Below are 106,311 nucleotides of genomic sequence, written 5' to 3' on the forward strand. Positions count from 1 at the left end.
TATGCTGCACTTCAAAATAGTTTATATGCTAGTTTTAGTAATGTAAATACAGAAATCTTGATGATGTCAGTAATAATGATTATAGCTATTATACCATTTATATATGATGAACTTAAAATGTTAGATGTAATATCTTTGGGAAAAGATCATGCAATAAATTTAGGTGTAAATTATGATAAAGCTGTAAAAAAATTAATAATAGTTGTGGCTATGTTAGTTTCAATATCAACTGCTTTAGTTGGACCTATAACATTTTTAGGACTTTTAGTTGTAAATGTAGCAAAGCAGTTATTTAAAACATACAAGCACACATACTTGATAAGTGCATCAATTTTAATAAGTATATTAACTTTAGTAGTAGGTCAGTTTTTAGTGGAAAGAGTATTCACATTTACAACTACTATAAGTGTAATTATAAACTTTATAGGTGGATTATACTTTATATACTTGTTATTAAAGGAGAGTAAAAATCAATGATACAAGTAGAGAACTTAATAAAAAAATATTCAAATAAAAATGTTGTTGATAAAGTATCTATAAATATAGAAAAAGGCAAGATAACTTCATTTATAGGGCCAAATGGAGCTGGAAAGAGTACAGTTTTATCGATGATAACTAGGCTAATGAAAAAGGATAACGGAGAAGTTCTAATAGATGGCAAGAGATTAGAAGAGTGGGATAACAAAGAGTTGTCTAAAAAAATAGCTATATTAAAACAATCAAATAATATAAATTTAAAACTTACAATTAGAGAGCTAGTTAGCTTTGGAAGATATCCTCATAGCGAAGGCAGATTAACAAAAGAAGATGGAAAATATATAGATGAAGCTATAGATTTTATGAAATTAAAAGATATTCAAAACAAATATTTAGATGAATTAAGTGGAGGTCAAAGACAAAGGGCCTACATAGCGATGGTAATAGCACAAAACACTGAATATGTATTTCTAGATGAACCACTTAATAACTTAGATATGAAACATTCTGTTGAAATGATGAAAGTTCTTAGAAACTTATGTGATGAATTAGGAAAAACTGTTGTATTAGTTATGCATGACATAAATTACACATCTTGTTATTCTGACTATATAGTAGCATTGAAAGATGGTAAAATTGCTAATCACGGGAAAACACAAGATATAATCAATAAAGAAGTTTTAGAAGGTATATATGATATGGAATTTGATATTAGAGAAATAAACGGAGATAAGATTTGTGTTTATTTCTAAAAAAATTTAAATATTAACTGATAAAGATAATCATTATAAAAAAGGAGAAAAGAAAAATGAACAAAAAAGTGGCGTTAATATCAGGAATTGTTATAGTTGGTTTAATAGGAGGAACATTACTATTTGGATCTAAGAAAAATGATAAAACTAGCGAACAAAACAATCATGTTATAAAAATTGAACATGCTCTGGGGACAACAGAGGTAAAAGAAAATCCTAAAAAGGTAGTAGTATTTGACTATGCAGCATTAGATGCTATAAAAACTTTAGGAGTAGAAGTAGTAGTAGGAACGGCTCAAAGTTCATCTATGCCACCTTACTTAAGTCAATATGAATCTAGTGAATACGCAAATGTAGGCGGACTTAAAGAACCAGATTTAGAAAAAATAAATGAACTTAAACCAGATTTGATAATAATAAATGGAAGACAACATAGTTTCTATGACAAATTAAGTGAAATAGCTCCAACTATATCTTTAGCTAAAGAAGATGGAAAATATATGGAATCTTTTACATACAACATGAAAGTATTAGGAGACATATTTAATAAAGAGGATCAAGTAGAGTCAGAATTAAAGAAAATAAATAAAAAAATAGAAGATATAAATAAAGAAGTTACTAAAAATGGATACAAAGCAACTACATTAATGGTAAGTGATGGGAATTTAAGTGCTTTTGGATCTGATTCAAGATTTGGAATGATATATAACAATCTTGGATTTAAAAATACGGATAGTAATTTAAAATCTGCAGACCATGGTCAAGATATATCATTTGAGTACGTATCAAGTCAAGATGCTGATTATATGTTTGTTATAGATAAATCAGTTATAGCAAATGATAAAAATCAAAAGCCAGCTAAAGAGATATTAAATAATGATTTAGTAAATAAAACTAATGCTGCTAAAAATGGCAACATAGTATACTTAGATACTCATTCTTGGTACTTAAGTGATGGTGGATTTATATCTACAAATACTATGTTAGATGAAGTTGATAAGGCGATAGATAATAAATAATATAAAAAAGTTGTATGTAAACTATGCAGTTTTCATACAACTTTTAAATTTCTATTAATATTACTTTTTTTAATTACATATACTCAAATTGGGTATATAATAGTATAGACAAGGAGGGATGGTATGTTAAAAGAATTTATAAAATATTACAAGCCATATAAAAAATTATTCATACTTGATTTAATAGCTGCATTTGCCGTAGCTTTATGTGACCTAGTTTATCCTATGATAACTAGAAATATAATGAATGAAGTTGTACCAAATAAGGATTCAAGGATGTTAATTGTATTTGCAGTTACATTACTATTAATATTCATAGTAAAAGCAGGATTAAATTATTTTATGCAGTACTGGGGACACGTTGTAGGAGTTAGGATGCAAGCTGATATGAGAAGTTATGTATTTACTCATTTACAAAAGCTTCCTAATTCATATTTTAATGATAATAAATCTGGGGTTATAATGTCTAGAATCATAAATGACCTTATGGAAGTTTCAGAATTAGCACATCATGGACCGGAAGATTTATTTGTGTCATTAGTTATGTTAATAGGTTCATTCTTAATATTATTAGGAATAAATGTACCGCTTACATTAATTATTTTTGCGATATTACCATTTATAATCTTATATGCTGTAACTCAAAGAAAAAGAATGTCAAAAGCATTTATGGACACAAGAGTTAAAACAGGAGATGTAAATGCGACATTAGAAAATAGTATAGCAGGTATGAGGGTTACTAAATCATTCTGTACAGAAAAAGAAGAGTTAGAAAAGTTTAATGAATCTAATGATATATTTAGACATTCTAGAGAAGGTGCATATAAAGTTATGGCAGAGTACTTCTCAGGAATGTTCTTATTTATAGATATATTAAACTTAGTTGTGTTAATAGTTGCTGGATACTTTACTTATATGAACTATATAAATTTAGGAGATTTCGCAGCATATCTTCTTTATGTAAATTTATTTATACAACCTATTAGAAAATTAATAAACTTTACAGAGCAATACCAAAATGGTATGACTGGATTTGAAAGATTTTCAGAAATTATAAATGAAGAAACTGAAAAAGAAGCTAAAAATCCTATAGAACTTAAAGATGTTAAAGGAAATATAGAAATAGAAAATGTTTCATTTACTTATGAAGATGACAATGAAGTATTTAAGAACTTAAGCTTATCTGTAGAAGCTGGTAAGACAGTGGCATTAGTTGGTCCATCTGGTGGAGGTAAAACTACTTTATGTAATCTTATACCTAGATTCTTTGATTTTGAAGAAGGAGATATAAAGATTGATGGAATTAGTGTAAAAGATGTTAGTTTAAATTCATTAAGAATAAATATAGGGGTAGTAGCTCAAGATGTATTTTTATTTACAGGTACAATAAAAGAAAATATAATAATCGGAAAGTCAGGTGCAACTGACAAAGAAGTTATAGATGCATGTAAAAAGGCTAGAATACATGATTTTATAATGACACTTCCAAACGGATATGATACTTACGTAGGGGAAAGAGGAATTAAGCTTTCAGGTGGTCAAAAGCAAAGAATATCTATAGCTAGAATATTCCTTAAAAATCCACCTATAATGATATTAGATGAAGCTACATCAGCTCTTGATAATGTAACGGAACAAGAAATACAAAAATCTTTAGAGGAATTGGGAAAAGATAGAACGAATTTAGTTGTAGCTCATAGATTATCAACTATACAAAGTGCAGATGAAATAATAGTTTTAACTCAAAATGGAATAGAAGAAAGAGGAACTCACAAAGAATTAATTGAAAAAGGTGGAGTATACTCAAAACTTCATAGAAAATAAAAAACAATTAAGCATAAGGTAAATATAATTTATCTTATGCTTTTTTGCGTTTAAAGAACGTGAAATTTTATGAATAGATTAACATCTAAAAACATATATGCATATAAAAGAGTATTAATTATTTTAAGGAGGGAACTATTAATGAAAGATTCTATATATCCTCAAATGAAAATAATAGAAACTGATAAATATATATTAAGACCTATATGTGTAGAAGATGCAATAAGTATGTTTGAGTATTATAGCCAGGATAAAGTAGTTAAATATCTACCTATAAAAACTCATAAATCAATAGTTGAAACAAAAAGATTTATAAGAAATCATTTTATAAATAGTTATAAAAAAGGAAATGTAAATCACTGGGCTATAATAGATAAAAAGAATAATAAATTAATTGGGAATATAGGTCTTAACAATGTGTCTAATAAAGATAAAGAGGCTGAGATTGGAATATGTATAAACCCTATTTACTGGGGACATGATATATCAACAGATTTGACTAAGTATTCATTAATGTACGGATTTAAGGTTTTAAATTTAGAAAAGATAACAGCAACTACATATGAAGAAAATCCTAGAACTAGAAAATCTTTAGAAAGCTTAGGTTTCAAATATGTAAAAACTTATGATAAAAAAATGAAAATTTCAAATTCCATAAAAATGATAAAATGTGACAAGTATGAATTGTATAGAAAAAATTATATATTATCTAGGTATCTAGATTAATTAAAATTAAAAATAGACATAAAAAAAGTATGAATTAAATTCATACTTTTTTTAAGGGCATTTTAATAATTAAAATATAAACGGGGATTTATATTAATCATTTAATTACAATAAATATTCTGAATATTATTATAGTTTAAAAAATAAAAAATGTAAATATAATTTTAAAAAAAATTATATTTAATATTAAGAAAATTTGTCTATAATACAATATGAATTGGAAAATGATGGTCATTCATATGGAATTCACATTTATACTATAAAATATAGTTGAAGATAAATTTTAGGAGGTACATAAAAAAATATGGATAAAGAAAAAAAACATATAAGTAAAAAAGTATGGATAATTACAGGCGTTTTAGCAGTTGGCATAGGGATAGCAGGCTTTTATCTTGGAAAAGAAAAAGGAAGAGATTTACCAGCAACTAGTAGGCATTACAGTGAAAACAAAGTAATAGCAACTATTGGAGACACAAAAATAAAGGAAAAAGAATTGAAAAATGTAATGGACCCTTTATTTTATATGAATGGCAAGACTAAAATGACTGATGAAGAGATAGATTATTATGAACAAAATATGATAGACCACATAGTGACGACAGAAACGCTGTATAAAGACGCAGTTAAAAATAAATTTAAGTTAGATAAAAAGACAATTGATGCTCAATACAGTAATTATATGGCTACTATATCTAAAACATTTGGTTTAGATGAGGAAGCTTATTTAAAGCAGTTTGGAATAACTAAAGATGAAATGAGAAAGTCTATAGAAAAAGAAGCTGTAGCTGCTAAATATATAGAAGAAAAAAGCCAGGTAACAGATAAACAGGTTGAAGATTATTACAACAAGAATAAAAAAGATTTTAATCAAATAAGTGCATCTCATATATTAATAAAGAATACTGATGAAAATGGAAAAAAATTAGATGATGCTAAGTTAAAAGAAAATAAAAAGTTAGCTGAAGATATATTAAAACAAGCTTTGGAGGGAGGAGAATTTGTTCAATTAGCTAAGAAATATTCTGAAGATGGAAGCGCTCAAAGTGGAGGGGACTTAGGTTACTTCGGAAAAGGGGATATGGTAGCTGAGTTTGAAAAAGCTGCATTTACTTTAAATAATGGGGAAATATATCCGAAGGTTGTTGAAACTCAATATGGATATCACATAATAAAGAAAACAGGAGAAAAAGAAATGTCTTTTGACGATGTTAAAGAAAAGCTTAAAGAGCAATTAGTAGTAGAGAAACAAAACTCTTTAATTGATAAGTTAACAAAAGAATATAAAGTAGATGTCAAAAAATAAAATTTATTAAAAATGTATCTTCATATATGACTATGATTTATAAATGTGATAAAATTATAGTAAGCATATACGGGGGGGCGATTTTAAATGATAAAAAGACCACAGGAACTAACTGAAAAAAAAGTTAAAAACCTAAGGGATGGTAGAGGAACTACTACTATGTATCATTTGATTGAAGGAAAAGAATTAAAAAATAAGGCTAAGTTAATTTCAAGATTAGTTTTAGCACCAGGTTCATCTATAGGAGTTCATGATCATACAGATGATTTTGAAGTATATTATATAATTAAAGGTGAAGGTAGAGTATTAGATGATGGATTTATGCAGCCAATTGGATCTGGAGATGTTGTGTACACAGCAGATGGAGAGTCACATTATCTAGAAAATACTGGTGATGAAGAATTAGAATTAATAGCAATAGTTATAAATGATTAAAAAAGATGGGATAACCCATCTTTTTTTTATGCTTAAAAAAATACATTTACTAAAAATTATTATTAAAATAATAATTTAACATATTTTAAACATTAAATGTTAGAAAATTGATTTTTTGCTGTATATATAATTTGTAAAGAAAAATATGAAAACCACTAAAAATAGTTTTTTTTCGTATACAATAAAAATTACTAGGAAAAGTTACAGGATTTTAACTATTTATGTTTAATATACAATTAAACTGTCGTATATAAAACGTAAGTATAAAATTAACTTAAAATAGGGGGGATATTTATTGAATAAAAAAATAGCAATAGCTACACTCGCATTTATGCCATTGACAGCTACAAATGTATTTGCATCTGGTCAGGAAGGTATTGTAACAGCACCATCATTAAATGTAAGAAGTGAACCTTCAACGGGAAGTTCTTTTCTTTTTTCTGTTAAGCAAAATGAAAAAGTAACTATATTAGAAAGTCAAGATGGATGGTATAAAATAAAAGCAGGAAATGGTAACTCTGGCTGGGCTTCTAGCGAGTATATAAAAACAGATCTTAACCAAAATAACCAATCAGAATCTAAAAAAACAGTTACAGCAGATGTACTTAATATGAGAAGTGGGGCGTCTACAAGCTATAGAACAATAGCAAAAATAAAAAAAGGAACTGAAGTAGAATTAATATCAGAGAGTAATGGATGGTCAAAGATTAAGTATGAGGGAAGAATCGGATACGTATCAAGTGAGTTTCTATCAAATGAGAACAATATAAAACCAAGTGAAAAACCAAGTACTAATCAAAACACAAGTGCAAATACAAATGCTAATACTAATACAAATGAAACTAAAACAATAGGAAAAACAAAAGTAGTAACAGCAACATCGTTAAATGTAAGAAGTGGACCATCAACAAGTAATAGTGTAATAGGATCATTAAAACAAAATGATAAAGTAGAAGTGATATCAGAAAGTAATGGATGGTCAAAAGTTAAGTACAGTGGAAAAGAAGGATATGTATCAAGTACATATTTAAAAGATTCTAATGGTGGAAATACTGGAGGAGGAAGTGAAAATCCAAATCCAACACCAGGAAAAACAAAAGTAGTAACAGCTACATCGTTAAATGTAAGAAGTGGACCATCAACAAGTAATAGTGTAATAGGATCATTAAAACAAAATGATAAAGTAGAAGTAATATCAGAAAGTAATGGATGGTCAAAAGTTAAGTTCAGCGGAAAAGAAGGATATGTATCGAGTGCATATTTAAAAGACTCTAATGGTGGAAATACTGGTGGAGGAAGTGAAAATCCAAATCCAACACCAGGAAAAACAAAAGTAGTAACAGCAACATCGCTAAATGTGAGAAGTGGACCATCAACAAGTAATAGTGTAATAGGGTCATTAAAACAAAATGATAAAGTAGAAGTAATATCAGAAAGTAATGGATGGTCAAAGATTAAATTCAATGGAAAAGAAGGATACGTATCAAGTGACTACTTAAAAGACTCTGATGGTGGAAATACTGGTGGAGGAAGTGAAAATCCAAATCCAACACCAGGAAAAACAAAAGTAGTAACAGCAACATCGTTAAATGTAAGAAGTGGACCATCAACAAGTAATGGTGTAATAGGATCATTAAAACAAAATGATAAAGTAGAAGTGATATCAGAAAGTAATGGCTGGTCAAAGATTAAATTCAATGGAAAAGAAGGATATGTATCAAGTACATATTTAAAAGACTCTGATGGTGGAAATACTGGTGGAGGAAGTGAAAATCCAAACCCAAGTAATAATAAAATAGTAACAGCAACATCGTTAAATGTAAGAAGTGGGGCATCAACAAGTAGTAGTAAAATAGGATCTCTAAGACAAAATGAAGTAGTAGAGGTAATATCAGAAAGTAATGGTTGGTCAAAAATTAAATTCAATGGAAAAGAAGGTTACGTATCAAGTGACTACTTAAAAGACTATAGTGGAGGAGGTAGCTCTGAGGTTGTAGATGGAGCAACAGTTAATAATACGCCTGTAAGCTATACTTTAACACAACATGTTAACCAACAAGCTAGTAAAGGTAATGGAAATATGATCGCATCACGTGGGTTTGTACAAGCTAGTAGATCTGATATAGAACACTATATAAACCCAAGTAACTTTACAGGAAGTAAGAGTAGTATGCTACAATTTTTAAGATTAGATAGCTATAAAGGTGGAATAACTGCAAGTGAATTAAACGGATATTTAAATAGTTTAAGTCCTGTTTCAGGTGGAACGAATGTTTTTTATAATCAAGGACAAGCATTTATAAATGCGGCTAAAAACAATAATATAGACTTGGCATATTTAGTAGGACACTGTATGCTTGAAACTGGATATGGAAAATCTACCCTTGCACAAGGACAAGTTTTAACATCGTATCAAGGTAAGCCACTATCTCAGCCTGTAAAGGTTTATAATTTCTTTGGAATTGGAGCGTTTGATGGAACTGCAAATCTTTCAGGAGCTGAAGCTGCATATAAAAATGGATGGACAACAGTTGAAAAAACTATAGAAGGTTCAGCTAAATGGCTATCTTCAAATTATATACATAGTAGTAAATATGGACAAAATACTTTGTATAAAATGAGATGGAGTTATGAAAATTTATGGCATCAATATGCTACAGATGTAAACTGGGCAAATGCTATATCAGGAGTAATGAATAAATTGGCAGGTATGTATGATACAACTAGCACTTTAGTTTATGAAGTTCCAGTTCATAAAAAATAAAAAAATGAGGGTTTTACCCTCATTTTTTTAAACAACTCTTTTATACTTTAAAAAAACATCTATGTTGTTTTCACTAATAATATTTTTTATATTGCCAAAATTATAAGTAGCTAATGCATACTCTCTCATATTATCAAAAATAAACTCTTCGTTTTTATCCTCGAAGTCTATAAGTTTATGAGCTATAGACCAAGCTATAGACTCTCTATTTATAAGATTTTTCTTTAGATTTATAACACATTCCTCTAAATCAACCGGCAAGCTTTTTTTGTGAAGATTTTCTATATCTATATCGATATCATATTCAACAAGTTTATTTATAAAAGTTTTGATTAATTGACTGTATTCGGCTCTGCTAGCATCTATGCTTGAATCCAGTATATGGCCAATCTCATGATATATAACAAATTTAGCTATAGAAAAAATGTTTTTACTAGATATGTTTAAAAAAATGTTTTTAGAATGTAAGAATGAAAAAAAGTTATAACAAAAAGATACAAATCCCTGCTTTGAAACTAGTATAATTCTTAATCTAGGCAGGGTGCATATAGGTATGAATCTTTTTTTAAAATAAAGCATATATAATTTTTTATTAACATTTACACTTTTTACAATTTCTTTTATTATTTTTTTTTCTCCCAAATCTTCATAAGAAAGCAAAATCTTATTTATTAAAATACTATCAACGTTATCCATGAAATCACCACCTTAAATGTGTTATCTAACTTACTTATTAATATATTATTAAAAAATATATATTTTGTAGCTAATCCTAATAAAAAAAGTAGTATATATGATATAATGATTTGATGGAGAGGAGGGAACTTCTTATGGAAACTATTAAAGATTATTTAGAGAAACTTGAAATAGACAATAATATTTTAAACAAACAATTAGCAGAGGTAGATGTAACAAAAGTGATATATTTTAAGGAAGAAAAAATAATATATATATATTTATCTTCAAAAAATATAATAAGCTATATATACACAGACATGCTAAGGGAAGAAATTAAGGAAAAGCTTGATTACTTTAGTGATGTAAAAATTAAAGTAAGATATGTTAAATTAGAAAAACAAAAAACAAAAGATATTATAAAAAAATATTGGTCAAATATACTACATATATTAATTAATTTATGTCCATCACTAAGTGGATGGGTGAAAAAAGTTGAGTATATGTGTATAGATGATACGTTAAAAATAAAGTTACCATCAGATTTATTTTATAGGAGACTTATAAATCAAAATGCTATACAGGTTTTAAAAAATGTATTGGCAGAGGAAGCTGGAATAGAAATAGACATAGTTTTTGAAAAATCTGTTAACCGAGGACCTGATGTAGAAAAACTAATTATGAAAAATGATAATTTAGTTGAAGAAATGGTAAAAGAAAGAATAGCAGAATCATTAGAATTAGACGATGAAAATGAAGCTGAAATTGAAGGAAATGAAGCTATAGGAGCTTTATCAAAAGAAGAATATATTTATGGAGAAAATGTAAATGCTCCAGTTGAAAAAATAAATAGATTAAATCCTAACTCAGGAACTGTGTGTGTAATCGGTGAAGTTTTTGATGTTGAATTAAAAGAGTTAAGAAATGGTAAAGTTCTTTTAATAGCAGCAGTAACAGATTATACAAGTTCAATAAGTTGTAAGCTGTTCTTAAATGATATGAATAAAGATAAAGTTATAGATTCAGTAACTAAAGGTGCTTATCTAAAAATAAAAGGTGATGCACTTTATGATAACTATCAGAAAGAACTAACGATGACAATAAGTGGGATAAAACAAGAAGTTAAAGAAGAACGTATAGATAAGTCAGACGTTAAAAGAGTTGAGCTTCATGCCCATACTCAAATGTCATCAATGGACGCTATATGTCCAACAAAAAAATTAGTTGAGAGAGCTGCAAAATGGGGACATCCTGCAATAGCTATAACAGATCATGGAGTGGTACAAGCATTTCCAGAAGCTATGGATGCTGCTAAAAAACATGGCATAAAGGCTATTTATGGTGTTGAAGGGTATCTAGCAGAAGATGAAGTTCCTATAATAAAAGACCCAAATGATAAAGAACTATCTCAAAGTTTTGTAGTATTTGATATAGAAACTACTGGATTTTCTAATACAAATGATAAGATAACTGAGATTGGTGCCGTTAAAATAGAAAACTTTAAAGTTGTAGATAGATTTAGTGAGTTGGTAAATCCTGAAACAGACATATCTTATAAAATACAGGAATTAACAGGAATTACTAATGATTTAGTAGCAGATAAGCCAACGATAGAGGCTATACTACCTAAGTTTTTAGAATTTGTAGGTGACGATGTTTTAGTTGCGCACAATGCGGATTTTGATATGGGATTTATATCTCAGAAAAGCAGAGAACAAGGTCTAGCGTTTAAAAATAAGAGTGTGGATACTTTAACTTTAGCTAGAGTTTTATTACCACAATTAAAAAGACATAGATTGAACCTTATTGCTAAAGCATTAGGAATACCTCTTTTAAATCACCATAGAGCAGTAGATGATGCAGAGGCTACAGCTCATATATTTATAAAATTTTTAGAAATGCTTAAAAAAGAAGGCGTTGAAAAGTTAAGTGATGTAAACGAGAAACTTGGAGGTCTTGATTATACAAAGATTGCGACAAATCATATAACTTTACTTGCTAAAAATTACACTGGATTAAAAAATTTATATAGGATTGTATCAGATGCACATGTAAATCATTTTTACAGAGCTCCTAGGATATTAAGGAGTGTATTAGAAAAGTATAAAGAAGGTTTGATAATAGGGTCTGCCTGTGAAGCAGGACAAGTATTCGCCGCTGTTAAGAAAAATTTACCAGACGAAGAAATAGAAAAAATAATAGACTTATATGACTATATAGAAGTTATGCCAATTGATAATAATAGATTCATGATTGAAAAAGGTGAAGTTAAAGACGAAGAAGAATTAAGGGAGTTAAATAGAAAATTAATCAATGTAGCTAAGAAGTTTAATAAAATACCAGTAGCTACAGGAGATGTACATTTCTTAGATAAGCATGAAGCTGTACTTAGAAAAGTTTTGAAAAATTCTCAAGGGTTTAAAGCAGATGAAGAAGAGACATATCTTCACTTTAGGACTACGGATGAGATGTTAGAAGAATTCAAATATTTAGATCCAGTAGAAGCATATGAAGTAGTTGTAGCAAATACTAATAAAATAGCAGATATGATTGAAGATATAAAACCAATTCCGGATGATACATATCCACCTGTAATAGAAGGGTCTGATGTAGAACTTAGGGAAATGTGTTATGAAAAAGCAAAAAGAATTTATGGAGACCCTATGCCAGAAGTGGTTGAAGCAAGGTTAGATAGAGAATTAAACTCTATAATTGGAAATGGGTATGCAGTTATGTACATCATTTCTCAAAAACTTGTTACTAAGTCATTAAGAGATGGATATCTAGTTGGATCTAGGGGATCGGTTGGGTCGTCTTTTGCGGCTACTATGAGTGATATAACAGAAGTTAATCCATTACCTGCTCACTATATATGCGAAAATGAAGAATGTAAATATTCTTATTTTTATGAAATAGGAGAATGGGGATCAGGAGCAGACTTGCCAGATAAAGATTGCCCAAAATGTGGAAGACCTCTAAAAAAAGATGGTCATGATATACCATTTGAAGTTTTCTTAGGATTTGAAGGAGATAAAGAACCGGATATAGACTTAAACTTCTCTGGCGATTATCAGCCAATAATTCATAAATACACAGAGGAACTATTTGGTGAAGGGTATGTTTATAGAGCTGGAACTATAGGTACAGTAGCAGAAAAAACAGCATTTGGATATGCCAAAAAATATATAGAGGAAAATAATATAAACACTACTTCAGCAGAAGCATTAAGATTAGCGAATGGATGTACAGGAGTAAAAAGAACATCAGGGCAACATCCTGGTGGAGTTATGGTTGTTCCTCATTATAAAGATGTGTATGATTTTACACCTATACAATATCCTGCAAATGATACTTCATGTGGAGTAATAACTACTCACTTTGACTATCACTCTATAAGTGGTAGAATACTTAAACTAGACATACTAGGGCACGATGTGCCTACCATAATAAGAATGCTCGAAGATATAACAGGTATAGATGCTACAACAATACCATTAGATGATAAAGAAACTATGTCATTATTTACATCAACAGATGCATTAGGAGTAACACCAGAAGAAATAAATTGTCCAATAGGGTCACTAGCAATACCTGAGTTTGGAACTAAGTTCGTTAGACAAATGTTACTTGATACTAAGCCAACTACATTTGCAGAGCTTGTTCGTATATCTGGACTTTCTCATGGTACTGACGTTTGGCTAAATAATGCTCAAGAGTTAGTCCAAAAAGAAATAGTAGGTCTTAAGGATGTTATATCTACTCGTGACGATATAATGAACTACCTTATATTTAAAGGATTACCTCCTAAAATGGCCTTTACAATAATGGAAAGTGTTAGAAAAGGTAGAGGGTTAAAACCTGAGCATATAGAAGAAATGGAAAAAAATGATGTTCCAGAGTGGTATATATGGTCATGCCAGCAAATTAAATACATGTTCCCTAAAGCACATGCTGTTGCATATGTAATGATGTCATTTAGACTTGCATATTGCAAGGTTCATTACCCAGAAGCTTTTTATGCAACTTATTTTACAACTAAGGCAGAAGATTTTGATGCAGATATAATTGTAAAAGGATTAGGGGCGATAAAATCAAAGATAAGAGAAATTGAAGAGTTAGGAAATGAAGCAACTACTAAAGAAAAAAATATGTTAACAGTTTTAGAAGTTGCTCTTGAAATGTATGCAAGAGGTATAAAGATAATACCGGTTGATATATATAAATCGGATGCTAAAAACTTCCAAGTTGTAGGTGAGAAAACTTTATTACCACCTATGATAGCTCTACAAGGGGTAGGAGAGAATGCATCAATAAATATTCAAAATGAAAGAGATAATGGAGAATTTATATCTAAAGAAGATCTTAGAAAGAGAACTAAAATTTCAAAAACTGTAATTGAAACTTTAACAAATCATGGATCTTTAGAAAATATGAGTGATAAGAATCAATTATCATTATTCTAATAATTAGGATTATAACTTAGAAAAAATGAGTTATAATCCTAATTTAGGTATTTTTACTACATAATGAACAAAGATTAAAAAGGGGGAATTATTATGAATATAAACTTAATTTCGTTGATTATAGGGATTTGTGATATTTTAATAATTTTTATTTGCTTAAAAATATCGAAAAAAATATTTCCAGGGAAAAATAAGGAATTTAATGAAAGTAAAAGTAGGGTTTTATTTAAAAGAAGTATGATAAGTTGTGCATGTATGATTTTGGGGTTCGTCTTAGTAAAAAGTGTTATAATATCAAATTGGATTTTATATTTACATATAGTTCCATCAAAAAATATTTTTAATACATATATGCAAAATGCCACTATTATAAATACTATAGTAATTAGTGTTCAAGTTATTATAATAGGACCTATAATTGAAGAGTTAATTTTTAGAAAAATTTTACTTGGAAAACTATTGGAGAAATTTAGAAACAGTCCTATCAAAGCTATAGTATATTCAGCTTTGATATTTGGAATTGGTCACTTAAATATTATACAAGGTGTAGCTGCATTTGGAGGCGGAATAATATTAGGGCTAATTTATTATTATACTAAGTCTATTAAAGCAACTATATTTGCACATATATTAAATAACTTTTTAATTATAATACCAAATCCAATAGGGATATGGATGAATTTAATATATTTAATATTAGGTTTGTATTTAATTAAAAAAGGAAATGATAAACTGAAAGTATCTCTATGTTAAGTGTCGAAAAAAATCGAAGGAAAAAATTAAAAAAATTAATAAAAATGGTTAACAAAATTTAAAAAAACTAATATAATAATATTGTAAGAAATGAGGCGACATAGCCAAGTGGTAAGGCAGTGGACTGCAACTCCTTGATCCCCAGTTCGAATCTGGGTGTCGCCTCCAAAATAAAATGGGAATATAGCTCAGCTGGTAGAGCAATTGACTGTTAATCAATGGGTCACAGGTTCGAGTCCTGTTATTCCCGCCATATATGCTAGTGTGGCTCAACGGTAGAGCAGCTGACTTGTAATCAGCAGGTTGTAGGTTCGATTCCTATCACTAGCTCCAATTATAGACAAGCTAATAATAGCTTGTTTTTTTGCGTTAAAAAGTAGAAAAGAATTTGATTTTACTGTATACTAAGTATTAGCACCAAGTGATAAAATGGGAGGGATTAATGAAAAAATCAATTGTAGTAGTATTTTTAATCAGTTTAGTTTTATTAATAGGGTCTTGTGTAGTAGGGTATTTAGTGTATGATGGGTCTGTTGGATCTAGTCAAAAAATAAAAAATGAAAATATAGTAGAAGTTTTTTCACATAGAGAAGGTAAGCCTTTAGATAAGTTAAAAAAATATAAGTACGAAGATGTTTTTATAAACTCACCTGAAAATGGATACAAAATAGAAGGTAAATTTATAAAGTCAAATACACCTACCGATAAAAGTATAATCTTAGTTCATGGAATTGAAAGTAATTATTATGAATATCTAGAAAAAGCCTATGAATATCTAGAGCATGGTTATAATGTAATGCTATATAACCAAAGACATACTGGGCATACAGGTGGAAATGATTATACGTTTGGACTTTATGAAAGATATGATTTAGAAAATGTAGCCAAGTTTGTAAAGAAAAAATATCCAAATGGGTTATTAGGAGCTCATGGACATTCAATGGGGGCTGCAACTATTGTTATGCATTCAGAAATCAATGAAAAAAATAAGTATGTAGATTTTTATATAGCAGATTCTCCTTATCATGATATGCAAGATGCGATAAGGCTAGGAATCGAAGATGAAAATATACCTTTATTACCTGTTGGGTATGCTAAATTTATGGGGAATTTATATACAAAAGTTAAATCTGGGTTTAGCTATGAAGACGTAAAGCCATATAAAGCAGTTCAGCATATTACAACTCCTATGTTTTTAATACATGGAAAAGAGGATAAAGTATGTTCTCCAAATAGTAGCAAAATAATTTATGACAATATACCTCATAACAAGAAAGAGTTATGGTTAATAGATGGAGTTCAACATGTTAATGGATATGATATATTAGGAAAAGAATATTTTAATAGAATATATAAATTTATTGATAATAAAGTTCAAAAAAATTAAATTTTAAACTATAAAAAATAGGATAAAACATTGAATAATACTAGAAAGTTTGCAAATAAAAACAATGTATGGTATTATAGTATATAAAATAGTATAAAATGTAAAAACTAAGAGTGAGACGGAAAGTTCTCACTCTTTTATTTATAGTACTTATAGACTATAAAATAACAACTGAATAGGAGGTAAGTCGAATGAAAAAAAGTACAGAAGCGATGATAGAAGAATTAGTACTTCCAATAACTAATGAAAATAACATCGAAATCGTTGATGTTGAATATGTTAAAGAAGCGGGCGAATATTACTTAAGAATATTTATAGATAAAGATGGGGGTGTATCTTTAAACGACTGTGAAGTTGTAACTAGAGCTATAAACCCTATATTAGATGAAAAAGATCCAATAAAAGAAAACTACTTCTTAGAAGTATCTTCACCAGGACTTGATAGACCACTTAAAAAAGAAAAAGACTTTGTAAGATATGCTGGTAGAGATGTAGAAGTTAAATTATATAAACCTATAAATGGATTAAAACATTTTGAAGCGGAATTAGTTGAACTAGCTGAAAATAAAGTAGTTAAATTAATAGTAGACGGTGAAGAGATGGAATTTGATAAAAAAGATATAGCACTTATAAGACTTGCTGTAAAATTCTAATTAAAACTTAATATCGAAAAATAGGAGGATAAAGAAATGAACCACGAGTTTGTAGACGCATTAGAAGAATTAGAAAAAGATAGAGGAATAGATAAAGAAATACTTATAGATACTATAGAACAAGCATTATTAACTGCTTATAAAAAGAACTTTGGATCGGCTCAAAATGTTAGAGTATATTTTGATAGAGAAAAAGGAGATGTAAAGGTTTACTCTCAAAGAATAGTTGTTGACTCAGAAGATATATATGATACTTTCTTAGAAATTGAAATAGATGAGGCTAGAGAAATAAGCCCTAACTATGAAATTGGTGATATAATAGAAAATGAGATAACTACTACAGAATTCGGAAGAATAGCAGCTCAAACTGCAAAGCAAGTAGTTGTTCAAAGAATAAGAGAAGCTGAAAGAGATATAGTTTATAATGAGTTTATAGACAAACAAGATGAAATAGTTACTGGAGAGGTTGCTAGAGTAAACAAAAACATAGTGCATGTAAATCTTGGAAGAATAGAAGCTATAATGACTCAAGCAGAGCAAATACCAGGAGAGCATTATCAAGCAGGACAAAAAATAAAGGTTTATATATTAGAAGTGAAGAAAACTAATAAAGGACCTCAAATAAGTGTTTCAAGAAGTCATCCAGGTTTAGTTAAAAGACTATTTGAAATGGAAGTTCCAGAAATATTTGAAGGAACTGTTCAAGTTAAAAGCATTGCAAGAGAAGCTGGATCTAGAACTAAGATGGCAGTTAGCTCAGTAGATGAAAATATAGATCCAATAGGAGCATGTGTTGGACCTAAAGGATCAAGAGTTAAAAATATAGTTGATGAACTAGGTGACGAAAAGATAGATATAATCAAGTACAGTGAAAACCCAGTTGAATTTATATCAGCAGCTCTAAGCCCATCAAAAGTTATGTCTGTAGATGTAAAGGAAGAAGAGAAGAGTGCTTTAGTTATAGTTCCGGATTATCAATTATCACTTGCTATAGGTAAAGAAGGTCAAAATGCTAGACTTGCAGCTAAGTTAACTAACTGGAAAATCGATATAAAAAGTGAAACTCAAGCAGCTAAAGAAGCAGTAAATCAAGATGAACTAGATGCTTAGATATAAGGAGTGATACATTTGCAAAAGGTAAAAAAAGTTCCTCAGAGAAAGTGTATAGCTTGTCAAGATAGAGACAATAAAAAAGAGTTAGTAAGAATTGTTAAGAATAAAGAAGGACATATATTTTTAGATAAAACAGGAAAAGCAAACGGTAGAGGTGCATATATTTGTAACTGTAGCGAATGTTTAAAAAAAGCTATTAAAAGTAATGCCCTAAGTAGAGCTTTTAAAATGGAAATTCCTGAAGAAGTGTATGAATCACTAATTAAGGAGATTGAAGATAATGAATAATAATGAAGCGAAAATTTATTCTTTTCTAGGTCTCGCACAGCGCGCAGGTAAATTAGTATCGGGTGATGATTCAACTATGCTTGACATTAAAAAAAATAGGGTAAAATTAGTTATAGTAGCAGATGATGCTTCGAATAACACGAAAAAGTTATTTAAAGATAAAACATCTTTTAGAAATATAAACTGTGTTACATATTCAACTAAATTGCAATTAGGGTTAGCTATAGGAAAATCGCCTAGAGCAGTTGTTGGAATTAAGGACGCAAGTTTTGCAAATAAGGTTTTAGAACTTATTGAAAATACAAAAATATAATAGGGGGTGGTCTTGTGTCAACAAGAGTATACCAATTAGCAGAAAATTTAGGAATTACTAGTGAAGAACTTATAGCTAAACTAGGAGAATTAGATATAAACGTAAATAATAAAAATGATGAATTAAGTCAAGAAGATGCAGAAATGGCTATGGAATTATTAAATGAAGAAGTTAAAGGAAGTGGACTTCCAACAGTATCAGTGGAAGGTAGTTTAACTGTTCAAGAATTAGCTAACAGTTTAGAAAAACCAGTTACAGAAATAATAATGAAGCTTATGAAAATGGGAACTATGGCAACAATAAACCAAGAGTTAAACTTTGAAATAGCTTCTTTAGTAGCTAAAGACTATGGATTTGAATTAGTAGAAATAGATACATCAGAAGAAGAAGCAGCAGAAATAGATGCATTAATGGAAATAGAAGAAGATAAAGAAGAAGATTTAGTAAAGAGATCTCCTATCGTTACGGTTATGGGACATGTTGACCATGGTAAAACATCTTTATTAGACGCTATAAGATCAACAAGTGTAACAAATAAAGAAGCAGGTGGAATAACTCAACATATAGGGGCATCTGAAGTTACTATAAATGGAGAAAAAATAGTATTCTTAGATACACCAGGTCATGAGGCTTTTACATCTATGAGAGCTAGAGGAGCACAAGTAACAGATATGGCTATATTAGTTGTTGCTGCAGATGATGGTATAATGCCTCAAACAATAGAAGCTATAAACCATGCTAAAGCAGCAGAAGTGCCAATAATAGTTGCTATAAACAAAATAGATAAGCCAGATGCTAATGTAGATAGAGTTAAACAAGAATTAGCAGATCAAGGATTATTAGTTGAAGACTGGGGTGGAGATGTTATATCAGTTCCTGTATCAGCTAGACAACAAACTAATATAGATACATTACTTGAAATGATATTATTAGTTGCAGAAATAGAAGAATTAAAAGCTAATCCAAACAAAAGAGCAGTAGGTACAGTTATAGAAGCTCAACTTGATAAAGGAAGAGGACCTGTTGCAACTGTACTTGTTCAAGGAGGAACTTTAAAAGTTGGAGATCCTATAGTTGCAGGTACTGCTTGTGGAAAAGTTAGAGCAATGATAAACGATAAAGGTAGAAGAGTTAAAGTTGCTGGACCAGCTACTGCAGTTGAAATATTAGGATTATCAGAAGTTCCACAAGGTGGAGATCAATTCGTTGCAGTTGCTACTGAAAAAATAGCAAGAAATGTAGCTGAAAAGAGACAACATATAGCAAGAGAAGAAATGCTAAAATCTAATCAAAGAATAAGTCTTGATGAATTCTTTAGCCAAATGTCAGATGCTGAAGTTAAAGAGTTAAACGTAGTTGTTAAAGCTGATGTTCAAGGATCTGTTCAAGCTGTTAAGCAATCATTAGAAAAATTATCTACAGAAGAAGTTGCTGTTAGAGTTATACACTGTGGTGTTGGAGCAATAACTGAATCTGATGTTATGCTAGCTAGAGCATCTAATGCTATAATAATAGGATTTAGCGTAAGACCAGTAGCTACAGCTGAAGTAATGGCTAAAAAAGAAGAAGTAGATATAAGAACATATACAATAATATACAAGGCTATAGAAGACGTACAAGCGGCTATGACAGGTATGTTAGATCCTGAATATGTAGATGAAGAAACAGGTAAAGCAGAAGTAAGAAACACATTTAAAATATCTGGAGTTGGTACAGTAGCAGGATCTTATGTATTAAGCGGTAAGATATTTAGAAATGGTAAAGTAAGAATTGTTAGAGATGGAATAATAATCCATGAAGGTGAAATAGCAGCATTAAAGAGATTTAAAGATGATGCAAAAGAAGTAAATCATGGATATGAGTGTGGTATAACATTTACTAACTTCAATGATATAAAAGAAGGCGACATAGTAGAAGCTTATATAACTAAAGAAGTAGAAAGAAAACTAAAATAGTAAGTAAAAGAGGTCGATATTATGGCATCATATAGCAGAACGCAAAGAATAGGCGAAGAAATAAGAAAAGTTGTAAGTACAATGCTTATAAGTGGAATAAAAGACTATAGAATAAATTCTCTTATAAGTGTTACAGATGTTGAGGTAACTAGTGATTTAAGTTATGCTTATGTTTATGTAAGTATATTAGGTGGAAATAAAGAATCAAGCATGGCAGGTCTAAAGAGTGCTTGTGGATATATAAGAAAAGAAGTAGGAAAAAATGTAAAACTTAGACATACTCCAGAAATTATCTTTAAGATTGATGATTCTATTGAAAAGGGAATGTATATGGAAAGTCTTATAAAGAAAGTAAATGAAGACAACAGCAAAAACAAAAAAGATTTTTCAGATGATTCTCAAGGAGAGTAATTAATGAAAAAAAATGTGAAAAATATTATAAATGCTATACAAGAGGGTAACAATTTTATTGTTACCTCTCATTATAGCCCAGATGGGGACAACATAGGATCAACATTATCTATGTACTATGTTTTAAAAAAATTAGGAAAAAATGTATTATATGTACTTGATGATAGTATACCTGTTAATTTAAGATTTTTAGTTGAAAATGTAAACATACTAAAATCAGAAGAAACAGATGTTAATTTAAGTGATTACACTTTAATATCTCTTGATTGTGGAGATATTAATAGAATTTGTGTAAGTGACAAAATAAAAACATCTGTTAATAAATTAATATGTATAGATCATCATGCAAGTAATGATAATTTCGGAGATTTAAATTATATAAATCCAAATGAATCATCTACATGCGAATTAGTCTATAATTTACTTAAAGAGTACTCTGATACTATTAATAATCAATTAATAGATGAGAACATAGCTACATATCTGTATACAGGACTTTTAACTGATACAGGTAATTTTTCTTACTCAAATACTAATCCAAGCAGTTATTTAATGGCATATGATCTAGTTACTATAGGAGCTAAAAAGGATCTTATAATTCAAAAGATATTCCAAAGTAATCCATATAATTATTACAAATTACTAGGAGAAGCATTAGATACATTAGATATTGTAGATGGTAAAATAGCTAGTATGATGTTAACTATAGATATGCTAAATAGAAATGATATTTCATTTAATGATGCAGATGGAGTTACATCGTACACTAGAGATATAGATGGAGTAGAAGTAGGACTTTTATTCAAAGAAAAAGCAGCGAATGAAATTAAAGTAAGTTTTAGATCTAAAAACTATGTGAATGTTAGTTCTATTGCACAGAAATTTGGAGGAGGAGGCCATGTTAGAGCCTCAGGATGTACTATAAACGATAGTATAGAAAATGCAAAAAAAATGGTGATTGACGAAGTCTTAAAACATATTTAAGGATGATTGATATGAACAAAATAATAAATATACTAAAACCTACAGGAATGACATCTCATGATGTTGTAGGTAGGGTTAGAAAAATATTAAATATAAAAAAAGTTGGTCACACAGGTACCCTTGATCCAGATGCATCAGGGGTACTACCTATATGTATAGGAAAAGCTACAAAGGTTAGTGAACTTATTCTTAATAAAGATAAGTCATACATTTGTGAACTGACTTTAGGAATAACTACAGATACTTATGATTCATCAGGTGAAATTATAGAAAGATCTGAAGTTAAAGATATAAATATTGAAAAACTTGAAAAAGCATTTGATACTCAAAGAGGGGAAATTAAGCAACTTCCTCCAATGTACTCTGCTTTAAAAGTAAATGGAAAAAGAATGTGTGATTTAGTTAGAGCTGGAAGAGCTGAAGAAATTACTCTTAAATATAGAGATGTTAACATAAAGGAGCTTAATATCTTATCATTTAAAGAAAATAAAGTGATGTTTTATGTTAAATGTTCTAAAGGAACTTATGTAAGAAGTATATGCTACGATATAGGTAAAGAGTTAGGTTGTGGCGGTCATATGTCATTTTTACTTAGAACTTCATCAGGAAAATTTAATATAGACAATGCTATAACTTTAGAACAATTAGAAGAACTTAATAAAGAAAATATGTTAGATGAACATTTATATGATATAGATTATGTGTTATCAAATTTTAATAGTATACATATAAATCCACTTGCAGTTAAGTCTTATGTAAATGGAGCTATAGTTTACAATAAAGGTTTTTTAAAAGGTGATTTTAAAGAAACTGATGAATTTGTAAGAGTATATAGTGAAGGAAAATTTTTAGGAGTAGGTAAATTCTTAAAAGTTGATGGGACATTATGCTTAAAAAGTGATAAACTATTTGTATAGAATATAAGTAGTGGGGAATTTATTATGACTATTATAAAATCATTAGATGAAGTAATAAATGTTGAAAATACTGTTGTAACTATTGGGAATTTTGATGGTATTCATAAAGGCCATATAAAGCTTATTAAAGAAGCTGTAAAAGAAGCAAAAACAAAGAATTATAAAAGTGTAGTATTTACATTTGAAAATCATCCTATGAGGTATTTTAGAGCTGATTCTATAAAGCATATTATTACAAATGAAGAGAAAGTTAAGATATTTGAAGATCTAGGTGTGGACATAGTTTTTATGATTCCATTTGATGAATATATGACGAAAATATCTGCAACTGATTTTGTAAAAACTATTTTGCATGAAAAACTAAAATGTAAAATGGTTATAGTTGGGCACGATTTTACTTTTGCTAGAAATAAAGAAGGTAATGCAGGTTTGCTTGAAAGCCTTGGAGAAAACTATAATATGAAGGTTAAAGTAATAGAGCCGATAAAAATAAAAGGCATAAGAGTCAGTAGTAGTTACATAAGAAACCTTATAAATGATGGTAATGTAAGTGAAATTAAAGATTTTTTAGGTAGAAATTATTTTTTAGAAGGCGAAGTTATACATGCCAGAAAAATTGGAAGAACAATTGGATTTCCAACTGCTAACCTGAAGGCTGAAGATAAGTTGATTATACCTAAAAATGGAATATATGCAGTTAAAGTATATATTAAAAATAAGGTTTACTATGGAGCTACGAACATAGGATATAATCCTACTGTAAATGGAAAAGCATTATCCATAGAAACGAATATAATTGACTTTGATGAAGAGATATATGGTGAAATAATAAGAGTTGAATTTTTGTATAGAATACGAGATGAAAAAAAGTTTAACTCTTTAGATGAATTGAAATCGCAATTGAGAAAAGACGTAAATTTTGTATACAAAAAGTATGTTTACAAATAGACATGCTTTATGGTAAAATAAGATTCGTGAACCGTTACTCGGCATTTGAATACTCCAATCAATGCTTAGTAATTGGGGATTTAATAAAACAATGGAGGTATTCACAAATGAACAAAACTGAAATAATAAAAGAATTCGGAAGATTTGAAGGAGATACTGGTTCTCCAGAAGTACAAATAGCTTTATTAACAGCTAGAATAAATGAATTAAACGGTCATTTAAAGACTCATAAAAAAGATCACCACTCAAGAAGAGGTCTTTTAAAGATGGTTGGTAAGAGAAGAAACTTATTAGCTTACTTAAAAGAGAAAGACTTAGAAGGATACAGAGCTTTAATAGCTAAATTAGGATTAAGAAAATAATTAGATTTTTTAGATAAAGAAAGAAGGTTAAAGCCTTCTTTTTTTGTTTAGATACTTTAATGAAGTTAAGTTTCAAATATAGACAAAAAAATTACAAATTGTCTAAAATTAGTTTAAAATATATAAAGGAATAGTATAATTTATATAGAAATTTTTCTTTTAGGAGGGGATTTGCTATGAAAACAAAATTAATATGCGATAGTTTATGTGATATTCCTATGGAGTTAGCAGAAAAACATGAAATAGAAATAATTCCATTAACTATAATTATAGAAGACAATGAATTTAAAGACGGTATAGATATGACAAATGAAGAGTTTTATAATACTATGAGAAAAATACATACCGTTCCAAAAACATCTCAAGCGACATATATGCAATTTAAAGAGGTATTTGATAAATATAAGGATGAATACTCAATAATTTGTATAAATGGATCATCGAAATCTTCTGGAACGTATCAAAGTGCTATGATGGCTAAAAATGATACAGAAGGAGAAATACACATATTTGACACATTAAATCTATCCCTAGGAAGCGGGCAGTTTGTTATAAAAGCTTGTGAGCTTATAGAGCAAAATATGGATGCTAAGAGCATAATAAATGAGTTAGAGGCATTAAGAGAAAGTGTAAATTTATTCTTTGTGCCAGATAGCTTAGAATACCTAAAAAGAAGCGGAAGGGTTTCTGTAACTACAGCTGCAATAGGTAACATGTTAAGTCTTAAGCCTGTATTTTCAATGAAAGATGGAAATATAGCATTAGTTACAAAGGTAAGAGGTAAAAAACATGTAGTACATACACTAATAGACTTGTTAAAATCTCAATATGATAATTTTGAAGATAAAAATGTAATGATTGGGTGCGGAGCTAATGTAGGAGACTTTGAAGTGCTGCAAAAAGAAGTAGAAGAAAGTCTGAAAGTTAAAAAACTTTACTTTACTAGAGGTGGAGCTTGTATCTGCTCACATACAGGACCTGATATAATTGCTATTAGTTGTTCAAATTAAATGTATTAAAATTTACATAATAAGCAAATAATAAATAAAAACAAATATTTGCTAATTACGTTTTGTATCTCTAAATTATATCGATGAAAGCTAGTAATTTACTTTTATGTTGTTAAATTATAGTATTTTTGATAAGATAGTACATAGGATACTAAACGCGGTTTTTAATAAAGAGGAGGTACAAGCATTAATGTTTGAACATAAAGTTTTTAAAATGGATTTTGCAGGAAGAGAGCTTTCTGTTGAAATAGGAAAAATTGCCGAACTAGCTAGTGGAAGTGCCATACTTCAATATGGTGAGACTATGGTTATGGTTAATACTTCAAAGTCAGCACAACCAAGAGATGGAATAGATTTCTTCCCTTTAAGTGTTGATTATGAAGAAAAATTATATTCAGTAGGAAAAATACCTGGAGGATTCTTAAAAAGAGAAGGAAAACCTTCAGAAAAGGCTATACTTACATCAAGACTTATAGATAGACCTATAAGACCTTTATTCCCAAAAGGATTTAGAAATGATGTACAAGTAGTAGCAACAGTTTTATCAGTTGATCAAGATTGTACACCTGATATAGTAGCGATGATAGGTTCATCTATAGCATTATCTATATCTGATATACCATTTAATGGACCTACAGGATCTGTATCAGTAGGATTAGTAGATGGTGCATTTGTTATAAATCCAACTGCTGAGCAAAGAGAAAAAAGTTCTCTACACCTTGTAGTGTCAGGAACAAAAGATGCTATAATGATGGTTGAAGCAGGTGCAGAGGAAATACCAGATGAATTAATGTTAGAAGCTATATTATTTGCTCATAAAGAAATTAAAAAAGTTGTTGAGTTTATAGAAACTATAGTTGCTCAAGTCGGAAAAGAAAAAATAGAAGTTACTCTTTTTGAAATAAATGCAGACGTAGAAAAAGCTGTTCGTGAGTTTGCTACAGATAAAATGAAAGAAGCGGTTAAAACTGTAGAAAAGCTTGAAAGAATGGAAAAAATGGATGCAGTAAAAGAAGCTACTTTTGAAAACTTTGAAGATATAGTAGAAGAATTTGGTCAAGATATAGAAGAAACATTACATGCTATAATAAAAGAGCAAGTAAGAAAGCTTATAGTGCATGAAAATGTAAGACCAGATAATAGAAAACCAGATGAAATAAGACCTATATGGTGTGATAATGGATTTATACCAAGAGCTCATGGATCTGGATTATTTACAAGAGGACAAACTCAAGTAATGTCTATAGCAACTTTAGGAGCTTTAGGTGATGTTCAAATACTTGATGGACTTGATGAAGAAGAAAGTAAAAGATATATGCATCATTATAACTTCCCAGCATACAGTGTTGGAGAATCTAGACCTTCAAGAGGACCAGGTAGAAGAGAAATAGGACATGGAGCATTAGCTGAAAGAGCATTACTTCCTGTTATACCTTCTAAAGAAGATTTCCCATATGCAATAAGAGTTGTTTCTGAAGTTTTAAGTTCTAATGGATCAACATCTCAAGGTAGTGTATGTGGATCAACATTATCTCTTTTAGATGCAGGTGTTCCATTAAAAGATATGGTAGCAGGTATAGCTATGGGACTTATAAAACATGATGATAAAGTTGCGGTACTTTCAGACATACAAGGTATGGAAGACCACTTAGGAGACATGGACTTTAAAGTTGCAGGTACTGAGCACGGTATAACTGCTATACAAATGGATATAAAAATAGCTGGTATAGATGAAGAAGTTTTAAGAACTGCTTTAAAGCAAGCTAAAGTAGGTAGAATTCATATATTAAATGAAATGAGAAAAACTATAGCTGAGCCTAAACCAGAGCTTTCTAAATATGCACCTAAGATAGTAACAATGAACATAAATCCAGATAAGATAAGAGACGTTATAGGACCTGGTGGAAAGATAATAACTAAGATTATAGATGAAACTGGAGTTAAAATAGATATAGAACAAACAGGAGAAGTATTTATAAGTGGAATAGATGCTGAAATGATAGCTAAAGCTCAACAACTTATAAATGATATAGTTGCAGAAGCTGAATTAGGTGAAACTTACACAGGTAAAGTAACAAGAATAATGAATTTCGGAGCATTTGTTGAAGTACTTCCAGGAAAAGAAGGATTACTTCATATATCTCATATAGCTCATGAAAGAGTAAATAAGGTTGAGGATGTTTTAAACATAGGTGATGAAGTAACAGTTAAGGTAACTGAAATCGATGAAAAAGGTAGAGTTAACTTATCTAGAAAAGCACTTTTACCAAAACCAGAGAAAAAAGAAGTTAAAGAAGTAAAAGAAAATAAAGAAAATAAAGAAAAATAAATTATAGTCTGTTTAGACTATATATAAATAAAAAAAGGAGACATATCTAAGTATTAGATATGTCTCCTTTTTTTATTTACACCTCACAAAAGAAGCGAAGATTAAAAGTTATATATTGACGAAACACTTACAAGCAAAGCTTGTCATGTGAAGGAAACATATAGCTTTTAATCGAGCGCCCCCACAATAAGCATTTTTTGCAATAATAAAAGCAATTTAAGTTATAGGGAAGTTTGAATATATAATATATAATAAAAATGCATAAAAGGTAAACTGTCCTAATACAATTTAATGAATAAATAAATTGTACATATTGGGAGGGACTTTTATGATAATGATGGTTCTTAATAAAAAAAAGCTAAAAAAAATTTTCATAATAGTATTAGTTATAATATTAGCAATTATAGGTGTTGCATTTATGACAAAAGATAAAGCTAAGCCTACGTTTAACATGTTTTATAGAGCTGGTGAGCCATATTACAGTGGAACAAAAGAAAAAAGTGGATACGTTGCAATAAGTTGCAACGTAGACCTCGGTTGGGAAACTGAATACTTAGAAAAAATTTTAAAGGTATTAGATGAAAAAAAGGCTAAAATAACTTTTGCTGTAACAGGTAGGTGGGCAGAAGAAAACCCTGAACTTTTATTAGAAATTCAAAAAAAGGGACATGAAATTGCAAATCACGGATACAAACATCTAGATTATGGAACTTTAGACTATGATAAAAACTACGAACAAATAAAGACATCAAAAGAAATAATTGAAAATATAACAAAAACAGAAACTAAGTTTTTTCAAGCTCCAGGAGGATCATTTAATAAAGAAACAGTAAAAGCGTGTAATGATTTAGGTTATATACCTTATAAATGGGATATAGACACAATAGATTGGAAAAATAGACAAGAACCTGATGTTATTATACAAAGAGTTAAATCTAAAGATATGAAAGATTCTAGCATAATACTTATGCATCCTACATATGCAAGTGCAGAAGGAATTGATGATATAATAAAAATCATAGAAGAAAAGGAATTAAAGCCAGGTAAACTTAGTGATGTATTTAATTTATAAAATTATTTTGATATTGAATAATTGACTTTACTAACTTATAATTTAAAAGACATTGATTAAGATAAAAAGCTTATATGATTATCATAAATATTTTAATGCACAAAAAATTGGAGGATGAGTATGTATAAAACACACATATTGAGTAATGGACTAACAATAATAGGGGAAGAAATACCTTATCTAAAATCTATAACATTAGGTGTTTGGGTAAATGCAGGGTCTAGAATAGAAAATGAAGAGATAGGTGGTATATCACATTTTATAGAACATATGCTTTTTAAAGGTACTAAAAATAGAACTTCTAAGGAAATCGCAAGCACTATAGATAACTTAGGAGGTCAAATAAATGCTTTTACGAGCAAGGAATGTACTTGTTATTATGTAAAATTATTAGACGAACATATAGATATTGGAATCGATATATTAAGTGATATGTTTTTAAATCCTTTGTTTGATGAAAAGGATATAGATAAGGAAAGACAGGTTATAATAGAAGAATTAAAAATGTATGAAGATTCTCCTGAGGACTTAGTATACGATCTTCTTATGGAAGGAATATACAAAACTGACGCCTTAGGTATGAATATAATTGGGACGGAAGAATCGTTATATAATATGAATAGAAATACTATAAAAGATTATTTTAATAAGTATTATGTAGCAAGTAATTCCGTAATATCTATAAGTGGAAACTTTAAATTTGAAGAAATGGTAAAGTTAATAGAATCAAAGTTTAAAGATTTACCGATGGGAAATGTAGATATCGAAATAACTGAACCTGAATTTCATCCGTGTTTTATAGCTAGAAACAAAGATATAGAACAAGTTAACTTAGCAATAAGCTTAAAAGCTATTCCGTTAGAGTGTAGAGAAGATGCTTATGCATTATCTATAATAAATAATATTTTAGGAGGAAGCATAAGCTCAAGGTTATTTCAAAATATAAGGGAAAACAAAGGACTAGTATATTCAATATACTCTGCGCCTAGCCTTTATAGGAAAAGCGGAGAACTTGGAATTTATGCTAGTATGAGTAACGAAAATCTAAAAAAAGTATATAATTTAGTATTAGAAGAAATTGACAACCTAAGACAGAATCATCTTACAGATAAAGAGATAAAAGAAAGTAAGGAACAGTTAAAAGGAAGTTATATTCTTGGATTAGAGAGTACTAGCAGCAGAATGATGTCAATTGGTAAAGCAATGGTATTAACAAAAAAGGTGAAAAATCCTAATGATATTATAGAAAGTATAAATAATATTGACAAGGCTAGAATAGACTTAATTATAGACAAGGTATTTAATAGAGAAAATATTGGAGTCTGTATTGTAGGAAGAGATGTAGAAGATATAACTTTAGACTAACTAGACTAGACATATAATCAAGGTTATCTATATTGGATACATATTAGTTTATATGGGGGGATACTTATGAATTTATCTGAAGTAGCAGGTAAAGAGATTGTAAACTTAGTTACAGGAGAAAGATTAGGAGTTGTTGGAGAGTGCGACCTTATAATTGAAGACACTACAGGAAAAATACTAGCTTTATTAATCCCTAGAGAAAGAGGATTTTTAGGATTTAGAAAAGATAAATCGGTACTAGAAGTACCATGGAGAAATGTAAAAAAAATTGGTAATGACATGATTATAATAGAATACGAAGGCGTGTACTAGGAGGATAATATGACGATAGTAGTTCAAAAATTTGGTGGGACATCTGTGGAATCTTATGAAAAAATGCAACAAGTTTGCAATATAATAAAAAACTACAAAGAAAAAGGATTAGATTTAGTTGTAGTAGTTTCTGCTATGGGAAGAAAAGGAGCTCCATATGCAACTGATACATTGATAAATCTGTGTAAAAATGTAAATGAAAATTCTTCTAAAAGAGAATTAGATTTAATAATGTCTTGTGGAGAGATAATATCAGGAACTATACTTACTAATATGTTAAAAGGTAATGGGATAGATGCAGTATTTTTAACTGGTAGTCAAGCTGGTATATATACAGATGGGAAATTTTCTGATTCAAGAATATTGGATATAAAACCAGAAAGAATATATAAAGAATTAGATGAAGGTAAAGTTGTTATAGTAGCTGGGTTCCAAGGAACTACAGAAAGTGGAGAAGTAACAACTCTTGGTAGAGGCGGAAGCGATACATCTGCTGTGGCTATAGGTAAAGCATTAGAATGTGAAACTGTTGAAATTTATACAGACGTTGACGGAATAATGACAGCAGATCCTAGAGTAGAGCCAGAAGCTAAAGTTTTAGATTATATAAATTATGAAGAAGTTTTTCAAATGGCAGATAAAGGTGCAAAGGTAATTCATCCAAGAGCTGTTGAAATTGCAAAAAGTGGATCTATAGCTTTAAATATAAAAAACACTTTAAATCCATCTCATCCAGGTACTAGAATAAGCGGGATGAGTCCTAAGTTTGAAGTTAACAAAGAAGCAAAATCTTTACACACTATGACTGCAGTAGCACATAAAAATGGAATTACTCAAATAAAAGTTAAATCTAAAGAAGATATATTTACAGATATAATGAATGAAATTGAATCAAATGAAATTAGTTTAGACATGATAAACTTCTTTGTTGAAGAGAAAGCTTTTGTAATAGAACATGAAAAGTTAAATATATTAAAAGGTATACTTAATAATCATGATCTTGAGTACACTGTTAAAGAAAATTGTGCAAAAGTAACTCTTATAGGTACAAAAATGACAGGTATTCCTGGGGTTATGGCAAAGATTGTAAGAGCTTTATCTAAAGCTAAAATTAACTTATTACAAACATCGGATTCAAACATGACTATATCTTGTTTAGTTGAAGAAAAAGATATGAAATCAGCTGTTCATGCTATACATGATGAATTTAAATTAAATTAATAATATCCTCCGTATTTGGTTAACTTATATGTAAAGTTAAACAAATAAGGAGGATTTTTTATGTCTAATAAAAAAGCAAAAAATAAACAGCCAAATACTAAATTAGAATTTGCAGAGGAATTAAATTTACCAGCTAACTCTAGACCTAGAAAAAGTGGGTCAGTAGCTCAAAATACATCAAGACCTATAAGTAAACATCCAAAAGAAAAGTAGATAAAAATAAGTCTTAGAAGGAGGCTACATATGAATCTTTTCAATGATGAAAAAAATAGAAAAATACAGCTAAAGTCAGAAGAAGATGATGATACAGAAGAAAGTGAAGATATCCAAAATATAAAACAAATGGGTGTTCCTAATATGCCTAGCCAAAATATAAAGGATATACAATGTATAACTATAATTGGTGAAATTGAAGGTCACTTTGCAGGCAACCCACAAAAAAAATCTACAAAATATGAGCATATAATACCTATGTTATTTGAAATAGAGGAAAATCAAAATATAAAAGGGGTTTTAGTAATTCTAAACACTGTTGGAGGAGATGTCGAAGCTGGGCTTGCTATGGCAGAACTTATGAACAGTGTATCTAAAAAAGTAGTAACATTAGTATTAGGAGGTAGTCATAGTATAGGAGTTCCACTTGCAACTGCAGGTGATTATTCATTTATAGCGCCAACTGCAACTATGATTGTTCACCCTATAAGAACAAATGGGCTTGTTATTGGGGTTAATGAAACATTTGAATACTTTAAAAAAATGCAAGAGCGTATAACTAGATTTATAATTAGAACTTCAGATATAGAAAAAGAAGAATTAGAAAAGCTTATGCACTCAAAAGAGGAATTAGTAAGTGATGTAGGTAGTGTTTTAATAGGTAAAGAGGCAGTTGATTGTGGTCTTATTGATGAAGTCGGTGGATTAAAAGAGGCAATGGCTAAATTAAGAGAATTAATTAATGAAGACAATAATGATAGTAACAACAATGTAATTAAATAAAATTTGTTTAAATAACATAAAATATGATATAATTAAAAGATATAAAAGTGTTAGTGTTTAAATACATTAGCACTTTTTGCTATGATTTTGGAATGTATTAATTCTTGTATAAATTTATTTTTAAGAGGTGAGATTGGTGGCTAAGAAAAAATCTAAAAAGAAAAAGAAGATAGAATCAAGTTTTTCGGCTGAGTACAATAACCTTATAACTATATTTATCGGTATATTTTTATTATATAGTTTAAACTCTAGTTCAATGGGGTTATTAGGTACGATTATTCAAAATATATTTAAAGGGTTATTTGGAGGATTAGCAGTAGCAATTCCGTTTATAATCATTATTAGTGGTATCTTAGGATTTTTCGAGAAGAATGAATATATATACAGAATTAAAAATGCTAAAATATACTATTTAGGTGTATTTTTTATATTCATATTCTACGGACTTTTAAATGCGAAAAATTTACCTATAGATAGTCCGACTAATTCGTATGTAATTAAAGAAGTAAGTAAAGCTGCGGTTCAAGGTGAAGGATGTGGGCTTATAGCTACATTTATCACATATTATGTTACAAAGATTTTAGGTGTAACAGGAGCATGGCTAATAAGTATATTTGCATTGTTAATAACAGGTCTATTTACTTTTAATATATCTTTAAAAGACTTAATTTATACTATAAAAGCAAAAGCTAAAAACAGTAAAGATAGTAATCTTACTTTTAAAGAAAAAGCTAAAGGTTTAAAAAATGCCATGGTTAATATGGTAACTGAAGAAGTTGATGAAAATACTATGGTAACAAAGAATGACTTAAAAAATAAGTCAAATAAATCTAAGGATAAAGAAAAAAGTATTGAAGAATATGACAATGATAAAACAATAAAAATTGTTGGATTTAATAAAGCTGAAGATGATTACTTAGAAATATTAGAAGGTACTCAAAGTATGCCTGAATTAGAAGTTTTAAAAGAACTACAAAAGGCTAAACCTACACAAAAAACAGAGGTTACAAGTGTAAAAGAAAATAATATAGAAAGCACACAGCCTATTGGAATTCAAACAAACTCTAAATATGAAAATTATACAAAACCTAGTATTGAACTATTAAATAAAATAGATTCAAAGACTGATGACAAGAGCAAGAAAAAAGTTTTAAAAAATGCTTCATTATTAGAAAAAACTCTATCTGACTTTGGTGTTGAAGCAAAAGTAAATCAAGTTACTGTTGGACCTACTATAACTAGATATGAAATTCAACCAAGTCCAGGTGTTAAAGTTAGTAAAATTGTTAACTTAACGGATGATATAGCCCTTAGCCTAGCGGCAAAAAGTATAAGAATAGAAGCTCCTATACCAGGTAAAAGTGCTATTGGTATAGAGGTTCCAAATGAAGAAGCTCAAATAGTAACTTTAAGAGAAGTTCTTGAAAGTGAAGAGTTTAATAATTTCAAATCACCATTAGCTATGGGACTTGGAAAAGATATAGCTGGTAAACCTATAATAGCTGATATTGGTAAAATGCCTCATTTACTTATCGCAGGATCTACAGGTTCTGGTAAGAGTGTGTGTGTAAATACCTTAATTAATAGTATTTTATACAAAGCAAACCCAGATGAAGTTAAATTTTTACTGATAGATCCAAAAGTTGTTGAACTTGCAAATTACAATGGAATACCACATTTATTAATACCAGTTGTAACTGATCCTAAAAAAGCTGCTAATGCTTTAAACTGGGCAGTTACTGAAATGAATAGAAGATACAAATTATTTGCAGAGGCAAGTGTAAAAGACATAACAAGTTACAATGAAAAAAGTGAAGAAAAACTTCCTAAGATAGTAATAATAATAGATGAGCTTGCAGACCTTATGATGGTTAGTGCTAGTGATGTTGAAGATTATATATGTAGATTAGCTCAGATGGCAAGAGCTGCAGGAATGCATTTAATAGTTGCTACACAAAGACCTTCGGTAGATGTTATAACTGGGGTTATAAAAGCTAATATTCCATCTAGAATTGCGTTTGCGGTTTCATCTCAAACGGACTCTAGAACTATACTTGATATGGGTGGAGCAGAAAAACTTCTAGGAAAAGGAGATATGTTATTCTATCCTTTAGGAGCAGCTAAACCAGTTAGATTACAAGGTGCGTTTATATCAGAATCAGAATCAGAAAGAGTAATAGATTATGTAAAGAGTCAAGTTAATGAAGAAGTTAAATATGAAGAATGCATAGTAGATAGTATAGCTAAGATATCTAAAGAGCAAAATAGCGATGCTGATGAACTTTTAGGAGATGCAATAGAATTTGTAGTTGAAAGTGGGCAAGCTTCAGCTTCTATGCTTCAAAGAAAATTTAAAATTGGATTTAATAGAGCGGCAAGACTTATAGATTCTATGGAAGAAAGATCTATAGTTGGTCAAAGTGAAGGAAGTAAACCTAGAAAGGTTTTAGTAAGTAAACAAGACTTAGAAAATTTAGAGGGTGAATAAATTTGAAGACAATAGACATAAAGAGTGCGTTAGATCTACCAAATACTATATTTATAGATGTTAGAACGCAAGCGGAATTTGAAGAAGACCACATACGTGATGCTTTTCATATGCCACTGTTTAACGACGATGAGCATAAAGACATAGGAACTATATATAAAATGCAAGGAAAACAAGAAGCTGTACAAAAAGGATTTGACTATGTAAAAGACAAGTTAAAGCATATGTACATGGAAGTTTTAAGCTTAGCCAATGAATATGAAAATATAGTTATATACTGTGCAAGAGGCGGCATGAGAAGTGGAAGTTTAACAAACATGATTTCAACACTAGGTGTAAATGTATATCAATTACAAGGTGGATATAAATCATATAGAAACTTTGTATTAGATTACTTTAAAACAGTTATGGATACAAAAGAATTTATAGTTCTTCATGGGTTAACTGGTGTTGGAAAAACAGATGCATTACTTATGTTAGAAGAAAATGGGATAGATATTATAGACTTAGAAGGTTTAGCTAAAAATAGTGGATCTACATTTGGATTTATAATGTTTAACGAAAAACCGCCTACACAAAAGAATTTTGAAACTAATATTTTTGAAAAACTATATTTTTCAAAAAGTAACTATATATTTATAGAAAGTGAAAGTAAAAGAGTCGGACATGTTAACGTACCTCATGAAATATATTCAGGTATAGTAAGGGACGGATACCATATATTATTAGAATGTAGTGTAAAGTCTAGAGTAGATAGATTATGTAGAGACTACATATATACAGAGAATAAGAACTTTGAAGCATTAATACAATGTATAAATAAATTTAGAAAAAGACTAGGAAATCAAAAAGTTGATTACTATATTGAATTATTTAATGAAGGTAAATACGATCAAGTTGTAGAACATTATTTAGTAGATTATTACGATGCGCTGTATGGGCATTCAGTTCAAAAATATGAGTACAATAGAGTTCTTAATTGTGATAACATGAAAGAAGCAGTTTTAGAGTTAATAGATTTTCATAAGGCAGCGAAGGAAGGAGCAAATTAAATGTTAAAAATAGCATTAGAGTCATTAGGATGTTCTAAAAATTTAGTAGATGCAGAAATAATGATGGGGATTTTAAATAGAAAAGGATATAAATTAGTAGGTGAGTTTGAGGAAGCTGATATAATTTTAGTAAATACTTGTGGATTTATAGAATCAGCAAAACAAGAATCTATAGATACTATATTAGACTTAGCTCAATTAAAAGAAAACGGAAATTTAAAGTTACTTATAGTTACAGGATGTTTAGCTCAAAGATATGCTAAGGAATTACAAGCAGAAATTCCAGAAATAGATGCTATAGTTGGAACAGGAAGTTACCAACAAATAGATGAAATAATAGCAAATCTTGAAAAGGAAAATAACATAGTAAGTTTAAATGATATTGAATTTGCTTACAATGAAGATCTTCCAAGATACGTTACAACTCCAGAATATATGGCATATTTAAAAATAGGTGAAGGTTGTGACAATCACTGTACTTACTGTATAATACCAAAATTAAGAGGTAGATATAGAAGTAGAAAAATGGAAGATATAATAAAAGAAGCTAAAGATCTTGCTTCTAAAGGAGTAAAAGAATTAGTAGTTATAGCTCAAGACACTACAAAGTATGGTTTAGATTTATATGGAGAAGTTAAACTTCCACAATTATTAGAAGAACTTGCACAAATAGATGGAATAAAATGGATAAGAATAATGTACTCATATCCAGAATCAATAACTGAAGAGCTTGTAAAAGTAATTAAAAAATATGATAACATATGTAATTATTTTGATATGCCTATACAACATGCAAGTAATAAAGTTTTAAAATTAATGAACAGACATACAACTAAAGAAGATATTAAATCAAAAGTTGAAATGATAAGAAAATATATACCTGATGCTACACTAAGAACAACTATAATAGTTGGATTCCCTGGAGAAACTGATGAAGATTTTAATGAATTAGTTGAATTTGCAAAAGATATGAAGTTTGATAGACTAGGAGCTTTTGCATACTCTAGAGAAGAAGATACTCCAGCTGATAAACTTCCTAATCATTTAGATGAAGATGTAAAATTACAAAGAAGAGATCAACTTATGTTAATTCAACAAGAAATATCACAAAATCTAAATGCACAAAAAATTGATAATGAGTATGAAGTTTTAATTGAAGAGCAAATTGAAGATAAGGTATATATAGGTAGAACTCAAGGAGATGCAGAAGAAATAGACAGTATAGTTTATGTTAAGTCTGAAAATCAACTTGAAATAGGATCATTTGTAAAAGTAAAAATAAATAATGCCTTAGAGTATGATTTGATGGGAGATGTAGTTAATGAACTTGCCTAATAAATTAACTTTATTTAGGATATTTTTAATACCAGTTTTTATAATAGTAATGATGTTAAATTTACCAAGTAAATTTTTAATAGCTTGTATGATATTTATAGTAGCATCTGTAACTGATGCTATGGATGGTCATATAGCTAGAAAATACAATTTAGTAACTGACTTTGGTAAATTTATGGATCCTCTTGCTGATAAGCTGCTTGTAATATCAGCTCTTACAACAATGATAGAGTATGATTTAGTGGCTGCTTGGATGGTTATTATAATTGTTGCTAGAGAACTTACAGTTAGTATATTAAGAGCAATTGCAGCTGCAGACGGAAAAGTAATAGCTGCAAGTTCTGGAGGGAAATTAAAAACTATTTCACAAATGGTAGCTATAGTAATTCTTTTACTAGGTGCGCATACAGGTAATCCTGTATTTTTAAACATAGGTAAATTTACTATATTAATAGCTACATTACTTACTCTTTACTCAGGATGGGAGTATGTTTATAAAAATAAAAATTTATTTATGGAAAGTAAATAATAATATAAAAAATGGATAACTAATAGTTATCCATTTTTTTGTGCTTAATAAGTTTTTAAACCAAATTTGAAAGGTAAGATTAATTTTGGAAATAAAAGATAATTTAAACTTATGGAAAAATATGTATAAATTGATATAATTAAAGTTAATACTAATAAGGTATTATTTAATTGACTTTAAGTCATAAAAAATATATAATAAATATAGAACAAGTGTTTGATGAATGTTTTACTTTAAGTAAAATTTTAATAAATGATTTTAGAAGGGAAGGTAACATAAATGGCAGGAATACAAGATGAAAAATTAAAAGCGCTGAACTCAGCGTTATCTCAAATAGAAAAAGATTTTGGTAAAGGATCTGTAATGAAACTTGGAGAAGCTAAGGGTATGGCTATAGATGTTATACCAACAGGTTCTATTGGACTTGATATAGCTATAGGCATAGGAGGTCTTCCAAAGGGTAGAATAGTTGAAATATATGGGCCAGAATCTTCTGGTAAGACAACAGTTACTTTACATGCAGTAGCAGAAGCTCAAAAACAAGGTGGAATAGCAGCATTTATAGATGCTGAACATGCATTAGATCCAGTATATGCAAAAGCATTAGGTGTAGATGTTGATAACTTAATAGTTTCACAACCAGATACAGGAGAACAAGCGTTGGAAATAGCAGAAGCACTTATAAGAAGTGGTGCTATAGATATAATAGTAGTTGACTCAGTAGCAGCTTTAGTTCCAAAAGCTGAAATAGAAGGGGACATGGGAGATTCTCATATTGGTCTTCAAGCAAGACTTATGTCGCAAGCTTTAAGAAAGCTAACAGGATCTATAAAAAAATCTAATTGTGTAGCAATATTTATAAACCAGTTAAGAGAGAAAGTTGGAGTTATGTTTGGTAGTCCAGAAACTACAACAGGTGGTCGTGCTCTTAAATTCTACTCTTCAGTAAGACTAGATGTTAGAAAAATAGACACTATAAAACAAGGCGATAAAGTTATGGGAAGTAGAACAAGAGTAAAAGTTGTTAAAAACAAGGTTGCACCTCCATTTAAACAATGTGAATTTGATATAATGTATGGAGAAGGTATATCAAAGGTTGGGGATCTATTAGATATAGCTGCAGATTTAGACATAATTAAAAAATCAGGAGCTTGGTATAGTTATAATGAGACTAGATTAGGGCAAGGTAGAGAAAATGTTAAAAAATTCTTAGAAGACAATAAGGATTTGACAGAAGAAGTAGAAGGTTTAGTAAGAAAATATTACAAATTAGATGAAAATAGAGATAGCGCAGAGAAAAATGAAGATTCAGTAGAAAATATTGGAGAATAATCGCTTGTATACCTCCTATTAACTTGACACCAGATTGAAAAAATTATAAAATTAAATAAGAATAAAATATTCTTATTTAGTTTATAAAAATAGATGTTATAAATACTGTAGTTGACGGTTTATTTAACAAAGGAGGTGGATGTCATAGAGGCAATAATAGGCGCTTTATTGGGAATATTTGTGGGTATTATAGTTGGTTATTTTGTAAGAAAAAACATATCTGAAGCTAAAATTGGTCAAGCTGAAAAGATGGCCGATGATATAATAGATAAGGCAAAAAAAGATGCAGAAACTTTACAAAAAGAAAAACTATTAGAAGCAAAAGAAGAGATCCATAAGTGGAGAAATGAAGCAGAGAAAGAGAACAAAGAAAGAAGAATTGAAGTTCAAAAGTTTGAAAGAAGAATAATTCAAAAGGAAGAGGTTTTAGATAAAAAACTTCAAGCTCTAGAGAATAAAGAAACAGTTCTTAGTGATAAAATTAAAAAAATTGAGAAAAAAGAAGAAAACGTTGAAGCGATTAAAGTTCAACAATTAGAAAAATTAGAAAGCATATCTGGAATAACTTCTGATCAAGCAAAAGAAATTATATTAACGAATGCTGAAAGAGAAGTAAGAAGAGAGATGTCTATAATGATTAAAGAAATAGAATCTCAAGCTAAAGATGAAGCAGATAAGAAGTCTAGAGAAATAATAGGATATGCTATACAAAAATGCGCAGCCGATCATGTGGCAGAAACTACTGTAACAGTGGTTAACCTTCCTAATGATGAAATGAAGGGAAGAATTATAGGTAGAGAAGGTAGAAATATTAGAACATTAGAAACGCTTACTGGAATAGATTTAATAATAGATGATACTCCAGAAGCAGTAATATTATCTGGATTTGATCCTATAAGAAGAGAAGTTGCGAGAATTGCACTTGAAAAGCTTATCGCAGATGGAAGAATACATCCTGCAAGAATTGAAGAAATGGTTGAGAAAGCTAGAAAAGAAGTTGATAATATAATAAAAGAGTTTGGAGAACAAGCTACTTTTGAAACAGGGGTTCATGGATTACATCCAGAATTAGTAAGACTTCTAGGTAGACTTAACTATAGAACAAGTTATGGACAAAATGTTTTAAGACATTCTATAGAAGTAGCTCACATAGCGGGTATAATGGCTGCAGAAATAGGAGCAGACGTAAAACTAGCTAAGAGAGCTGGATTACTTCATGATATAGGTAAGGCAGTTGACCATGAAATGGAAGGAACTCATGTTGAGATAGGTATGGACTTACTTAGAAGATACAAAGAATCTAAAGATGTTATACATGCTATGAGTACTCATCATGGAGATTATGAGCCACAAACTATAGAAGCTGTATTAGTTACAGCTGCAGATGCTATATCAGCTGCAAGACCTGGTGCTAGACGTGAAACACTAGAAGCATACATTAAACGTTTAGAGAAATTAGAAGAAATAGCTAATTCATATGAGGGCGTAGATAAATCGTTTGCAATACAAGCTGGTAGAGAAATCAGAATAATGGTTAAACCAGAAAATGTAAATGATGAAGATATACATTTATTAGCAAGAGATATGACTAAGAGAATAGAGGATGAATTAGAGTATCCTGGACAAATCAAAGTTAGCATAATAAGAGAAACAAGAGCAATAGAATACGCTAAATAAGAAAATAATTTAAGCGAATATATCAAATGATATATTCGCTTTTTTGATTTTTTGAATTAAATAAAAAGAATAATTTATTTTAAATAAGATTAAAATATTAATATTAAAATTTATAAACATAAATAGGAGATATAATTATGAGACGTCCGAAGTTATTAATCAGTAAATGTTTAGGATTTGAAAATTGTAGATACAATGGACAAGGCGCAAGTAGTAAATTTATTGACTCTTTAAAAGATTATGTTGAATTTTGTACAGTATGTCCTGAAGTTGAAATAGGACTTTCTACCCCAAGAGAAGCCATAAGAATTGTTGACTATAATAATGAGAAAAAACTTATTCAACCGAAAACAAATAAAGATTACACTAATCAGATGAAAAATTTTTCTCAAAATTACATTTCTAAATTGGATGATATTGATGGATGTATATTAAAAAGCAAATCACCTTCATGCGGTGTAAGAGATGTTAAAGTTTATCATAAAAGTGGGCAATCAACTTTAACTAATGAGAGCAATGGGTTTTTCGCAGATGAAATATTGAATTCACATGGTTACTTACCTATAGAAAATGAAGGTAGACTTAAAAACTATTCAATAAGAGATGAATTTTTAACTAAATTATTTATGATAAATAACTTTAAAAATGAAAAAAATGATATGAAAAAATTTCATCAAAATAATGAATTACTACTAAAAAATTATGATGTTAAAATTTTTAGTCATTTAAACAATATGTGTAAAAATGAAGAATATGAAAATTACCAAAAAACATTATTTCAACTTTTAAATAAAAATAGAAATACCAAAAAAAATATTCAAACTATTTTAGATATATACAATAAATATGAAAAATACTTATCTTTAAAAGAAAAAGAAGTATTTGTTGATAATATAGTTAAGTATAGCAAAGGCAAAATACCACTTAGTACGGCTTTAAATAATGTAAAAATATATGCAGCTAGATTTGAAGACGAAAAAATTTTAAGTCAAACTATATTTAATCCATATCCAGAGAGCTTAATAAATTTAATTGATTCTGGGAAAGGAAGAAGTTTATAAATCTATATAATAAAAAATTATAAAATGATAATAATAATAAAGAAAAAATGAAAGGAGAAATGATATGTTAAATACTCTTGCTAAAAATCAATATGTAAAAATATCAAATTGCAACAAAAATGAAGATGTTGAATATGGAGTTGTTGTAAATAAAAATGAAGATAATTACGATATAATGAGTATTGGATTTGAAAATAAAAATGGAAATTTCTTAGAATATCCTCCTAATGTGGATAAATTAGTTCAAAGTTACAGTATAAGTGATGCTGATTTTGAAGAGGTAAAGAAAAATGAAATAAGAAGAAAAATGAATATATGGTTAGAAAGCCACTACAAATCATAAAAAATAGGTACTTTAAATAGTACCTATTTTTTACGATTTAGTAAATTTTTATAAAAAAAGAGTAATAAGGATGTTTCATGTAAATAATAAATGGAAATAATATATTAAATATATCAAATATAGCAAAAAACTATTTAAAATGATATAATTATATAAAATGAGGGGGATGAGAAATTGAGCCAGTACATAAATATAAATTCCGAGCTAGATGCATTAAAGATAAAAGCGTTTGAAAAGGTTTTTTATCAAAGTATGAAAGAGGAAGCTAATGTAGTGCCAAAGGTGACTCCTTTTAAAGGAATAAACACAGATCTTCTATATATAAAAGATAAGAGAGTTTTGTTTATAAAATTTATGGATACAACAGAAGATTTATTTATGCTCTTAGAAGATGAATTGTTAGAGGTAATGGAAGAAGAATATGATCTTTTAAGAAAGCAAATGAGCAAAATAGGTAATGATATTGAATATAACTACATATTTATAATGCCCCACGTATCTATATATGATAATGGAGATAATGACTTTGTAGAAAATAATATAATAGATAAAGAGAAGTTATACAAAATAATGAACTATGAGATTAGTATAGATGAATATTTAGGAAATCCAAATGATGAAATTTTACTTAACTTATTTATGTTACAAATTTGTCCTGAATATTATGTGATAAATAATAATCTTAACTTAAATAAAAATTTAAAGAAAATATCTTTTTCAAATGAAGATTATAGTTATACGGCTACTATGCTAGAAAGAAATCAAATTGAAAAAGTTGCCTCAGTTAAATATGGAGACACCTTATATAAAGGAGCATCTGGATGTGGAAAGACTACAATATTATTAGCAAGAGCTATCAAATTAGCTAGAATATATCCACACCATAAATTCGTAATATTTACTTATACAAAGCAGCTTAGAAATGAGCTGAAAGAAAGATTAGATATTTTATATAAAGATAACAACAATATAGAAATACATACATTTACTTCTTTCTTATTTAAATTAGCAAAAGCATACAACTTGGTGTTTGATTATAATATGCTAAAAAATACTCCGGATAAGGTATATAAAAATCTTGTTTTACAAGCTAAAAATACTATAAAAAATAAAAGTATGTTCAAAGGAATATTTATAGATGAAATTGAATGCTTCGAGCCAGAGCAGATTGACTTTATAAGAAGTTTCTTATATAAGTCTAAGTATATATTTAATGCATTTGAGTGCAAAGGATTAAATATATTTAGTAATTTAAGTATATTTAAAAACTCTTGGGATAATATACAGTTCAATGATGTAATAGAATTAAATGATAACTATAGGCAAAGTGATAATTTAGTTGAATTTGTAAACAATTTTGATAAAAATTCAAATGATTATATAAAGAGCATAAGACCTAATGTTACAAATGATATGTATTATTTATCAAACTACATTAGAAAGAGTAATAAGGCTGTAGATATAATAAAAGTTTCTGATATAGAAGAACAAATAAGTTCTGTAATATGGGAAATTGAATACTTAACTACACAAAAGGGACTTAGTTATTCTGATATAGCAATTGTATATCCATTTAATAAGAAAAAATTAAAAAATGGGAAAACTATATATTTCCAATATATGTTAAAAAAAGACTTGGAAGAAAATGAAATACCATATATATATGGGGATGATGAATTAACTAATGTAGCAAAAAAAGCGGGAGTTACAATAGCGAATATATATACTATAAAAAACTTAGAATATAAAGCTGTTATATTTTGTGAATTAGAAATGTTATATAACCATAGTATTAATGATATAAGTCAAGACTATCAAGTTAATGACTTTGTAGGAGATTTAAATAAAGTATATCTTGCTATAAATAGAGCTACAGATTACTTAAGTATTATAACTACTTTTAATGAAGGTGCAAGTGACATAATAAGGTTATTGGTAGAGTCAAAAAAATAAAAGAAGCACATAGTGCTTCTTTTATTTATATTAAAAATGTAAAGTATGCAAATACTATTATACCAAGTACTATTCTATAATAACCAAACACCTTGAAGTCATGTTTCTTGATATAATCCATTAAGAATTTAATAGCAAATACAGAAACTATAAATGCTGTTACAAATCCTGCACCTAATACTAACCACTCAAATCCAGAGAAGGCAGCACCAGTTTTTACAAGTTTAAGTGCACTTGCACCAAACATTGTAGGTATTGCTAAGAAGAATGAAAACTCAGCAGCTACATATCTAGATGTACCTAATAATGCAGCACCTATAATTGTTGATCCAGATCTTGAAGTACCTGGGATTAAAGCTAAACATTGGAATAGTCCTATTCCTAAAGCTAATTTATATGTAAGCTGTGAAAAATCATTAACCTTAGGTTTTTTATTTCTGTTCTCAATTAATATCATTATAACCCCATAAACTATAAGAGTTATTGAAACTGTTGTAGGGTTGAAAAATAATGAGTCTATAGCATCATCAAATAAAACACCTAGTATTCCAGATGGAATTACTGCTATAATAACCTTAATCCATAAGTTAATAGTATCCTTTTTCTCTTTTTCTGTTTTAGAAGAATCTAAAGGATTTAATTTTTTAAAATATAGTGTTAATACAGCAAGTATAGAACCTAATTGGATTACAACCATAAATGTGCTTACAAACACCTGTGATAAATCAAATTTAACGAATTGTTCAACTAATATAAGATGACCTGTACTACTTACAGGCAGCCACTCAGTTATACCTTGAACTATACCAAGTATAATGGCTTTAAAAATTTCTAACAATTTTAACTACCTCCTAATTTAAACTAATTTTACCATACGTTAAAGTATACCAATATTAATAAATATATTCAATATTTTAAAAAGGTATTTAAAAATAAGTTAGAAATTTAATAATTATAAAAAGACAGGGGGACTACGCATGGAAGAAAATGTAATTTTAAATGAATATGAGTATGAAATCTTTAAAGGATTTTCAAAAAAGCATAATCCAGCAACTAAGCATGACTACTTAAGCAAAGTTATATTATTTAAAGAATATGTAAATAATAAAGACTTAGTAAGTGTAACTAAAGAAGATTGTAGTGGATTTATAGAATTTGTAAAAGATAACTATGCAAAATCTACATCTGAAAAAATATATAGTTACTTACATAGTTTTTATAATTATATGAAAAATGAAGAGTACATAGAAATTAACCCATTTAAGCTAGTTAAAAAACCAAAAGTAAGTAGAATAAAAACTAAGGATGACGTGCTTAGTATTCAAGAAATAAACCAGATTATAGATACGTTGCCTAGATTAAATATGAGAGATAGATTGATAATGGTATTTCTTATAACGACTGGCTGTTTACTAAATGAATTAGTAAATTTAAAGTGGAAAGACTTGATGGTTGATGAAAATAACAATGCATACGTAAGGTTAGGCAAAGGCAGAAAGGAAAGAGTTGTAAAACTACATCCACATTGCTTTTCTAAAATAGAAGAATATAGAATATACCAAGGATTGCCATCGTGTATAATGCCAACAGAAGATTTTGTGTTTACGAGCCAACAAAGAAATTCTATAACAGATAGAAATGTAAGAATAATTGTGAAAAAAGCCTTAGATATGGCAGGACTTAGCAATTATTCAGCAAAAGATTTTAGGCATTCATTTGCAGCTATAAGTTTAAGACTTGGTGCTGGAGAGGAAGAAGTAAAAAATCAACTCGGTTGGAGTGATAAGTACTACGCAATAAGATATAAATATGTACTTAACTTTGTAGATAGTGAAAGTATCGATTATATTATATCAAGCGATAAAATGAACATAAATAAAAAATAACTTGTTATTGTTCGTTTAATTATATATAATTAAAATTATAATAATATAAAGACATAAGGAAGGTGCTAAATAGAATGGAAAATAAATATAGTACATATGCAAATCCATTAATAGATAGATATTGCAGTAAAGATATGAGTTATATATTTTCTCCACAATGCAAATTTTCTACATGGAGAAAACTTTGGGTTGCATTAGCTGAATCAGAAAAAGAGTTAGGGCTTAATATAACAGATGAACAAATAAATGAATTAAAAGCTAATATAAATAATATAAATTTCGATGAAGCTAGAAAAATAGAAAAAGAAGTAAGACATGATGTTATGAGTCATGTAAAAGCTTATGGATTACAATGTGATAGTGCTAAAGGGATAATACATTTAGGCGCAACTAGTGCATATGTTGGAGACAACACTGATGTAATTCAAATGAATGAAGCATTAAAACTTATAAGAATAAAATTAGTAAACTTAATAAACAATTTAAAAGAGTTTGCTTTAGAGAATAAAGATATACCAACTTTAGGATTTACTCATTTCCAAGCAGCTCAACTTACAACAGTAGGAAAAAGAGCATGTCTTTGGGCTCAAGATTTAGTAATAGATTTAGAGGATTTAAACTTTAGAATAGAAAATATGAAGCTTAGAGGTGTAAAAGGAACAACTGGAACACAAGCTAGTTTCTTAAGTCTATTTGAAGGTGATGATGAAAAAGTAAAAGAATTAGACAAACTTGTATGTGAGAAGATGGGTTATAAAGCATCATATGCAGTAAGTGGACAAACATATACTAGAAAGTTAGACTATCAAGTTATATCTATTTTATCAGGGATTGCTCAAAGCATGCATAAGATGACTAATGATATTAGGCTTTTACAAAGCTTAAAAGAGTTAGAAGAGCCATTTGAAAAAAATCAAATTGGATCATCTGCAATGGCATATAAAAGAAATCCTATGAGAAGTGAAAGAATAGCTTCATTATCTAAATTTGTTATAGGGGAATCTTTAAGTCCTGCATTAGTACAAGCTACTCAATGGTTAGAAAGAAGCTTAGATGACTCTGCAAACAAAAGATTAGCTATACCTCAAGCTTTTATGGCAGTAGATGCTATACTTGAAATAGGTATAAATGTAACTAATGGTCTTGTTGTTTATGAAAACATAATAAACAAACATATAAATGAAGAGTTACCTTTTATGGCTACAGAGACTATTCTTATGGAAGCTGTAAAAAGAGGTGGAGATAGACAAGAGTTACATGAAGTTATAAGAGAATATTCAATGAAAGCTGCAAAGAGAGTAAAACAAGAAGGAAAAGATAATAACTTATTAGAGTTAATTCTTATAGATTGTGATACATTTAAGATGTCAAAAGAAGAAATTCTATCAATAATGGATCCTAAAAACTTTGTAGGAAGAGCTCCAAAACAAGTTGTTGAGTTTGTTGAGGATGTAATAAATCCTGTTATAAGTGAATATAAAGATTCTATAGGAATGAAAATAGATTTAAATGTATAAAAAATAGAGGTTTTTAACCTCTATTTTTTATACGTTTTAAAATTAAATTTTAAAATTTGAACATATAAATTATAAAGGAAAAAATTGATACATTTATATGTAAATATTTAAAAATATAGAGGAAATAATAAATAATATTAAAAAGAAAAAACAGGTATTTATATAAGGTAAAATGTAGTTTTTTGTTAAATTAAGTTAATAAAATCTGAAAATTCAATTAAACTTAAAAAGTATTGGAAAGTTTGTAGAATTATGATATTATATGTAAAGCGGAAAAGGTTAAACATTTAAATAGATAGAAATCTAACAAAATAACCTTTGATGTAAACAGTATTATTATACTTCATGAGGAGGAAAACAAATGGCAGGAAATACTAACAATGCTAAAAAATTAACATTAGTGCCCCTAGTACTTATGATATTCACATCTGTATTCGGGTTCGCTAACATGCCGAGAGCGTTTTTCCTAATGGGATACGCAGCAATACCTTGGTATTTATTAAGTGCAATTTTATTCTTTATACCGTATGCATTTATGATGGCTGAATACGGATCTGCATTCAAAAAAGAATCAGGTGGTATGTATTCATGGATGGAAAAATCTGTAGGACCTAAATATGCATTCGTAGGAACATTTATGTGGTATGCATCTTATATTGTATGGATGGTAAACGTTGCATCAACTTTATGGGTTCCATTATCAAACGCAATATTTGGATATGATGCTACAGCTAGCTGGTCTTTATTTGGATTAACTTCAGTTCAAACACTAGGAATACTAGGAGCATTATGGATAATATTAGTTACTTATGTATCAACTAAAGGTATAGAGAAGATAACTAAGGTTACTTCTGTAGGTGGTACAGCAGTTGCATTATTAAATATAGTTTTACTAGTAGGTGGGGTTTTAGTCGTAATAATGAATAAAGGACAATTTGAAGAGCCTGTAACAAACGTAGTTAAAGCGTTTACAACTTCTCCAAACCCAGCTTATCAAACACCATTAACTGTATTATCATTCTTAACATTTGCAATATTTGCATTTGGAGGATTAGAAGTTTTAGGTGGATTAGTTGACCAAACTGAAAATGCTGAAAAAACATTCCCTAAAGGACTTACTTTAGCAGCTATAGTAATATCTGTAGGATATACAATAGGTATATTTGCTTGTGGTATGTTCACTAACTGGAGTGAAGTATTATCAGGACAAAATGTAAACATGGCTAACGTTGCTTATGTATTAATGCAAAACTTAGGATACCAATTAGGTATGGCATTTGGAGCTAGTCAATCAGTAGCATTAACTGTGGGTGCTTGGGTTGCTAGATTCGTTGGATTATCAATGTTCTTAGCATTATCAGGAGCATTCTTCACATTAACTTATTCTCCATTAAAGACTCTTATAGAAGGAGCACCAAAGCAAGTATGGCCTGGTAAATTAGGAGAAATAAAAGATGGAATGCCTATAAATGCTATGAAAGTTCAAGCTATAATAGTTGTAGCTATGATACTTTTAGTATCATTTGGTGGTAAGAGTGCAAGTGAGTTCTTCGCTTTACTAGTACTTATGACTAACGTTGCAATGACAATACCTTACTTATTCTTATCAAGTGCATTCCCTGCATTTAAGAAAAAGCAATTAGAAGGTAAAGTTGACAAAGCATTCGTAGTTTATAAGAGTGTTGGAATGGCAACAACTTTCGCTGTAATAATAGGTATATTAGTTGGATTTGCTAACGTATTCACTATAATAGAACCAACATTATCTTCTCCAGCAGGATTAAGCAAAACATTAACTATGATAGCTGGACCAGTACTATTCGGAGTTATAGGATTCTTCTTATATAGTAGATATGAAAAGAAACATGTAAAGAATAGTGACAATAATAGAAAAGCAAGCTAATATTTTAGCTATATTATAGAGAAATACACCTACTATTAAATTAGTAGGTGTATTTATTTATATATAAAAATATACTTATTTTGACAAATGAGTATATTTTTATATATAAATAAACAAATATTTAGTATACTATAATAGTACTAAAGCTAATTAAAGATACAAAAGACATAGGAGGTACAAGTATTGTTCAAGAAATTATTAAATTTTATAAAAGTTACTAAAGAAGAAAAAATATCTACAGAAGAAGTTGAAATTAAAGATAACGTAGAAGATAAAGATAGTGTTGAGATTGATACTCAAAATGTAGATATAAATGAAGATGGAGATATAAATTTAAATAGTAAAGAATTAGAAAATAATATAATTGAAGATGTAATTGAAATGAAAAATGAAAAAGTTGAGGATATACAATTAGAGGATCAAGTTGTTGTAAAAAAACAAATAAACTGTGAAGATAATATAAATATAACTAAAGAAGAAAATGTTACAGTAGAAATTCCAGAAGAAGAAAAACAATATGTAAAATCAATAAAAATACAAAGAGAAAAAAGAATAAAAGCTATAGATGTTTACACAAATGATGAAAGCATATTTGAAAGCTATAAAGAGTGTAGCAAGTCATTAGGTGTTCCAATGCAATATATAAAAGAAAACTTAGAATATGGATATACTGATTTCTTTGGAGAAGCTGTAAACTTTTTAAGTAAAAAACTTAAGTTAGATGTAAGTAAAAAATCTATGGGAGATAAAAACATAGTTGAAATATTTAATTTTTTACATAATGAATTATGGAACCCTGATATGGATGAAGAAAAAAGGGAAGGAATTCTATGTAGCGAAAAAATAGAGCCAGTGCATATGCACTATAAATTTGAAATCATGGATGATGAATATGATGATTATTATAAAAGGTATGGTAAAATAATTCGTCGTGGTGGAAAGAAAAAAATTGAACTTGTAGATAAAAAAAATGAAGTTATAGATATGTTTAAATCATTAGATGATTGTGCAAATTTTTTTGGTAAAAATAAAAGTGAAATAACAGAACGATTAAAATGTGGTGAATGTAAAATTGGTAGATACCAAATAAGGTACAGCCTGAGACGATAGTTAATTAATAAACTATATAAAATGAAAGAAAAAATGGAAACAAATTCATAAGTCTGAATATATTCTATTAAGAAATTAAAAATTTCTAAAAATACAGGAGGGCTTATGGAAAGTATAATAAATTCCATCAACAACATTTTATGGAGTAATGCACTTATTGCATTATGTTTAGGAACAGGATTATATTTCTCGTTAAGAACAAGATTCTTACAGGTTAGACACTTAAATGAGATGGTACTACTTTTGGCAAAAGGTGAAAAATCGGATAAAGGTATATCTTCATTCCAAGCGCTTTGTACATCATTGGCAGGAAGGATAGGGACTGGTAATATAGCAGGAGTTGCAACAGCTATAGCTATGGGAGGTCCAGGAGCTTTATTTTGGATGTGGGCTATTGCATTTTTAGGAGCTGGATCAGCTTTTGTTGAATCCACACTAGCTCAAATTTACAAAGAAGAAGACAACGGAGAGTATAGAGGCGGACCTGCATACTATATCGAAAAAGGTATGGGTGTTAAATGGTACGCTATATTATTTGCAGTAGCAACTTTAATTGCTATGGGAATTTTTCTTCCAGGAGTACAATCAAATTCAATTTCAGCGGGAATAGAAAATGCATTTGGAATAAGTAAGTCTATATCTGGATTAGGAATTATAATACTGCTTGGACTAATTATATTTGGTGGAATAAAAAGAATCAGCTCTTTTGCGGAACTTATTGTACCATTTATGGGGTTAGCATATATATTAATGTCATTGGTTATTATAGGTGTAAATATTGAAAAATTACCAGATGTTATAACTTTAATATTTAAATCAGCATTTGGAGCAGAGCAGGCATTTGCAGGTATTTTAGGTTCTACTATAGCTTGGGGAGTAAAACGTGGAGTATACTCTAATGAAGCTGGGCAAGGAACAGGGCCACAAGCAGCTGCAGCTGCAGAAGTATCTCATCCTGCTAAACAAGGGTTTGTTCAAGCGTTTTCTGTATATGTAGATACATTATTTGTTTGTTCGGCTACTGGATTTATGTTATTAATGACAGGTAAATATAATGTATATAATGCAAGCAATCAATTTATTGTTCAGAATTTACCTGGTGTTGAAGTTGGGCCTGCCTTTACACAAAGTGCAGTAGATACATTGATACCTGGATTTGGATCAGCATTTGTTGCTATAGCTCTTTTCTTCTTTGCTTTTACAACGCTTATGGCATATTATTATATTTCAGAAGTTAACTTAGCTTATTTAGCAAAGAGAATATTAAATAATAATGAGAAAGCTAAAAAGATATTGATAAATATATTAAAAGTAGTGATACTAGCATCAACATATTATGGATGCGTTAAAACATCTACATTAGCTTGGACTTTAGGTGATATAGGTGTAGGGCTTATGGCTTGGATAAATATAATAGCTATATTAATAATTGCAAAACCAGCACTTGTAGCACTAAAAGATTATGAAGAGCAAAAGAAACTTGGAATACCTAGAGAAAAAATTGACTTTAACCCAATGAAACTTGGCATAAAAAATGCAACTTTCTGGGAAGAAAGATTAAATAATAAAAAATAAATAACAACAAAAAATAAATAACAACAAAAAATAGCTTCTAAACTTTAGAAGCTATTTTTTGTTGTTATTTATTTTTTTTCCATGTATATACATAAAAGCTTAATACTTCTTTTATTGAATTCCCTATGAATACATAAGACTCATCATCTAAGTTTGCTAATGAGACTCTAACAGACCACTCAGGACCAAAGAATCCATGTCCACTTAGTAAAACTATAGAGTAATTGTTAGCTAGCTTAAATAACATGTCTGCAGGCTTATAGTTATCTTTTATGAAATTAGCAAAATCTTCACCGTAGTTATTTGTAGCCCACTTCATTATATCGAATATTACATAATAAGAAGCATCATTTTTGTTTTCTATTAACTCTACTCCTAAAGCATCATAGAAAAGCTTTTGTCTACGTTTACATATAGATATATTTACGCTTTTATAATTATCATCTTTATCTATTAAAGCAAATGCTGAGAAAAATGCCATTTGGACTTGTTGAGGAGTTGATAAACCAGCAGTATGGTTAAGTGCAACCATTCTACTATCTGCAACTATTCTGTCCATAAATGATATTTTATCTGGGTTTAAACTCATATCACTATAACGTTTATTTACAGATGCTTTTAAATCATCAGGTAATTCATTTATAAGTTTTTCGAATACATTATTTTCATGTAAAGCTAAAGTACCTAAACGCCAACCAGTTACACCGAAGTATTTAGAGAATGAATAAGCTCCTATAGTGTTATAAGGTAAGCTAGCCATTAAAGATTTAAAACCAGGTACAAAAGTTCCATAAACATCATCAGATATTATCATTAAGTTAGGATGATGGTTTGTAACTACATCAACTAAATTATTACAGCTATTTTCATCTAATGCTATAGATGCTGGGTTGTTAGGATTAACTAAAAATAAGGCTTTTATAGATTTATCACAAAGTTTTTCTAATTCTTTTTTAGAATATTGCCAAGTGTGATTGTTACTTTCATCTATTTCATCTGCATTTACGAAAACTACATCAAAATTGTATCTTGGTAAATGTGGTATTTCTAAATAAGGTGTAAATATAGGAGTCATAATAGCTATTTTATCGCCTTTTCTTAATAACTCATTAGCCATTAAAGAGTCAAATATATAACACATAGCAGCTGTCGCACCTTCTACCGCAAATATACTTAAAGGTCCACCTTTTTTAGTATCATATTTCATTTCTTTTATTAAATATTTAGTAACTATTTGCTCTATATGAACAAGTATTCTATCAGGAGATGGATAGTTATCACCTATTATTGCATCAGCTAATTCAAATACCCAAGAGTCTGGATCAAAGTCAAATTCTTCTATTCCATAATCAACAATATCCTTAGCCAAACTAGCTCCAGGCATATTTAAATTGTCATAAATATATTGATAAAAACGAGTAGCGATTCCTTCTTTTTTTGGCATACCAGCTAAATCGCCTTCGTTCCAAGTTCTACGAGTTTCGTTAACTGCAAACTGCCCAAATGTAAAAAATGCTTCACGAGGTGTTGCTGCTGTCCAGTTTGGATTACCACGACCAGCATCTAAAACTCTCCTTCCGCTTTCCATAGCTCTGAACTTAGCAAGCTTGATTAACTTGTCTTTAAATTCAAAAGGGCTAATTTTTCCATAAACATCATTGATTTCTTTAAAGTTATATCTGCGCATATATATACACACTCCTTTTTTATCTGCAATTAATATCTATAATGTAACAAAATATTAAAAAGTTTACCCATTTAATATATATATTATTATATATAATTTTTAAGAAAAATAAAGTATAAAATAAAAATAAAGAAAATTTAATAAAGTTTAAATATATTAAAACTTAAATTAATAATACAAAAGTCAAAAATTACTTTAATTTGTTTGGGTTTAAATAAAATGTCTAAAAAAAAAGTGAAAATATCAAAGGGAATCATGGGAAAAAAATAGAAATTTTTAATATAATTATTTTTAATTTGGTTTTTATAAGTGGGGGGTAAAATGAAATATAAATGTATTGAGGAAGATATATTAAAATCCTCGCCTACTCCATATATAGTTGGAGAAATATGCAAAACAACAGATAAAAAAAATGTAATAAAAATCAATTCTATAAGTGAAACACTAAAAAACATTTTAGCTACGGATGAAACTGAAATAGTAGGCGAAGAAAAATTTCATATTTTAGATGAAAATAAAAGCATAGATATATTTGAGCATATAATAAATGAAAAAAAAATAAGTGTTAATATTAAAAATAGTAACTCGAATTTTGAATTAATATCTACAAACTTATATGATAATAATTATGTAATTTGGTTTGTTGATAAAAATGAACAAATAGAACATGAGATAAACAATAAAATAAGAGGTGATTTTTTTGCTAATCTATCTCATGAACTTAGAACGCCATTAAACATAATTTTTAGTTCACTTCAGGTTTTAGACTTAAAATTAAAAAATATAGAAAAAAAAGAAGATCAGTCAATCACAAAATACATAAATATGGCAACTCAAAATACCTACAGATTACTTAAATTAGTAAACAATCTAATTGATTCAAACAAAATAACATCTGGATACTTTGAATATAATCCTCAAAATTATGATATTGTATATTTTGTAGAAAGCATTTGTCAATCTATAGTAGACTTTGCTAAGCAAAAAAATATAGAAGTTATATTTGATACGGATATAGAAGAAAAAATAATTTCTTTCGACTTAGATAAAATGGAGCGAATAATATTAAATATATTATCTAATTCAATTAAGTTTACAAAAGAACAAGGAAAAATAGAAATTTATATAAGAGAATCAAATAAAATGTTAGAAATAGAAATATCTGATGATGGAATAGGAATACCTAAAAATAAATTAAATTCTATATTTGAAAGATTTAAACAAGTAGAAAATAACACAATAAGAAGCGGAGAAGGTAGTGGAATAGGTTTATACCTAGTGAAAAGCTTAGTTGACATGCATGGAGGATATATAGATGTTGAGAGTGAGCTTGGATTTGGAACAACATTTAAGATAAGTATACCTGCCGAATTAGAAGAAGAATATGAATGTAATATAATGGAAAAAAACCTGCAAAATTCGTATATAGAAAAAATAAAAGTGGAATTTTCAGATATTTATGCATAAACAAAAATCTCGATTACAAATTGTAATCGAGATTTTTGTATTTATTTGCTATAATTAAAGTATAAATTCGGTATACAGAATAAGGGGAGATAAATTTGATCGTTCATAGTTATGAAGATGTTTTACAAGTATGTCCTATACCGTATGTATGGGGAAAACGTATAAGTAACAAAAATGGAAGCTTGGACTATATAATTAAGGGTGGAAATGAATTATTACTAAAAAAACTAAAAATGGAAAGTGAGGATGAAATATTAAATCAGGATGTATCTGATATATTAGGGATATCAAAAGATGAAATTGAATTATTTGATAAAATAAGTAATAATAAATTTACAAGATATCAGTATGTATGTAATTTAAAAGATATATATAAAGTAACTTTAAATATAGATAAAGATGATAATTTTTATATGTGGTTTCAGGTTTATCATGTAAGTAGCAATTACAATTTACTAATTCAAAATAATTTAAAAGCTATAATTTGGACAAAAGATATTAATGGTAGATACATAAAGATTAATAGAAACTTTGAAGAATTAGTAGGCATGCCTAAAGGGGAAATAATAGGTAAGAAAAATAAAGAGCTTGAAATTCACAATGGATTTGAACATATGGAAGAATATGAAAAGCTTATATTAGATAAAAAAGAAGATGCTATTGAAAAAATAATATTTGAAGATAATAAATGGGTTAGTATTTTTATACACCCAATGATTGATGAAGATAAAAATGTAATAGGTACATATGGTTTTAAAATTTATGATTATGTAAATTCAAAAACTCCAATAGGAATAGAAAATAGAAACAAAATGCTAGAAATAATTGTAGATAATTTACCTATACCTATTTTTTATAAAGATGTACAAGGTGTATATCTGTACTGTAATGAAGCTTTTGGAGAATTACTAGAATTAGATAGAAAAAAAATTATCGGTAAAAAAGATTATGATTTAAATTTAAAAGAAGAAAAAATAATCGAATATAGAGAAGCTGATAACCAAGTAATCAAACACAAGGTTACAAATGTAAATGAAGATTTTATGGAAAGAAGTTCAGGAGACAAATATGTAGAAATAACGAAAGTTCCTTTATGGGATTATAGAAAAAAAGTAATAGGTGTAATTGGGATTATAATAGATTTAACTCAAAAAAAAGCCACCGAAAGAGAACTTGAAAAACTTAGACTAGACTTTTTTTCAAATTTAACTCATGAATTTAGAACTCCATTAAATCTAATATTCTCATCGGTTCAGTTAATAGACCAAAGTATCCCAAAGATAGAAAAAGGTGATCTTAATATATTAATAAGATATTTAAATATAATAGATCAAAATGGTATGCGGCTTTTAAAGTTAGTTAATAATTTAATTGATTCAACAAGAATTGATTCAGGGTGTGTAGATTATAATCCTCAAAATCAAGATATAATAAGTTTTGTAGAAAATATATGTGATTCAGTTGTAGAGTTTAGTAAGTCTCAAAGCATAGAGCTAATATTTGATACTGATCAAGAAGAGAAAGTAGTATCTTTTGATAGTGACAAAATGGAGAGAGTAATACTAAACTTATTATCTAATGCAATAAAATATAATAAGGAAAATGGTAAAATAGATGTAGGTATTAGGTGTAATCAAGAACACATAGATATAAGTGTTAAAGATACTGGAGTAGGAATACCTAACGATAAAATTAATGATGTGTTTGAGAAATTTAAGCAAGTTGATAATAGATTGACTAAAATAAGTGAGGGTAGCGGAATTGGATTATCTATAGTTAAGTCTTTAGTTGAATTGCATGATGGAACTATAAATGTAAATAGCGAAGTAGGAGTTGGAACAGAGTTTGAAGTGAAAATTCCAAATCAAATAGTTTTACAAGATTCAAGTAAAAATTCTATTCAAAATGAATCTGTTGATATAGACAAAAAAATACAGATAGAGTTTTCTGATATATATTAATATTAAAAAGTCTAAATCAAGTATGTAGTAACAATTACTTGATTTAGACTTTTTTTATTAGAATATCATATTAAATTTTCATATTGAGTAAGTAGTATAAGTTATAAAATATTAAATTTATAGAAATAAATTTTAAGACCTTATTAACATATCTTTCACCTTTTGAACTGGTTTTTAATCTGGATAGCTTGAAATTAAAACCTAAAGGGAAAAATAAATCAACACCTTCATATGTGAAAATGTCTAATAATATATGAGAGGCATATCCCAAAAACATACCATATGCGGAACAAATCAAAATAATATTTTTATCACCTATTAAAACTACTAATTTTAGAAACTCTGATAGAATTAATAAAAATAAAAGACTATGAGTAAATCCTCTATGTTTTGTTCGCTTTGAAATAAACTTTGACAAGTGAGGCCATTTTTTACTCATATAAGACTTTCTAGTATCTAAATCAGGTAACAAAGATCCCAAATTAGCAAACTGAAAATAAATAAAAAAAAGCATCAATTTATATAAAGTATTAAAGTTATCTAAATATACATTACTAAAAGCAGAAAACGTAAGAGCTGCAATTAAGTATCCTCCAGATGAATGTGTTTCCTTTGTCATTAAAATACCCTTTCTAATAATTGGTTATTTAAACCTTATTATATATCAAAAAAAATGAATATGGAATCGAACAAATATAAAAATTTAATTTATTTAAAAATAATATACTGTATACAATTTAAAAATATGACAATTAGTAGTATAATAAAAATGATGGTAAAAAAGGAGGATGCTAAATGGAGAAAGAAAAAACATGCAATCTATTAAAGCATACTGAAAATTTAAAGTTTAAACTTATATTAGAAAGTACTATAATAGGTGCGATTGTTGGAGTGACGATAGTACTTCATAGAATATTATTAGAAAAAGTAACTAATGTATTTATGTGGTTTTACTCTAATAGTAGAGGAAATTTAATAAATACTATTTTGTTATTTGGATTATTAATCATAAGTGGATACGTAGTAGGACTTATGGTAAAAAAAGTGCCATTAATTAGTGGTAGTGGTATACCTCAAGTAGAAGGAATACTAATGAAGAAATTAAAAGGAAGCTGGTTAAGTGTTTTAATAAATAAATTTGTAGGTGGACTTATAGCATTAGGAGCTGGATTATCTTTAGGAAGAGAAGGTCCTTCTGTTCAAATGGGAGCTAGCATAGGTGAGGGATTTGCAAAAATATTTAAAAGAGTCAGTGTTGAAGAAAAATATTTAATAACTAGTGGAGCAAGTGCAGGATTAGCAGCAGCTTTTAATGCTCCTATATCAGGCGTAATGTTTGCTTTAGAGGAAGTTCATAAAAACTTTTCACCATTAGTACTACTTTCTGTTATGGCATCTGCATTAATGTCTGATTTTATTACAAAAACATTTTTAGGAATTGGTAAATCTCTTAATTTTGTAGGCGTTAGAGTATTAGATTTAAAGTATTATTGGTTATTAATAATATTAGGTATCATAGTAGGTATAAGTGGTGTTATATTTAATAGTGGAATTTTAAAAACTCAATCAATATTTAAAAAATCAAAATTAAGTACTGAAATAAAAGTAATAATCCCGTTTTTAATAACAGGTGTTGTGGGATTAACTGCACCAATTTTATTAGGTGGAGGACATGAACTTATAATGTCTTTAGATAAAAGCTCTATGACATTAAAAATGTTATTATTATTTTTATTAGTTAAATATTTACTTACATTTGTAGGATTTGGATCAGGAGTTCCAGGAGGGATATTTTTCCCACTATTAGTGTTAGGAGCATTGATAGGTAACATATTTGGGATAGTAGCAGTTAATGTGTTTGATATTCCTAGTATATATATACTGAACTTTATAATACTTGCTATGGCAGGGAATTTTGCAGCTATAGTAAAAGCTCCTATAACAGGAATTATACTAATATGTGAAATGACAGGAAGTTTTGACCATTTATTATCTCTTGCAATAGTATGTGTAGTAGCATATGTTACTTCAGATTTATTTAAATCAGAACCTATATATGAAAGTTTACTTGAAAGATGCTTAGAGAGCGGAAACGACAAATTTGAATCTAATTCATCTAGAAAGAGTTTAATGGAGGTTGCAATTCATTTAGGTTGTGAAATAGAACATAAAAAAATAAAAGATGTAAAATGGCCAGAAAATTGTTTAATAGTAGCTATAACAAGAGGTGGTAAAGAAATAATTCCAAGCGGTGATACTACATTACTCGGAGGGGATTATTTAACTATAATGGCAGATGAAGAAAATTCTGCATGTGCTCTAGATTATGTAACGGATTTAACATCTAATATAAAATTAGTATAGAATTTTATTGAGTGTAATCACATATATATTAAAAATGTACAAGGTACAAATTTGATATATGATAGGTGATTGCATGAGAAGAAAAAAGCTTATAATAAATGCAATAATAATGACATTCTCAACTATTATATTTGGATTTATATCTATGTTTTTCAGGGTATATTTATCCAAGAAAATAGGACCGGAAGGAATGGGATTGTACCAGCTTATAATGTCTGTATATATTATGGCTGTAACATTTTCGAGTGCGGGAATAAGAATAGCAATTACAAGGCTTGTTGCAGAACAAGTAGGAAAAGGAAATAACAAGGGTATAAGAACTATAGTAAATAAAGGATGCATATACAGTTTGTTTTTCAGTATAGTAACATCTATTGTGCTTTTTTTTGGAGCGGAATACATAGGAAATGTATTTTTAAAAGATGCAAGATCTGTACTATCCTTAAAAATATTAGCGTACAGTTTACCGTTTATAGGTATTTCTTCTTGCTTAAGTGGTTACTTTTATGGAGCAAGAGAAGTTGTTAAGTCTGTTTCAGCAGAAATTTTAGAACACTTATTAATGATGGCAATTTCAGTAGCAGCTATTACTATATTTGTAGATGCTAATATAGAAAACATATGTGCGCTTATATGTATAGGTATGGCTGTAGGGGATATAATATCTTGCATATATGCATACATATTATGTGCACTTAAAACAAGATCATTAAGTAGGACCGTATATTGTAGCAATTATAATGAATGTAGGATTAGTGACATAAGTAAAATAGCATTTCCAATAGCATCAAGTTCATATATTCAAAGTGGACTTAGAACTATAGAAGATATATTGATACCTAATGCGCTTAGAATGTCTGGAACTTCAATTTCAGCATCTCTATCGATATTTGGGATGATAAAAGGTATGGCACTTCCTATAATAAATTTTCCAGCAGTATTTTTAAGTTCCTTTGCAACTTTGATAATACCTGAAATATCAGAAGCACACTCGTTAAATAGGAATAAAATGGTCAATTTTATAATTTCTAATGTATTTAGAATAACATTTATAATATCAATATTTGCATCAGGTGTTTTTATTGCATTTGCAAATGATATAGGAATGGCAGTTTATAGCAATAAAGATATAGGGCCTATAATTAGAATTTTAGCCCCAGTAATACCTATAATGTATTTAGAAAGAATAATGGATGGGATTTTAAATTCTTTAAACAAGCAAGTTGCATTGTTAAAAATAAATTTGTTTGATATGGTTATTAGAATTCTTATAATATACTTTATAATACCTACAAAGGGCATAGAAGGGTTTATATTAGTTATATTTGTAAGTAATATTATTAACTTTGGATTGAATATGATAAATGTTTTAAAAACTACCAAGTTACAATTTAAAATGTTTAATTGGGTTATAAAACCAATTTTATGCATAGGTGTATCTGTTATATTAGCTTCATTTATAGGATACAATATTATAAATAAAATATTTATTTCTATGGCTATATATATAGCTATGCTTATAATAACTAGATGCATAAGAATAAAAGATCTTAATTGGGTAATAGATAGCTTTAGGCTAGCAAAAGATATAAATGTACATAGTATAAAATTATATAGTGATAGATACATATAAAGAAAAGAGTTCGCATATTGCAAACTCTTTTTTTACGCTTAAGGAAATTACACTTAATTAATTATTGTTGATAACTTATGTAACATAGTGATACAAATATTTTGGTGAAAAGTAAAAAATGACGTTTTGAGCAACGGACGGAGTCGTTTGAGTAACGGGACACGAGTTTACCGAGTGGACGTTGACGACATGAAATTTGAGCGACATGAGCGAAGCGAATTTTCTTTTATATTTAAATAGAAATAAATTTTGAGAAATTATTGAATATTAAGAAATATATGGATATAATTAACGTGTAGAAAAAAATAGTATATAAATGAAATTAAAACCATGAAGGTTAATCATGTCGCAAGACATGTAACTTTTGTGGTTTTTTTACGTTTAAATAAGGGGGATAATTTATGAAATTAAAAAGGTCGATATCTTTAGCATTAACTATGATGCTTACTGTTGCAACGATTACAGGATGTACAAGTTCAAAAGAAGGAGAAAAATCGAGTGATAAAGGTAATACAAACTCTAGAATAGAAAATAGTGAACTTGTTGCTGCAGTAGCATATGAACCAGATGAAGGCTTTGATGCTACAACTGGTGGGCATGGGTCAATGACTAGGGTATTTTTTTCAACGCTATTTAAAAGAGATAAAAATTTAGGAATGGAAAATGATTTAGCAACAGGATATAAGGTTTCAGATGACAGGTTAACATGGAATGTATCTATAAAAGATGGAGTTAAATTTAGCGATGGAGAAAATTTAACAGCTAAAGATGTTGTATATACATATGAAAAGGCAAAAGAAAGTGGATCTAATATAGATTTAACTATTTTAGACAGTGTAAAAGCAATTGATGATTATAATATAGAGTTTAAATTAAAAGAGCCTCAATCTACATTTATAGAGAAAATGGCATCCATAGGTATAGTTCCTAAACATGCACATGATGAAAAATTTGCACAAAATCCAATTGGATCAGGTCCATATAAATTTGTTCAATGGGATAAAGGGCAACAAGTTATAGCAGAAGCTAATGAAAATTATTATGGAGAAAAGCCTAGTATAAAAAAATTAACTATGGTGTTTTTAGATGATGATGCAGCTTATGCAGCTGTAAAATCGGGAGAAGTAGACATAGCATCTATACCAGGATCTTTTGCAAAAGATAAAGTAGATGGAAAAAAGGTAATTGAGTTAGACAGCATAGAAACTTATGGGATAGAATTTCCTATGCAAAAAAGTGGAGAAAAAAATAAAGATGGACATCCTGTTGGTAATGATGTAACTAGTGATAAATCAATAAGAGAAGCTTTGAATTATGCTATAAATAGACAAGAGCTAGTAGATGGAGTTTTAGATGGATTTGGAGCTGTATCAACAACTGGGCTTGAAAAAATGCCTTGGCTTAATAAGGAAACAATATTAAAAGGTGATGGAGATATAGAAAAAGCTAAGAAAATACTTAAAGATGGAGGGTGGAATGACTCAAATTCTGATGGTATTTTAGAAAAAGACGGTGCTAAAGCTGAGTTTAAATTGCTTTATACAGACGGAAAATACAGACAAGAATTAGGGTTATCAGTAGTTGAAACTGCAAAACAATTAGGTATAAAAATCGATTTGGAAGCTAAAACATGGGATACTATAGAGCCTGAGATAAACTCTCAACCTGTATTATTTGGATGGGGATCAGGAGATCCATCGGAGCTTAACTATTTATATAGTAGTAAAGTTATAGGAGTTGGAGTTCCTTGGAATAATGCTGGATACTATAAAAATGAAAAAGTTGATGAATATATAAGTAAAGCTTTACAAAGTGAAAATGAAAATGAAGCTATTGAATATTGGAAAAAAGCTCAATGGGATGGAAAAACAGGATTTTCAACTAAAGGAGATTCAACATATGCATGGCTTGTAAATGCAGGTCATTTATACATAGCTGATGAAAATCTAGAAATAGGAACTCCAGTTGTTCAACCACATGGAGGTAGAATTCTTGATAATATAACAGAATGGAAATGGAAAAAGTAAATTTTTCAAGGAGATACTTATATGAATAACCCTAATAATATAGGAATGTTTTTAATAAAAAAAATTATAAGACTCATAACTCTTTTAATTGCTGTGTGTATAGTAAGTTTTATTTTAATGGAAAAGTCACCGATAGATCCCATCAAGGCTTATGTAGGTGCAGATTTAAGTGTAACACAAGAACAAAGAGAAGAAATAGCTAATCATTGGGGGCTTAATAAACCTCCTGTTGAGAGGTTTATTTCATGGTTTAGCTCAATACTGAAAGGTGACTTTGGAACATCGATGATATATAGACGACCTGTAATAGATGTTATAACAGAAAAATTTATGGCATCTTTAGCTCTTATGGTTGTGGCATGGACAATTTCTGGCATATTAGGATTTGTTATGGGGATTATATCTGGAATAAAAGAAGGTAGCATAGTTGATAAAATTATAAGGGGGTATTGTCATATTTTAATTTCAACTCCTACCTTCTGGTTAGGTATTTTACTTATCATGATATTTTCTGTTAAGTTAAAATTATTTCCGGTTGCACTAGGTGTACCTATTGGAGTGTTGGCAAGTGAAGTTACATTAAAAAGTCTATTAAAACACTTAATACTTCCAGCATTGACTTTAAGTGTTATAGGTGTAGCCAATATATGTTTACATACGAGAGAAAAAGTTATTGAAATTTTAAATAGTGATTATGTACTTTTTGCAAAAGCAAGAGGAGAAAGTAGTAAAAGTATAATATTTAATCATATTATAAGAAACGTTGCCCTGCCAGCTATAACTCTTCAGTTTTTATCATTTAGTGAATTATTTGCAGGCACTATATTTGCAGAACAAGTTTTTTCATATCCAGGACTTGGACAAGCTACAGTTGATGCAGGGATTAAAGGAGACTTACCTCTTTTAATGGGTGTGGTTATAATAAGTTTAATATTTGTATTTACTGGAAATTTAATTGCAGATATTTTATATAAAGTTATCGATCCTAGAATGAAGGAGGGAAATACTAACTAATGGAACAACTTCAATATATAAAAGAAAAAACTCATTCTAACAGTAAGATTAATATAGGAATAAGAGAAAAAACTATTTTATCTATATTAATTTTTAGTTGTTTTTTAATAGGAATAATTGTATTTGGTAGCTTTATAACACAAAAGCAAATAGCTATAGATTTAACTCAAAAAAATATATCCCCAAATTTAAATTACTTGTTTGGTACAGACTGGATGGGAAGAGATATGTTTTATAGAACTATAAAGGGTCTTAGTTTAAGTATGAAGATAGGTGTTATGGCATCTATGATAAGTGGATTAATAGCATTAACTTTAGGGCTAATGAGTGCTACTATGGGAAAGACCGTTGATTCTATAATTACATGGATTATAGATTTATTTCTTTCTGTTCCACATGCTTTAGTTATAATACTTATATCTATATCTCTAGGTGGAGGGCTAAAAGGAATTATAATAGGTGTGGCTATGACACACTGGCCATCATTAACAAGGATAATAAGGGCAGAAGTAATGCAAATAAAAAACTCTGAATATGTGAAGCTGTCCAAAAATTTTGGCAAATCTAACTTGTATATTGCTACAAAACATATATTGCCACATATAATCCCTCAACTTTTAGTAGGAGTAGTATTAATATTTCCACATGCTATATTACATGAGGCTTCTATAACTTTTTTAGGATTTGGACTTCAACCTCATGAACCTGCTATTGGAATAATTTTATCAGAAGCTATGAAATATTTAAGTAGTGGTAGATGGTGGCTGGCTTTTTTTCCAGGGATAAGCTTAGTTTTAGTTTCGCTAATGGTTGATAATATAGGTAAACAAATAAGTAAACTTATAAATCCTAAGTTAGCACATAAATAGGAGGGTATATGAAAGAACCAGTACTAAATGTTAAAAATTTAGAAGTTAGTTTTTCTCAATATACAAGAGGGTTAAGAAAAAGAAATTTAAAAGTAATAACAAATTTAGATATAGATTTATATGAAGGTGAAATACTAGCTGTTGTTGGATCAAGTGGATCGGGAAAAAGTTTGTTAGCTCACGCAATACTTGGAATACTTCCTAGAAATTCTAATGTTGAAGGCAGCATAATTTATAAAAATGAAATTTTAGATAAAAAAAGAAAAGAAAAATTAAGAGGAAAAGAAATTGTGCTAATACCACAATCAATAAATTACCTAGATCCTCTTATGAAAGTTTCTGATCAAGTTAAACTATCATTAGAAAATAAAAAAGAAGCAAGTAAAATACAAAGAAATATTTTTTCTAAGTATGGATTAAATGAAAATGTTGATAAAATGTTTCCTTTTCAATTATCAGGAGGGATGGCAAGAAAAGTTTTGCTATCAACAGCATTGGTAAGTGATACGAAAGTAATAATAGCAGATGAACCTACTCCTGGATTGGATGAAAAATCATTAAATGAAGCATTAGGACATTTTAGAGATATTGCAGATAATGGATGTGCTGTTTTAATGATAACGCATGATATTGATGCAGCATTAAAGGTAGCTGATAAAATTGCTGTATTTTATGCAGGAACTACATTGGAAGTTGCTAATGTAATAGATTTTAAAAGTGGGTATGAAAAACTTAGACATCCTTATACAAAAGCTCTTTACAATGCTTTACCTCAAAATGAATTTAAAGCAATACCTGGATCACAACCACTTCCAACTGACATTCCTAAAGGATGTTTATTTTATGAACGATGTGAAATTAGATCCAATGATTGTAAAAACAAAAGACCTAATAGTAAATATGTTAGAGGTGGAATGGTGAGGTGTTTAAATGCAACTTAAAGCCAAGGATATAAGTTTTAAGTATAAAAATAGCAATACATATGTTTTGAAAAATGTAGATTTTGAAATTAACAGTGGTGAAATAGTTGGATTAGTTGCACCAAGTGGATTTGGAAAAACTACTTTGGCAAAAATTTTAGCTGGATATGAAAACTCATATACAGGAACTGTAAAAATTGAAGGTATAAATAAAAAAAATAAGTATAATCCAGTACAATTAATTTTTCAACATCCAGAAAAAGCCGTTAATCCCAAGTGGAAAATGCGTCAAATTTTAACAGAATCATTTAACCCACCTAAAGAACTTTTAGATTATATAGGAATAAAAGATGAGTGGTTAAATAGATACCCCAATGAGCTTTCTGGAGGGGAATTACAGAGATTTTGTGTTATAAGGGCATTATCTAAAGATACTAAGTTTTTAATTGCTGATGAAATGACAACTATGTTAGATGCTATAACTCAAGCACAAATTTGGAATGTAGTTTTAGATTATATTAAAAAAAATAATATAGGGCTTATAGTAATAAGTCATGAGAAATCTTTAATTCAAAGGATTTGTGATAGAGTTGTTAATTTAGAAAAATTCAAGGTGAAAATTTAGTTTTAAAATAAAGAAAAATATATATTGATACTAGATTTTTAATTTGATATATTAAAATTAGGAACAAAAATCAAAATCATATCAAAGGCATTTTAAATACATCATAAATAAAGTTAAACTACTAAAATGGGGGTCTTTATTATGAGTAAAAAATATGTTGCAGAGCCATTTAAAATCAAAATGGTTGAACCTATCAAAATGACTACAAAGGAAGAAAGAGAAGAAAAAATCAAAGAAGCAAATTTCAACCTATTTTCATTAAAAGCAGATGACGTATACATAGACTTATTAACAGACAGTGGAACAGGGGCAATGAGTTCAAAACAATGGGCAGCAGTAATGCTAGGAGATGAATCATATTCTGGAGCAAGTAGCTACTTCAAATTAGTGGAAGCTGCAAAAGATATATTTGGATATAAATATATACAACCAGTTCATCAAGGTAGAGCTGCAGAGAAGGTATTAGTTCCTTTATTTGTAGAACCAGGAAAATATGCTATATCAAATATGCATTTTGATACAACTCGAGCACATGTTGAGTTGACAGGTGCAAAAGCTATAGACTGTGTAGTTCCTGAAGCTTTAGATACAGTTGCTTATGCTCCATTTAAAGGAAATATGGACATAGGTAGAATGGAAAAATTAATAAATGAGTTTGGGGTAGAAAATGTTGGCGTTATAATAATGACAGTAACTAACAACACTGCAGGTGGGCAACCTGTATCAATGGAAAATATGAGAGAAACTTATAAAGTGGCTCAAAAATATAATATTCCTGTATTGATAGATGCTGCAAGATATGCAGAAAATGCATACTTCATAAAAACTAGAGAAGAAGGATATGCGGATAAAACTATAAAAGAAATTGTAAAAGAAATGTTTAGCTATGGAGATATGTTGACTATGAGTTCTAAAAAAGATGCGATAGTTAACATGGGAGGACTTATAGGAGTTAGAGATGATGAAGAGCTATACAACAATGTAAAAGCTCGTACAATATCATTTGAAGGATTTGTATCTTATGGAGGTTTAGCTGGTCGTGATTTAGAGGCTTTATCTGTTGGTCTTTATGAAGGAATTGATTTTGATTATTTAAAATATCGTATAGGACAAATGGAGTATATTGCAAACAGACTTGATGATGCAGGTATAGCTTATCAATCACCAGTTGGGGGTCATGCAGTATTTATAGATGCTAAGAAGTTACTTCCACATATACCGTACTACCAATTCCCTGCACAAGCACTTGCAATAGAATTATATAAAGAAGCTGGAATTAGAACTTGTGATATAGGTTCATATATGTTAGATAATGACCCAGTAACAGGGGAACAACGTCAATCAGAATTAGAGCTTACAAGACTTGCGATCCCAAGAAGGGTTTATACTCAAGCTCATCTAGATGTTATTGTAGACGCATTAATATCTATAAAGGAAAGAGCTAATCAAATAAAAGGTTATGAAATAACTTGGCAACCTAAAGTTTTAAGACATTTTACATCAAAACTTATACCTATAAAGTAGGATGAGCTATAAAGAGATACTTAAAATAATATTGTGATAAAGATAAATATTTAAGTTTTGCTCCCAAAGCGTGAAGATGCTTTAAAGGTCGCTAAAACTCAAATATTTATCCTAAACAAATTATATTGAAGTATCTCTTTTTTATGTTGGGATGGAGTTCAAATGGGTAGAGAAATAATATATAATAAAGTTATAAATATACAATTGGAGATGAGTTATTTTGAAACCTTATATAGATATATTAGAAAATCAAAGAAGGCATTTAAATGAAGTTGGAAGAATTAGTGTTGAAGATAGAATTAAAGCTTTAAAAGCTTTAAAACAAATGATAAAAAAATATGAAAATGAAATTATGGATGCACTTTATAAAGATTTAGGGAAATCCGAGTTTGAAAGTTATACTACAGAGGTTGGGTTTATATATAGATCTATAAATCATGCACTGAAAAATATAAAAAAATGGAATAAAGTAAAAAGAGTAAGAAATGATATAGCACAAATTCCAGGAAAGTCATATGTATATAACTATGCATATGGAAGTGTTCTTATAATAGGTCCTTATAATTATCCTTTTCAATTAACTATAGAACCGCTTATAGGAGCTATTGTTGGTGGAAATACAGCTGTTATTAAACCTTCAGAATACACTACTAATGTTGAATATATATTAGTTAAAATTATTAAAGAATGTTTTAATTCAAATTATATTGATATAGTGGTTGGAGATTATACTGTAAATAGTAATTTATTAGACTTAAATTTTGATTATATATTTTTTACGGGAAGTGTGAATGTAGGTAAAATAGTTATGGAAAAAGCTAGTAAAAACTTAATACCTACAACTTTAGAATTAGGTGGTAAATCACCAACTATAGTAGATAAAACCGCAAAACTAGAAGTGGCAGCAAAACGTATAGTATGGGGGAAATTTGCAAATGCTGGTCAAACTTGTGTAGCACCTGATTATTTATTAGTACATGAAGATATATATGAAGAATTTATACAAAAGTTAGAGAGTACTATAACGAATTTTTATGGTGAAAAAATAAAAGATAGTAAAGATTTTGGAAGAATTGTTAATGATCGTCACATGAGCAGGTTAAAAGATATACTAGATAAAGATCATGAAAAAATAGTATTTGGTGGAGATATTGATATGAAAACAAGATATATTTCACCTACTATTTTAAAAGATGTTAACTACAATGACGCAGTTATGCAAGATGAAATTTTTGGTCCTATAATGCCTATTATAAAATATAGTGAACTTGATGATATAAGGTTTTACTTAAACTTACATCAAACACCACTGGCTTTATATGTTTTTTCAGAAGATAAATATTTTAGTGATTATATAATTAAAAACTTTACTTTTGGCGGTGGATGCATAAATGATACAATAACACATGTTGCATCTACAAACCTTCCTTTTGGTGGAGTTAAGACATCTGGAATTGGAAGATATCATGGATATAATAGTTTTAAAACTTTTACGTATGAAAAGGCAATTGTAAAAAGAAGTAGTAAAATAGATATAAAATTAGTATTCCCACCATATAAAGATAAATTAAAATTAATAAAAAAAGTAATGAAATAAAATTTGAAATGTAAAAAATTTACTGTATTTGTTAGTTAAAATAAGAGAAAACTAAAAGTGATGTATATTTAGGTCAATATATTTTACTTGGAGGTGCTTATTTTGAAAGATAATTCATTTTTAAATAGTGTAAAAGGCATATTTAAAGAAATGCTATATATGGAAAGTGAAAACACTAATACGGATAGAGAGAAAGTAACTGAAATAGATAAGTATGGAAATAAAACCACTTACTATAGAGCAGGAGCAGGACCTGAACAACCTAATACAATAAATCAAAAATTTGAATAAAGATAAAATAAAGAAAGACTACATTGATGTTATCAGTGTAGTCTTTCTTTTTACGATTAAAATAGCACATATGAATGAATAAAAGAGTAAAATAAATAGACAACAATTATTAGGGGGGGATTAAATTGAAAGTAGATCTAAAAGGGAGATCATTTTTGACTTTATTAGATTACACAGAAGAAGAAATAAGATACCTATTAGACCTAGCCAAACTTTATAAAATAGCTAAAAAATTAGGTAGACCTCATAAAAAATTAGAAAATAAAAATATTGTACTTATATTTGAAAAAGATTCAATTAAGACAAGATCTTCATTTGATGTTGCTACTATGGATTTAGGCATTGGATTAACTAATATAGGTGCAAGTGAACTACAAGGTGCTAAAAGAGAATCTATAAAAGATATTGCTAGAGGATTTGGGAAAATATATGACGGGATAGCTTATTGTGGAGGCACTCAATATAATTTAAATGAATTAAATGAATTTGCTAAAATTCCTATATGGAATGCAATGACAATAGAGTATAACCCTACTCAAGTTTTAGCAGATTTATTAACTATAGAAGAAAAGTTAGGATACTTAAAAGGTGCCAACCTTACATTTGTTGGAGATGCAAAAAATAGTGTGGTAAACTCTTTAATGATAGCATGTGCAAAGATGGGAATTAATTTTACTGTATGTGCACCAAGTGATCTGCATCCTGATAAATCATTAGTCAATGAATGTAAAAACATAAGTGAAAAAAATAAATCGAATATAACTTTAACTGAAAATATTTACGAAGGGACTAAAGGTGCAGATGTAATATATACCTGTCCGTGGAATTCTATATTGGAATCAGATAATATTTCAAAAGACAATATAGATAAATTAGCAAATTACAAAGTTAGTATGGAAATTATAAATAATTGCAACGAAAACGTTATATTTATGCATTGTTTGCCAGCTTTTCATAATTTAGAAACCAAGTTAGGACGAAATATGCATAAAGATTTTGGAATCAAAGAAATGGAAGTCTCAGATGACGTTTTTGAATCGAACAACTCTGTTGTATTTGACCAAAGTGAAAATAGAATGCACACAATAAAAGCTATAATCGCGGCAACTTTAGGAGCGGAATGTAAGTAATATTAATTGAATTGATGTATATAAAAATAAGGATATATTATTATATTCTTATTTTTATATATCAATTAAATTAACAAAAAATTAACGGAAAAGTTTGTTTTTTAACTAAAGCTTAATTCGAATTTAATAATTAACCACAACTTAACAAAAAAGAGTGTTTCTTAACATTTCCTTAACTTAAATTGACAAAATATTTGTTAAAATCAAATTAATGAAAAAATACAGAAAACACGTTTGATTTTTAAGGAGGAAATTATTAGTGGAAATAGCAGTTAATTTGATGGGAGGACTGGGACTATTCTTATATGGAATGAATCTTATGGCAGATGGTCTTCAGAAATCAGCAGGAGAAAAATTAAAAAGAATAATTGGACTTTTAACTAGTAATGTATTAATGGGAGTTTTAGTAGGGGCTCTAGTAACAGCAATTATACAAAGTAGTAGTGCAACTACAGTTATGGTAGTTGGATTTGTTAACGCAGGAATCATGACATTACCTCAAGCTATAGGGGTTATAATGGGGGCTAATATAGGAACAACTATAACTGCTCAACTTGTATCTCTTGATTTAGTAGGAATAGCACCTTTAGCATTAGGTATAGGTATAGTAATGTATTTATTTTCAAAGAATCAAAAAACGAAAACAATAGCTGAAATTTTAATAGGCTTTGGTATATTATTTACTGGAATGGATTTTATGAAAAATGCAGTAAAGCCATTATCAGAATTTAAAGGATTTACTGATGCGTTAGTTGCTTTTGGAAATAGACCTATTCTTGGAATCTTATTAGGATTTGGAATAACGGCAATTGTCCAAAGTTCGAGTGCATCTATGGGGATGTTATTAGCACTTGCATCTCAAGGATTAATACCTTTAAGCGCAGCACTTCCTATACTATATGGAGAAAATATAGGTACATGTGTTACATCTTTAATATCTAGTATAGGTGCTAGCATAAATGCTAGAAGAGCAGCTTTAATGCACTTAGTGTTTAATATAATAGGAACTATTGTATTTATGTTAATTTTAACAAAACCTATAACTATGATAGTTCAAAACTTAAATCCAGATGATGTAAGTAGACAGATTGCAAATGCTCATACATTATTTAATATAACGAATGTTATATTATTACTTCCTTTCTCTAAATACATAGTAAAACTTACTATGAAGCTTATGCCAGAAAGAGAAGAAGAGATAAAAAGTAAAAAAACTGTTCATTACATAGATGATAGAATGATGGAAACTCCATCTATAGCTTTATCAAACACTATAAAAGAAACTTTAAGAATGGGTGAAAAAGCTAAAGAAAGTTTAGACAATGCAATGGAAGGTTTTTTAAACAAATCAAAAGAGAAGGTAGATAAATCTTTTAAAAATGAAAAGCTAATAAACATTTTACAAAAAAGCATACTAAATTATTTATTGAAATTATCTAAAACTTCATTAAATGATAATTCGAGAGAAAGTGTAGATTTATTATTTAATACGGTAAATGATATAGAAAGAGTTGGAGATCATGCAGAAAACATAGCAGAGCTTGCAACTACAGTTATAGATAATGATTTAAGTTTATCTAAAGATGGATCTGTTGAACTTAAAGAATTATATCAAAAGGTTGTAGACACATACAGTTTGGCTCTTGAAAGTTTAGATAAGTCAGATGTGGATTTAGCGTGTAGAGTAATAAAAATGGAAGAGCAAGTTGATATGATGGAGAAAAGCTGTAGAGCAAATCATATGAGAAGATTAAATGCTAGTTCTTGCAGTGTAGATTCAGGAGTTATATTCTTAGATTTAATTAGTAATCTAGAAAGAGTATCAGATCATTCTGCTAATATCGCTCAACAAGTTATAAAATCTAGTAATAAAAAATTTGCATAATATAAAACTTTAAATAAAAAAGCTTTATCGATATAATGTAATATTATGATTGATAAAGCTTTTTATAATTAATTAAACTTTAAATATAATTAAATTTTAAAAATTATAAAAATTGGCAGAAAGTATTGTACTAGTGAATAAAAAATTGTAATATATACATATAATATAGTGTATGCTAAAAGATAAAGAGTGTAGACTAAATAAGATATCAATATATACAAGTACATATATGTTATAAGAAATAGTATTTCAATTTTAAGTTGTATATATAATTATTGATATTAAATAAGATGATAATTAAGTTTAAATAATATTAATATAGTTAAAGGAGAATGAAATTATGGCAATGGGAGCACCAACACCACACAATAGCGGTAAATTAGGAGATATAGCAGAAACAGTATTATTACCAGGGGATCCTTTAAGAGCTAAATTTATAGCAGAAACTTTCTTAGAAGACGTTGTTCAATACAACACTGTAAGAGGTATGAATGGTTACACTGGATACTATAATGGAAAAAGAATATCAGTACAAGGTACAGGTATGGGTTGTCCATCAATAGGAATATATACATATGAATTAATCCATTTTTATGGAGTTAAAAATCTTATAAGAATAGGTTCTGCAGGAGCTTTACATGAAGATTTAAAAATGCATGATATAGTAATAGGTATGGGTTCTTGTACAGATTCTAATTATGCAGCTCAATACAACTTACCAGGAACATTCGCACCAGTAGCAAGCTATGAATTACTTAGTAAGGCTGTAGATGTTGCTAAGAGTCAAGGTGTTGATCCTAAAGTTGGAAACATACTATGTAGTGATGTATTCTATGGAGATGAAGGATTAGATTCTTTAGCTAAATGGACTAAAATGGGTGTTCTAGCTGTAGAAATGGAATCAGCTGCACTTTATATGAACGCTGCAAGAGCTGGAGTTAATGCTCTTTGTATATTAACAATTTCTGATTGTCCTTTCAAAGGAGAAGCAACTACTGCAATGGAAAGACAAACTGCATTTACAAGAATGATGAATATAGCTTTAGAATTAGCTTAATATAAAAACTCACTTTTATGGAATGAACTGTAAAGGTGAGTTTTTTTATGCTTAAAAATAAAGTGTATAAATTTCGCAATTTGTAGAAAATTAAATAAAATTATGCTAACATTAAAATGATAAATATAAATACTAGGTTTTTTAATTAATAGGGAATGATGTGAAAATCATCAACAGCCCCCGCTACTGTAATTATGGACGAGTCTTTGTTAAGCCACTGAAGAATTTCTTTGGGAAGGTAAAGATGAGGGTGATGTATAAGTCAGGAGACCTGCCTAGATAAAACAACTTTCGGAGGGAGAGACAAGATGAAAATATCAAAAAAAATCAAATTAAGTTTGATTAGCTTAGTTATAGGGCTAAGCTTTGTAGGGTGCAGCAAAACAGATAATAAAAAGGAAGAAGCAACTACAATAAAGATAGAAAAAACAAATGAAACAAAGGATAATTATTATCCAGTAACTATTACTACGCACAATAGTAACAAAGAAGAAATAAAGGTTACTATAAAAGAAAAACCTAAAAAGGCGCTTGCAGTTTATCAAGACTCTATAGAAACTATGCTAGCACTAGGGTTAGAAGATAATATAGTTGCGGCGGCTGGGTTAGACCATAAGGTTAAAGATGAATATCAAGAAGCTTTTGAAAAGGTTAAGTATTTAGATGAGTTTACACCGTCTAAAGAAAATACTATGATGTTACAACCAGATCTTATAGTAGGATGGGATTCTTTGTTTACCGATAAAACTTTAGGAACAGTAGATTTTTGGCAAAATAAAGGCACAAATACATACATGGCATTAAATAGTGGAACAGTAGAGCATAAAACTATTAAAAATGAATGTGAAGATATCTTAAATATAGGGAAAATATTTAACGTTGAAGATAAAGCTAAAAATATAGTTGATAATATAAATAAGAAAGTAAATGAAGTTATAGAGTCTGAAAAAAGCAAAAAGCAACAAACTACTTTAATAGTTGAATTTTACGATGATAAAATTAGTGGATATGGGAAAAGCACTCTAGGAGGAGATATGGTAACTAAACTAGGTGCGAAACTATTGAATGAAGATGGTAACCCATTAAGTAAAGAAGATTTAGTAAAATTAAATCCAGATAGTATATTTGTAGTATATATGAATAGAGATGATGATAGTAAAAAGGCTGAAGAAACTAAAAACTTAGTTATGAAAGACAAAGCATTACAAAGTTTAAGTGCAGTTAAAAATAATAGAGTTTATCCGATAGAACTAGGCCAAATGTATTGTAGTGGAGTAAGAACTATAGATGGAATAGAAACTTTTGCAAATGGACTTTATCCAAGTAAGTAGAAAGAGGGACATGTACATATGCAATCAATTAAAAGCTTAAGAAGATATGAAAATAATGAAGAAAAGGGCTTTGTGAAAACAAAGCCTTTATATATATTAGTTATTATGGGACTTATTGTTGCTTTAATTTTATCTATTTTATTTGCTGTAACAATAGGTTCAAGTGACATAAGCATAAAACAAGTATATCAAATAATCGGATATAAACTATTTAATATAGGGCATGAAAATACTTTATCTAATGGAGCTGTCCATGATGTAGTATGGTTTATTAGGCTGCCTAGAATAATTTTAGCTTTATGTGTAGGAATTGGCCTATCTGTATGTGGAGTTGTAATGCAAGCTATAGTAAAAAACCCTCTAGCAGATCCTTATATCCTTGGAGTATCATCTGGAGCATCACTAGGGGCTACAATATCTATAATGTTAGGGTTTACAGCTTTACTAGGATCAAACTCAATAGGGATCTTTGCATTCTTTGGTGCTTTTTTAGTTTCGATGCTAGTTTTAATGATTTCAAACACAGGATCAAGATCTAACTCGACAAAACTATTATTAGCAGGAATGGCTTTGAGTTCTGTTTGTAGTGCATTTTCAAGTTTTATAGTTTATATAAAAAATGATGCAGAAGGAATGAAAAATATAACATTTTGGCTTATGGGAAGTTTAGCTGGAGCTAAATGGGAAGAAATAGTATTTATACTTCCGTTGATTTTAATAGGGACTATATTCTTTTTAAGTCAGTATAGAATATTAAATTTAATGTTGTTGGGGGATGATGTAGCCATAACATTAGGAACTGATTTACATAGGTATAGACAAGCATATCTAGTTGTAACATCTCTCCTAGTAGGATTAGTAGTTTATTCATCTGGTATGATTGGATTTGTTGGACTTATAATACCCCATATTGTTAGAGGTTTATTTGGAACTAATCACAAAAAGATAATCCCAATATCTGCACTTTTAGGAGCTATATTTTTAATATGGTCGGATGTATTGTCTCGAATAATAATAAAAAATGCAGAACTTCCGATTGGAATACTTATATCTATGATAGGAGCACCTTGCTTTGTTTACCTAATGATAAGAAAAAGTTATGGGTTTGGGGGTACTAATTAATGAGAATAGAAACTAAAAAATTAGAGCTTTCTATAAATGAAAATAAAATATTAAAAGGCATAGATATTGATGTTAAAAATAAAGAATTTGTAGGGATTATAGGGCCTAATGGAAGTGGGAAATCGACTCTTTTAAAGTGTATATATAGAAACTTAACCCCAAGTAACGGTGTAATATACCTAGATGATATTAATATTAAAAGTATACCAACTAAAGACAGTGCTAAAAAAATTGGAGTTGTAGCTCAACATAATCATAATAACTTTGATTTCTCAGTATTAGATATGGTGCTTATGGGAAGAAGTCCTTATAAAAAGGTTATGGATAGAGATACTAAGGAAGATTATGAAATTGTATATAATGCCATAGATAAAGTAAATATAAGGCATTTAATTAATAGAAACTTTAATACTTTATCTGGAGGAGAGCAACAAAGAGTTATATTAGCAAGGGCTTTAGCTCAAGATACAAAGTGTTTAGTACTTGATGAACCAACCAACCATTTAGATATTAAATATCAGCTACAATTAATGGGTATTGTTAAAGACTTAGATATAGAAGTTATAGCAGCTATTCATGATTTAAACATTGCAGCTATGTATTGCGATAAAATATATGTTCTAAAAGATGGAGAAATTAGGGCTTATGGAACTCCAGATCAGGTTTTAACTACAGAACTTATAAAGGAAGTTTATGGAGTTAATGCTAAAATTTTAAAAGATGAAGCTGATGATAATATAAATATAATTTTTAAAAAATAATAAAATTAAAAAATAAATATAGAAAGCTAAAAAATAATTTGAAAATATTTTTTAGCTTTTTTTTATGTAATAAATTAATTATTTGCAAATAAAAATCAATTTGGTTAAAAAAAGTGAAAATTTATTATTTTAAAAAAGTTTAGCAGTAATATACATTAATGATTAGTAATATTAAATAAAACCATTGGTAAAACGATAAAATTGAGTTAGTTATACTAAACATAATAAAAATTAATATAAACAAAAGTTTACTTTAACTAAACATAATAAAAATTAATATAAACAGAAAAATAAAAAAATATGTATATACATTGGAATAGCTAGAAATAGAAAAAATAATATTGAAAATAAAAAAATAAAAAAAGTGCTTGCAAAATGGCTGAAACTTTATATAATAAATATTGTGAGTTTAATAAAACTAAATTTTATAAATAGAAATAATAACCTTTAAAAAGTTAAATCAATCTTTAAAATAAAGAAGGGAGGAACGATTTGGAAGCTATAGGTAAAAACTTAGAGTTAGAATATGAGAAAAGTTATAAGTTAAATCATAGTCAAATACCACTACTAAGCTCACTAAAAGAATATTCAAAAAAAGATATAGCATGTTTTGATGTACCTGGTCATGTAAGACATCAAGGGGTAGATATATTAAATAACTATTATGGAGAAGAATTGATGAAAATGGATATAAATTCATCGCCACTAATGGATAATGTGTCTAATCCTAGAGGAATTATAAAAAATGCCCAAAAACTTTTAGCAGATGCTTATGGTTCAGATGATGCTTTTTTTATAACGAATGGAACTACAGGAGCTATACATGCAATGATATTAAGCATCATAGAAGATAATGATAAATTGCTTCTTCCTAGAAATATACATAAATCAGTTATCAACGCATTAATATTAAGTGGAGGAGAACCTGTATTTATTCAACCAGAATTTGATAAAGAATTAGGAATAAGTCTTAATATAAGAGCTAAAGATGTAAAGTATGCACTTGAAACAAATAAGGGAATAAAAGCTTTATTTTTACTTAATCCAACTTATTATGGAGCATGTAGTGATTTAAGAGAAATTATAGACATATGTCATGAACATAATGTATTAGTTTTAGTAGATGAGGCACATGGAGCTCATTTTCCGTTTCATGATGATTTACCACCATCAAGTATGAAGCTAGGAGCAGATATGTCAGCGGTTAGCATACATAAAACAGGAGGGGCATTAACGCAAGCTTCAGCATTACTTTTAAATAACAAGAGTATAGAGTCTAGCAAGGTTCTTCAATGTATAAACATGCTGCAATCAACATCAGCATCATATTTATTAATGAGTAGCATTGATGGGGCTAGATCAAATTTAGTGTCAAATGGTAAGGAACAATTATCGAAAGCTTTAAATCTTTCAAGATATGCTAAAGCTAGGCTTAATAAAGTAAAAGGTATAAAAGTTGTATCTACGGAATGTTTAAATAACGAAGGAGTAAAGTTTGTAGATGAGACAAAACTTTGCATAAATGTTAAAAAATTAAATTTAACAGGACTTGAAGTTTACGATTTATTATATAAAGAGTTCGCAGTTCAGGCAGAATTAGGAGACTTATATAATATATTAGCTTTAATATCTATAGGTACAGAAAAAGAAGATGTAGACAAATTAATAAATGCATTAGAAGTTATATCTAAAATATATAATAAGCCTGATAAGATAAATGATATATATATAAAGCAGATAAACCCAATATTGAAACTAAAACCAAGAGATGCTTTTTACAAAGATAAAGAAATGGTTTTACTTGATGAATGTATTGGAAGAATTTCTGGAGAATCTATAATGGCTTATCCACCAGGTATTCCGATAGTAACTCCTGGAGAAATCATTACAAAGGAAATTATAGATTATATAAAGTTGTTAAAAGACAATAATGCATATTTAAGTGATATGAAAGACAAAGCTTTAAATTATATATTAGTTATAAAAAAATAAATTGAAAACTTAATAAGGAGAGTGACCACTATGAAGTTTGAAACTTTAGGAAGACATATATTAGTTGAGTACTATAATTGTGATGAGGATATGCTTAGAGATCCAAAACTTATTGAAAAATATATGAATGACTCAGCTTTAAATGCAAAAGCGACTATAGTAGATTCAGTATTTCACCACTTTAATCCATGGGGAGTATCAGGAGCTGTAATAATAGCCGAATCTCATTTAACTATACACACATGGCCAGAGTATGGATATGCAGCTGCAGATTTCTTTACTTGTGGAGATATAGATCCGTGGAAAAGCTTTGAAATGCTAGAAGAATTATTAAAAGCTGAAAGAAGTGAATCTACAGAAATACCTAGAGGGTTAACATCAAAAATACAAAAATTTGCAAAAAAAGATTTAGGCAATATTACTCATAAGCCACAAGACGAGCAAGAAGCTATATAAATAATAATCACCTAAATAAATATAAATAAAAAATAAAAAATTAAATTCAAATTCAATTATAACATATAAAAAAAAAGCGGTCAAAAAACTGACAATTAAAATATATAAAAATAAAAACATATAAAAATAAAAAATTAAATTCAAAATTCGGAGGTCTAATTTATGGAACTTTGGTATACAGAAGAGTGGACGGATAATGTTCGTTTCTCAATAAAAGTAGATAAACACTTATTTAGCGATCAATCAGATTTTCAAAGGGTTGATGTATTTGAAAGTAAGGAATTTGGAAAGTTTTTAACTTTAGATGGACTTATGATGGTAAGTTACAAAGATGAGTTTATATATCATGATATGATAGTTCACGTTCCTATGGCAACTAATATGAATATAAAAAATGTATTAGTTATAGGCGGTGGAGATGGAGGTACGGTAAGAGAGTTAACTAGATATCCTCAAATAGAAAAAATTGATATGGTTGAAATAGATAAAATGGTAGTGGATGTATCAAGAGAGTATATAGATATATGTGCTTGTAAATTAGATGATCCTAGAGTTAACTTATATTTTGAAGATGGAGTTGCTTTTGTTAAAAATTCAAAAGATAAGGCATATGATTTGATAATCGTGGATTCAACAGATCCAATAGGACCTGGAGAAGGATTATTCTCAGTTGACTTTTACAATGATTGTTACAGAGTATTAAGTGATGAAGGTATACTTGTAAATCAAAACGAAAGCCCATACTTTGACTTTAATGCTAAAGAAATGAAAAGAGCTAATGAAAAAATAACTAACTTATTCCCTATAGCTAAGGTTTACCAAGCTCATATACCTACTTATCCATCAGGACATTGGTTATTTGGTTTTGCATCTAAAAAATATGATCCAATAAAAGATCAAAACAAAGAAGCTTGGGAAAGTTTAAACTTAAAGACTAAATATTACAATAGCAATATACATACTGGGGCATTTATGTTACCTCAATATGTTGTGGATATGTTAAATGAAAAATAAATTTTATAATACACCTACATTTATGAGTATGGATGACTCTTATGAAGAAAGTAAATTAGTTGTATTTGGAGCAGGATTTGATGGAACTACTTCAAATAGACCGGGAACTAGATTTGCAGCATCTTCAATGAGACCTGAGTTTTATGGATTAGAAACTTATAGTCCGATACTTGACTTAGATATGGATGATTATAAGATTTGTGATATTGGAGATTTAGAGCTTAGCATAGGAAATACAGATACAGTTTTAAATGAAATATATGAAGGTGCAAAAAGTATTATAAACGATAATAAAGTACCTTTTATGATAGGTGGAGAACATCTAGTAACATTACCTGCATTTAAAGCAGTACATGAAAAATACAATGATTTATATGTGCTTCACTTTGATGCGCATACAGATTTAAGAGAAGAGTATAATAATAATGAAAATTCACATGCGACAGTTATAAAACGTGTATGGGATATTGTTGGAGATAATAAGATATTTCAATTTGGAATAAGATCTGGAACTAAAGAAGAGTTTGAATTTGCATTAAAGTATAAGCATACATACATGGAAACTCACACTATAAATACTTTTAAAAAAATAGTAAATAAACTAGAAAATAAAAATATATATTTGACTATTGATTTAGATGTTTTAGATCCATCTATTTTTCCTGGAACTGGGACTCCAGAACCAGGAGGAGTAACTTATAAAGAGTTTGAAGAAATATTTAAAATACTAAAAAATTCAAATATAAATTTAGTTGGATTAGATATTGTAGAGCTTAGTCCAGATTATGATAATACAAATGTTTCTACAGTTACGGCATGTAAAATACTAAGAGAATTAGCACTTATAGTAAGCGATAAGATAAATAAGTAAATCTAGGAGGATAATTAAATGGCAAGACATTTATTTACATCAGAATCAGTTACAGAAGGTCATCCAGATAAAATATGTGATCAAATATCAGATGCAATATTAGATGCACTTTTAACAAATGACCCACAAGCTAGGGTTGCTTGTGAAACAACAGTTACAACAGGATTAGTATTAGTTGCAGGAGAAATAAGTACTAATACTTACGTTGATATACCTAAATTAGTTAGAGAAACAGTTAAAGAAATAGGATACACTAGAGCAAAATTCGGATTTGACGGAGATACTTGTGCAGTTATAACTTCTATAGATGAGCAATCAGGAGATATAGCTATGGGAGTTGATGAAGCTTTAGAAAATAGAAGTGGAGAATTAACTGAAGATGAAATAGAAAAAATAGGAGCTGGAGACCAAGGTATAATGTTTGGTTTCGCATGTAATGAAACAGAGGAATTAATGCCTCTTCCAATATCTCTTGCTCATAAGTTATCAAGAAGATTAACAGAAGTTAGAAAAAGCGGAGAATTAGAATACTTAAGGCCAGATGGAAAGACTCAAGTTACTGTTGAATACGATGGAAATAAAGCAGTTAGAGTTCATACAGTATTAATATCTACTCAACATTGCGAAACAGTAAGTACTGATACAATAAGAAAAGATTTAATAGAAAAAGTTATAAAAGTTGTTATACCAGAAGCACTTTTAGATGAAGAAACTAAAATATATATAAATCCAACTGGAAGATTCGTTATAGGAGGACCTCAAGGAGATACAGGTCTTACTGGAAGAAAGATTATAATAGATACTTACGGTGGATATTCAAGACATGGAGGAGGAGCTTTCTCAGGAAAAGATCCTACAAAAGTTGATAGATCAGCAGCATATGCTGCAAGATATGTTGCAAAAAATATAGTAGCAGCAGGACTTGCAGACAAATGTGAAATAGAATTAGCTTATGCTATAGGGGTTGCTAGACCATTATCTGTATTCATAGATACATTTGGAACTGGAAAAGTAAGTGAAGAATTACTTGTTGATTTAGTTAACAAGAACTTTGATTTAAGACCAGGAGCAATAATAAGAGATTTAGACTTAAGAAAGCCTATGTACAAAGATGTTGCAGCTTATGGACACTTTGGTAGAACTGATTTAGATTTGCCATGGGAAAGAACTGATAAAGCTGAAACTTTAAGAGAGCAAGCTGGTTTATAATAAATATTTACATTAGCAATAAGAAGACTGTAGATTTACAGTCTTCTATTTTTTTTATATAAATTTAGCTGTATAATAATAGTAAATTATGTAAACGCTAAATTTAGCCTTTTTATGCTTAAGGAAATTATATATAGTAAAAAATTATTAATGATTCAGTTAGATTAATTAACTCAATGAAGTATTTTGAGAGTGAAAAAATTTACATGCTCAGTTGTTAAAGAGAATCGAATTTTTATAGGAGATTATTTATGGAAAAAATTGAAGGAATGGTAAGTGATATTATCTTTAAAAATGAAGATAATGGATATATTATAGCTCATTTATCAAATGAAAGTAACGATATAGTTATAGTTGGATGCATGCCTACTTTAACAGTTGGAGAGAGTATAGAAGTTGAGGGTAAATGGATAAATCATAAAACTTATGGGACTCAATTTGAAGTTAACTCATTTATGCCAGTTACACCATCATCTATAGAAGGTATATATGTATACTTATCCTCTGGAATAATAAAAGGGATAGGAGAAAAGATGGCAAAGAGAATAATAGAAAAGTTTGGAGTAGACACCTTAGATATTATTCAAAATTCTCCACATAGGCTTTCAGAAGTTGATGGTATAGGGAGCAAAAAAATTGAGCAGATAGCTAAAAGTTATGAAGAAAATAGAGAATTAAGAAATATAATAATGCATTTATCTCCTTATGGAATAACTCCTAACTTTTGTTTAAAGATATATAAAAGATATAAGAATAAATCAATAGATATAATAACAAAAAATCCATATAAGCTAGCAGAGGATATAAGAGGAGTAGGATTTAAAGTAGCAGACAAAATAGCATCAAATTTAGGAATAGATAAATTTTCTAAAGACAGAATAATGCAAGGTATCTTATACGCATTAAACCAATCTTTAGGAAGTGGGCATACATATTTACCTAAGAATGCTTTAATAGATGAAGCTAGCAAGCTATTGGGTGTAGACAATGAATATATTTCAGATTCTATTTTAAGCTTAGCTTATGATCAAAAAATTCATATTGAAAGAAATTTGGGAGATGAAGATCACATATACTTAATACCGTATTATCTATCTGAGAATGGAGTTTGTAAGCAAATCATAAAATTATCTCAATCTCAATTTAAAGAATTAAATATAGATATAAACGAAGAAATAGAAAATATAGAAAAAGAAACTAATATAAAGTTAGCTACAAACCAAGTATTAGCAGTAAAAGAAGCTGTTGAAGGTGGATTAGTAGTTATTACTGGAGGGCCAGGGACAGGAAAGACAACAACTATAAATACTATAATAAAGGTATTTGAAAATAATAAGCAAGAAGTTCTTTTAGCGGCACCTACAGGGAGAGCAGCAAAGAGAATGAGCGAGACTTCTAATAAAGAGGCTAAAACGATTCACAGGCTTTTAGAAATGGGATATGCAACAGACTCAGAAGAATTAGTTTTTTTAAAAGATGAAGAAGATCCTATAAAAGCAGATGTAGTCATCGTTGATGAAGTTTCAATGGTAGATATTGTTTTAATGTATAGTTTATTAAAAGCAATAAAACCAGGAACTAGATTAATTTTAGTTGGAGATAGTGATCAGTTACCATCTGTTGGAGCTGGAAATGTTTTAAAAGACATAATTGATTCAGAAGTTATAAATGTTGTTAGATTGAATGAAATTTTTAGACAAGCTCAGGAAAGTATGATAGTTGTAAATGCCCATAGAATAAACAAAGGATTGCCACTTAATCTAAATGTTAAAGGAAAAGATTTCTTTTTTATAAAAAAAGATACAAATGAAGCGATCTTAGAAGAAATAGTTGGATTAGTTAGCCAAAGACTACCTAAATTCTATAAATTAGACAAGCTACAAGATATACAAGTTCTTGCACCTATGAGAAAGGGTGATCTAGGTGTTACAAATTTAAATATAGAGTTACAAAAATATTTAAATAAAGAAGAAAAGTTTAAAGTTGAAGAAACACTACAAAAAAGGATTTTTAGAGTTGGCGATAAAGTTATGCAAATAAAAAATAACTATACTAAAAAATGGGAAAATGAAGATAAAAGTGAAAGTGGCGAAGGTATATACAATGGAGATATAGGTTATATTTATCATATAGATAAGGAAAATAAAATTATATACGTTCTATTTGATAAAACTAAAATAGTGTCTTATGAATACTCTGAGTTAGACGAATTGGATCACAGTTTTTGTACAACGATACACAAAAGTCAAGGAAGTGAATTTCCAGCTATTGTAATTCCAGTAACTTGGGCTCCGCCTATGTTATTAAATAGAAATTTACTTTATACAGCTGTAACTAGAGCTAAAAAATTAGTGGTTTTAGTTGGAGATGTTAAATATTTAGAGTTTATGATAAAAAATAATAGGATAAATGATAGACATTCTAATTTAAGTAAAAAATTGAATAGATTAAAAAAAGAAGGGTTGTTGATAAAAAATTAAATCAGTTTTTTATGAAATTTTAGATACAATATATCCTGAAAATATTAAGTGTATTATATGCAATAAATCTATTAGTAAAAATAATACATACTCATTGTGTAAAGATTGTTTCAATGAACTAAATTTTATAAATGATGGATGTATAAAATGTGGAAAAACTATATTAAATGAAACTATAGAAATATTAAAGCCTGAAGATTTATTAAATGGATGTCCGTCTTGTATAAACAAAACGTATTACTTTGAAAAAGCTATAGGGTGTATAGAATATAATGAAATTAGTAAAAAGATAGTATTTGGATTTAAATACAATGATAAAACATTTATGGCAAATATTATAGCTAATATAATGAAAGAAAAGTTAGATACTCAAAATATAAATTATGATTATATACTTTATGTTCCATTACATAAGAAAAGGGAAAGAAAAAGAGGATTTAACCAATCAAAACTTATTGCAAAAAACCTTGGTAAAATAGAAAATATAAAGGTTTTAGATTCTATATACAGGAATAAAAACACTACTAAATTATTTAAATTAACAAATGAAGAAAGATCAAGAGAAGTAAAAAATGCCTTTGGTTTTTATAAGAGTATAAATTTATGCAAAAACAAAAATGTATTGCTTATAGATGATATATTTACTACGGGAAGTACTGTAAATGAAATATCAAAAATGTTGAAAATTAAAGGTGTTAAAAAAATTTATATATGTACATTTTTAACTAGAATAAATTGTTATTGACATATGGGTCTTAAGATATTAAAATGTATTAGTAATGTGTTAGGTCTGTGGTTGAAAGTTCATGCCAGTTGCAGGCGAAAGGACCCACGTAAGTTAACTCTAAAAATGGGGTTAATGATCATGGTGCAGCTTAGAAGTAAGACCTGCCGATATTAAAATCGAGAGAGTCAGTAGTGCGGCGAACCCAAGCGAAATCTCCAGCAGGCGAGTGTGGGGGCAAAGACCAGGTCAGCTAAAATATTACTAAAGTACCTTTAGAGGTGCTTTTTTTTTGCTTAAATACAATTTTTTTGTAATTTATTCGAAAATATGACAACAATAAACAAATTAATAACAAATAAACATTAGTTCTGTGGATATAAATTGAGTAAAGAATGTGTAAAAATAAATAAATACAGACTTATTAACATTTTTATCCACATTATCCACAGGTTATAATGATAAATCAATCCACATGTTGGTCAAGGTTTACAATTAATCGACAAAAAAAATTTATTTACTTTGAATATTATGATTCCAAGAAGCTAACAATAAAAATAAAGGAAATTGAATTTAAACATAGAAATTATAATATAAGTTATTGTACTTATATATACCTGAAGGGAGATGTTCTTATGAATATAAACATATCTGGGAAACAAATGGAATTAACAGATGCAATAAAGGATTCAGTAGCAGAAAAATTAGAAAGATTAGACTACTACCTTCATCCAGAAACAGAAGTAAAAGTTACAGTAAGTGCTAAAAAGGCAAGACAAAAAGTAGAAGTAACTATAATACCAATAAGCGGTCCTATAATTAGAGCAGAAGATACAGAGGAAAATTTATATGCTGCTATAGATGTAGTATATGATAAGTTAAACACTCAGTTAAGAAAGTATAAAAAAAGAGTACAAGATAAGCATCAATCAAATGAAAGTATAAGATTTAGTCATATAGAAGATTTATCAGAAGAAGAGTTAAATGATGAAAATGAAAATTCTATAAACATTTCAATAAAAAGAAATAAGAAATTTAATATGAAGCCGATGAGTCCAGAAGAAGCAGTTTTACAAATGGATTTATTAGGACATGATTTTTTCATATTTACAAACACTCAAACTGATGATATATCAATAGTCTATAAAAGAAAAAATGGCGGTTATGGAATGATAGAACAAGAGTAGAATTTAAATTAGTTATTAAAGCTATCGATAAAAATGATAATCGATAGCTTTTTAAATATAAAATGCAAAGATTTTATGGTAGAATGTATATTATACATATAATGGACGAGGAGAGATAAGTATATGGGTTTTTTAGATAATATATTTAATATGGCTGATAAAAGAGAAATGAAAAAATTCAGCAAAACAGTTGATGAGATAGATGCGTTAGAATCGAAATTTCAAGGAATGTCAGATAGTGAATTAAAAAATATGACTAATGTTTTTAAAGATAGACTTAATAATGGGGAAACAGTAGATGACGTATTAGCAGAAGCATTTGCGGTTGTAAGAGAAGCTTCAAAAAGAGTGCTTGGCATGAGACAATATAGAGTTCAGCTTATAGGTGGAATAGTTCTTCACCAAGGAAGAATAGCTGAGATGAAAACTGGAGAAGGTAAAACTTTAGTTGCAACAGCTCCAGTTTATTTAAATGCGTTAACTGGTAAAGGTGTACATGTTGTAACAGTAAATGATTATTTAGCAAAACGTGATAAAGAGCAAATGGGTAAAATATATGAATTTTTAGGAATGACAGTTGGGGTTATAGTTCATGGACAAAGTCCTCAAGAAAGAAAAGAACAATATGAATGCGATATAACTTATGGAACAAACAATGAATATGGATTTGATTATCTAAAAGATAATATGGTTATACATAAAGAGCAAAAAGTTCAAAGAGAATTAAACTATGCAATAGTCGATGAGGTCGATTCTATATTAGTCGATGAAGCTAGAACACCTCTTATAATATCGGGACCTGGAGATAAATCAACACATTTATATGGTGATGCAAATACATTTGTACATACTCTAAAGGAAGATAATTATGAGATAGATGAAAAACAAAAATCAGTTTCTTTAACTGAAAGTGGTATACAAAAAGCAGAAGTTTATTTTAATGTTGAAAATATAACAGATATAGCTCATATAGAGTTATACCATCATATAAATCAAGCATTAAAAGCTCATAAAATAATGAAGTTAGATGTAGATTATGTTGTAAGAGATGGCGAAATAGTTATTGTTGATGAATTTACTGGAAGACTTATGTTTGGTAGAAGATATTCTGAAGGATTACATCAAGCAATTGAAGCTAAAGAAGGATTAAGAATACAAAGAGAATCTAAGACTTTAGCAACTATAACATTCCAAAACTACTTTAGAATGTACAATAAGTTATCAGGAATGACAGGTACAGCTAAAACAGAAGAAGAAGAATTTAAAGCAATATACAAAATGGATGTTGTACAAATTCCAACCAACCAACCTATATTAAGAGAAGACTTAGCAGATTGTGTTTACAAGAGTGAACTAGGAAAATTCAATGCAGTTGTTGAAGATATTATAGAAAGACATAAGAACAATCAACCAGTACTTGTTGGTACCGTATCTATAGAAAAATCTGAAGTTCTATCTATGCTTTTAAAGAGAAAAGGCGTAAAGCATGAAGTATTAAATGCTAAAAACCATCACAAAGAAGCGGAGATAGTAGCTCAAGCAGGTAGATTAGGTGCAGTAACTATCGCCACTAACATGGCAGGTCGTGGTACCGATATAGTTTTAGGAGGTAATCCTGTATTCTTAACTAAAAAAGAAATGAAGAAAATAGGATACTCTGAAGATATAATAAACAAGGTAGATGCAGATATAGAGAGTTTAGGTATAGAGTTAACTGATGAAATAGTGAAAGCTAAGTCTGATTTTGATAAAATACTTAAAAAGTATAAGATACAGACTGAAGAAGAGCAGAATAAAGTTAGAGAAGCCGGCGGGTTAGTTATAATAGGTACAGAAAGACATGAATCTCGAAGAATTGATAATCAGTTACGTGGTCGTGCTGGTCGTCAAGGGGATCCAGGAAGTTCAAGATTCTATATAAGTTTAGAAGACGAACTTATGAGACTATTCGGAAGTGATAGAATTTCTGGAATGGTTGAAAAAATAGGATTAGATGAAGAAACACCTATAGAAGCTAAGATGTTAACTAAATCAATAGAAAATGCTCAAAAGAAAGTTGAAGGAAGAAACTTTGGTATAAGAAAGCACGTTCTTCAATATGATGATGTTATGAATAAACAAAGAGAGATAATATACGAACAAAGAGGGCGTGTATTAGAAGGTGAAAACTTAGAAGAGCAAGTTCAAACAATGATAATGGCTATAATATCAGATGGATATGATATATATGTAACGGATCAAGGATTTGATTTACATGCATACAAAGATTATTTATATCATATGTTTATGCCTAAAGGTAGCTTAGAAGCTGAAAATCTTGAAAACATGAAAAAAGAAGAAGTTATAGATACAGTATATAATTTAGCTAAAAAAATATATGAAGAAAAAGAAAATATGGTTGAATCTGAAAGAATGAGAGAAATAGAGAGAGTTATACTTTTACAAGCTGTTGACTCTTATTGGATAGATCATATAGATGCTATGGATCAATTACGTCAAGGTATAGGGCTTAGAGCTATAGGTCAACAAGATCCAGTTGTAGCTTATAAGTTAGAAGGGTTTGACATGTTTGATAATATGACAAAAGCTATACAAGAAGATACTGTAAGATATTTATATAACTTTACAATAGAAGAACCTATACAAAGAAAACAAGTAGTAGATGTAGAAAAAATATCTTCAAATGCAGATGAAGCGCAAGGAAATAAACCTGTTAAGAAAGATGAAGAAATAGGAAGAAATGATGAATGTCCTTGTGGAAGTGGTAAAAAATATAAAAAGTGTTGCGGAAGATAGTTTGGAGGTTGTATATGCTTAATGTACAAGAATATAGACATAGAATAGAAGAAATGTCTAATAATATAGAAGAATTGAGGGCTTCTCTTTGACATAGAAAGTCTGAATGAAAAAATTATTAGAAGTGAAAAAATAATGAGTGAACAAGACTTCTGGAATGATAATGAAAAAGCACAGCGTGTACTTCAAGAAAATAAAAATTTAAAAGATATTGTAGATGAGTACAATCATCTACAATCATCTGTAGAAGATGCAGAAGTACTTCTTGAGCTAGCTCAAGAAGAAGCTGATGATTCATTAGAAAAAGAAGTTGAAAGTACAATAACTTCAATTGAAAAAGAGATTGATAAAGTTAAAATAAAAACTTTATTGAGTGGAGAATATGATAGAAATAATGCGATTTTATCTATAAATGCAGGTACAGGTGGATTAGATGCTCAAGATTGGGCAGAAATGTTACTGAGAATGTATGATAGATGGGCTAATTCTAAAGGATTTAAAGTTAAGACACTAGATTTACAATCAGATACAGAAGCTGGTATAAAAAGTGCAACTATACAAATTGAAGGACTTAATGCATATGGATATTTAAAAAGTGAAAAAGGAGTACATAGAATTGTAAGGATATCTCCTTTTGACCCATCTGGAAAAAGACATACTTCTTTTGCATCGATTGATGTAATTCCAGAGTTAGATGAAAGTATAGAAATTGATATAAATCCTTCAGATTTGAAAATAGATACATATAGAGCATCTGGGGCTGGTGGACAACATATAAATACTACTGATTCTGCAGTAAGAATAACTCATATACCAACAGGTGTAGTTGTTCAATGTCAAAATCAAAGGTCTCAGCACAGTAATAAAGATACTGCTATGAGAATGTTAATGGCTAAACTTATAGAGTTAAAAGAATTAGAACAAAAGGAAACGATAGAAGATTTACAAGGTAAATATTCGCAAATAACTTGGGGAAGCCAAATAAGATCTTATGTATTCCAACCATATAAGTTGGTAAAAGACCACAGAACAAATGCTGAGATAGGAAATGTTGATAGCGTTATGGATGGTAATATAGATTTATTTATAAATGAATATTTAAAAATGACTAAAGTAAATAATGTATAGAACATAAGGGTGTGTTTCAAAATAGTATGAAAAATACATAAGTTTTGCTTCCAAAGCGTAAAGTGCTTTAATGGTCGCAAAAGCTTATGTATTTATTCTTATCTATTTATTTTGAGGCACGCCCCTTTTTAGGAGGGATTTAAATTGGATATAAATAAAATTTTAAAAGAAGAGTTTAACTTAAGAGATTCTCAAGTTGAAAACACTATAAAGCTTATAGATGAAGGAAACACTATACCATTTATAGCCAGATATAGAAAAGAAATGACTGGTGAAATGAGTGATGTTATACTTAGGGCTTTTTATGATAAATTAGTTTATTTAAGAAATTTACAAAGCAGAAAAGATGATGTACAAAGGATAATAGAGGAGCAAGGCAAGTTAACGGATGAAATATTAAAAAATATAAAGCTAGCTAAAACTCTTCAAGAAGTTGAAGATATTTATGCTCCATATAAACAAAAGAAAAGAACAAGAGCAACTATTGCAAAAGAAAAAGGTTTAGAAAAATTAGCAATAGCTATATTAAATGATAAAGTAGATATAAATTTAGAATGTAAGAAATATATAAATAAAGATAAAGAAGTAAATTCTGAAGAAGATGCATTAAAAGGAGCTAAAGATATAATAGCAGAATTAGTTTCAGAAGATGCCAAGCTAAGAAAGTATATAAGAGAGTTAGCTTTAAGAGAAGGTGTTATATCAAGCAAAAACTCAAAAGATGAAAAATCTGTATATGATATGTATTACGAATTTAGTGAATCTGTGAAAACTATAGCTCCACATAGAGTATTGGCTATAAATAGAGGAGAAAAAGAAGAATATTTAAAAGTTAAATTAGAAATTAATAATGAAAAAGTAATAAATCATATAGTTGATGTATATGTTAATAAAAATAACCAAATAAACAAAGAAGAAATAATTTCTGCTATAGAAGATTCATACAAAAGACTTATATTCCCTTCAATAGAAAGAGAAATAAGAAATCATTTAACTGATTTAGCCCATGAAAGAGCAATAAGTGTTTTTGGACAAAATGTTAAGAGCTTATTACTTCAACCACCTGTAAAGGATAAAGTGGTTATGGGATTTGACCCAGCATATAGAACTGGATGTAAGATAGCTGTTGTAGATAAGAATGGTAAGTTATTAGATTATACAACTGTATATCCAACTAAACCTCAAAATGATGTAGATGGAGCAAAAAAGACTTTAAAAGGACTTATAGAAAAATATAATATAGATATAATTTCTATAGGTAATGGTACAGCATCGAGAGAATCAGAACAATTTGTATCTGAAATGATAGGTGAAATAAATGGTAACGTTCAATATACTATAGTAAGTGAAGCAGGTGCATCTGTATATTCAGCATCAGAGCTTGCTAATGAAGAACATCCAGATATAAATGTATCTATAAGAGGAGCTATATCTATAGCAAGAAGATTGCAAGACCCTTTAGCTGAGTTAGTGAAAATTGATCCTAAAAGTATTGGAGTAGGACAATATCAACATGATCTTAATAAAAAAAGATTAGAAGAAGTTTTAAGTGGAGTTGTAGAAGATGCAGTAAACTCTGTAGGTGTAGACTTAAATACGGCTTCATATTCATTACTTGAACATGTAGCAGGAATAAGCAAAACTATAGCGAAAAATATAATTGAGTATAGAGAAGAAAATGGAGATTTTACATCAAGAGCTCAAATTAAAAAAGTTAAAAGATTAGGGCCACAAGCATTTACTCAATGTGCAGGGTTTATGAGAATAACAAATTCAAAAAATCCTTTAGACAACACTGGTGTACATCCTGAAAGTTATGATACGTGTAAAAGTTTACTGGAGGCACTGGGATACTCATTGAATGATTTGAAAAATAGAAATGTAGATGAAATAGATTCTAAGATAGCAGATATTGGAATAAACAAATTAAGTGAAGAATTAGAAGTAGGAATTGTTACTTTAAAGGATATTATATCTGAAATAAAAAAACCAGGAAGAGATCCAAGAGAAGCAGGGATTAAACCTGTACTTAGGACAGATGTATTAAAAATTGAAGATATAAAAGAAGGTATGGTTTTAAAAGGAACTGTAAGGAATGTTGTAGATTTTGGAGCATTCGTTGATATTGGAATAAAAAATGATGGTTTAGTTCATAAATCACAAATGAGTAATAAATTTGTAAAAGATCCTATGACAGTAGTAACTGTAGGGGATGTAATAGATGTAAAAGTAATAGGGATAGATTTAAAAACACAAAAGGTTTCTTTAACTATGAAAGATATAAAAGAAGTATAGGAGGAATAAATGCTTTTTATAAAAAATGGAATTATAAATACAGTCACTAATGGAATTATACAGGGTGACATACTTATTGAAAATGGTAAAATTATAGAAATTGGAGCAGATATAGTTGCTCCATTAGATGTGGAAGTTATAGATGCAAATGGAAGTTTAATTTTTCCTGGGTTTATAGATGCGCATACACATTTAGGTTTATGGGAAGATGGTATGGGGTTTGAGGGAGCTGATGGCAATGAAGAAACAGATCCAATAACACCACATTTAAATCCTATAGATGGAATAAATCCTATGGAAAGAAGTTTTGAAGAAGCGAGAAATGGTGGAATTACATCTGCATGTAGTACACCAGGAAGTGCAAATGTTATGGGCGGACAATGCATAGCTATAAAGACTTTTGGTAGAAGAATAGACAAGATGATAATAAAAAATCCTGTTGCATCAAAAATAGCTTTTGGTGAGAATCCAAAAAGTTGTTATGGGCAAGAAGAAAAAGCTCCACAAACTAGAATGGCAATTGCTGCAATGTTAAGAGAAACATTAAAAGAAGCTGAGCAGTACTTAGAAGATATAAGATTGCATGAAGAAGATGATGAAAATGAAAAGCCTGATTATGATATGAAAATGGAAAGTTTACTTCCAGTATTAAATAGAGAAATTCCATTTAAAGTACATGCACATAGAGCTGATGATATGTTTACAGCGATAAGAATTGCAAAAGAATTCAAGTTAAAGTTAACATTAGATCATTGTACAGAAGGGCATTTAATAGTTGAAGATTTAGTAGAAGAAGCGTACCCAGTTATAGTAGGACCTTCACTTTCTGAAAGATCAAAAATAGAATTAAGAAATTTAACTTTTGATACAGCTGGGGTTTTATCAAATGCAGGAATGCAAGTTTCACTAACTACAGATCATCCTGTAGTTCCTCTACATTACTTACCTGTATGTGCAGGAATCGCTGTTAAACATGGAATGGATTCTAAGAAAGCTATAGAAGCAATAACTATAAATCCTGCAAAAACATTAGGGATAGACAATAGGGTAGGCTCTATAGAAGTTGGTAAAGATGCAGATATAGTTATATGGGATAATAATCCTTTAGAAATTCAAAGCAATGTCTTGTATACTATAATTGATGGAAAAGTTGTATATAGAAAACAAGCTTAATTAATATTGACATATTTAAATTTTATTAATAATATATAGATATAAGGAAAATTAAATAGCACGCAAGATCTTCGGGGCAGGGTGAAATTCCCTACCGGCGGTATAGCCCGCGAGCTACATTTGTAGCATGACTTGGTGAGATTCCAAGGCCGACAGTAAAGTCTGGATGAGAGAGGATTAGTATATATGTATAAGAAAGATATTATTGTTTTAATATACTTAAAAAACTAAGCTCGAAGAGATTCTTTGGGCTTTTTCTTTTTCCTAAAATTAAAATTAGGAGGTTTTTTAATGGATAATATATTCAGTAATAAAAAAACTATGAGTACAAATACAATGACAAAGGTAGCTATTTTAGCAGCAATTTCTTATATTTTAATGTTTATAGCAATACCTATTCCAGGTATATTTCCAGATTTCTTAAAACTAGATATATCAGATGTTCCTGCTATATTTGGAGGTATGGCATTAGGACCGGTAGCAGGCTTTACAATAGTCCTTATTAAAAATTTATTTCAAGCAATGACGGCATCAACAACAGCTTGGATAGGTGAAACAGCAAACTTATTAATTGGTGGTTCATATGTAGTAATTTTATCATTAGCATATAGACACAATAAAAATATAAAGGGATTATTTTTAGGATTTTTCTTAGGAACAATAGTTATGATAGTAATAGGTTGTTTAACTAACTATTACATGTTACTACCTTTTTATGGGAAAGTAATGCCTATGGAAGCTATAGTAAATATGGGACATGTAATAAACCCTAATGTAGTAGATTTAAAGAGCTTTGTTATTTGGATGATAGCTCCATTTAACTTAGTTAAAGCAATACTAATGTCAGTAATTACATTACCTCTTTATAAAAAGATGGAGGTAATATTAAAAAAATAAATTAATTAAGGAGATATACCAAAAACTAGGGTGGTCATAGATAAATATATAAGTTTCGCTCCATGAAAGCTTAATAGATGCTTTTAAAATGTTGCTAAAACTTATATATTTATCATTCACTATCTATTTTAATATATCTCCTTTTTTATGATCAACGAAATTGCAATTAGTAAAAAATGTTGATATACTATAAAACTTAGTTATATAAATATAATATGTTTTTATCATAAAAAATATTTTGAGCAACGGACGAAGTCGTTGGCGACATGAGCGAAGCGAATTTTATTTTTCATCATAAACATAATAGACACAATCATTTTTAAAATTAGATATTGATTCAAAATTATTTTCTTTAAGCTTATTTATAAGATTATCATATGGATTTGTTATATAAATTTCAGCCTCTTTTGATTTATGTTTCAATAAAGAATAATTAGTAGCATCATTAATTCCTTCAAAAGTGTTATCTATACATATAATAGATGGACATCCTTTCATTTTTATAATGCATTTATGACCATTAATTATTAATAAAGAATCACTTTTAACTAAATCATTAAAAATATTTTCGCAAATATTTAAAAATGTAAATCCATAAGTTAGTTTATTATTACAAGTTTTAAAATAATCGAGATTTTTAAAGTTTTCATAAGAAATATTCCATTTTTCAACTTTAAAATCTAATAAATTTAAGTTAGATTTTTTTATAAAATTATAATCTTTAAAAACTATTAAGCAGCTCTGAGCTAAATAAAAATTCTTAGCTTCCATCATTTTTATGCTAGCTTGGGTATCTATATGAGTACACATTGCTATATTAGTTATTTTATTATTTCTTAAATCTTCTCTTGCTAAATTAAATAGCATATCAGAAATAGCATGAGCAAGTTGCTGTCCCCTATAATTTATATGTACTCTAAGTCCTTCAAGCCATCCTTGTCTATCTGGTAGAACTGTATACTTACCAACTGCTACAACTTTATCTTCTTTAACTAATCCAATAAAACAACCTTCTTTATCATCAACCCATTTATGAAAGACTTTGGGTAAATAGTCATGACCATCCCAAATGTTTCTTGATATATCTACTATATCATCGAAATCATTGTGTGTTAGAACTTTATAATTCAAAAATATCACCCCTTTTAATAAATAATATTACCATAAGTTGTAAAATATATGGTATATAATAAAAACTTTGTGAATGTAAGGCTTTATAATAGTAATTTGTTATAATATAATAATATCTGTTACATTAACAATTTAGACAAACAAGTCTTACTTATGGAGATGATATAGATGATTAAAATATATTTAGAAAATGAAGAGCAAACAAGAGATATAGGATTTAAATTAGGTAAACTTTTAATGCCAAAAAGTGTAGTATGCTTAATAGGTGATTTAGGTGCAGGAAAAACTACTATGACTCAAAGCTTAGCACAGTCTTTAGAAGTAGATGATTATATAACTAGTCCTACTTTTACAATAGTAAATGAATATGAAGGTAAAGTGCCTTTATACCATTTTGATGTGTACAGAATTGGAAGTAGTGATGAAATGTATGATATAGGATTTGATGAGTATATAAATGGAGATGGAGTTTGTATAATTGAATGGGCAAACTTAATCGAGGATATACTACCAGACGAATATTTATATATAGAAATGAATTATAAAGAAAATGGAAGAGAAATGATATTGACTCCAAAAGGAGAAAAGTATGAAGAAATAGTTAAGGAGCTGACTAAGTAATGAAAATTTTAGGGATAGATACAGCTACACATTCAACAAGTGTATGTATTGTAGAAGATGATAAGCTAATATGTGAATACACAGTGAATACTAAAAAAACACATTCACAAAAACTAATGGTTATGATTGAATCAATGATAAAAGAAAGTGATTTAAATATAAAAGATATTGATGCAATAGCTATATGTATAGGGCCAGGGTCATTTACAGGATTAAGAATTTCTATGGCTACAGCTAAGGCTATATCACAAGTTAGAAATTTACCAATAATAGCTGTTGATTCACTAGAATCTTTAGCATTCAACATGAATCTTTGTGAGAGAGTAATTTGTCCTATACTAGATGCACAAAGAAGCCAAGTGTACACAGGAAAATATAGGTTTGAAAATGGAGAATTTAAAACATTAGAAGATGTAAAAGTAGTTACAATAGATGAATTAGTAGATGAACTATCTAAATCAAATGAAGAGTTTATTATTGTTGGAGAAGCTACAAATTTATATAAAGAAAAACTTGATGAAGTTAAAAATTCTTATATAGCATCTGTATCTAATAATGTAAGTAAAGCTAGCAGCTTATGTGCTATAGCTGGAATTAAATTTAAAAAAGATGTAGATGTACATAATTGTTATACTATAAATCCAATGTACATAAGAAAGTCTCAAGCAGAAGTTCAGTATGAGGAAAAAATGAAGAGGCTAGAAAATGATAAATAATAATTTAATAATAAGAGATATGGCAAGCGGTGATGTAGATGGAGTTTTTGAAGTTGAAAAAAATTGTTTTGAACATTACTGGTCTAAAGGCGAATTTGAAAAAGAGATGAAAAATGATGTTGCTAATTATTTAGTAGCAGAAATTGATAAAAAGATTGTTGGTTACGTAGGTATATGGTTTATAGCTGGAGAAGGGCATATAACAAATGTAGCTGTACATAGTGATTTTAGAGGACAAAAGATAGGTGATGAACTTATCAAGCATCTTGTTGAAAAATGCAAAGAAAATCACATATTTGCTATGACATTAGAAGTTAGAGTATCTAATGTAGTAGCTCAAAATTTATATAAAAAATATGGATTTAAATTAGCAGGGATAAGAAAAGAGTATTATAGTGACAATAAAGAAGATGCAATGATAATGTGGAGCCAATTAAAAGAGGTGTAGTATGAAAAAAGATATAATAACATTAGCTATAGAATCTAGCTGTGATGAAACAGCATGTTCAATTTTAAAAAATGGAAGAGAAGTTTTAAGTAATATAATCTCTACACAAATAGAATTACATAAGAAATTTGGAGGAGTTGTTCCTGAAGTAGCATCTAGAAAACATATAGAAAACATACCAATGGTAGTACAACAAGCATTAGATGAAGCAAATGTAACTTTTGATGATATAGATCATATAGCGGTTACTCATGGACCAGGATTAGTAGGGGCTGTTTTAGTAGGCCTTTCATATGCTAAAGCATTAGCTTATACTTTAGATATTCCTTTAGTTGGAGTTAATCATATTGAAGGACACGTAAGTGCAAATTATATAGAAGATAAAGATTTAAAGCCACCATTTATAACTTTAATAGTTTCAGGGGGACATACACACTTAGTAGAAGTTAAAGACTATGGTAAGTATGAAATTTTAGGAAAGACTAAAGATGATGCATCAGGAGAAGCATTTGATAAAATTGCAAGAGCTATGAATCTAGGTTATCCAGGTGGACCTATAATAGATAAATTAGCTAAAAAAGGAAATAAAAAAGCAATAGACTTCCCAAGAGCTTGTATGGATGAAGGATATGATTTTAGTTTTAGTGGATTAAAATCAGCAGTTTTAAATTACTTAAATGCTAAGAAAATGAAGAATGAAGAAATAATAGTTGAAGATGTTGCAGCATCATTCCAAGAAGCTGTAGTAGAAGTTTTAGCAACAAAAGCTATAAAGGCAACTAAAGAAAAAGGATATAATACAGTTGCATTAGCAGGAGGGGTTGCTGCAAACTCTGCATTAAGAGAAAAGTTAACTTTAATGGCAAAAAAACAAAATATACAAGTTAAGTACCCATCAATTATATTATGTACAGATAATGCAGCTATGATTGGTTGTGCTGGATATTATAATTTTATAAACGGAAAAATTAATGATATGAGTTTAAATGCTGTTCCTAATTTAAAAATAGGTCAGTAGGAAAAATCGGAGTGATTCAAAACTTTAGGCGCTCAGATACAATTATAAATTTTACTACCAAAGCTAAAATGAAGCTTTAAAGGTCGTTAAAATTTACAATTGTATCTTTTGGGTAAACAATGTTCTGAATTAACTCCGATTTTTTTGTATACACAATTTAGGAAAATGTTTTCTTTAGTTTATAAAAATGTATATTTTTGTAATTATATACACAAAAAAGGATTAATAGATTGAATGATGTAAATTTGTAGCTATCATCGTCTAAATTTTTAGAACAATACTTTTTATAATAAAGTAAAAGTTCATATATAATTAAAAATAAGCGAGTAATCGGTTTTAAAATACATTTAAGATATGCTTAAAGATGGGGGATTTTATGTTGAAGAAATATGAGGATATAATTAACAGCTATAATATAAATTTATTTAAAGAGGGGAAACATTTTAGAAGTTATGAATTTATGGGAGCTCATAAAGTGCAAAAAGGAAAAGAAAAAGGAGTTACTTTTACAGTATGGGCGCCAAATGCAAATCAAGTATATTTATCTGGAGAATTTAATGATTGGAATAAAACCTCCCATCCTATGAAAAATTTAGATAACAGTGGAATATGGAATATATTTATACCTAAAATGGACTTTAGGGATTTATATAAATATAATGTTGTAGATAAAAATGGTAATAACAAGTTAAAGTCTGATCCTTTTGCATTTTATTCGCAAATGAGACCTGAAACAGCTTCAATTGTATTTGATATAGACAACTATTCTTGGAAGGATAAAAAGTGGATAGAAAAAAGAGAAAAGACAACATACAAGGATTTACCTATGAATATATATGAAGTTCACTTGGGATCATGGAAAAGAAAATGGGATGGAGACTTTTTTAGTTATGAAGAACTATATGAATTAATAGATTATGTATGTGAAATGGGATATACACATATAGAGATTTTACCAATAACAGAACATCCATTAGATGAATCATGGGGTTATCAAACAATAGGATATTATAGTCCTACTAGTAGATATGGGGATTGTACTAGTTTAATGAAATTTATTGATAGATGCCATAAAAAAGATATTGGAGTAATTCTAGATTTTGCATATAGTCATTTTTGTAAAGATGACCATGGATTGTATAAATTTGATGGAACACCTCAATTTGAATATGAAGATAAGTTGAAAGCTGAAAATATTGGTTGGGGAACAGCTCATTTTGATTTAGGAAAACCTGAAGTGCAAAGTTTCTTAATATCTAATGCAATTTATTGGCTAGAAAAGTTTCATGTAGATGGTATTAGAATGGATGCGGTTGCAAGCATGCTTTACTTAGATTACGATATAGGTCCTTGGAAACCTAATAAATACGGTGGTAGAGAAAATATAGAAGCTATTGAGTTTTTAAGAATGTTTAATGAAGTTATTCATAAGGAGATAAAAAATCCAATTATAGTTGCAGAAGAATCCACGTCTTGGCCGATGGTATCGGGACCTTCGTACAAAGGTGGATTAGCATTTGATAGTAAGTGGAATATGGGATGGATGAATGATACGTTGAAATATATGGAAATGGATTCTATATATAGAAAGCATCACCATGAGTTAATAACTTTTTCTTTTATGTATGCTTTTTCTGAAAACTTTATACTTCCATTATCTCATGATGAAGTTGTGCATGGGAAAAAATCTCTTCTCGATAAAATGCCTGGAGATCCATGGCAGAAATTTGCAGGATTAAGATTACTTTATGCGTATATGATGTTGCATCCAGGAAAAAAATTATTATTTATGGGATGTGAATTTGCACAAGGATTAGAGTGGAGATTTGCATATGGATTAGAATGGGAACTATTAATGAATGAACCACATAAATTGATGCAAACGTATACACGAGATTTGAATTTACTATACAAACATGAAAAAGCTATGTATGAAATAGATGAACATAACTCAGGATTTGATTTTATAGATCCTCACAATATAGATCAAAGTGTAATTGTCATTATGAGAAAAGGTAAGAAAAAAGAAGATTTTATAATAGGAGTATTAAATTTCACACCAGTATTCCATCCTGAATATAGGATAGGAGTGCCATATGAGGGTGTTTATGAAGAAGCTTTCAATAGTGATAATAAAGAATATTGGGGATCAGGACAAACTATGAAGGGTATGGATTTAGAATCAGAAAATATAGCATGGCATAATAAGCAGTATTCTATAAATATAAAGGTTCCACCTATGGGAGCCACTTTTATAAAAGGTAAAAATATAAATATATTATAAATTTAGAAATTTTATTAATTTATTAGGGGGATTAGGAGTAAATTATGAAAAAAGAAATGATAGCAATGATATTAGCAGGGGGACAAGGATCAAGATTAGGAGTGTTTACTAAAAACATAGCAAAACCAGCAGTTTCATTTGGAGGTAAATATAGGATAATAGATTTTGTTTTGAGCAATTGCTCAAATTCAGGTATAGATACAGTTGGAGTATTAACACAATATAGACCTTTATTATTAAACTCACATATAGGAATAGGTAGTCATTGGGATTTAGATAGAAGAAATGGAGGGTTATCAATACTTCAACCATACATGAATGAAAAAGAAGGAAATTGGTACAAAGGTACAGCAGATGCTATATACCAAAATATGAATTATATAGATAGCTATGATCCAGAATATGTTTTAGTTTTATCGGGAGATCATATTTATAAAATGGACTATAGCGATATGTTAGAAGAACATAAATCAAAAAATGCAGATGTAACAATTGCGGTAATGGAAGTTGACTGGGATGAAGCTAGTAGATTTGGGATAATGAATGCAAATGAAGATGGAAGTATATATGAATTTGAAGAAAAACCTGAAAACCCTAAAAGTAATTTAGCATCAATGGGAATTTATATATTCAACTGGGCAAAGATGAAAAGTTATTTTAAATCAGATAAAGAGTACGTAGACTTTGGTAAAAATTTAATCCCTAAAATGTTAGATGATAAAGTTAGTATGTATGCATATGAATTTAATGGATATTGGAGAGATGTAGGAACTATAGAAAGTTTGTGGCAAGCAAATATGGATTTAATTAATCCAGATAATGGGTTTAATTTAAATGATTCTAATTGGAAGATTTATACAGATACAATGGCTATGCCACCACAATATCTAGGGAAAAATTCTAATGTAAAACGATCTATAGTTGTAGATGGATGCAGGGTTTTTGGAACTGTTGAAAATTCAGTTTTATCCCATGGAGTTAGTATAGGAGAGGGGAGTATAGTAAAAGACTCAGTAATAATGTCAAATGCCAAAATAGGTAAAAATGTGATTATAGAGAAGGCTATGATAGGAGAAGGTGCGCTAATAGAGGATGATTGTAAGATTTCTAGTGGAGACGATAGTATAAGTATAGTATCTGAATTTGATGTTGTTTCTATGGAATTAGTATAGGGGGATTTAAAAAATGAATAAAGAGTGTATGGGAATAATTAATTTAAATAGAAAAGGTGATAACTTAAAAGAACTAAGTGATTCAAGGGTAGTAGCATCAATACCTATAGGAGGAAGATATAGAGTAATAGATTTTGCTCTTTCTAATATGGTTAATGCAGGTATGAAAAATATAGGTATTTTTTCAGACCAAAAATATAGATCTTTGACAGATCATTTAGGAAATGGTAGCCATTGGGACTTATCAGCAAAGAATGATGGATTATTTGTATTTAGTCCTGAAAATACTAAAAAACAAATTTGTAGAGCAATAAAAAAAGGAGACGTTCATAACGTTTTTTCTAATATAGACTATATAGAAAAAAGTAAGCAAGAATATGTACTTATATCTCCTAGTTATATGATTTGCAATATAGATTACAAAAAAGCACTAAACCATCATAAGCTATCAGGTAACAACATAACTGTTATTTATAAAACTATAGATAATGCAGATGAGGATTTTCTAGGAACTACAAAATTAAATATAAATGATAAAAATCAAATTACTAGTATGGGAATAAATATAGGAAGAGAAAAAAATGCAGATATATCTATGGATATGTATATCCTGAAAAAAAGCTTATTTATAGATATGATATATGATGCAGTATCACGAGGTGAATATGCACATATAGAAGATTGTATAAGTGAAAGCATAGAAGAAATAAGAATAGGGGCATATGAATATAAAGGATATTTAAAATGTATAAATTCTACTAAAAACTATTTTGAAGCCAATAAAGATTTATTAGATGTAGATGTAGCCAATGAATTATTTTATTCAGATAGAAAGATATACACAAAAGAAAAAAATGAGCAGCCTACACTGTACACAGAAACATCTAATGTAAAAAATTCATTTGTGGCTACTGGTTGTGTAATAGAAGGAGAAGTTCAAGATAGTATTATATTTAGAAAAGTTCATGTTAAAAAAGGAGCAGTTATAAAAAATTCTGTAGTTATGCAAAGTGGAACTATACAAGAAAATGTGAGACTAGATAATGTAATACTAGATAAAAATGTATTTATATCAAAAGATAAAGAATTAAAAGGAGATATTAAACTACCATTAGTAGTAGAAAAAAATGTAATTTTATAGAGGGGGATAAGTTTTGAAAGTTCTTTTTGTAACGGCAGAGTGTTGGCCTTTTGTAAAGACTGGGGGATTGGGAGATGTTTCTTATGCACTTCCAAAGGCTTTAAAAAGAGAAGAAGTGGATATAAGGGTTATAATGCCTAAATATGTTAATATTCCTAAATATTTAAAAGATCAAATGAAAACAGTAGCAGTATTCAATGTAAACGTAGCATGGAGAAATCAATATTGTGGATTAATGGAACTAGAGCTAGATGGAGTTAAATTTTACTTTATAGATAATGAATTCTACTTCAAGAGAGATGGCGAATATGCGTATTTATATGGATATGACGATGATGTAGAAAGATTTACTTTCTTTAGTAATGCGGTACTAGAATCTTTAAAAAGAATAGATTTTTTTCCAGATGTAATAAATTTAAATGATTGGCACACTGGTATGATACCATTATTTTTAAAAGAAAATTATAGCCAAGATGAAAGATATTCTGAAATAAAAACTATATATACTATACACAATCTTCAATACCAAGGTGTATTTTCAAATAAAAATATAGAAGATGTATTATCTATACCAAGACATTATTTAGACGATGGGAATATAGAGTATTATGGTGGTATCAACTTTATGAAATCAGGAATAGTATATTCGGATAAAGTAAGCACAGTAAGTCCTACTTATGCTAATGAAATACAAACAAAGTTTTATGGAGAAAGCTTAGATGGATTAATCAAATCTAATTCACATAAGTTAAAGGGAATTGTAAATGGAATTGATTATGAAATAAATAATCCTGAGACAGATAAAAATATAGTATGCAATTATAATATAAATTCAATAGGTGATAAAGTTAAAAATAAATTAGAATTACAAAAAATTCTTGGATTAGAAGTTAATCCAGATATTCCTATGATAGGCATAGTTTCTAGACTAGTATCTCAAAAAGGATTGGACTTAATATCATATATGATGCCAGAGATAGTAGGAGAAAATTTACAATTAGTGGTTTTAGGTACTGGAGAAGAACAATATCAATCTATGTTAAATTACTATTCAGGTAAATATCCAAATAAAGTAGCAGCTATATTAACATTTGATGCTGCACTTGCGCAACAAATTTATGCATCATCAGATATGTTTTTGATGCCATCTTTATTTGAGCCGTGTGGAATTGGGCAGATGATAGCAATGAGATATGGATCTATACCTATAGTAAGAGAAACAGGAGGATTAAAAGATACTGTAAAACCTTTCAATAAATATACAGGAGAAGGAAATGGATTTAGTTTTGCAAATTACAATGCACATGAAATGTTTTACTGTATTAAAAGTGCAATAGATACTTATAAAAATGATAAAAGTGCATGGTTTAAAATAGTTAAAAGTGCTATGGGTACTGATAGTAGCTGGGCTAAGTCCGCAAATGAGTATATAAAAACGTATAATGAAATAGTTTGGCAAAGGAGTTGGTAGTATTGACTCTCATAAATAGGGAGGAATTTAAGTTAGAATTTAAAAATCAAATGGATTTTTTATATAAACAAAGTATCGAAGAAGCTAACAATGAGCAGTTACTAAATACATTAGTAACTGTTCTTAAATCTAAAATAGCAAATATATGGAAAGAAAATAGATTAAAAGAGGAAAAGGAAGTTTACTATTTTTGCATAGAGTTTTTGTTAGGAAGACAGCTACAGTCAAATCTTT

The 106,311-nt window shown here is 28.8% G+C and carries 88 protein-coding genes, 3 tRNA genes and 2 riboswitches; of the genes, 86 read left to right on the forward strand and 5 right to left on the reverse strand.

The features are described from left to right. The 8 genes from ACRDDE_RS00745 to ACRDDE_RS00780 all read left to right on the forward strand — a co-directional run. Positions 1-477, forward strand: a 477-nt coding sequence (locus tag ACRDDE_RS00745) for an iron chelate uptake ABC transporter family permease subunit (protein WP_438624859.1), incomplete at its 5' end; no start/stop codon positions are given. Further along, positions 474-1,229, forward strand: a complete 756-nt coding sequence (locus ACRDDE_RS00750) for an iron ABC transporter ATP-binding protein (protein WP_438624861.1) — start codon at positions 474-476, stop codon at positions 1,227-1,229. The genes ACRDDE_RS00745 and ACRDDE_RS00750, both read left to right, overlap by 4 nt. Positions 1,230-1,285: 56 nt before the next feature. Then, positions 1,286-2,248: a siderophore ABC transporter substrate-binding protein gene (locus ACRDDE_RS00755; protein WP_438624863.1), complete on the forward strand. Its 963-nt coding sequence runs from the start codon at positions 1,286-1,288 to the stop codon at positions 2,246-2,248. A gap of 123 nt (positions 2,249-2,371) precedes the next feature. After that, entirely contained in the window at positions 2,372-4,072 is a 1,701-nt protein-coding gene (locus tag ACRDDE_RS00760; protein ID WP_438624865.1) for an ABC transporter ATP-binding protein, read from the forward strand. A 141-nt stretch (positions 4,073-4,213) separates the two neighbouring features. Continuing rightward, positions 4,214-4,798 carry a GNAT family N-acetyltransferase gene (locus ACRDDE_RS00765; protein WP_438624867.1) on the forward strand — a complete coding sequence of 195 codons (585 nt, stop codon included), beginning with the start codon at positions 4,214-4,216 and terminating at the stop codon, positions 4,796-4,798. A 304-nt stretch (positions 4,799-5,102) separates the two neighbouring features. Then, entirely contained in the window at positions 5,103-6,101 is a 999-nt protein-coding gene (locus tag ACRDDE_RS00770; RefSeq protein ID WP_438624869.1) for a peptidylprolyl isomerase, read from the forward strand. Between the two features lie 87 nt (positions 6,102-6,188). Next, on the forward strand, positions 6,189-6,536 hold the full coding sequence (locus ACRDDE_RS00775; RefSeq protein WP_021428853.1) for a cupin domain-containing protein: 348 nt from the start codon (positions 6,189-6,191) through the stop codon (positions 6,534-6,536). Positions 6,537-6,831: 295 nt separating this feature from the next. Next, positions 6,832-9,300, forward strand: a complete 2,469-nt coding sequence (locus ACRDDE_RS00780) for an SH3 domain-containing protein (RefSeq protein ID WP_438624870.1) — start codon at positions 6,832-6,834, stop codon at positions 9,298-9,300. A 27-nt stretch (positions 9,301-9,327) separates the two neighbouring features. Here ACRDDE_RS00780 and ACRDDE_RS00785 read toward each other — a convergent pair whose 3' ends face one another. Beyond that, positions 9,328-9,996: a hypothetical protein gene (locus tag ACRDDE_RS00785; protein WP_438624872.1), complete on the reverse strand. Its 669-nt coding sequence runs from the start codon at positions 9,994-9,996 to the stop codon at positions 9,328-9,330. 134 nt (positions 9,997-10,130) lie between these two features. Here ACRDDE_RS00785 and ACRDDE_RS00790 point away from each other — a divergent pair, with 134 nt between their 5' ends. From ACRDDE_RS00790 to ACRDDE_RS00950, 33 genes are all read left to right on the forward strand, one after another. Next, entirely contained in the window at positions 10,131-14,438 is a 4,308-nt protein-coding gene (locus tag ACRDDE_RS00790; RefSeq protein ID WP_438624874.1) for a PolC-type DNA polymerase III, read from the forward strand. Between the two features lie 93 nt (positions 14,439-14,531). Beyond that, positions 14,532-15,191, forward strand: a complete 660-nt coding sequence (locus ACRDDE_RS00795; protein WP_438624875.1) for a lysostaphin resistance A-like protein — start codon at positions 14,532-14,534, stop codon at positions 15,189-15,191. A 94-nt stretch (positions 15,192-15,285) separates the two neighbouring features. Beyond that, positions 15,286-15,359, forward strand: a tRNA-Cys gene (locus ACRDDE_RS00800). A 9-nt stretch (positions 15,360-15,368) separates the two neighbouring features. Then, a tRNA-Asn gene (locus tag ACRDDE_RS00805) sits at positions 15,369-15,444 on the forward strand. A 5-nt stretch (positions 15,445-15,449) separates the two neighbouring features. Continuing rightward, positions 15,450-15,524 (forward strand) — tRNA-Thr (locus ACRDDE_RS00810). Between the two features lie 109 nt (positions 15,525-15,633). Continuing rightward, complete coding sequence (locus tag ACRDDE_RS00815; RefSeq protein ID WP_438624876.1) at positions 15,634-16,578, forward strand: alpha/beta hydrolase; 945 nt, start codon at positions 15,634-15,636, stop codon at positions 16,576-16,578. 191 nt (positions 16,579-16,769) lie between these two features. Continuing rightward, the gene (gene rimP, locus ACRDDE_RS00820) at positions 16,770-17,231 is read left to right on the forward strand and encodes a ribosome maturation factor RimP (protein ID WP_021428857.1); all 462 of its coding nucleotides are present in this window, start codon (positions 16,770-16,772) and stop codon (positions 17,229-17,231) included. Positions 17,232-17,267: 36 nt separating this feature from the next. After that, positions 17,268-18,341 carry a transcription termination factor NusA gene (gene nusA / locus ACRDDE_RS00825; protein WP_438624877.1) on the forward strand — a complete coding sequence of 358 codons (1,074 nt, stop codon included), beginning with the start codon at positions 17,268-17,270 and terminating at the stop codon, positions 18,339-18,341. Positions 18,342-18,359: 18 nt separating this feature from the next. Continuing rightward, positions 18,360-18,632, forward strand: a complete 273-nt coding sequence (rnpM, locus tag ACRDDE_RS00830; protein WP_438624878.1) for an RNase P modulator RnpM — start codon at positions 18,360-18,362, stop codon at positions 18,630-18,632. Further along, positions 18,625-18,945 (forward strand): L7Ae/L30e/S12e/Gadd45 family ribosomal protein, encoded by a 321-nt coding sequence (locus ACRDDE_RS00835; protein WP_438624987.1) that lies wholly within the window; start codon positions 18,625-18,627, stop codon positions 18,943-18,945. The genes rnpM and ACRDDE_RS00835 overlap by 8 nt, the downstream gene beginning before the upstream one ends. A 14-nt stretch (positions 18,946-18,959) precedes the next feature. Beyond that, a complete protein-coding gene (gene infB, locus ACRDDE_RS00840; protein WP_438624880.1) occupies positions 18,960-20,900 on the forward strand; it encodes a translation initiation factor IF-2 in 1,941 nt (646 codons plus the stop codon). 21 nt (positions 20,901-20,921) lie between these two features. After that, the gene (gene rbfA, locus ACRDDE_RS00845) at positions 20,922-21,311 is read left to right on the forward strand and encodes a 30S ribosome-binding factor RbfA (protein WP_021428779.1); all 390 of its coding nucleotides are present in this window, start codon (positions 20,922-20,924) and stop codon (positions 21,309-21,311) included. A gap of 3 nt (positions 21,312-21,314) precedes the next feature. Continuing rightward, complete coding sequence (locus ACRDDE_RS00850) at positions 21,315-22,295, forward strand: DHH family phosphoesterase (protein ID WP_438624881.1); 981 nt, start codon at positions 21,315-21,317, stop codon at positions 22,293-22,295. Between the two features lie 11 nt (positions 22,296-22,306). Next, positions 22,307-23,212, forward strand: a complete 906-nt coding sequence (gene truB / locus ACRDDE_RS00855) for a tRNA pseudouridine(55) synthase TruB (RefSeq protein ID WP_438624883.1) — start codon at positions 22,307-22,309, stop codon at positions 23,210-23,212. A 24-nt stretch (positions 23,213-23,236) separates the two neighbouring features. Beyond that, a complete protein-coding gene (locus tag ACRDDE_RS00860; RefSeq protein ID WP_438624884.1) occupies positions 23,237-24,160 on the forward strand; it encodes a bifunctional riboflavin kinase/FAD synthetase in 924 nt (307 codons plus the stop codon). 107 nt (positions 24,161-24,267) lie between these two features. Then, entirely contained in the window at positions 24,268-24,522 is a 255-nt protein-coding gene (rpsO, locus tag ACRDDE_RS00865) for a 30S ribosomal protein S15 (protein WP_021432243.1), read from the forward strand. 176 nt (positions 24,523-24,698) lie between these two features. Then, positions 24,699-25,532 carry a DegV family protein gene (locus ACRDDE_RS00870; protein WP_438624887.1) on the forward strand — a complete coding sequence of 278 codons (834 nt, stop codon included), beginning with the start codon at positions 24,699-24,701 and terminating at the stop codon, positions 25,530-25,532. Positions 25,533-25,722: 190 nt separating this feature from the next. Beyond that, complete coding sequence (locus ACRDDE_RS00875; protein ID WP_438624889.1) at positions 25,723-27,861, forward strand: polyribonucleotide nucleotidyltransferase; 2,139 nt, start codon at positions 25,723-25,725, stop codon at positions 27,859-27,861. Positions 27,862-28,189: 328 nt separating this feature from the next. Further along, positions 28,190-28,933, forward strand: a complete 744-nt coding sequence (locus ACRDDE_RS00880) for a polysaccharide deacetylase family protein (protein WP_438624891.1) — start codon at positions 28,190-28,192, stop codon at positions 28,931-28,933. A gap of 120 nt (positions 28,934-29,053) precedes the next feature. Continuing rightward, on the forward strand, positions 29,054-30,298 hold the full coding sequence (locus ACRDDE_RS00885; protein ID WP_438624893.1) for a M16 family metallopeptidase: 1,245 nt from the start codon (positions 29,054-29,056) through the stop codon (positions 30,296-30,298). A gap of 66 nt (positions 30,299-30,364) precedes the next feature. Then, entirely contained in the window at positions 30,365-30,610 is a 246-nt protein-coding gene (locus tag ACRDDE_RS00890) for a YlmC/YmxH family sporulation protein (RefSeq protein WP_021428747.1), read from the forward strand. Between the two features lie 9 nt (positions 30,611-30,619). Beyond that, positions 30,620-31,831: an aspartate kinase gene (gene dapG / locus ACRDDE_RS00895; protein WP_035114130.1), complete on the forward strand. Its 1,212-nt coding sequence runs from the start codon at positions 30,620-30,622 to the stop codon at positions 31,829-31,831. Positions 31,832-31,891: 60 nt separating this feature from the next. After that, positions 31,892-32,044 carry a hypothetical protein gene (locus ACRDDE_RS00900; protein WP_438624895.1) on the forward strand — a complete coding sequence of 51 codons (153 nt, stop codon included), beginning with the start codon at positions 31,892-31,894 and terminating at the stop codon, positions 32,042-32,044. Positions 32,045-32,074: 30 nt separating this feature from the next. Continuing rightward, positions 32,075-32,827, forward strand: a complete 753-nt coding sequence (locus ACRDDE_RS00905) for a ClpP family protease (protein WP_438624897.1) — start codon at positions 32,075-32,077, stop codon at positions 32,825-32,827. 136 nt (positions 32,828-32,963) lie between these two features. Further along, positions 32,964-35,315 carry a DNA translocase FtsK gene (locus ACRDDE_RS00910; protein WP_438624899.1) on the forward strand — a complete coding sequence of 784 codons (2,352 nt, stop codon included), beginning with the start codon at positions 32,964-32,966 and terminating at the stop codon, positions 35,313-35,315. A 2-nt stretch (positions 35,316-35,317) separates the two neighbouring features. Continuing rightward, positions 35,318-36,367 (forward strand): tRNA 2-selenouridine(34) synthase MnmH, encoded by a 1,050-nt coding sequence (gene mnmH / locus ACRDDE_RS00915; protein ID WP_438624901.1) that lies wholly within the window; start codon positions 35,318-35,320, stop codon positions 36,365-36,367. After that, positions 36,368-37,702 carry a 30S ribosomal protein S12 methylthiotransferase RimO gene (gene rimO, locus ACRDDE_RS00920; protein WP_438624902.1) on the forward strand — a complete coding sequence of 445 codons (1,335 nt, stop codon included), beginning with the start codon at positions 36,368-36,370 and terminating at the stop codon, positions 37,700-37,702. After that, the gene (gene pgsA, locus ACRDDE_RS00925; RefSeq protein WP_021428714.1) at positions 37,689-38,231 is read left to right on the forward strand and encodes a CDP-diacylglycerol--glycerol-3-phosphate 3-phosphatidyltransferase; all 543 of its coding nucleotides are present in this window, start codon (positions 37,689-37,691) and stop codon (positions 38,229-38,231) included. The genes rimO and pgsA overlap by 14 nt, the downstream gene beginning before the upstream one ends. A gap of 279 nt (positions 38,232-38,510) precedes the next feature. Next, positions 38,511-39,563: a recombinase RecA gene (gene recA / locus ACRDDE_RS00930; protein WP_419742730.1), complete on the forward strand. Its 1,053-nt coding sequence runs from the start codon at positions 38,511-38,513 to the stop codon at positions 39,561-39,563. Between the two features lie 135 nt (positions 39,564-39,698). Continuing rightward, positions 39,699-41,240: a ribonuclease Y gene (rny, locus tag ACRDDE_RS00935; protein WP_438624904.1), complete on the forward strand. Its 1,542-nt coding sequence runs from the start codon at positions 39,699-39,701 to the stop codon at positions 41,238-41,240. A gap of 137 nt (positions 41,241-41,377) precedes the next feature. Then, positions 41,378-42,301 (forward strand): DUF523 and DUF1722 domain-containing protein, encoded by a 924-nt coding sequence (locus tag ACRDDE_RS00940; RefSeq protein WP_438624906.1) that lies wholly within the window; start codon positions 41,378-41,380, stop codon positions 42,299-42,301. A gap of 64 nt (positions 42,302-42,365) precedes the next feature. Beyond that, positions 42,366-42,644 (forward strand): hypothetical protein, encoded by a 279-nt coding sequence (locus ACRDDE_RS00945; RefSeq protein ID WP_021432255.1) that lies wholly within the window; start codon positions 42,366-42,368, stop codon positions 42,642-42,644. Between the two features lie 174 nt (positions 42,645-42,818). Next, positions 42,819-44,597 carry a UvrD-helicase domain-containing protein gene (locus ACRDDE_RS00950; protein WP_438624908.1) on the forward strand — a complete coding sequence of 593 codons (1,779 nt, stop codon included), beginning with the start codon at positions 42,819-42,821 and terminating at the stop codon, positions 44,595-44,597. Between the two features lie 25 nt (positions 44,598-44,622). Here the strand turns inward: ACRDDE_RS00950 and ACRDDE_RS00955 are convergent, their stop codons facing one another. Next, positions 44,623-45,435 carry an undecaprenyl-diphosphate phosphatase gene (locus ACRDDE_RS00955; protein ID WP_035114107.1) on the reverse strand — a complete coding sequence of 271 codons (813 nt, stop codon included), beginning with the start codon at positions 45,433-45,435 and terminating at the stop codon, positions 44,623-44,625. Positions 45,436-45,574: 139 nt separating this feature from the next. Between ACRDDE_RS00955 and ACRDDE_RS00960 the strand changes: the two genes are divergently transcribed. The 5 genes from ACRDDE_RS00960 (at position 45,575) to ACRDDE_RS00980 (ending at position 52,588) form a co-directional block, all read left to right on the forward strand. After that, positions 45,575-46,483 carry a tyrosine-type recombinase/integrase gene (locus ACRDDE_RS00960; protein WP_438624910.1) on the forward strand — a complete coding sequence of 303 codons (909 nt, stop codon included), beginning with the start codon at positions 45,575-45,577 and terminating at the stop codon, positions 46,481-46,483. A gap of 74 nt (positions 46,484-46,557) precedes the next feature. Next, on the forward strand, positions 46,558-48,000 hold the full coding sequence (gene purB, locus ACRDDE_RS00965) for an adenylosuccinate lyase (protein ID WP_438624912.1): 1,443 nt from the start codon (positions 46,558-46,560) through the stop codon (positions 47,998-48,000). Positions 48,001-48,361: 361 nt separating this feature from the next. Further along, on the forward strand, positions 48,362-49,903 hold the full coding sequence (gene yjeM / locus ACRDDE_RS00970; RefSeq protein WP_438624913.1) for a glutamate/gamma-aminobutyrate family transporter YjeM: 1,542 nt from the start codon (positions 48,362-48,364) through the stop codon (positions 49,901-49,903). A gap of 183 nt (positions 49,904-50,086) precedes the next feature. After that, positions 50,087-51,013, forward strand: a complete 927-nt coding sequence (locus tag ACRDDE_RS00975) for a hypothetical protein (RefSeq protein ID WP_438624915.1) — start codon at positions 50,087-50,089, stop codon at positions 51,011-51,013. Between the two features lie 105 nt (positions 51,014-51,118). Further along, positions 51,119-52,588: an alanine/glycine:cation symporter family protein gene (locus ACRDDE_RS00980; protein WP_438624917.1), complete on the forward strand. Its 1,470-nt coding sequence runs from the start codon at positions 51,119-51,121 to the stop codon at positions 52,586-52,588. A 64-nt stretch (positions 52,589-52,652) separates the two neighbouring features. On the opposite strand, the gene aspD is transcribed toward ACRDDE_RS00980, so the two are convergent. Beyond that, on the reverse strand, positions 52,653-54,275 hold the full coding sequence (gene aspD / locus ACRDDE_RS00985) for an aspartate 4-decarboxylase (protein ID WP_438624919.1): 1,623 nt from the start codon (positions 54,273-54,275) through the stop codon (positions 52,653-52,655). 321 nt (positions 54,276-54,596) lie between these two features. Here aspD and ACRDDE_RS00990 point away from each other — a divergent pair, with 321 nt between their 5' ends. Together ACRDDE_RS00990 and ACRDDE_RS00995 are read left to right on the forward strand one after the other, a co-directional pair. After that, positions 54,597-55,742, forward strand: a complete 1,146-nt coding sequence (locus tag ACRDDE_RS00990) for a sensor histidine kinase (protein WP_438624921.1) — start codon at positions 54,597-54,599, stop codon at positions 55,740-55,742. 95 nt (positions 55,743-55,837) lie between these two features. Continuing rightward, on the forward strand, positions 55,838-57,703 hold the full coding sequence (locus ACRDDE_RS00995; RefSeq protein WP_438624923.1) for a PAS domain-containing sensor histidine kinase: 1,866 nt from the start codon (positions 55,838-55,840) through the stop codon (positions 57,701-57,703). 70 nt (positions 57,704-57,773) lie between these two features. On the opposite strand, the gene ACRDDE_RS01000 is transcribed toward ACRDDE_RS00995, so the two are convergent. After that, entirely contained in the window at positions 57,774-58,322 is a 549-nt protein-coding gene (locus tag ACRDDE_RS01000) for a metal-dependent hydrolase (RefSeq protein WP_438624925.1), read from the reverse strand. A gap of 176 nt (positions 58,323-58,498) precedes the next feature. Between ACRDDE_RS01000 and ACRDDE_RS01005 the strand changes: the two genes are divergently transcribed. The 29 genes from ACRDDE_RS01005 to ACRDDE_RS01145 all read left to right on the forward strand — a co-directional run bounded on the left by ACRDDE_RS01005 (position 58,499) and on the right by ACRDDE_RS01145 (position 96,075). After that, positions 58,499-60,067 (forward strand): ClC family H(+)/Cl(-) exchange transporter, encoded by a 1,569-nt coding sequence (locus ACRDDE_RS01005; protein WP_438624926.1) that lies wholly within the window; start codon positions 58,499-58,501, stop codon positions 60,065-60,067. A 73-nt stretch (positions 60,068-60,140) separates the two neighbouring features. After that, complete coding sequence (locus ACRDDE_RS01010; protein ID WP_438624927.1) at positions 60,141-61,700, forward strand: oligosaccharide flippase family protein; 1,560 nt, start codon at positions 60,141-60,143, stop codon at positions 61,698-61,700. A gap of 401 nt (positions 61,701-62,101) precedes the next feature. After that, on the forward strand, positions 62,102-63,727 hold the full coding sequence (locus ACRDDE_RS01015; RefSeq protein WP_438624929.1) for an ABC transporter substrate-binding protein: 1,626 nt from the start codon (positions 62,102-62,104) through the stop codon (positions 63,725-63,727). 21 nt (positions 63,728-63,748) lie between these two features. Next, positions 63,749-64,741 carry an ABC transporter permease gene (locus tag ACRDDE_RS01020; protein WP_438624930.1) on the forward strand — a complete coding sequence of 331 codons (993 nt, stop codon included), beginning with the start codon at positions 63,749-63,751 and terminating at the stop codon, positions 64,739-64,741. Then, a complete protein-coding gene (locus tag ACRDDE_RS01025; RefSeq protein ID WP_438624931.1) occupies positions 64,741-65,610 on the forward strand; it encodes an ABC transporter permease in 870 nt (289 codons plus the stop codon). The genes ACRDDE_RS01020 and ACRDDE_RS01025 overlap by 1 nt, the downstream gene beginning before the upstream one ends. Positions 65,611-65,618: 8 nt before the next feature. Then, the gene (locus tag ACRDDE_RS01030; RefSeq protein ID WP_438624933.1) at positions 65,619-66,551 is read left to right on the forward strand and encodes an ABC transporter ATP-binding protein; all 933 of its coding nucleotides are present in this window, start codon (positions 65,619-65,621) and stop codon (positions 66,549-66,551) included. Next, positions 66,541-67,155, forward strand: a complete 615-nt coding sequence (locus ACRDDE_RS01035) for an ABC transporter ATP-binding protein (protein WP_438624935.1) — start codon at positions 66,541-66,543, stop codon at positions 67,153-67,155. Before ACRDDE_RS01030 ends, ACRDDE_RS01035 begins: the two co-directional genes overlap by 11 nt. 141 nt (positions 67,156-67,296) lie before the next feature. Further along, positions 67,297-68,679 carry a tryptophanase gene (locus ACRDDE_RS01040; protein ID WP_438624937.1) on the forward strand — a complete coding sequence of 461 codons (1,383 nt, stop codon included), beginning with the start codon at positions 67,297-67,299 and terminating at the stop codon, positions 68,677-68,679. Positions 68,680-68,899: 220 nt separating this feature from the next. Then, positions 68,900-70,276 (forward strand): aldehyde dehydrogenase, encoded by a 1,377-nt coding sequence (locus ACRDDE_RS01045; protein WP_438624938.1) that lies wholly within the window; start codon positions 68,900-68,902, stop codon positions 70,274-70,276. Between the two features lie 102 nt (positions 70,277-70,378). Next, positions 70,379-70,567 (forward strand): hypothetical protein, encoded by a 189-nt coding sequence (locus ACRDDE_RS01050; RefSeq protein ID WP_195417567.1) that lies wholly within the window; start codon positions 70,379-70,381, stop codon positions 70,565-70,567. A gap of 125 nt (positions 70,568-70,692) precedes the next feature. Further along, positions 70,693-71,697, forward strand: a complete 1,005-nt coding sequence (gene argF / locus ACRDDE_RS01055) for an ornithine carbamoyltransferase (RefSeq protein WP_438624940.1) — start codon at positions 70,693-70,695, stop codon at positions 71,695-71,697. Positions 71,698-71,956: 259 nt separating this feature from the next. After that, entirely contained in the window at positions 71,957-73,582 is a 1,626-nt protein-coding gene (locus tag ACRDDE_RS01060) for a Na/Pi cotransporter family protein (protein ID WP_438624942.1), read from the forward strand. A 346-nt stretch (positions 73,583-73,928) separates the two neighbouring features. Then, positions 73,929-74,639, forward strand: coding sequence for a purine-nucleoside phosphorylase (gene deoD / locus ACRDDE_RS01065; RefSeq protein WP_438624989.1), 711 nt, complete (start codon positions 73,929-73,931; stop codon positions 74,637-74,639). A gap of 117 nt (positions 74,640-74,756) precedes the next feature. Then, a riboswitch (cobalamin riboswitch) is annotated at positions 74,757-74,932 on the forward strand. A 15-nt stretch (positions 74,933-74,947) separates the two neighbouring features. After that, positions 74,948-75,970: an ABC transporter substrate-binding protein gene (locus tag ACRDDE_RS01070; RefSeq protein WP_438624944.1), complete on the forward strand. Its 1,023-nt coding sequence runs from the start codon at positions 74,948-74,950 to the stop codon at positions 75,968-75,970. Positions 75,971-75,988: 18 nt separating this feature from the next. Next, positions 75,989-77,092, forward strand: a complete 1,104-nt coding sequence (locus ACRDDE_RS01075) for a FecCD family ABC transporter permease (protein ID WP_438624946.1) — start codon at positions 75,989-75,991, stop codon at positions 77,090-77,092. After that, on the forward strand, positions 77,092-77,853 hold the full coding sequence (locus tag ACRDDE_RS01080) for an ABC transporter ATP-binding protein (RefSeq protein WP_438624947.1): 762 nt from the start codon (positions 77,092-77,094) through the stop codon (positions 77,851-77,853). The genes ACRDDE_RS01075 and ACRDDE_RS01080 overlap by 1 nt, the downstream gene beginning before the upstream one ends. A 492-nt stretch (positions 77,854-78,345) precedes the next feature. Then, complete coding sequence (locus ACRDDE_RS01085; protein WP_438624949.1) at positions 78,346-79,845, forward strand: aminotransferase class I/II-fold pyridoxal phosphate-dependent enzyme; 1,500 nt, start codon at positions 78,346-78,348, stop codon at positions 79,843-79,845. 30 nt (positions 79,846-79,875) lie between these two features. After that, positions 79,876-80,301 (forward strand): adenosylmethionine decarboxylase, encoded by a 426-nt coding sequence (gene speD / locus ACRDDE_RS01090; RefSeq protein ID WP_195945330.1) that lies wholly within the window; start codon positions 79,876-79,878, stop codon positions 80,299-80,301. A gap of 162 nt (positions 80,302-80,463) precedes the next feature. After that, positions 80,464-81,315, forward strand: coding sequence for a polyamine aminopropyltransferase (gene speE / locus ACRDDE_RS01095; protein WP_053831152.1), 852 nt, complete (start codon positions 80,464-80,466; stop codon positions 81,313-81,315). Then, positions 81,305-82,186, forward strand: a complete 882-nt coding sequence (gene speB, locus ACRDDE_RS01100) for an agmatinase (RefSeq protein ID WP_438624952.1) — start codon at positions 81,305-81,307, stop codon at positions 82,184-82,186. The genes speE and speB overlap by 11 nt, the downstream gene beginning before the upstream one ends. 18 nt (positions 82,187-82,204) lie before the next feature. Then, entirely contained in the window at positions 82,205-83,395 is a 1,191-nt protein-coding gene (gene metK / locus ACRDDE_RS01105) for a methionine adenosyltransferase (RefSeq protein ID WP_438624954.1), read from the forward strand. 251 nt (positions 83,396-83,646) lie between these two features. Next, positions 83,647-85,875, forward strand: a complete 2,229-nt coding sequence (gene recD2, locus ACRDDE_RS01110) for an SF1B family DNA helicase RecD2 (protein ID WP_438624955.1) — start codon at positions 83,647-83,649, stop codon at positions 85,873-85,875. A gap of 16 nt (positions 85,876-85,891) precedes the next feature. Further along, complete coding sequence (locus ACRDDE_RS01115) at positions 85,892-86,620, forward strand: ComF family protein (RefSeq protein WP_438624991.1); 729 nt, start codon at positions 85,892-85,894, stop codon at positions 86,618-86,620. A 614-nt stretch (positions 86,621-87,234) separates the two neighbouring features. Further along, a complete protein-coding gene (gene hpf / locus ACRDDE_RS01120) occupies positions 87,235-87,786 on the forward strand; it encodes a ribosome hibernation-promoting factor, HPF/YfiA family (protein WP_438624956.1) in 552 nt (183 codons plus the stop codon). Between the two features lie 123 nt (positions 87,787-87,909). Continuing rightward, positions 87,910-90,582 carry a preprotein translocase subunit SecA gene (secA, locus tag ACRDDE_RS01125; RefSeq protein WP_438624958.1) on the forward strand — a complete coding sequence of 891 codons (2,673 nt, stop codon included), beginning with the start codon at positions 87,910-87,912 and terminating at the stop codon, positions 90,580-90,582. A gap of 14 nt (positions 90,583-90,596) precedes the next feature. After that, a protein-coding gene (gene prfB, locus ACRDDE_RS01130; protein ID WP_438624960.1) for a peptide chain release factor 2 occupies positions 90,597-91,710 on the forward strand; the annotation gives its coding sequence in 2 pieces (ribosomal slippage) (positions 90,597-90,659 and positions 90,661-91,710; 1,113 coding nt in all). Between the two features lie 144 nt (positions 91,711-91,854). Continuing rightward, entirely contained in the window at positions 91,855-94,005 is a 2,151-nt protein-coding gene (locus ACRDDE_RS01135; RefSeq protein ID WP_438624962.1) for a Tex family protein, read from the forward strand. Between the two features lie 9 nt (positions 94,006-94,014). Beyond that, positions 94,015-95,178 (forward strand): amidohydrolase, encoded by a 1,164-nt coding sequence (locus tag ACRDDE_RS01140; protein ID WP_438624964.1) that lies wholly within the window; start codon positions 94,015-94,017, stop codon positions 95,176-95,178. A 63-nt stretch (positions 95,179-95,241) separates the two neighbouring features. Further along, a riboswitch (FMN riboswitch) is annotated at positions 95,242-95,360 on the forward strand. Between the two features lie 109 nt (positions 95,361-95,469). Continuing rightward, a complete protein-coding gene (locus tag ACRDDE_RS01145; RefSeq protein WP_438624966.1) occupies positions 95,470-96,075 on the forward strand; it encodes an ECF transporter S component in 606 nt (201 codons plus the stop codon). Positions 96,076-96,357: 282 nt separating this feature from the next. On the opposite strand, the gene ACRDDE_RS01150 is transcribed toward ACRDDE_RS01145, so the two are convergent. Then, entirely contained in the window at positions 96,358-97,206 is an 849-nt protein-coding gene (locus ACRDDE_RS01150) for a GNAT family N-acetyltransferase (RefSeq protein WP_438624968.1), read from the reverse strand. Between the two features lie 168 nt (positions 97,207-97,374). Here ACRDDE_RS01150 and tsaE point away from each other — a divergent pair, with 168 nt between their 5' ends. The 9 genes from tsaE to ACRDDE_RS01195 form a co-directional block, all read left to right on the forward strand. Next, on the forward strand, positions 97,375-97,827 hold the full coding sequence (gene tsaE / locus ACRDDE_RS01155) for a tRNA (adenosine(37)-N6)-threonylcarbamoyltransferase complex ATPase subunit type 1 TsaE (RefSeq protein ID WP_438624970.1): 453 nt from the start codon (positions 97,375-97,377) through the stop codon (positions 97,825-97,827). Then, the gene (gene tsaB / locus ACRDDE_RS01160; RefSeq protein WP_438624972.1) at positions 97,827-98,543 is read left to right on the forward strand and encodes a tRNA (adenosine(37)-N6)-threonylcarbamoyltransferase complex dimerization subunit type 1 TsaB; all 717 of its coding nucleotides are present in this window, start codon (positions 97,827-97,829) and stop codon (positions 98,541-98,543) included. The genes tsaE and tsaB overlap by 1 nt, the downstream gene beginning before the upstream one ends. Then, on the forward strand, positions 98,533-98,991 hold the full coding sequence (gene rimI, locus ACRDDE_RS01165; RefSeq protein WP_438624974.1) for a ribosomal protein S18-alanine N-acetyltransferase: 459 nt from the start codon (positions 98,533-98,535) through the stop codon (positions 98,989-98,991). The genes tsaB and rimI overlap by 11 nt, the downstream gene beginning before the upstream one ends. Before the next feature lies 1 nt (position 98,992). Further along, positions 98,993-100,009, forward strand: coding sequence for a tRNA (adenosine(37)-N6)-threonylcarbamoyltransferase complex transferase subunit TsaD (gene tsaD / locus ACRDDE_RS01170; RefSeq protein ID WP_438624976.1), 1,017 nt, complete (start codon positions 98,993-98,995; stop codon positions 100,007-100,009). Between the two features lie 379 nt (positions 100,010-100,388). After that, a complete protein-coding gene (gene glgB / locus ACRDDE_RS01175; RefSeq protein ID WP_438624978.1) occupies positions 100,389-102,293 on the forward strand; it encodes a 1,4-alpha-glucan branching protein GlgB in 1,905 nt (634 codons plus the stop codon). A 44-nt stretch (positions 102,294-102,337) separates the two neighbouring features. Beyond that, positions 102,338-103,465 (forward strand): glucose-1-phosphate adenylyltransferase, encoded by a 1,128-nt coding sequence (locus ACRDDE_RS01180; RefSeq protein ID WP_438624980.1) that lies wholly within the window; start codon positions 102,338-102,340, stop codon positions 103,463-103,465. Between the two features lie 13 nt (positions 103,466-103,478). Further along, positions 103,479-104,606, forward strand: a complete 1,128-nt coding sequence (gene glgD / locus ACRDDE_RS01185; protein WP_438624982.1) for a glucose-1-phosphate adenylyltransferase subunit GlgD — start codon at positions 103,479-103,481, stop codon at positions 104,604-104,606. 13 nt (positions 104,607-104,619) lie between these two features. Next, the gene (gene glgA / locus ACRDDE_RS01190) at positions 104,620-106,077 is read left to right on the forward strand and encodes a glycogen synthase GlgA (protein ID WP_438624984.1); all 1,458 of its coding nucleotides are present in this window, start codon (positions 104,620-104,622) and stop codon (positions 106,075-106,077) included. A gap of 2 nt (positions 106,078-106,079) precedes the next feature. Continuing rightward, positions 106,080-106,311: hypothetical protein (locus tag ACRDDE_RS01195; protein ID WP_438624986.1), on the forward strand; the 232-nt coding region annotated here is incomplete at its 3' end.

Origin of the sequence: Paraclostridium sp. (assembly GCF_051656405.1) — a bacterium.
Lineage (GTDB): Bacteria > Bacillota > Clostridia > Peptostreptococcales > Peptostreptococcaceae > Paraclostridium.

What these genes read in the sequence shown, in the direction of transcription:
- ACRDDE_RS00750 (WP_438624861.1), top strand. Translation starts at nt 474, where the DNA reads ATGATACAAGTAGAGAACTTAATAAAAAAATATTCAAATAAAAATGTT.
- ACRDDE_RS00755 (WP_438624863.1), top strand. Translation starts at nt 1,286, where the DNA reads ATGAACAAAAAAGTGGCGTTAATATCAGGAATTGTTATAGTTGGTTTA.
- ACRDDE_RS00760 (WP_438624865.1), top strand. Translation starts at nt 2,372, where the DNA reads ATGTTAAAAGAATTTATAAAATATTACAAGCCATATAAAAAATTATTC.
- ACRDDE_RS00765 (WP_438624867.1), top strand. Translation starts at nt 4,214, where the DNA reads ATGAAAGATTCTATATATCCTCAAATGAAAATAATAGAAACTGATAAA.
- ACRDDE_RS00770 (WP_438624869.1), top strand. Translation starts at nt 5,103, where the DNA reads ATGGATAAAGAAAAAAAACATATAAGTAAAAAAGTATGGATAATTACA.
- ACRDDE_RS00775 (WP_021428853.1), top strand. Translation starts at nt 6,189, where the DNA reads ATGATAAAAAGACCACAGGAACTAACTGAAAAAAAAGTTAAAAACCTA.
- ACRDDE_RS00785 (WP_438624872.1), bottom strand. Translation starts at nt 9,996, where the DNA reads ATGGATAACGTTGATAGTATTTTAATAAATAAGATTTTGCTTTCTTAT.
- ACRDDE_RS00790 (WP_438624874.1), top strand. Translation starts at nt 10,131, where the DNA reads ATGGAAACTATTAAAGATTATTTAGAGAAACTTGAAATAGACAATAAT.
- ACRDDE_RS00795 (WP_438624875.1), top strand. Translation starts at nt 14,532, where the DNA reads ATGAATATAAACTTAATTTCGTTGATTATAGGGATTTGTGATATTTTA.
- ACRDDE_RS00815 (WP_438624876.1), top strand. Translation starts at nt 15,634, where the DNA reads ATGAAAAAATCAATTGTAGTAGTATTTTTAATCAGTTTAGTTTTATTA.
- rimP (WP_021428857.1), top strand. Translation starts at nt 16,770, where the DNA reads ATGAAAAAAAGTACAGAAGCGATGATAGAAGAATTAGTACTTCCAATA.
- nusA (WP_438624877.1), top strand. Translation starts at nt 17,268, where the DNA reads ATGAACCACGAGTTTGTAGACGCATTAGAAGAATTAGAAAAAGATAGA.
- ACRDDE_RS00835 (WP_438624987.1), top strand. Translation starts at nt 18,625, where the DNA reads ATGAATAATAATGAAGCGAAAATTTATTCTTTTCTAGGTCTCGCACAG.
- rbfA (WP_021428779.1), top strand. Translation starts at nt 20,922, where the DNA reads ATGGCATCATATAGCAGAACGCAAAGAATAGGCGAAGAAATAAGAAAA.
- ACRDDE_RS00850 (WP_438624881.1), top strand. Translation starts at nt 21,315, where the DNA reads ATGAAAAAAAATGTGAAAAATATTATAAATGCTATACAAGAGGGTAAC.
- truB (WP_438624883.1), top strand. Translation starts at nt 22,307, where the DNA reads ATGAACAAAATAATAAATATACTAAAACCTACAGGAATGACATCTCAT.
- ACRDDE_RS00860 (WP_438624884.1), top strand. Translation starts at nt 23,237, where the DNA reads ATGACTATTATAAAATCATTAGATGAAGTAATAAATGTTGAAAATACT.
- rpsO (WP_021432243.1), top strand. Translation starts at nt 24,268, where the DNA reads ATGAACAAAACTGAAATAATAAAAGAATTCGGAAGATTTGAAGGAGAT.
- ACRDDE_RS00870 (WP_438624887.1), top strand. Translation starts at nt 24,699, where the DNA reads ATGAAAACAAAATTAATATGCGATAGTTTATGTGATATTCCTATGGAG.
- ACRDDE_RS00875 (WP_438624889.1), top strand. Translation starts at nt 25,723, where the DNA reads ATGTTTGAACATAAAGTTTTTAAAATGGATTTTGCAGGAAGAGAGCTT.
- ACRDDE_RS00880 (WP_438624891.1), top strand. Translation starts at nt 28,190, where the DNA reads ATGATAATGATGGTTCTTAATAAAAAAAAGCTAAAAAAAATTTTCATA.
- ACRDDE_RS00885 (WP_438624893.1), top strand. Translation starts at nt 29,054, where the DNA reads ATGTATAAAACACACATATTGAGTAATGGACTAACAATAATAGGGGAA.
- ACRDDE_RS00890 (WP_021428747.1), top strand. Translation starts at nt 30,365, where the DNA reads ATGAATTTATCTGAAGTAGCAGGTAAAGAGATTGTAAACTTAGTTACA.
- dapG (WP_035114130.1), top strand. Translation starts at nt 30,620, where the DNA reads ATGACGATAGTAGTTCAAAAATTTGGTGGGACATCTGTGGAATCTTAT.
- ACRDDE_RS00900 (WP_438624895.1), top strand. Translation starts at nt 31,892, where the DNA reads ATGTCTAATAAAAAAGCAAAAAATAAACAGCCAAATACTAAATTAGAA.
- ACRDDE_RS00905 (WP_438624897.1), top strand. Translation starts at nt 32,075, where the DNA reads ATGAATCTTTTCAATGATGAAAAAAATAGAAAAATACAGCTAAAGTCA.
- rimO (WP_438624902.1), top strand. Translation starts at nt 36,368, where the DNA reads ATGTTAAAAATAGCATTAGAGTCATTAGGATGTTCTAAAAATTTAGTA.
- pgsA (WP_021428714.1), top strand. Translation starts at nt 37,689, where the DNA reads ATGAACTTGCCTAATAAATTAACTTTATTTAGGATATTTTTAATACCA.
- recA (WP_419742730.1), top strand. Translation starts at nt 38,511, where the DNA reads ATGGCAGGAATACAAGATGAAAAATTAAAAGCGCTGAACTCAGCGTTA.
- ACRDDE_RS00940 (WP_438624906.1), top strand. Translation starts at nt 41,378, where the DNA reads ATGAGACGTCCGAAGTTATTAATCAGTAAATGTTTAGGATTTGAAAAT.
- ACRDDE_RS00945 (WP_021432255.1), top strand. Translation starts at nt 42,366, where the DNA reads ATGTTAAATACTCTTGCTAAAAATCAATATGTAAAAATATCAAATTGC.
- ACRDDE_RS00960 (WP_438624910.1), top strand. Translation starts at nt 45,575, where the DNA reads ATGGAAGAAAATGTAATTTTAAATGAATATGAGTATGAAATCTTTAAA.
- purB (WP_438624912.1), top strand. Translation starts at nt 46,558, where the DNA reads ATGGAAAATAAATATAGTACATATGCAAATCCATTAATAGATAGATAT.
- yjeM (WP_438624913.1), top strand. Translation starts at nt 48,362, where the DNA reads ATGGCAGGAAATACTAACAATGCTAAAAAATTAACATTAGTGCCCCTA.
- ACRDDE_RS00980 (WP_438624917.1), top strand. Translation starts at nt 51,119, where the DNA reads ATGGAAAGTATAATAAATTCCATCAACAACATTTTATGGAGTAATGCA.
- aspD (WP_438624919.1), bottom strand. Translation starts at nt 54,275, where the DNA reads ATGCGCAGATATAACTTTAAAGAAATCAATGATGTTTATGGAAAAATT.
- ACRDDE_RS00990 (WP_438624921.1), top strand. Translation starts at nt 54,597, where the DNA reads ATGAAATATAAATGTATTGAGGAAGATATATTAAAATCCTCGCCTACT.
- ACRDDE_RS01000 (WP_438624925.1), bottom strand. Translation starts at nt 58,322, where the DNA reads ATGACAAAGGAAACACATTCATCTGGAGGATACTTAATTGCAGCTCTT.
- ACRDDE_RS01005 (WP_438624926.1), top strand. Translation starts at nt 58,499, where the DNA reads ATGGAGAAAGAAAAAACATGCAATCTATTAAAGCATACTGAAAATTTA.
- ACRDDE_RS01010 (WP_438624927.1), top strand. Translation starts at nt 60,141, where the DNA reads ATGAGAAGAAAAAAGCTTATAATAAATGCAATAATAATGACATTCTCA.
- ACRDDE_RS01015 (WP_438624929.1), top strand. Translation starts at nt 62,102, where the DNA reads ATGAAATTAAAAAGGTCGATATCTTTAGCATTAACTATGATGCTTACT.
- ACRDDE_RS01020 (WP_438624930.1), top strand. Translation starts at nt 63,749, where the DNA reads ATGAATAACCCTAATAATATAGGAATGTTTTTAATAAAAAAAATTATA.
- ACRDDE_RS01025 (WP_438624931.1), top strand. Translation starts at nt 64,741, where the DNA reads ATGGAACAACTTCAATATATAAAAGAAAAAACTCATTCTAACAGTAAG.
- ACRDDE_RS01030 (WP_438624933.1), top strand. Translation starts at nt 65,619, where the DNA reads ATGAAAGAACCAGTACTAAATGTTAAAAATTTAGAAGTTAGTTTTTCT.
- ACRDDE_RS01035 (WP_438624935.1), top strand. Translation starts at nt 66,541, where the DNA reads ATGCAACTTAAAGCCAAGGATATAAGTTTTAAGTATAAAAATAGCAAT.
- ACRDDE_RS01040 (WP_438624937.1), top strand. Translation starts at nt 67,297, where the DNA reads ATGAGTAAAAAATATGTTGCAGAGCCATTTAAAATCAAAATGGTTGAA.
- deoD (WP_438624989.1), top strand. Translation starts at nt 73,929, where the DNA reads ATGGGAGCACCAACACCACACAATAGCGGTAAATTAGGAGATATAGCA.
- ACRDDE_RS01070 (WP_438624944.1), top strand. Translation starts at nt 74,948, where the DNA reads ATGAAAATATCAAAAAAAATCAAATTAAGTTTGATTAGCTTAGTTATA.
- ACRDDE_RS01075 (WP_438624946.1), top strand. Translation starts at nt 75,989, where the DNA reads ATGCAATCAATTAAAAGCTTAAGAAGATATGAAAATAATGAAGAAAAG.
- ACRDDE_RS01080 (WP_438624947.1), top strand. Translation starts at nt 77,092, where the DNA reads ATGAGAATAGAAACTAAAAAATTAGAGCTTTCTATAAATGAAAATAAA.
- speD (WP_195945330.1), top strand. Translation starts at nt 79,876, where the DNA reads ATGAAGTTTGAAACTTTAGGAAGACATATATTAGTTGAGTACTATAAT.
- speE (WP_053831152.1), top strand. Translation starts at nt 80,464, where the DNA reads ATGGAACTTTGGTATACAGAAGAGTGGACGGATAATGTTCGTTTCTCA.
- speB (WP_438624952.1), top strand. Translation starts at nt 81,305, where the DNA reads ATGAAAAATAAATTTTATAATACACCTACATTTATGAGTATGGATGAC.
- metK (WP_438624954.1), top strand. Translation starts at nt 82,205, where the DNA reads ATGGCAAGACATTTATTTACATCAGAATCAGTTACAGAAGGTCATCCA.
- recD2 (WP_438624955.1), top strand. Translation starts at nt 83,647, where the DNA reads ATGGAAAAAATTGAAGGAATGGTAAGTGATATTATCTTTAAAAATGAA.
- hpf (WP_438624956.1), top strand. Translation starts at nt 87,235, where the DNA reads ATGAATATAAACATATCTGGGAAACAAATGGAATTAACAGATGCAATA.
- secA (WP_438624958.1), top strand. Translation starts at nt 87,910, where the DNA reads ATGGGTTTTTTAGATAATATATTTAATATGGCTGATAAAAGAGAAATG.
- ACRDDE_RS01140 (WP_438624964.1), top strand. Translation starts at nt 94,015, where the DNA reads ATGCTTTTTATAAAAAATGGAATTATAAATACAGTCACTAATGGAATT.
- ACRDDE_RS01145 (WP_438624966.1), top strand. Translation starts at nt 95,470, where the DNA reads ATGGATAATATATTCAGTAATAAAAAAACTATGAGTACAAATACAATG.
- tsaE (WP_438624970.1), top strand. Translation starts at nt 97,375, where the DNA reads ATGATTAAAATATATTTAGAAAATGAAGAGCAAACAAGAGATATAGGA.
- tsaB (WP_438624972.1), top strand. Translation starts at nt 97,827, where the DNA reads ATGAAAATTTTAGGGATAGATACAGCTACACATTCAACAAGTGTATGT.
- rimI (WP_438624974.1), top strand. Translation starts at nt 98,533, where the DNA reads ATGATAAATAATAATTTAATAATAAGAGATATGGCAAGCGGTGATGTA.
- tsaD (WP_438624976.1), top strand. Translation starts at nt 98,993, where the DNA reads ATGAAAAAAGATATAATAACATTAGCTATAGAATCTAGCTGTGATGAA.
- ACRDDE_RS01180 (WP_438624980.1), top strand. Translation starts at nt 102,338, where the DNA reads ATGAAAAAAGAAATGATAGCAATGATATTAGCAGGGGGACAAGGATCA.
- glgD (WP_438624982.1), top strand. Translation starts at nt 103,479, where the DNA reads ATGAATAAAGAGTGTATGGGAATAATTAATTTAAATAGAAAAGGTGAT.